This window comes from Halomonas sp. AOP5-B2-8 (assembly GCF_052376475.1).
Classification (GTDB): domain Bacteria; phylum Pseudomonadota; class Gammaproteobacteria; order Pseudomonadales; family Halomonadaceae; genus Vreelandella; species Vreelandella casei.
In genome coordinates, this window is record NZ_JBQSVS010000006.1 from 1 (window position 1) to 115,343 (window position 115,343).

Annotated in this window: 105 protein-coding genes and 1 other RNA gene (1 of these 106 running past the window's edge); 53 read left to right on the plus strand and 53 right to left on the minus strand. The window is 53.2% G+C overall.

Going from position 1 to position 115,343, the window contains the following annotated elements; translation table 11 throughout:
* The first annotated feature begins 147 nt into the window (after positions 1-147).
* A complete protein-coding gene (locus ACT3RP_RS14265; protein WP_096276613.1) occupies positions 148-1,173 on the plus strand; it encodes an aspartate carbamoyltransferase in 1,026 nt (341 codons plus the stop codon).
* On the opposite strand, the gene ruvX is transcribed toward ACT3RP_RS14265, so the two are convergent.
* The 7 genes from ruvX to ACT3RP_RS14300 all read right to left on the minus strand — a co-directional run bounded on the left by ruvX (position 1,174) and on the right by ACT3RP_RS14300 (position 5,843).
* Complete coding sequence (gene ruvX / locus ACT3RP_RS14270) at positions 1,174-1,629, minus strand: Holliday junction resolvase RuvX (RefSeq protein ID WP_441684328.1); 456 nt, start codon at positions 1,627-1,629, stop codon at positions 1,174-1,176.
* On the minus strand, positions 1,629-2,186 hold the full coding sequence (locus ACT3RP_RS14275; protein WP_096276617.1) for a YqgE/AlgH family protein: 558 nt from the start codon (positions 2,184-2,186) through the stop codon (positions 1,629-1,631). The genes ruvX and ACT3RP_RS14275 overlap by 1 nt, the downstream gene beginning before the upstream one ends.
* Positions 2,187-2,256: 70 nt before the next feature.
* Entirely contained in the window at positions 2,257-3,213 is a 957-nt protein-coding gene (gene gshB, locus ACT3RP_RS14280; RefSeq protein ID WP_441684329.1) for a glutathione synthase, read from the minus strand.
* An 89-nt stretch (positions 3,214-3,302) separates the two neighbouring features.
* Positions 3,303-3,995: a CvfB family protein gene (locus ACT3RP_RS14285; RefSeq protein ID WP_444672282.1), complete on the minus strand. Its 693-nt coding sequence runs from the start codon at positions 3,993-3,995 to the stop codon at positions 3,303-3,305.
* A 124-nt stretch (positions 3,996-4,119) separates the two neighbouring features.
* Positions 4,120-4,875, minus strand: coding sequence for a 16S rRNA (uracil(1498)-N(3))-methyltransferase (locus ACT3RP_RS14290; protein ID WP_483394037.1), 756 nt, complete (start codon positions 4,873-4,875; stop codon positions 4,120-4,122).
* Positions 4,876-4,878: 3 nt separating this feature from the next.
* Positions 4,879-5,379 carry a protein-export chaperone SecB gene (secB, locus tag ACT3RP_RS14295; RefSeq protein WP_441672001.1) on the minus strand — a complete coding sequence of 167 codons (501 nt, stop codon included), beginning with the start codon at positions 5,377-5,379 and terminating at the stop codon, positions 4,879-4,881.
* 41 nt (positions 5,380-5,420) lie between these two features.
* Complete coding sequence (locus ACT3RP_RS14300; protein WP_483394038.1) at positions 5,421-5,843, minus strand: rhodanese-like domain-containing protein; 423 nt, start codon at positions 5,841-5,843, stop codon at positions 5,421-5,423.
* A 202-nt stretch (positions 5,844-6,045) separates the two neighbouring features.
* Between ACT3RP_RS14300 and gpmI the strand changes: the two genes are divergently transcribed.
* The 3 genes from gpmI (at position 6,046) to ACT3RP_RS14315 (ending at position 10,256) form a co-directional block, all read left to right on the plus strand.
* The gene (gene gpmI / locus ACT3RP_RS14305; RefSeq protein ID WP_483394039.1) at positions 6,046-7,638 is read left to right on the plus strand and encodes a 2,3-bisphosphoglycerate-independent phosphoglycerate mutase; all 1,593 of its coding nucleotides are present in this window, start codon (positions 6,046-6,048) and stop codon (positions 7,636-7,638) included.
* Entirely contained in the window at positions 7,639-8,784 is a 1,146-nt protein-coding gene (locus ACT3RP_RS14310; protein WP_441684333.1) for a murein hydrolase activator EnvC family protein, read from the plus strand. It abuts the gene before it with no gap.
* Positions 8,785-8,945: 161 nt separating this feature from the next.
* Positions 8,946-10,256: a S41 family peptidase gene (locus tag ACT3RP_RS14315; protein ID WP_441684334.1), complete on the plus strand. Its 1,311-nt coding sequence runs from the start codon at positions 8,946-8,948 to the stop codon at positions 10,254-10,256.
* On the opposite strand, the gene ACT3RP_RS14320 is transcribed toward ACT3RP_RS14315, so the two are convergent.
* The 4 genes from ACT3RP_RS14320 to ACT3RP_RS14335 form a co-directional block, all read right to left on the minus strand.
* Positions 10,253-11,548, minus strand: coding sequence for a UbiH/UbiF/VisC/COQ6 family ubiquinone biosynthesis hydroxylase (locus ACT3RP_RS14320; protein ID WP_483394040.1), 1,296 nt, complete (start codon positions 11,546-11,548; stop codon positions 10,253-10,255). The genes ACT3RP_RS14315 and ACT3RP_RS14320 overlap by 4 nt on opposite strands.
* A gap of 25 nt (positions 11,549-11,573) precedes the next feature.
* The gene (gene ubiH, locus ACT3RP_RS14325; protein WP_483394041.1) at positions 11,574-12,803 is read right to left on the minus strand and encodes a 2-octaprenyl-6-methoxyphenyl hydroxylase; all 1,230 of its coding nucleotides are present in this window, start codon (positions 12,801-12,803) and stop codon (positions 11,574-11,576) included.
* Between the two features lie 90 nt (positions 12,804-12,893).
* A complete protein-coding gene (gene pepP, locus ACT3RP_RS14330; protein WP_483394042.1) occupies positions 12,894-14,234 on the minus strand; it encodes a Xaa-Pro aminopeptidase in 1,341 nt (446 codons plus the stop codon).
* 20 nt (positions 14,235-14,254) lie between these two features.
* A complete protein-coding gene (locus ACT3RP_RS14335; RefSeq protein WP_193062971.1) occupies positions 14,255-14,833 on the minus strand; it encodes a UPF0149 family protein in 579 nt (192 codons plus the stop codon).
* Positions 14,834-14,991: 158 nt separating this feature from the next.
* On the opposite strand from ACT3RP_RS14335, the gene ACT3RP_RS14340 reads away from it, so the two are divergent.
* From ACT3RP_RS14340 to ACT3RP_RS14350, 3 genes are all read left to right on the plus strand, one after another.
* The gene (locus ACT3RP_RS14340; RefSeq protein ID WP_193062973.1) at positions 14,992-15,291 is read left to right on the plus strand and encodes a cell division protein ZapA; all 300 of its coding nucleotides are present in this window, start codon (positions 14,992-14,994) and stop codon (positions 15,289-15,291) included.
* Between the two features lie 53 nt (positions 15,292-15,344).
* Positions 15,345-15,528: non-coding RNA, 6S RNA (gene ssrS, locus ACT3RP_RS14345), on the plus strand.
* A 38-nt stretch (positions 15,529-15,566) separates the two neighbouring features.
* Complete coding sequence (locus ACT3RP_RS14350; protein WP_193062975.1) at positions 15,567-16,196, plus strand: 5-formyltetrahydrofolate cyclo-ligase; 630 nt, start codon at positions 15,567-15,569, stop codon at positions 16,194-16,196.
* Positions 16,197-16,629: 433 nt separating this feature from the next.
* Here ACT3RP_RS14350 and ilvA read toward each other — a convergent pair whose 3' ends face one another.
* Complete coding sequence (ilvA, locus tag ACT3RP_RS14355) at positions 16,630-18,144, minus strand: threonine ammonia-lyase, biosynthetic (protein ID WP_193062977.1); 1,515 nt, start codon at positions 18,142-18,144, stop codon at positions 16,630-16,632.
* Between the two features lie 149 nt (positions 18,145-18,293).
* Here ilvA and rpiA point away from each other — a divergent pair, with 149 nt between their 5' ends.
* A complete protein-coding gene (gene rpiA / locus ACT3RP_RS14360) occupies positions 18,294-18,965 on the plus strand; it encodes a ribose-5-phosphate isomerase RpiA (protein WP_441684338.1) in 672 nt (223 codons plus the stop codon).
* Between the two features lie 61 nt (positions 18,966-19,026).
* Here rpiA and waaA read toward each other — a convergent pair whose 3' ends face one another.
* Genes waaA through ACT3RP_RS14375 form a run of 3 tightly spaced genes read right to left on the minus strand, consistent with a single transcriptional unit; the run spans position 19,027 to position 22,837 of the window.
* Entirely contained in the window at positions 19,027-20,319 is a 1,293-nt protein-coding gene (waaA, locus tag ACT3RP_RS14365; protein WP_483394043.1) for a lipid IV(A) 3-deoxy-D-manno-octulosonic acid transferase, read from the minus strand.
* The gene (gene hldE, locus ACT3RP_RS14370) at positions 20,319-21,749 is read right to left on the minus strand and encodes a bifunctional D-glycero-beta-D-manno-heptose-7-phosphate kinase/D-glycero-beta-D-manno-heptose 1-phosphate adenylyltransferase HldE (RefSeq protein WP_193062983.1); all 1,431 of its coding nucleotides are present in this window, start codon (positions 21,747-21,749) and stop codon (positions 20,319-20,321) included. Before hldE ends, waaA begins: the two co-directional genes overlap by 1 nt.
* Entirely contained in the window at positions 21,746-22,837 is a 1,092-nt protein-coding gene (locus tag ACT3RP_RS14375; protein WP_193062985.1) for a glycosyltransferase family 9 protein, read from the minus strand. The genes hldE and ACT3RP_RS14375 overlap by 4 nt, the downstream gene beginning before the upstream one ends.
* Between ACT3RP_RS14375 and ACT3RP_RS14380 the strand changes: the two genes are divergently transcribed.
* Positions 22,836-23,540 carry a 3-deoxy-D-manno-octulosonic acid kinase gene (locus ACT3RP_RS14380; RefSeq protein ID WP_444624790.1) on the plus strand — a complete coding sequence of 235 codons (705 nt, stop codon included), beginning with the start codon at positions 22,836-22,838 and terminating at the stop codon, positions 23,538-23,540. The two genes, ACT3RP_RS14375 and ACT3RP_RS14380, sit on opposite strands and share 2 nt — an antisense overlap.
* Positions 23,541-23,556: 16 nt before the next feature.
* Here ACT3RP_RS14380 and ACT3RP_RS14385 read toward each other — a convergent pair whose 3' ends face one another.
* Positions 23,557-24,456 (minus strand): glycosyltransferase family 9 protein, encoded by a 900-nt coding sequence (locus ACT3RP_RS14385; protein ID WP_444672286.1) that lies wholly within the window; start codon positions 24,454-24,456, stop codon positions 23,557-23,559.
* A complete protein-coding gene (locus tag ACT3RP_RS14390; RefSeq protein WP_441684341.1) occupies positions 24,453-25,490 on the minus strand; it encodes a glycosyltransferase family 4 protein in 1,038 nt (345 codons plus the stop codon). The genes ACT3RP_RS14385 and ACT3RP_RS14390 overlap by 4 nt, the downstream gene beginning before the upstream one ends.
* An 83-nt stretch (positions 25,491-25,573) precedes the next feature.
* Between ACT3RP_RS14390 and ACT3RP_RS14395 the strand changes: the two genes are divergently transcribed.
* Positions 25,574-26,326 carry a glycosyltransferase family 2 protein gene (locus ACT3RP_RS14395; RefSeq protein WP_441684342.1) on the plus strand — a complete coding sequence of 251 codons (753 nt, stop codon included), beginning with the start codon at positions 25,574-25,576 and terminating at the stop codon, positions 26,324-26,326.
* An 86-nt stretch (positions 26,327-26,412) separates the two neighbouring features.
* Positions 26,413-28,059 carry a sulfatase-like hydrolase/transferase gene (locus tag ACT3RP_RS14400; protein ID WP_193062995.1) on the plus strand — a complete coding sequence of 549 codons (1,647 nt, stop codon included), beginning with the start codon at positions 26,413-26,415 and terminating at the stop codon, positions 28,057-28,059.
* Here the strand turns inward: ACT3RP_RS14400 and waaF are convergent.
* Positions 28,049-29,092, minus strand: coding sequence for a lipopolysaccharide heptosyltransferase II (waaF, locus tag ACT3RP_RS14405; protein WP_444624793.1), 1,044 nt, complete (start codon positions 29,090-29,092; stop codon positions 28,049-28,051). The two genes, ACT3RP_RS14400 and waaF, sit on opposite strands and share 11 nt — an antisense overlap.
* Positions 29,085-30,041, minus strand: coding sequence for an ADP-glyceromanno-heptose 6-epimerase (rfaD, locus tag ACT3RP_RS14410; protein WP_444624794.1), 957 nt, complete (start codon positions 30,039-30,041; stop codon positions 29,085-29,087). Before rfaD ends, waaF begins: the two co-directional genes overlap by 8 nt.
* Positions 30,042-30,150: 109 nt before the next feature.
* Between rfaD and glyQ the strand changes: the two genes are divergently transcribed.
* From glyQ to gmhB, 4 genes are all read left to right on the plus strand, one after another.
* Positions 30,151-31,110: a glycine--tRNA ligase subunit alpha gene (glyQ, locus tag ACT3RP_RS14415; protein WP_193063001.1), complete on the plus strand. Its 960-nt coding sequence runs from the start codon at positions 30,151-30,153 to the stop codon at positions 31,108-31,110.
* Entirely contained in the window at positions 31,111-33,177 is a 2,067-nt protein-coding gene (gene glyS / locus ACT3RP_RS14420) for a glycine--tRNA ligase subunit beta (protein WP_483394044.1), read from the plus strand. It begins immediately after the preceding gene.
* A gap of 378 nt (positions 33,178-33,555) precedes the next feature.
* Complete coding sequence (locus ACT3RP_RS14425; protein WP_483394045.1) at positions 33,556-34,344, plus strand: BUD32 family EKC/KEOPS complex subunit; 789 nt, start codon at positions 33,556-33,558, stop codon at positions 34,342-34,344.
* A 13-nt stretch (positions 34,345-34,357) separates the two neighbouring features.
* Positions 34,358-34,921, plus strand: a complete 564-nt coding sequence (gene gmhB / locus ACT3RP_RS14430) for a D-glycero-beta-D-manno-heptose 1,7-bisphosphate 7-phosphatase (protein WP_483394046.1) — start codon at positions 34,358-34,360, stop codon at positions 34,919-34,921.
* A 132-nt stretch (positions 34,922-35,053) separates the two neighbouring features.
* On the opposite strand, the gene gyrB is transcribed toward gmhB, so the two are convergent.
* From gyrB to dnaA, 4 genes are all read right to left on the minus strand, one after another.
* Positions 35,054-37,474, minus strand: coding sequence for a DNA topoisomerase (ATP-hydrolyzing) subunit B (gene gyrB / locus ACT3RP_RS14435; RefSeq protein WP_483394047.1), 2,421 nt, complete (start codon positions 37,472-37,474; stop codon positions 35,054-35,056).
* 51 nt (positions 37,475-37,525) lie between these two features.
* A complete protein-coding gene (gene recF / locus ACT3RP_RS14440; RefSeq protein ID WP_483394048.1) occupies positions 37,526-38,629 on the minus strand; it encodes a DNA replication/repair protein RecF in 1,104 nt (367 codons plus the stop codon).
* A gap of 138 nt (positions 38,630-38,767) precedes the next feature.
* Positions 38,768-39,871: a DNA polymerase III subunit beta gene (dnaN, locus tag ACT3RP_RS14445; RefSeq protein ID WP_096276684.1), complete on the minus strand. Its 1,104-nt coding sequence runs from the start codon at positions 39,869-39,871 to the stop codon at positions 38,768-38,770.
* A gap of 60 nt (positions 39,872-39,931) precedes the next feature.
* The gene (gene dnaA / locus ACT3RP_RS14450; RefSeq protein WP_096276686.1) at positions 39,932-41,401 is read right to left on the minus strand and encodes a chromosomal replication initiator protein DnaA; all 1,470 of its coding nucleotides are present in this window, start codon (positions 41,399-41,401) and stop codon (positions 39,932-39,934) included.
* A 534-nt stretch (positions 41,402-41,935) separates the two neighbouring features.
* On the opposite strand from dnaA, the gene rpmH reads away from it, so the two are divergent.
* The 4 genes from rpmH to mnmE all read left to right on the plus strand — a co-directional run bounded on the left by rpmH (position 41,936) and on the right by mnmE (position 45,810).
* Complete coding sequence (gene rpmH / locus ACT3RP_RS14455; RefSeq protein WP_008959105.1) at positions 41,936-42,070, plus strand: 50S ribosomal protein L34; 135 nt, start codon at positions 41,936-41,938, stop codon at positions 42,068-42,070.
* Positions 42,071-42,083: 13 nt separating this feature from the next.
* The gene (gene rnpA, locus ACT3RP_RS14460) at positions 42,084-42,476 is read left to right on the plus strand and encodes a ribonuclease P protein component (protein WP_096276688.1); all 393 of its coding nucleotides are present in this window, start codon (positions 42,084-42,086) and stop codon (positions 42,474-42,476) included.
* A gap of 121 nt (positions 42,477-42,597) precedes the next feature.
* A complete protein-coding gene (yidC, locus tag ACT3RP_RS14465; RefSeq protein ID WP_096276691.1) occupies positions 42,598-44,286 on the plus strand; it encodes a membrane protein insertase YidC in 1,689 nt (562 codons plus the stop codon).
* A 153-nt stretch (positions 44,287-44,439) separates the two neighbouring features.
* Positions 44,440-45,810, plus strand: coding sequence for a tRNA uridine-5-carboxymethylaminomethyl(34) synthesis GTPase MnmE (gene mnmE, locus ACT3RP_RS14470; protein ID WP_483394049.1), 1,371 nt, complete (start codon positions 44,440-44,442; stop codon positions 45,808-45,810).
* A gap of 9 nt (positions 45,811-45,819) precedes the next feature.
* On the opposite strand, the gene ACT3RP_RS14475 is transcribed toward mnmE, so the two are convergent.
* From ACT3RP_RS14475 to ACT3RP_RS14515, 9 genes are all read right to left on the minus strand, one after another.
* On the minus strand, positions 45,820-46,662 hold the full coding sequence (locus ACT3RP_RS14475; RefSeq protein WP_483394050.1) for a 23S rRNA (adenine(2030)-N(6))-methyltransferase RlmJ: 843 nt from the start codon (positions 46,660-46,662) through the stop codon (positions 45,820-45,822).
* Positions 46,663-46,751: 89 nt separating this feature from the next.
* Complete coding sequence (locus ACT3RP_RS14480) at positions 46,752-47,432, minus strand: YiaD family glycine zipper/OmpA-like lipoprotein (protein ID WP_441684352.1); 681 nt, start codon at positions 47,430-47,432, stop codon at positions 46,752-46,754.
* A 61-nt stretch (positions 47,433-47,493) separates the two neighbouring features.
* Positions 47,494-48,678, minus strand: a complete 1,185-nt coding sequence (gene hemW / locus ACT3RP_RS14485) for a radical SAM family heme chaperone HemW (protein ID WP_441684353.1) — start codon at positions 48,676-48,678, stop codon at positions 47,494-47,496.
* Positions 48,671-49,279, minus strand: coding sequence for an RdgB/HAM1 family non-canonical purine NTP pyrophosphatase (rdgB, locus tag ACT3RP_RS14490; RefSeq protein ID WP_483394051.1), 609 nt, complete (start codon positions 49,277-49,279; stop codon positions 48,671-48,673). Before rdgB ends, hemW begins: the two co-directional genes overlap by 8 nt.
* A 147-nt stretch (positions 49,280-49,426) precedes the next feature.
* The gene (locus tag ACT3RP_RS14495; protein ID WP_444672291.1) at positions 49,427-49,696 is read right to left on the minus strand and encodes a hypothetical protein; all 270 of its coding nucleotides are present in this window, start codon (positions 49,694-49,696) and stop codon (positions 49,427-49,429) included.
* Positions 49,697-49,866: 170 nt separating this feature from the next.
* Positions 49,867-51,147, minus strand: a complete 1,281-nt coding sequence (gene hemL / locus ACT3RP_RS14500; RefSeq protein WP_096276723.1) for a glutamate-1-semialdehyde 2,1-aminomutase — start codon at positions 51,145-51,147, stop codon at positions 49,867-49,869.
* A 36-nt stretch (positions 51,148-51,183) separates the two neighbouring features.
* Entirely contained in the window at positions 51,184-51,993 is an 810-nt protein-coding gene (thiD, locus tag ACT3RP_RS14505; RefSeq protein ID WP_441684356.1) for a bifunctional hydroxymethylpyrimidine kinase/phosphomethylpyrimidine kinase, read from the minus strand.
* Positions 51,993-52,424, minus strand: a complete 432-nt coding sequence (gene hemJ / locus ACT3RP_RS14510) for a protoporphyrinogen oxidase HemJ (RefSeq protein ID WP_096276727.1) — start codon at positions 52,422-52,424, stop codon at positions 51,993-51,995. The genes thiD and hemJ overlap by 1 nt, the downstream gene beginning before the upstream one ends.
* Positions 52,424-54,253, minus strand: a complete 1,830-nt coding sequence (locus ACT3RP_RS14515; RefSeq protein WP_441684357.1) for a chloride channel protein — start codon at positions 54,251-54,253, stop codon at positions 52,424-52,426. Before ACT3RP_RS14515 ends, hemJ begins: the two co-directional genes overlap by 1 nt.
* Before the next feature lie 206 nt (positions 54,254-54,459).
* On the opposite strand from ACT3RP_RS14515, the gene argC reads away from it, so the two are divergent.
* The 19 genes from argC to mgtE all read left to right on the plus strand — a co-directional run bounded on the left by argC (position 54,460) and on the right by mgtE (position 72,209).
* Positions 54,460-55,494, plus strand: coding sequence for an N-acetyl-gamma-glutamyl-phosphate reductase (gene argC / locus ACT3RP_RS14520; RefSeq protein ID WP_096276731.1), 1,035 nt, complete (start codon positions 54,460-54,462; stop codon positions 55,492-55,494).
* Between the two features lie 103 nt (positions 55,495-55,597).
* Complete coding sequence (gene erpA / locus ACT3RP_RS14525; RefSeq protein WP_441672486.1) at positions 55,598-55,951, plus strand: iron-sulfur cluster insertion protein ErpA; 354 nt, start codon at positions 55,598-55,600, stop codon at positions 55,949-55,951.
* A 148-nt stretch (positions 55,952-56,099) separates the two neighbouring features.
* The gene (locus ACT3RP_RS14530; RefSeq protein ID WP_096276735.1) at positions 56,100-56,876 is read left to right on the plus strand and encodes a transporter substrate-binding domain-containing protein; all 777 of its coding nucleotides are present in this window, start codon (positions 56,100-56,102) and stop codon (positions 56,874-56,876) included.
* Between the two features lie 115 nt (positions 56,877-56,991).
* Positions 56,992-57,663: an amino acid ABC transporter permease gene (locus ACT3RP_RS14535; RefSeq protein ID WP_096276738.1), complete on the plus strand. Its 672-nt coding sequence runs from the start codon at positions 56,992-56,994 to the stop codon at positions 57,661-57,663.
* A gap of 11 nt (positions 57,664-57,674) precedes the next feature.
* The gene (locus ACT3RP_RS14540; RefSeq protein WP_176483348.1) at positions 57,675-58,445 is read left to right on the plus strand and encodes an amino acid ABC transporter ATP-binding protein; all 771 of its coding nucleotides are present in this window, start codon (positions 57,675-57,677) and stop codon (positions 58,443-58,445) included.
* 592 nt (positions 58,446-59,037) lie between these two features.
* Positions 59,038-60,942, plus strand: coding sequence for a tRNA uridine-5-carboxymethylaminomethyl(34) synthesis enzyme MnmG (gene mnmG / locus ACT3RP_RS14545; RefSeq protein ID WP_096276740.1), 1,905 nt, complete (start codon positions 59,038-59,040; stop codon positions 60,940-60,942).
* On the plus strand, positions 60,939-61,604 hold the full coding sequence (gene rsmG / locus ACT3RP_RS14550; protein ID WP_096276742.1) for a 16S rRNA (guanine(527)-N(7))-methyltransferase RsmG: 666 nt from the start codon (positions 60,939-60,941) through the stop codon (positions 61,602-61,604). The genes mnmG and rsmG overlap by 4 nt, the downstream gene beginning before the upstream one ends.
* On the plus strand, positions 61,605-62,372 hold the full coding sequence (locus ACT3RP_RS14555; RefSeq protein WP_096276745.1) for a ParA family protein: 768 nt from the start codon (positions 61,605-61,607) through the stop codon (positions 62,370-62,372). It abuts the gene before it with no gap.
* Between the two features lie 48 nt (positions 62,373-62,420).
* Complete coding sequence (locus ACT3RP_RS14560; RefSeq protein WP_096276747.1) at positions 62,421-63,350, plus strand: ParB/RepB/Spo0J family partition protein; 930 nt, start codon at positions 62,421-62,423, stop codon at positions 63,348-63,350.
* A gap of 214 nt (positions 63,351-63,564) precedes the next feature.
* Complete coding sequence (locus ACT3RP_RS14565; protein WP_225734390.1) at positions 63,565-63,981, plus strand: ATP synthase subunit I; 417 nt, start codon at positions 63,565-63,567, stop codon at positions 63,979-63,981.
* Between the two features lie 32 nt (positions 63,982-64,013).
* A complete protein-coding gene (gene atpB, locus ACT3RP_RS14570; RefSeq protein WP_096282231.1) occupies positions 64,014-64,841 on the plus strand; it encodes a F0F1 ATP synthase subunit A in 828 nt (275 codons plus the stop codon).
* Between the two features lie 76 nt (positions 64,842-64,917).
* A complete protein-coding gene (atpE, locus tag ACT3RP_RS14575) occupies positions 64,918-65,145 on the plus strand; it encodes a F0F1 ATP synthase subunit C (protein ID WP_096276749.1) in 228 nt (75 codons plus the stop codon).
* Between the two features lie 76 nt (positions 65,146-65,221).
* The gene (locus tag ACT3RP_RS14580) at positions 65,222-65,692 is read left to right on the plus strand and encodes a F0F1 ATP synthase subunit B (RefSeq protein ID WP_096276751.1); all 471 of its coding nucleotides are present in this window, start codon (positions 65,222-65,224) and stop codon (positions 65,690-65,692) included.
* Positions 65,693-65,703: 11 nt separating this feature from the next.
* Entirely contained in the window at positions 65,704-66,240 is a 537-nt protein-coding gene (locus ACT3RP_RS14585; protein WP_096276753.1) for a F0F1 ATP synthase subunit delta, read from the plus strand.
* Positions 66,241-66,256: 16 nt separating this feature from the next.
* A complete protein-coding gene (gene atpA / locus ACT3RP_RS14590; RefSeq protein ID WP_441684359.1) occupies positions 66,257-67,801 on the plus strand; it encodes a F0F1 ATP synthase subunit alpha in 1,545 nt (514 codons plus the stop codon).
* A gap of 67 nt (positions 67,802-67,868) precedes the next feature.
* Positions 67,869-68,756: a F0F1 ATP synthase subunit gamma gene (gene atpG, locus ACT3RP_RS14595; protein WP_096276757.1), complete on the plus strand. Its 888-nt coding sequence runs from the start codon at positions 67,869-67,871 to the stop codon at positions 68,754-68,756.
* A 76-nt stretch (positions 68,757-68,832) separates the two neighbouring features.
* Positions 68,833-70,212 (plus strand): F0F1 ATP synthase subunit beta, encoded by a 1,380-nt coding sequence (gene atpD, locus ACT3RP_RS14600; RefSeq protein WP_096276759.1) that lies wholly within the window; start codon positions 68,833-68,835, stop codon positions 70,210-70,212.
* A gap of 24 nt (positions 70,213-70,236) precedes the next feature.
* Complete coding sequence (locus ACT3RP_RS14605) at positions 70,237-70,665, plus strand: F0F1 ATP synthase subunit epsilon (RefSeq protein WP_096276761.1); 429 nt, start codon at positions 70,237-70,239, stop codon at positions 70,663-70,665.
* A gap of 161 nt (positions 70,666-70,826) precedes the next feature.
* On the plus strand, positions 70,827-72,209 hold the full coding sequence (mgtE, locus tag ACT3RP_RS14610) for a magnesium transporter (RefSeq protein ID WP_096276763.1): 1,383 nt from the start codon (positions 70,827-70,829) through the stop codon (positions 72,207-72,209).
* Here mgtE and ACT3RP_RS14615 read toward each other — a convergent pair.
* Both ACT3RP_RS14615 and ACT3RP_RS14620 read right to left on the minus strand, forming a co-directional pair.
* Entirely contained in the window at positions 72,206-72,805 is a 600-nt protein-coding gene (locus ACT3RP_RS14615) for a phosphatase PAP2 family protein (protein ID WP_441684360.1), read from the minus strand. The two genes, mgtE and ACT3RP_RS14615, sit on opposite strands and share 4 nt — an antisense overlap.
* Before the next feature lie 72 nt (positions 72,806-72,877).
* Complete coding sequence (locus tag ACT3RP_RS14620; RefSeq protein ID WP_441684361.1) at positions 72,878-74,071, minus strand: cation diffusion facilitator family transporter; 1,194 nt, start codon at positions 74,069-74,071, stop codon at positions 72,878-72,880.
* A 216-nt stretch (positions 74,072-74,287) separates the two neighbouring features.
* Between ACT3RP_RS14620 and ACT3RP_RS14625 the strand changes: the two genes are divergently transcribed.
* From ACT3RP_RS14625 to nhaD, 5 genes are all read left to right on the plus strand, one after another.
* Positions 74,288-75,088, plus strand: a complete 801-nt coding sequence (locus tag ACT3RP_RS14625) for an undecaprenyl-diphosphate phosphatase (RefSeq protein WP_441684362.1) — start codon at positions 74,288-74,290, stop codon at positions 75,086-75,088.
* A 77-nt stretch (positions 75,089-75,165) separates the two neighbouring features.
* On the plus strand, positions 75,166-76,287 hold the full coding sequence (locus tag ACT3RP_RS14630) for an FAD:protein FMN transferase (protein WP_441684364.1): 1,122 nt from the start codon (positions 75,166-75,168) through the stop codon (positions 76,285-76,287).
* 1 nt (position 76,288) lies between these two features.
* Positions 76,289-77,665 carry a bifunctional UDP-N-acetylglucosamine diphosphorylase/glucosamine-1-phosphate N-acetyltransferase GlmU gene (gene glmU / locus ACT3RP_RS14635; protein WP_444672294.1) on the plus strand — a complete coding sequence of 459 codons (1,377 nt, stop codon included), beginning with the start codon at positions 76,289-76,291 and terminating at the stop codon, positions 77,663-77,665.
* Between the two features lie 116 nt (positions 77,666-77,781).
* Positions 77,782-79,623 carry a glutamine--fructose-6-phosphate transaminase (isomerizing) gene (gene glmS, locus ACT3RP_RS14640; RefSeq protein WP_483394052.1) on the plus strand — a complete coding sequence of 614 codons (1,842 nt, stop codon included), beginning with the start codon at positions 77,782-77,784 and terminating at the stop codon, positions 79,621-79,623.
* Positions 79,624-79,781: 158 nt separating this feature from the next.
* A complete protein-coding gene (gene nhaD / locus ACT3RP_RS14645) occupies positions 79,782-81,248 on the plus strand; it encodes a sodium:proton antiporter NhaD (RefSeq protein ID WP_441684916.1) in 1,467 nt (488 codons plus the stop codon).
* Between the two features lie 193 nt (positions 81,249-81,441).
* On the opposite strand, the gene ACT3RP_RS14650 is transcribed toward nhaD, so the two are convergent.
* The 3 genes from ACT3RP_RS14650 to ACT3RP_RS14660 all read right to left on the minus strand — a co-directional run bounded on the left by ACT3RP_RS14650 (position 81,442) and on the right by ACT3RP_RS14660 (position 84,237).
* Positions 81,442-82,041, minus strand: a complete 600-nt coding sequence (locus ACT3RP_RS14650; protein WP_444672296.1) for a CBS domain-containing protein — start codon at positions 82,039-82,041, stop codon at positions 81,442-81,444.
* Positions 82,042-82,147: 106 nt separating this feature from the next.
* Positions 82,148-83,560: an ATP-binding protein gene (locus ACT3RP_RS14655; protein ID WP_441684920.1), complete on the minus strand. Its 1,413-nt coding sequence runs from the start codon at positions 83,558-83,560 to the stop codon at positions 82,148-82,150.
* Positions 83,557-84,237 carry a response regulator transcription factor gene (locus ACT3RP_RS14660; protein WP_444624815.1) on the minus strand — a complete coding sequence of 227 codons (681 nt, stop codon included), beginning with the start codon at positions 84,235-84,237 and terminating at the stop codon, positions 83,557-83,559. Before ACT3RP_RS14660 ends, ACT3RP_RS14655 begins: the two co-directional genes overlap by 4 nt.
* 207 nt (positions 84,238-84,444) lie before the next feature.
* Between ACT3RP_RS14660 and ACT3RP_RS14665 the strand changes: the two genes are divergently transcribed.
* Positions 84,445-84,912, plus strand: a complete 468-nt coding sequence (locus tag ACT3RP_RS14665) for a c-type cytochrome (RefSeq protein ID WP_483394053.1) — start codon at positions 84,445-84,447, stop codon at positions 84,910-84,912.
* Positions 84,913-84,985: 73 nt separating this feature from the next.
* Here ACT3RP_RS14665 and rep read toward each other — a convergent pair whose 3' ends face one another.
* The gene (gene rep, locus ACT3RP_RS14670) at positions 84,986-87,055 is read right to left on the minus strand and encodes a DNA helicase Rep (RefSeq protein WP_444672298.1); all 2,070 of its coding nucleotides are present in this window, start codon (positions 87,053-87,055) and stop codon (positions 84,986-84,988) included.
* A 143-nt stretch (positions 87,056-87,198) separates the two neighbouring features.
* On the opposite strand from rep, the gene ACT3RP_RS14675 reads away from it, so the two are divergent.
* Entirely contained in the window at positions 87,199-87,669 is a 471-nt protein-coding gene (locus ACT3RP_RS14675; RefSeq protein ID WP_441684927.1) for a tRNA (cytidine(34)-2'-O)-methyltransferase, read from the plus strand.
* On the opposite strand, the gene pyrE is transcribed toward ACT3RP_RS14675, so the two are convergent.
* Positions 87,670-88,335, minus strand: coding sequence for an orotate phosphoribosyltransferase (pyrE, locus tag ACT3RP_RS14680; RefSeq protein ID WP_441684929.1), 666 nt, complete (start codon positions 88,333-88,335; stop codon positions 87,670-87,672). It lies immediately after the preceding gene.
* A 141-nt stretch (positions 88,336-88,476) separates the two neighbouring features.
* Between pyrE and ACT3RP_RS14685 the strand changes: the two genes are divergently transcribed.
* The gene (locus ACT3RP_RS14685) at positions 88,477-89,244 is read left to right on the plus strand and encodes an exodeoxyribonuclease III (RefSeq protein ID WP_096276796.1); all 768 of its coding nucleotides are present in this window, start codon (positions 88,477-88,479) and stop codon (positions 89,242-89,244) included.
* Positions 89,245-89,349: 105 nt separating this feature from the next.
* On the opposite strand, the gene rph is transcribed toward ACT3RP_RS14685, so the two are convergent.
* The 6 genes from rph to ACT3RP_RS14715 all read right to left on the minus strand — a co-directional run bounded on the left by rph (position 89,350) and on the right by ACT3RP_RS14715 (position 96,311).
* Positions 89,350-90,099 carry a ribonuclease PH gene (gene rph / locus ACT3RP_RS14690; RefSeq protein WP_441684931.1) on the minus strand — a complete coding sequence of 250 codons (750 nt, stop codon included), beginning with the start codon at positions 90,097-90,099 and terminating at the stop codon, positions 89,350-89,352.
* A gap of 101 nt (positions 90,100-90,200) precedes the next feature.
* Positions 90,201-91,757 carry an FGGY-family carbohydrate kinase gene (locus ACT3RP_RS14695; RefSeq protein ID WP_192536034.1) on the minus strand — a complete coding sequence of 519 codons (1,557 nt, stop codon included), beginning with the start codon at positions 91,755-91,757 and terminating at the stop codon, positions 90,201-90,203.
* 12 nt (positions 91,758-91,769) lie between these two features.
* Complete coding sequence (locus ACT3RP_RS14700) at positions 91,770-92,759, minus strand: ABC transporter permease (protein WP_225734387.1); 990 nt, start codon at positions 92,757-92,759, stop codon at positions 91,770-91,772.
* Positions 92,756-93,754 (minus strand): ABC transporter permease, encoded by a 999-nt coding sequence (locus tag ACT3RP_RS14705; RefSeq protein WP_192536033.1) that lies wholly within the window; start codon positions 93,752-93,754, stop codon positions 92,756-92,758. The genes ACT3RP_RS14700 and ACT3RP_RS14705 overlap by 4 nt, the downstream gene beginning before the upstream one ends.
* A complete protein-coding gene (locus tag ACT3RP_RS14710) occupies positions 93,747-95,234 on the minus strand; it encodes a sugar ABC transporter ATP-binding protein (protein ID WP_192536032.1) in 1,488 nt (495 codons plus the stop codon). Before ACT3RP_RS14710 ends, ACT3RP_RS14705 begins: the two co-directional genes overlap by 8 nt.
* Before the next feature lie 93 nt (positions 95,235-95,327).
* Positions 95,328-96,311 carry a substrate-binding domain-containing protein gene (locus tag ACT3RP_RS14715; RefSeq protein ID WP_225734386.1) on the minus strand — a complete coding sequence of 328 codons (984 nt, stop codon included), beginning with the start codon at positions 96,309-96,311 and terminating at the stop codon, positions 95,328-95,330.
* A gap of 292 nt (positions 96,312-96,603) precedes the next feature.
* Here ACT3RP_RS14715 and ACT3RP_RS14720 point away from each other — a divergent pair, with 292 nt between their 5' ends.
* Both ACT3RP_RS14720 and ACT3RP_RS14725 read left to right on the plus strand, forming a co-directional pair.
* A complete protein-coding gene (locus ACT3RP_RS14720) occupies positions 96,604-97,617 on the plus strand; it encodes a substrate-binding domain-containing protein (RefSeq protein WP_318781594.1) in 1,014 nt (337 codons plus the stop codon).
* A gap of 117 nt (positions 97,618-97,734) precedes the next feature.
* Entirely contained in the window at positions 97,735-98,598 is an 864-nt protein-coding gene (locus tag ACT3RP_RS14725; RefSeq protein WP_192536030.1) for a YicC/YloC family endoribonuclease, read from the plus strand.
* A 130-nt stretch (positions 98,599-98,728) separates the two neighbouring features.
* On the opposite strand, the gene ACT3RP_RS14730 is transcribed toward ACT3RP_RS14725, so the two are convergent.
* The 6 genes from ACT3RP_RS14730 to ACT3RP_RS14755 are packed head-to-tail and all read right to left on the minus strand — an operon-like array spanning position 98,729 to position 109,840.
* Positions 98,729-99,523 carry a DUF3800 domain-containing protein gene (locus ACT3RP_RS14730; protein ID WP_192536029.1) on the minus strand — a complete coding sequence of 265 codons (795 nt, stop codon included), beginning with the start codon at positions 99,521-99,523 and terminating at the stop codon, positions 98,729-98,731.
* 2 nt (positions 99,524-99,525) lie between these two features.
* A complete protein-coding gene (locus tag ACT3RP_RS14735; RefSeq protein ID WP_192536028.1) occupies positions 99,526-100,218 on the minus strand; it encodes a M48 family metallopeptidase in 693 nt (230 codons plus the stop codon).
* Complete coding sequence (locus ACT3RP_RS14740) at positions 100,215-103,535, minus strand: type I restriction endonuclease subunit R (RefSeq protein ID WP_192536027.1); 3,321 nt, start codon at positions 103,533-103,535, stop codon at positions 100,215-100,217. The genes ACT3RP_RS14735 and ACT3RP_RS14740 overlap by 4 nt, the downstream gene beginning before the upstream one ends.
* 20 nt (positions 103,536-103,555) lie before the next feature.
* The gene (locus ACT3RP_RS14745) at positions 103,556-104,854 is read right to left on the minus strand and encodes a restriction endonuclease subunit S (protein ID WP_192536026.1); all 1,299 of its coding nucleotides are present in this window, start codon (positions 104,852-104,854) and stop codon (positions 103,556-103,558) included.
* On the minus strand, positions 104,847-107,363 hold the full coding sequence (locus ACT3RP_RS14750) for a type I restriction-modification system subunit M (protein WP_192536025.1): 2,517 nt from the start codon (positions 107,361-107,363) through the stop codon (positions 104,847-104,849). Before ACT3RP_RS14750 ends, ACT3RP_RS14745 begins: the two co-directional genes overlap by 8 nt.
* 5 nt (positions 107,364-107,368) lie before the next feature.
* Positions 107,369-109,840, minus strand: coding sequence for an N-6 DNA methylase (locus ACT3RP_RS14755; RefSeq protein ID WP_192536024.1), 2,472 nt, complete (start codon positions 109,838-109,840; stop codon positions 107,369-107,371).
* A 405-nt stretch (positions 109,841-110,245) separates the two neighbouring features.
* Here ACT3RP_RS14755 and ACT3RP_RS14760 point away from each other — a divergent pair, with 405 nt between their 5' ends.
* From ACT3RP_RS14760 to ACT3RP_RS14770, 3 genes are all read left to right on the plus strand, one after another.
* Positions 110,246-110,698, plus strand: coding sequence for a histidine phosphatase family protein (locus ACT3RP_RS14760; protein WP_225734385.1), 453 nt, complete (start codon positions 110,246-110,248; stop codon positions 110,696-110,698).
* A 63-nt stretch (positions 110,699-110,761) separates the two neighbouring features.
* Positions 110,762-111,802 carry a zinc-dependent alcohol dehydrogenase family protein gene (locus ACT3RP_RS14765; protein WP_192536023.1) on the plus strand — a complete coding sequence of 347 codons (1,041 nt, stop codon included), beginning with the start codon at positions 110,762-110,764 and terminating at the stop codon, positions 111,800-111,802.
* 113 nt (positions 111,803-111,915) lie between these two features.
* Complete coding sequence (locus ACT3RP_RS14770; RefSeq protein WP_192536022.1) at positions 111,916-112,791, plus strand: pirin family protein; 876 nt, start codon at positions 111,916-111,918, stop codon at positions 112,789-112,791.
* A gap of 3 nt (positions 112,792-112,794) precedes the next feature.
* On the opposite strand, the gene ACT3RP_RS14775 is transcribed toward ACT3RP_RS14770, so the two are convergent.
* The gene (locus ACT3RP_RS14775) at positions 112,795-113,406 is read right to left on the minus strand and encodes a DNA-3-methyladenine glycosylase family protein (RefSeq protein ID WP_192536021.1); all 612 of its coding nucleotides are present in this window, start codon (positions 113,404-113,406) and stop codon (positions 112,795-112,797) included.
* A gap of 221 nt (positions 113,407-113,627) precedes the next feature.
* On the opposite strand from ACT3RP_RS14775, the gene ACT3RP_RS14780 reads away from it, so the two are divergent.
* Both ACT3RP_RS14780 and ACT3RP_RS14785 read left to right on the plus strand, forming a co-directional pair.
* Complete coding sequence (locus tag ACT3RP_RS14780; RefSeq protein ID WP_192536020.1) at positions 113,628-114,839, plus strand: MFS transporter; 1,212 nt, start codon at positions 113,628-113,630, stop codon at positions 114,837-114,839.
* A 91-nt stretch (positions 114,840-114,930) separates the two neighbouring features.
* Positions 114,931-115,182 carry a YMGG-like glycine zipper-containing protein gene (locus tag ACT3RP_RS14785; RefSeq protein WP_192536019.1) on the plus strand — a complete coding sequence of 84 codons (252 nt, stop codon included), beginning with the start codon at positions 114,931-114,933 and terminating at the stop codon, positions 115,180-115,182.
* Between the two features lie 17 nt (positions 115,183-115,199).
* Here the strand turns inward: ACT3RP_RS14785 and ACT3RP_RS14790 are convergent, their stop codons facing one another.
* Positions 115,200-115,343, minus strand: partial view of an extensin-like domain-containing protein gene (locus ACT3RP_RS14790; RefSeq protein ID WP_192536018.1) — the 3' portion only. It continues 552 nt past the right edge of the window; 144 of the gene's 696 nt are visible here — the last part of the coding sequence; its start codon lies beyond the right edge, outside the window — the gene reads right to left on this strand; its stop codon occupies positions 115,200-115,202.

Genomic DNA, 115,343 nt, shown 5'->3' on the forward strand with positions numbered 1-115,343 from the left:
AACGGGTTGGCAAGGGCTATTGAAAAATAACTGTAAAAAGAATGATTGGGCCGTTATTTGTTAACTGACATTCGTAGGTAAAACCCCTTCGGCACACCCCTCATTGGCGGTTACACTAGCCTATCTACCACCCTGCCGAGGTCCCTTATGAGCCACCATCTGCTAACTGTCGATTCATTAAATCGCGAAAGCGTTGATCACCTATTACGCGTCGCCGCGCGCATGGAGCCGATTGCCCAGCGCCGCCAGGTGACACGCGTATTAGAAGGGGCGGTACTCGGGAATCTGTTTTTTGAAGCCAGCACCCGCACACGGGTAAGCTTCCATACCGCTTTTTGTCGCTTGGGCGGCAGCGTATGTGACACGACCGGCTTTACCTTCTCATCGATGGCAAAGGGGGAGTCGCTTTACGACACCAGCCGCGTAATGAGCGGCTACTGCGATGCTATCGTGATGCGCCATCCTGATCAGGGCTCCGTCGCAGAGTTTGCGGCCGCGACCAATGTACCAGTCATCAACGGCGGAGACGGCCCTGGCGAACATCCCAGCCAAGCGCTGCTGGACCTTTATACGATTGATAAGGAGTTTCAGCGTCTGGGGAAATCGCTTAGCGGTGCGCATATTCTGCTGACAGGCGATTTAAAGTACGGCCGCACGGTGCATTCACTGATTAAGCTGCTGTCACTTTATGATCCGCTGCGCATTACTCTGGTGTCACCGCCAGGCCTGGAGATGCCTTCACGACTCATTGATCTAGTTGCATCGCGCGGTCACCGCATTGAGCAGCGTGAGTCATTGGCCAATGACTTTGCAGACCTGGACGTGGTTTACACCACGCGCATTCAGAAAGAACGCTTTACCGACGAAATGAACGAGAGCTTCCAAGGGCTCTCCGATGATTTTATGGTCAATCGCGATTTTCTCGATCAGCGTTGCGGCCAGAGCACCATCGTGATGCATCCGCTGCCCCGCGATAGCCGCCCTGGCGCCAATGATTTGAATGTAAATCTTAACGGCGACCCGCGGCTGGCGATCTTTCGCCAAACAGATAACGGCATTCCCATGCGTATGGCAATTTTCGCAACGCTGCTAAAGGTTGACGAACTGATCGAAAAAGATCTGCGCCCCGTGCGCTGGTATGTTCCAGCCCAAGTAGGCACGCTGGATCGCTAGTTACAAGGAAAGACGCCCGCCAGGCAAGCCTTCCTGGTGGGCAAACCAACCTTCAAGAATAAGAATAGCGGCAATACCATCGACACTGTCTTGACGATAGTTGCCTTTATGGCCTGCCTCGCGAGCGATCATTTTCGCTTCCCGCGTAGTACCGCGCTCATCGACCATTGCACACGGTTTACCGAAGCGGCCGTGTAAACGATTACCAAACTTGCGGGCGCGAATACTCATCTCTGATTCGGTACCGTCCATATTAAGCGGCAGCCCTACCACTAACAGATCCGGCTGCCACTCATTGAGCAGCCGCGCAACGATGTCCCAGTCTGGAATACCCGCGCGCGCCGTGAGAGGCGTCAACTCACGGGCGCTACGCAATAGCTCATTGCCCACGGCAACGCCAATGCGCCGGGTTCCATAGTCAAAAGCAAGCACTAAGCGTTGGCCCTCATCGGCCATTACGCGTGCCCCGCATCTCGAGTCATCAGATTAAGGTCTACGCCCAATAAGCCAGCTGCGGTCGTCAATCGCTCGACGGGTGGCGTGTTAAACAGCACGTGGTGCTGGCCTTCTACGGTCAACCAGGAATTTTCTTTGAGCTCATCCTCAAGCTGCCCAACATCCCAGCCCGCACAGCCTAGGCAGACTAAAAACTGCTCAGGACCATCGCCATCAGCGAAAGCCTGCAAAATATCCAGCGACGTGGTGAGCGCAATGCCATCTTCCACCTGAACACTAGAGTCCCACTGCTGACTATCGCCAACGTGCAGAATAAAGCCGCGGTCTTTATGCATTGGCCCACCGTAATAGACCGGCGCATTACGATGCGGACTTGCGTCACCACCCAGCTCTAATTGATCAAATAAAGCCTCCAGCGTGATCTCCAGCGGGCGGTTAGTAATCACACCCATACAGCCGTTGTCATCGTGATCACAAAGATAGATAAGGCTACCGGCAAAGTTAGGATCTTCTAGATGTGGCATGGCCATGAGAAAGTGATGTTTCAAACTTTGCATGCGTCTCCCACCGCCTGCAGGGGCTCCAGCAGGCGTAGCGTAATAAATGAGTTGAGGGTGCAGCCCTGGTTTAGGCTAAGCGGCGCTCGATGGCATCCAGCAGCAAGCCGGCAATATTCGTGCCGCGCTGATCGTCAATTTCACGCACGCAGGTGGGGCTAGTGACGTTGATTTCCGTAATATAATCACCAATCACATCTAGCCCGACGAACATTAACCCCTTCTCTCGGATCATCGGCTGTACCTGCTGAATCAGCCAGTGGTCGCGCTCGGTTAGCTCACGGCTAACACCACGCCCGCCGGCCGCCAAATTGCCGCGGGTTTCGCCCGCCGAGGGGATGCGTGCCAACCCGTAGGGCACCGGCTCGCCATCAACGAGCAAAATGCGCGTATCACCGTCTTTAATTTCGGGCAGATAGCGCTGCGCCATAATTTGGCGCTGACCCCGCAAGGAAAGCTGTTCAATCACGGCACCAATATTGCGACCTTCTGGGCCAATATGAAAAATGCCCGTGCCACCCATGCCGTCAAGCGGCTTGAAGATCACATCGCCATGCTCAGCGTGAAAGGCGCGCAGCACATCATCGCGGCTGGCCACGATGGTAGGCGCGCAGCACTGAGGGAACTGCTGAGCAAACAGTTTTTCGTTGCACTGCAAGAGCGCCGCGGTAGGATTCACTACCAGCACGCCGTCACGCTCAGCAAAACCCAGCAGGTGTACCGCATTGGTAAAATCGGCATCCACCGGCGGATCTTTACGCATCAGCACCACATCCAGCTCGGCTAAGGGACGAGCAGAAGGCTCACCTAAGTCGTACCAGTGGTCGGGATTACGGTGCACGGTCAAAGGGCGCATACGCGCGTAGGCTTGCCCTGCGTTTAAGAAAAGATCTTCCTGCTCCATATAGTGCAGGGTATAGCCACGCTCTTGGGCGGCCCACAGCATGGCAATGGTCGTATCTTTCTTGTAAGCGATGTCGCTGATGGGATCCATCACAACGCCGAGATGCAAATTTGAGTGGCTCATCGGGCATTTTCCAAACATAAACAATTGACGCTCAGTATGCCGTACTGCCCGTCCGGCTCCAACTGCCCCAACTAACTACTCGCTAAGAACTACTCGCTAAGAGCACCGGGCACTAAGCGAATAGCATCAGGTTCTAAGGTAATCAGCTGCTGCTTATAAAGACGTCCAATCGCTTGTTTAAAAGCGCTTTTGCTGACGCCTAGCCGGGCTTTAATTTCGTGCGCCGCACTTTTATCGCCCAACGCCAAATAGCCGCCGCTCTCACGCAGTGCCTGAATAATTTTATCGCCGACGATATCTAAGCGCGCGGCACCTGGCGGCAGCAGCGAGATATTCAAGCGGCCATCTTCACGACGTTGCTTAACATAGCCTTTAACGGCTTGGCCTCTGCGCAATGGCTGGGTAACGTCATCTTGATAAATGAGCCCCCAGTAGCGGTGGTTCACAATGACTTTCATACCCAGATCGGTGCGCTCGGCCACCACCACGGCCACTTCATCGCCTTTTTCTAGTGCCCAAGCGTCATCGGTCAAAAAACGATCAAGCTTCATGGTAGCCACTGGCCGCCCCTGGTCATCGCTATACAGCATGACCAGAACACGCTTACCGGGATCAGGGCGAAAATGTTGTTCGCTAAACGGTAGCAACACATCCTTAGGCTGCCCCCACTGTAAAAAAGCACCAACGTTATTAACGGCCGTTACCGTTAAGTACGCCACCTCACCCAACTGGGCGGATGCATCGCTAGCAGATCGAGGAGAGGAGTGTGACTCGCGGACCATGGGGAACGTCCTTCAAAAAATAGACCAGGATGACGGTGTCTTAGGGAGTACGCTAAAACGCAAATATTGGGGATCAATAAGCCATTATAGAGGATAGCTAAAGGCTATAATCGAAAGTGAGTACTTACAAATCTCCAAAATAGTGCTGGAGAAGAGTAAGTGCCACGACCGGGGCGGTTTCCGTGCGTAAAACGCGCGGACCAAGCGTTAAGGGCGTAAAGGAGGCGGCCTGTGCAGCGGCGATGTCGCTGTCACTCAAACCGCCTTCTGGGCCGATCAACAGCGCCACCGCAGCGGGCCGACTGTGCTGATCAAAGGCATTGCCCGTAGCCAAGTGCAGCATCAAGCGCAGCGGCTCTTGACGGTCTTCCAGCCATGCAGACAGCGCCATTGGCGCCTGTACGCAAGGCACCACGGCACGCCCACTCTGCTCACAGGCACTGGCAGCAATCGCCTGCCAGTGCGCCTGTTTTTTATCTTCACGATCGCCTTTCAAACGCACATCACCACGCTCTGTGTAGAGCGGCGTGATGGTCGCAACGCCCAGCTCAACGGCCTTTTGGATGGCATAGTCCATGCGATCCCCTTTGGAGATCGCTTGACCTAAATGCACCGTTAACGGCGACTCGCCGCTGCCCGCCCACACGGCCTCAACATGCGCCAGCGTTTGCTTACGACTCACCGCCGCCAGCCGTACGCCGGCCTCCTGCCCATGGCCGTCAAACAGCACCAGAGGTGCGCCTTCAGCCATGCGCAATACCCGAGTGACATGGCGAGCAGGCCCTTCAGGCAATGCAACGTCGCTGCCTGCGACAAAAGCAGCAGGCACATAGAGACGCGGCATTTTGCCATGCTGGGCGTACCAGTCAGAGGCGTGCATCGCTTAGTGCGTATTCTCAGCGGCTTGCTTAGCTTCGCGCTGTTTGCGCTGGGCGTACATTGCTTCGAAGTTAACCGGTGCCAGCATCAGCGGCGGGAAGCCACCACGGTTGACCAGGTTATCGACGCACTCGCGGGCGTAAGGAAACAGCAGGTTCGGGCAGAAAGCACCCAGCGTTTGCTCCAGCTGCGCGCCTTCAATTCCTGCAATGCGGAATAAACCTGCTTGCTCAACTTCCGCGAGGAAAGAGGTAGTGCCGGTTTCGCTGTCGTTGACCTGAGCCGTCACTTTGACGACTACTTCGTACTGATCATCGGCAATTTTAGTGCTGGTCGTATTAAGATCCAAATTGACCTTCGGCTTGAACGACTGTTTAAACACCGACGGAGAATTAGGCGCTTCAAACGAAATATCTTTTACATAAATGCGCTGCAGCGAAAACTTAAGCTGCGGTTTTTCATCAGCTGCGGCACCAGCTTGCGGGGTGTTGTTATCTTCCGCCATGAGAAAACTCCTGATTATTTATTAAATAAAGATAGCAATGCTTACTTTTTAACCACTGGAAGGCCATCGCCTTGCCACTGCGCCATGCCACCCTTCAACTTAAAGGCTCGCTCGAAGCCAGCTTTTGCAAGCTTGGCCTGCGCGGCACCCGAGCTCTGCCCTTGCTTGCACACCACAATGACCGGCTGGGCTTTGACTTTTTCCAGTTCGTTCATGCGGCTATCGAGGTTGCTTTGCGGAATGTTGCGCGCCCCCGCGATATGCCCGGCTTTGAAGTCTTTGTTTTCACGGATGTCCAGCACCACCGCGTCTTCACGGTTAATGAGCTGAGTGGCCTGGGTTGAGGTCAACGCATTGGTGGAGGCACTGCGCGTTTCGTAGACAAGCCACGCTATCAGTACCAGCAAAAATGCCCCAACGAGCAGGGGGTGGTTCTGTACGAATTCGAACACTTGATCGATCATCGCGAACACAATCTCTTGGTCAATGCAGAAAAAAGCGGCCTAACCGCTGCCAAAACGCGACAAGTATACACGTCCGATAGCTTCCCGCGCAGGCCTTGATCATGACGCCTGGCAGTTGCCTGCGTTATGATGCCCCAAGCGTGCGCCCGTCGCGACCCTGAATTATCGAGTCGGTCGACTTGCCAATCCTAACGAGGTTTTCATGGACACTTCTCGCACCCCGCGCCCGGTGGCGCTAATTATTCTTGATGGCTACGGCCACAACCCCGACAGCGCCCACAATGCGGTGGCGTCTGCCGCTACCCCGGTGATGGATACGCTTTGGGAAAATCGCCCCCACGCCTTCGTTCATACCGACGGTCTTCACGTAGGTTTACCCGACGGCCAAATGGGTAACTCTGAAGTCGGGCACATGAATATTGGTGCTGGGCGGATTGTTTATCAGAACTTCACTCGCATCAGCAAAGCGATTGAAGACGGCGACCTAGATTCAAACGAAAACCTCACGCAACCAATTGATGAAGCCGTCGCGAATAATCGCCCGGTACACTTAATCGGGTTGCTGTCTCCGGGCGGCGTGCATAGCCACGAAGGCCACTTTATCGCCTTGGCTGAGCTCGCAGCTCGGCGCGGTGCTCAGCGTATTTTTATCCACGCCTTTCTCGATGGCCGCGATATGCCACCGCAAAGCGCCCTGCTCTCCATTGAGCGAGCCAATGCCCGTCTCGCCGAGCTGGTGGGCGCTGACAACGGCTTCGTCGCTTCGATTATTGGCCGCTTCTTCGCCATGGATCGCGATAATCGATGGGAACGCGTTGAGCAAGCTTATCGCTTGCTAACAGATGGGCACGCCGAGCATTACGCTTCCAGCGCCGAAACGGCGCTACGCGATGCCTATCAGCGCGGCGAAACCGATGAGTTTGTATCCGCCAGCAGTATACCGCTCAAAGACGGCTCCAAAGATAATGCAGTTACTCTGCAGGATGGCGATGCGGCAATTTTTCTTAACTTTCGCGCCGACCGCGCGCGCGAATTAACCCGCGCCTTTGCCGAGCCCGACTTTAAAGGCTTCGAGCGTCGGGCTTGTCCTACGCTTGCCGGTAAAGGGCTGGTGATGATGACCCAGTACGCGGCGGATATCCCTGCGCCTGCGGCGTTTCCGCCGTCTAACCTCAGCGATACCTTAGGTGAAGTGGTGGCCAAACGCGGCTTAACGCAGCTGCGTATTGCCGAAACCGAGAAGTATCCGCATGTCACCTTCTTCTTTTCCGGTGGCCGCGAAGATGCGTTTGATGGTGAAACACGCACTCTCCTGCCCTCCCCGCAGGACGTGCGCACTTACGACGAAAAGCCCGAAATGAGCGCCTATGAGATTACCGACAAGCTCGTAGAGGCCATTGATGGCGGCAGTTTTGATCTGATTATCTGTAACTATGCCAACGGCGATATGGTCGGTCACACCGGCGACTTTGACGCCGCGGTGAAAGCCATTGAAACGGTCGACATATGCGTAGGCCGCGTGGTTGACGCTATCGAACGCGCGGGCGGCGCCTGTTTAATTACCGCCGATCACGGCAATGCCGAGCAGATGGTGCATCCGGAAACAGGCGCCCCCCAAACCGCGCATACTACCTTTGTGGTGCCGCTTATCTACGTCGGTGAGCGGGCGGCCTCGCTGAAAGAAGGCAGGCTATGCGATCTGGCACCCACACTGCTAACAATGATGAACCAATCCCAGCCCGAAGCGATGACCGGCAAATCATTAATTCACTTTCAGTCTGACACTCAGCCATAAATGCAGCGTACACGGCGATACTCGGCTGTGGTTGTCCTCCTGGCGCTATGCTATGCGCCAGCCGGATTGGCCCAGCAGGATGAAAGCGCGGCGCGCCAGCAGCTTGATGCGATCGGTCAAGAGATTAAATCGGTTGCCGAGCGCCTTACCTCGACCGGCCAGGCGCGAGACAGTGCCGAGCGTGAGCTGCGTGAAGTTGAAACAGAGCTTGCCGAAACGCATCAGCGCTTAGACACCCTGCAGGCCGAGCGGCGTCAGCTTAATGACGAAACGACCCAGCTGCTTGAGCACCGTGACCGGCTGGAATCTGAGCGCGCCAGTCAGTATGCCGCGCTTGGCCAGCAGCTCTCTGCGCTTTATCGCCTGGGCCCAACGCCACAGCTCAAGCTGCTGCTTAATCAAGGCAATCCCGCTGAACTTGACCGTATGCAGGCGTATATGAATCGCCTGACCGAAGCACGCAATCGTCGTTTAAGCGATATAGCGCGCCTCGATACGGCCTTGGCTGATACTCAAAACGCGTTAAGTGAACGCCAAGCCCGCCTTGATTTGCTCGCCGAGGAATTAGAGGATCAAAGCGCGCTACTCGCCCAGCGCACCACCGATCGCCGCGGCGTTGTTTCCAACTTGGATGACCGCTACGGCAGCGAAGAGGAGCGGCTGGCCGACCTCAACCAGAGCCGTGAAGAAGCGGAAAGCGTTCTGCGCAATATCCAAGCCGAGATGGCAAAGCTTGCTGAACCAACGCCAACTACGCATATTGTGAGTACTCGGGGCGACTTGCCATGGCCAGTACAAGGCTCTATCAGCAGCGATTTTCATTATCGCGATGGCGTTCACTATAACGGTATTGTGATTCAAGCCAGTGCCGGTACGCCGGTGACGGCCGTTCACTCTGGCCGCGTGGTCTTTGCTGATTGGATGCGGGGGTTTGGTAACCTGTTGATTATCGATCACGGCGACCAGATCATGACGCTACACGCTCACTTACAGCAGTTCAGCGCAAGACCGGGGCAGCAAGTCAATCGGGGTGATGAAATTGGCCGTGTCGGCGATAGCGGTGGCCAGAGTCGCGCGGCGCTTTACTTCGAGGTTCGCCGTGGCGGCGAACCAATTAACCCACAGCGTTGGATTGCACGACGCTGACGGGATAAGCTGCATAATTATTGGCGGTTTTAGCTACCGTGTTAACGACCGTTTTAATAACAATTTTCAACGACAGTTTTTCAGTGACAGTGTTTTAACTACCGTTTTCTCAACTACAGGGTGGCGCGCTACGGCGCTACCTATCGCCTTGCGGAGTCTGCATGACGCTATCTGTTATCGGGGTATCAGCCCCCGCCAAGCGTTTCTTGGCCACCCTGCTCCCGATTGCTTTATTGTCGGTTCCGCTACCGTTGTTCGCTCAATCCAGCGCTAGCGGGGCAAATCAAAATGCCGGTGATACGCTGCCATTAGAAGAGATTCAGACCTTCGCCGAAGTGTTCGAGCGTATTAAGCGCGCGTACGTTGAAGAAGTGGATGACCGCACGCTGCTGCGCAACGCCATGCGAGGCATGCTTAGCGAACTGGACCCGCACTCAGCCTATCTGGATGAGGAGGAGTTCCAAAGCCTGCGTGAGTCGACCCAGGGCGAGTTTGGCGGCATTGGGATTGAAGTCGGCATGGAAGATGGCCAGCTCATGGTGATTACACCCATTGATGACACGCCCGCTTCACGCGCGGGGCTGCTGTCTCGCGATATTATCGTCGCCATTGACGGTACGCCCACCGCGAATCTGTCCCTTCAGGAAGCGGTGACGCTAATGCGCGGCGAAGCGGAAAGCGAGCTGCGTATGAGCATACTTCGTTCAGGCGAAGACACTCCGCGGGAATTCATCCTAAAACGTGAAATTATTCGCAGCGAAAGCGTTAAACATGAGCTGCTTGAGTCTGGTTATGGCTACCTTCGCATTAGCCAGTTCCAGTCGCGCACTGCGGAACAGGCTCGCGACGCATTGGCGATGATGGCCCGTGAACAGCCGCTAGAAGGGCTGGTGCTTGATTTGCGTAATAATCCTGGCGGAGTGCTTCAGGCTGCCGTAGGTATTGCCGACCTGTTCCTCGATCAAGGGCTGATCGTGTATACCGAAGGGCGTCTCTCGGATACCGCCATGTCGTTTTCCGCCTCGTCCAACACCCCCGCTGGCGATATTCCGCTGGTGGTGCTGATCAACGGCGGCAGCGCCTCGGCCGCCGAGATCGTGGCGGGTGCGCTGCAGGACCAGCGGCGCGGCATCATTATGGGAACCGACAGCTTTGGTAAAGGGTCGGTGCAGCAGATTATGCCGCTGGGTAATGGTGAGGGGCTAAAGCTCACCACCGCGCTTTATTACACCCCTAATGGGCGCTCTATTCAGGCCCAAGGCATTGAGCCTGACGTCGAAGTCGTCCGCGGGCGTTTAGAAGTCGCCGAAAGCCGTCGTGAAATTCGCGAGGCGGATCTTGACGGGCATCTAAGCGCTCAACAGGCACCGCGTGACCGCCAAGAAATGGCCGAGCGCCTGCTTGACGATTATCAGCTCAGCGAAGCGCTTAACCTGTTGAAAGCACTTAACGTGGTTGATCGCCGCCGCTAACGGCAGGTCAGTGGCAGGCGGCCCCGCTCTCCGGTCGCCTGCCGCATTAGCATCCGCTTTAAGGGCACTTGCTGATTCATACCGCTCATGCCCAGGTTGCGCGCCAGCGTCAACACAGGATGATGACTGCCGAACAGCACTTTAAACCCCTTCATCAACGCCAGCATGGCAGCGTTATCAAAGCGCCGCCGGCGCTCATAGCGCTTTAGTGTGCTTATCGCCCCCCAGGGGGCGCCGCGCTGCCAGGCATGCACGACCTCTTCAGCCAATACCGCTGCATCCATGAGCCCCAAATTGACACCCTGACCTGCCAACGGATGAATGCTGTGGGCAGCATCACCGACTAGCGCAAAATGCTCTTGAACATACTGACGGGCATGGCGCTGCACAAGCGGAAAACGATGCGCCTGATCGCAGACCTTAACAGAGCCTAGCCGGTGGCCTAACGCTTGAGCCAGCGCATCGCCCAACGCTGAGCGAGAGCTACTGCACAGCTCAGCTGCATGCTCTGGGGTTGTCGACCATACAATTGAGCAGTAGCGATCGTCGTCCGCCACCGTTAAGGGCAGAAACGCTAGCGGACGACCATCGATAAACGCTTGCCGCGCCGTACCGCCGTGCGGCTTAGCACACTGCACGGTGGTCACTACCGCGTCTTGCTGCATAGCATCGCTAGCCACTTCAATGCCGGCCATTTCGCGCAGTGACGAATGCGCGCCATCGGCCGCTACGATCAGCGGGGCGTGTAGTTGGCGCCCGTCATCCAGCACCAGCCAATCCCCATCGGCCTGCTTATCGGCCTTCTGACTAGCGCGTTGCAAGGCCTGAATACTGGTACCAAAAAACGTCGTAACGTTAGGATGATCGATCACCTGGCTATTGAGCGCGGCTAGCGTGACCGCATTTTCCACAATATGCCCCAATACCAGAACACCCGCCTCATCGGCAGAAAACGCAATGTCACCGCTACCCTCAGCGTCCCATACCTGCATACCGCGATAAGGCGTTATCCGGGTTTGCTGCATCGCGGGCCAAGCCCCTAAATGCGTCAACAACCGCTGTGAAACCGGCGTTAATGCGCTGACTCGCGGGGCGGGCAGTGCGCTAGCTGCCTGCTTCAGACTAACGGGCCCGGGCAGTGCTTCAACAAGCGCCACCCGCATGCCCGCTTGAGCCAGCAGCGCGCAAAGCGCAGAGCCGACCATGCCGCCACCGACGATAACGGCCTCAAACCGCTCAACCAGCGGCGCTCCTGGTGCAGCATTCATCTGCCATGCAGTGTTCGTGTGCATAGTTTTGTGTTCCTTGTTTGCGGCACTAGCGCTCTAACCCCATCGCGCGGCGCGCAAGGCTGCGACGCAATGGCCCGATGAGGTTCAAACCAATTAATCCCGCAGCGCGAGCGTGGGGCAGTAGCGGAAACGAAAGGCCAAACAGACGCACTAAGCCATCACTAAACCGGATCACGTTAGCGCGATCTTGGGAGCGCTGCTGTTCGAAGGCTAGCAGGGTCGTTATGTCGCCCAATGGCCGCTGATCGAGCGCGCCTTGTGCTAGCGCATCGACTAGATCCATGACTCCGCGCAGTGCCAAATTAAACCCTTGACCGGCCACCGGGTGCAACGCGTGAGCAGCATTACCTAATACGGCAAGCCCTGGGCGAACCGGCTCGTCAGCTGTCACCAATGAGAGAGGATAGACGTGACGAGTCCCTACTCGGGTAAAGCGACCTACGCGATCGCCGAAGGCATGCTGTAATTGCAGCAGGAATTCACGCTCAGACAGCGCCAGCCTTGCTTGCTCGCTACCGCTGGGGTGCGTCCATATCAGCTCCATCGCCTGCCCGGGAAGCGGTAGCAATGCCATAGGCCCCAGCGGCGTAAAGCGCTCGTAAGCAACGCCCTGATGGGGCTGGCTAACACCCACATGAGCAATCAAGGCAGTTTGCTCATACGATTCGCGGCGACTGCCGATGCCCAGCTGCTCTTTAAGCCCCGAGCGGCCACCGTCAGCGAGCACCGTTAGCCCTGCCGTTAATTGACTACCATCGGAAAGCTGCAAGTGATGCCCGCCCGCCACGGGCGTAAGCTGCTCAACCGTGGCGGGGCAGTGCCAGGCTAACGGCAGCTGAGTAAGACGCTGATGAAGTACACGCCCCATCCATGCATTAGGTATCACATGGCCAAGCGCGGCGATGCCCAGCTCATCTGCGCTTAGCCGCGTCGCGCCTAGGCGGCCGCGCTCACTGATATGGATACGCCGTATCGGGGTTGCCTCGCGACGCATCGCCTCCCAAACACCCAACTGCTGAAAGCGCTGCGCAGAACCTTCCGCAATAGCGCTGGCGCGAGCATCAAAGCTGGGCTGCCACTGCGTTTCCAACGGCTTCGCCGGTAGCGGAGCAGATTCGACAATCGCGACCCGCCAGCCATAGCGCTCTATCAACGGTGCCAGGGCGCAGCCTAAGCTTGCACCGACCAACCCTCCCCCGATGATCACAATGTCATGGGTCAATGGTTGCTCAGCCGCTGAATCAGACTGCTGCATTGGCTTTCCCCTCTCATTACCGCCACCCAAAGGCAACTAATAATTCGTAACGTAAATTACATAAAGGCTATTATAGAGATTTTTAATTGCTTAATTCTTAGCCATTAATGCTTCAATTTCATTCACCTGCTTAGGCACATCGGCCGTCAACACTTCGTGACCATCGCTTGTTACCACCACGTTGTCTTCAATGCGAATGCCGATACCGCGAAAGACAGCAGGAATGTCGTTATCGCTAGGTATGTAAAGGCCTGGCTCAACGGTAAGCACCATGCCTGCCATCAATGGCTGAGGCGTCTTTTCGTCTAGCCGATAGGCGCCGACATCGTGCACATCTAGGCCTAGCCAGTGTGACGTTGAATGCAGATAAAAACGGCGATAACTCTCGTCATCAATGCGCGCCTGAACCTCTCCATCCAGCAAGCCCAACGCTATTAGCCCAGCCGTTAAATCGTGCACCACGCCAGTGTGAATATCTGCGAGCGATACTCCCGGCCGTATAGCGTTCACGGCCTTTTCTTGAGCGGTTAATACTACTTGATAGAGTGCTCGCTGAGCGTCACTAAATTGCCCAGTGACGGGAAACGTGCGGGTAATATCCCCAGCGTAAAGATCGAATTCGGCACCGGCATCAATGAGTACTAAAGACTCATCGGCGAGTGGCGCGCTGTTCTCAATATAGTGCAGTACACAAGCGTTGGCACCGCTGCCGACAATCGTGCTGTAGGCGGGGCCGCTGGCGCCTTGCCATACAAATTCATGCTCTAACTCGGCCTGTAGCTGATATTCACTCAGCCCAGGCCGCGATACCTGCATGGCACGCCTATGGGCGCGGGCGGATATCAGCGCCGCATGACGCAGCAGAGCAATCTCCGCCTCGCTTTTGATCAAACGCATGGCATGAATCAACGGGCTCACGTCCAGCCAGCCTTTTAGCGGCGGCTTTCCACGTCTCAGCCCTGCCTGTGCTGACATCAACGCATCTTCTGCAATGGCCACGGCCTCGGCGCTGTCTAGAGGTAAATAAAGCAGCTCACGCTCGGCTAACAGCTCGGGCAGCCGCTCATCGCGGTCAGCGTTTTCGAACGCCTGATCAATCCCATGCTCTGAGATCACGCCGGCAGCGCCCAAGCGGCGACCTGTCCACGCCTCCAGAGCAGGATCCCGGTCCTGACAGAACACCACGCTCTCGTTGCCCGCTTTTCCGGGGAGCAGCAGCAATAGCGCATCGGGCTCACGAATGCCCGTGAGATAGTAGAAATCGCTGTTCTGACGAAAGGCGAACTCACTGTCGCGTGACCGGGTCATTAGCCCGGCACCTACAAGAATAACGGCGACGTTATTCGGCAGCTGGGCCATTAAGGCGTCACGGCGGCGGCGATATTCAGCCACGCCTATCGCAGATGGCCGAGGTAACAACTCAGGCAGCATAAAGCCTCCAAGCAGCAGAATTAATGAACGGGTGCGTCAGTTTGTTCTACTTGCGGCATGCCGGGATGCTGCTCGGTGTAAAGCAGCATAGCAGCCATACGGGCATGCTCGGTAAGCGCAAAAAGATCGTTTTCGTTTTCGGGGCTATCGTCGATATCGGCCTCCATTCGGCCGACCCCCTCTAGGTCCTCAATTGCCTCGCACAGCGCTTGCGACCAGCGCTCGCGAAGCTCGTTATCGGCCACTTCATCGACCACTTCGATAAAGCCTTGCGTCCATTCTTTAAGCCCCTGCGCCTGCTCTCCTAAAGAGAACAATTCATCAGGCAGCAGCGGCGTGTAATCCAGATCGCTGGCGCTTAACGCCTCCAACGTTTGGCGCCGCCAACCTAATAGGCGCTCTGCGCTGGCAGGATCACGGGGCTGTTCAATGCCCAGGCTCTGGCAAACCTCTTCCAGCCATGTCGCTGCGCTAACATCGCGCAGTGCTAGCAAAGCGCAAAGGCGGCCATCTAAAAATGCCGGTGACTGCATGCTGCCATGCAGTAAGAAAACATCTGCTACGTCAGAGAAATCCTGGCGCTCATCAATCAATGACATCGTTTCACTTGCTCCACTGGATAGGTTGGGATCGTATTGGCGATAGTGCTTACGCGTTGACCGCGTACAAGCGCCTCTCTTATAGTGAGCGACGTCTATCTTCCTATGCTGTGATGTTAACGCATTGGGCCCCTTGCTGGCCCGTGCTGGAGTCTTTGATGAGTAACGCCAAGCGGCCAACCAAAGAAATAACCCTGTTAGGGCGCGGTTATGTCATTGCCTGCGACACGGGCCAAGAAGCAAAACTGGACCGTGCCGCGCGCTACCTAGATCGCGCTATGCAGGGCATTAATGCGCAAAGTAGCGCCTTGGGAAGTGAGCGTGTTGCTATCATGACAGCGCTCAATATTACCCACGAGTTGCTCGAAGCAATAGATGAGCACCGTGCTGGCGAAGCGAATCTTAATCGCCTTAACGATCGACTTGACCGGGTGCTCGCCAAAACCCGTCAGCGCTAGTTAACGTTTTAACCAACACTTTGGCATTAGCCACGGCTCTGTTAGGATGACGGAGTTCTCTGGGGTGTACGCCAGTCGTTATAGTCCCTCGAGCCTATGCGCAGTACCCAGGGGGCCAAATGCTAGCCAGACCCGTGTGCATGTCCGTGCGTCGGAAAGCCTGACGGTCTGGCTGCGGCCACCCACCTTGAACCAGTAGGTTCAGGGCCAGAACGGCAGCGGCACCTTGGAGAACACCTCTGTATGAGCGTAAAGATATAGGGGAATAGCGGTTTATGAACAATCTCCATCACGCTACCGCACTACCCGACGTTGATAAACGCGCGCTACGCCGCTTTTTACGTCATCAGCGCAACGCCCTTTCCCAGCAAGAGCAGCATGTTGCGGCACAGCGCCTGTGTCATCAGCTTAAAACCCTGCCTGAAATTCGCCGCGCGCGACGCTTAAGCCTATATCTGCCTGTTAACGGCGAAATTGACCCAACCCCGCTCCTTACCTGGTTACGCAGGCGAAAGGTAGATGTGTACTTGCCCGTTTTACGGCCATTTAGTGACAATAATCTTTGGTTTGTTGCCTACCGCTCGGACACCCCCATGGTCAAAAACCGCTTTGGCATTTGGGAGCCTGACGAGCGATTTAGCGCCAAGCGTTGTAATCGCCTGCCCGCCTGGGCCCTAGACACGCTCATCGTGCCGCTAGTGGGGTTTGACGCCCAGGCCAATCGCATGGGCATGGGTGGCGGCTTTTATGACCGCAGCTTAGCGTTTATGCACCGCCTCGGCCCTTCACCTGCCCTGATCGGCGTCGCCCACGCTTGCCAGCAAGTCGCTTCGCTGCCGATTGAACCCTGGGACGTGCCTTTAAAGGCCGTGGTGAGCGACCAAGGCTGTGTACGCCGTCGATAAACTGCCATAAAAAAAGCTGATTCTGTCAAGAATCAGCTCATATGCTGCCTATCAACTGCACCTTGTCGGTTAACGGCGCTGCTGCAAAACGCTGTGGATTAACTTCCCGACAACGCCTGCGCATAACCCGTGGCGAGCACTCCTAATGCAAACACCACCATCAACGCCATCACCATATCAGGCTTCTTCCGCCGCATGCTGCTTCTCCAACACCTTTACTGTTACCGAATGTCTTAAACCTGCCCTCTATTTCCGATCAAAACGTCGTGGCAGATTCGATTAATTTCGGCCACGACTATAGGGCTATAAGGGCACCGTTGACAACAGCGTAACCAACATTTTTTCACGCTTAATGAAACGTTTTCGTTAACAAATGTTGCCTAGCTGCTCTGGCGTTCAGGGTAAGCAACCACTTACACTGGTACAAACGATATTAGGCCATGAATAAGCGATAAGCGGGGTTATCACTCTCCCGCCAATAGCGGTAGCCAATAGCGTCTAAATGCTCAGCCACATGAGACCTGTCGCCATTAGGCACTTGCATGCCCACCAGCACACGACCATAGGCAGCGCCATGGTTACGATAGTGGAACAATGAGATATTCCAGTCATGGGGCAGCTGGGTAAGGAAGTTCATTAGCGCGCCCGGGCGTTCAGGGAACTCAAAGCGATAGACTTCCTCTTCAAAACGCTCGCTGGGGCGTCCGCCGCTAAGATGGCGAATATGCAGCTTCGCCAACTCGTTATCAGTAAGATCTTCTACCTGATAGTCATTTTCACGAAGTTTGTCGATCACCGCCTGACGGTCTTCTCCACCCGGCTTCACCTGGATCCCCACGTAAACATGCGCTTCAGTGCTGTCGGCATAACGGTAGCTAAACTCAGTCACCATACGCTTGCCTAGCGTACGGCAGAATTTTTTAAAACTACCGGGTTTTTCGGCAATGGTGACCGCCAGGATCGCTTCGCGCTGTTCGCCTAGCTCCGTGCGTTCGGCAATGTGCTGCAGGCGGTCAAAATTGGTATTTGCGCCGGAGTTAATGCACAGCAGCGTTTGCCCTTCAGCACCGGTTTGCTGAATATACTTTTTCAGTCCTGCCAGCGACAGCGCGCCAGAAGTTTCCGCCACGGCCCGAGTGTCCTCAAAAATATCTTTCACCGCCGCGCACATTTCATCGGTATTGACGGTAATGACATCATCAACCAGGTCTTTCACTAGCGAAAAAGGCACCTCACCAATTTGCGCTACCGCGACGCCTTCGGCAAACACGCCCACTTGATCGAGCACGACCCGCTCCCCGGCTTCGAGAGCCGCTTTGAGGCATGCGCTGTCTTCGGCTTCCACACCAATCACTTTGATATCGGGACGCAAATATTTAACGTATGCCGCCACGCCGGCAATCAGCCCGCCGCCGCCAACCGGTACAAAGATGGCATCTAGCCGCCCGGCGTGTTGGCGCAAAATCTCCATCCCCACCGTGCCCTGCCCAGCGACCACATCAATATCGTCAAAGGGAGGAATATAGGTATAGCCATGCTCGCTAATCAGCTCCTGCGCATGCTCCGCCGCCGCAGCGAAAGCATCACCTTTCAGTATGACCTTGGCGCCCCTAGCGCGTACCGCCTGCACTTTAATCTCGGGCGTGATACGCGGCATCACAATCACGGCCTTAACACCCATGAGTTTCGCGGCCATGGCGAGCCCCTGCGCGTGATTACCAGCAGAAGCCGCAATCACACCTTTGTCTTTTTGCGCCTGGGTTAGCTGCGCCATTTTGTTGTAAGCACCGCGAATCTTGAACGAAAACACCGGCTGTAGATCTTCACGCTTAATCAGAATCTGGTTATTGAAGCGACGCGACAAAAAGGGTGCAGGGGAAATCGGGGTCTCACAAGCAGCTTCATAAACGCGGGCTTGGAGGATCTTTTTGACGGTTGCTTCTAGCATGCGGGTATCCCAAGGGAAGAACGTGAACGGACAAAGCTTTTATTGGTAGCAGATTACGGCTAGCGGCGTCTAGCCGTGTTTCCATCGGCAAGCACCGTTTAGGCCGTTATACTAACGTCACTACCTCATTTCTAATGCACAGGCTTGCTATGAATCAGGATGAATTGAAGGCCGCGGTGGCGGACGCTGCGATTGAAGAAATTAAATCTCAGCTCGAAAAAGATACCATCTTAGGCATTGGTACGGGCTCTACGGCCAATCTATTTATTGATCGCCTCGGCCCGCTACGTCATCTATTTCAAGGTGCCGTGGCCAGTTCCGACGCCAGTGCTAAACGTCTCGAAAAACTCGGCATTGAGGTATTTGAGCTCAATAGCGTTGGCACGGTGCCCTTTTATATCGACGGCGCAGACGAAGTAAATGCTAACTTACATATGATTAAAGGCGGCGGCGCTGCGCTTACCCGTGAAAAGATTGTCGCCGCCTGCGCTGAGCGCTTTATCTGCATAGCAGATGGCTCAAAGTACGTGCCTAAGCTAGGCAGCTTCCCGTTACCGGTTGAGGTTATTCCCATGGCACGTTCGTATGTCGCCCGTGAGCTAGTGGCGCTGGGTGCAGAGCCGGTTTACCGCCAGGGAGTGCTGACAGACAACGGTAATCCTATTATCGACTGCTACGATTTCATGATTAGTGACCCTGTCGCGATGGAGGCCAAAATCAATGCCATCGTCGGCGTCGTCACCAACGGCCTGTTTGCCGCTCGCAGCGCCGATATTCTGCTGTTGGGTAAACCCGGCGGCGTAGAGCGCATAGTTCTTTAAATCAGTTCTTTAAATGAGCCCGTTAAATGGGACCGCTAAATTAGCCCGTTAAGTCAGTGCGCTAACGAGGTAACAACGCTTCCAGCCCTTCAAGCGTGCGGGCCAGTGCACCAGTATGGCGATGAATCACTTCCCGACCGGCTTGCCCCACTTGAAGGGCAAGCTGCGGATTAGCGAAATAATGCGCTAAGGCGCTCGCCAAAGCCTCCGGGGTTTCGACCAGCGTTAGCGCCCCTGCCGCCTGTAGCGGCTCAGCCACATCGGCAAAATTTTCGATATAAGGGCCGCTGAGCACAGGCCTTCCTAGCGCTGCCGGTTCTAGCACGTTGTGCCCTCCAAGCGGCACCATACTACCCCCCACAAAGGCCACACGGCCCGCCGCATACAGCGTTGCTAGTTCGCCCAGCGTATCACCTAGATAAACCTGTGTTTGCGCCGTCACGGGCTGCTGCTGGCTGCGGCGGCTGAGCGCCCAACCTGCGGCAAGGCAAGCGTTGGCTACGTCATCAAAACGCTGGGGATGGCGGGGTACCACTATCAGCAGCGCCTCTGGATAGCGTCGTAGCAGCTGGCTATGGGCCTCAAGCAATAACGCCTCTTCACCTTCACGAGTGGAACCGGCCACCCAAACTGCGCGCTCTCCCCACTCATGAAGTAAGCGCTCACCCTCTCTGAGGGCCTTTTCCTGACTGGCCATTTCGAACTTTAACGAGCCAACGAGGCTGATGGTTTCTGCACGGCAACCGAGCGCTTTAAAACGCTCGGCGTCTGCCGGTGACTTCGCGGCTAGCCAGCGAATATCGGCAAGGGTGCTGGCCATTAACGGGCGTAAGCGCTGGTAGCGTTTGAAAGCCCGTGGCGATAAACGCCCATTAACGAGAGCCACCGGCACGTCTTGTTGGCGACAGGCATGTATCACGTTGGGCCACAGCTCGGTTTCAAATAAAATAGTCAGCTCAGGCTGAACACGCCGCACAAAGCGTTTAGTCGCGCCGGGAAAATCCAGCGGCAGAAAGCAATGCGTCAGCCGAGCTTGATCGTGGGAGGACTGCTCATCGATCAGTGTCTTGACCTGCCCGGCGCCACTAGCCGTCATGGTCGTCAGCACAACGCTGTGCCCTGGATAAGACTTTAAGAGCCCTTCAATCAGCGGACGGGCGGCGCGCGCTTCACCCACCGAGGCACAGTGCAGCCAGATACGTGGCGCGGGCGGAAGCTGCCCAAGCCTTATTCCAAGACGCTGCCATCGTGAGTGAGTGCTTACTTGCTCTCGCCAGATGCGCCAGCCGATCAGCGGCGATAGCGTATAGAGCGCCGCTGAGTACGCAAGCCGTGGCCAAGCCGGTGAGGCCATTAGCGCTCGCGATCTAGAATGGAGCTAATCATCGCAGAGGTAGAGACACCGTCTTCAAACCCAAGCACCTTGACCTCGCCTCCATTGGCAATAACGGCGGCTCCTCCGGCGATATCTTCGGGCCGGTAGTCACCCCCTTTCACCAAAATATCCGGCAGTATCGATTCGATCAGCGCTTGGGGCGTGTCATCACTAAACGGCACGACCCAATCCACGGCGCCGAGCCCCGCTAACACCTGCATACGTCGGATTAGCGGATTGATTGGCCGCTTAGGCCCCTTTAGACGGCCAATGGAAGCATCGTCATTGACTGCCACTACTAAACGGTCACCGAGCCGCTTGGCCTGCTCTAGGTAGGCAACATGTCCGGCGTGCAAAATATCAAAGCATCCGTTGGTCATCACCACCCGCTCACCGCGCAGCTGAGCAGCACGCACCGCATCCGCCAGCACAGTGGGCTCAATCACGCCAAACTCGGCCAGTTTGTCGCCGTGTAACGCAGTATACAGCTCGGCAATCGACAGGATCGCCGTGCCTGGTTTGGCCACCACTAACCCCGCGCCTAAATTAGCCAGCATCATTGCTTCGGGCAGAGCGTGCCCCGCTGCTAATGCCAACCCCATCAGGCCAATAACGGTATCGCCGGCACCGGTCACATCGAACACTTCCTGGGCACGCGTCGGTAAATGCAGCGGCGGCTGGCCTTCGCGGATCAGCGTCATGCCTTTTTCACTACGGGTAATGAGCAGCGCTTCCAACGCTAACTCAGCGCGCAGCGCTTCACCGCGGCTTGATAACTCAGCATCGGTGGCGCAGGGGCCAACAACCGCTTCAAACTCAGCTAGATTGGGGGTCATTAAACTCGCCCCGCGGTACTTGCTGAAATCTTGTCCCTTGGGATCAATCAACACGCGCTTACCGCTGGCACGCGCCTTAGCGATGAGGCTTTCAACTTGGTTCAGCGTGCCTTTGCCGTAATCAGAAAGGATCACAATATCGCAGTGAGGTAGCGCCGCTTCCACGTGAGCTAAAAGCTCGGTGGTATCGACACTATCCAAGCGCTGCTCAAAGTCTAGGCGCAGCAGCTGCTGATTACGACTCATCACACGAAGCTTAGTAATCGTTGGCACATCGGCACTGTGTTGAAAGTAAGTGCTCACACTGGAAGCCATAAGGCTTGCTTCCAACAGCTGAGCATTATCGTCTTGGCCCACCACTCCAGCCAATACGGCGTGGCCTCCTAGCGAGGTAATGTTCAATGCCACATTAGCGGCTCCGCCCGGGCGGTCCTCAACGTCTTCGACGCGCACCACCGGCACCGGCGCCTCTGGCGAAATACGCGAAGTACCACCGTGCCAATAGCGGTCTAACATCACATCCCCCACGACCAGCACACGGGCATGCTCTAGGGCAGTTAAATCAATTTTCATGGATGCTCCTTAACGCTAGCCGTTACAGCGGTATGCGCCAAAAGTGCATCTAACTTGGCGATAACATCATCTGCTTTAATCAGCATCATGGCGCTGGGATGACGAACTCGCTGGCCCCAATTAACGTCCTCCACCGATTTGTGGAGATAGGTACGCACAGCCTCTGGATAAGCGTTGACCGCGAAGTCACGCCAGCAATAGGGCGCAGCGCGCATAGGGTTGGTCGATGCATATAGCCCCAGCGCCGGTGTGCCCACGGCGTTGGCCATATGAATAGGCCCAGTATCCGGTGCGATCACTGCGCGGGCTTGGTCAATTAGCGCCAGAACCCCTTTCAAGGACGTGCCGCCAATAGCATTAATGACGCTGTCAGGCTGACAAAGCGTTTCAATGTGATCGCCTATTGCACGCTCTTGAACACTACCCCCGCCGGTCAACACGCTTTTAAGACCGTGATGTACCCAAGCATGTTCAATAACACTGGCGTAGCCTTCTACCGACCAATTGCGGAAATTACGCAGGCGAACGTTGCTGCAAGGATTAATCACGAGATAAGGCGTCTCGCCGCTAATCACGCGCGCCTCGTTTAACGCCGTCGACGAGATGGGTAAATCCCATTCCAATCGGTCGTCTTCTACGCCCAGCACGCGTGCAAAGTCCATAAACGACTCCAGCACGTGAGCATTGGAATGGGGCGCTAGCTGATACTGGGTAAACCAGTGCTGGGCATCTTTGGCACGCGCTTTGTCGTAACCCACCCGCACATTGGCCTTTAGCCCCAGTGACAGAACGCTGGCGCGAATGGCCTGCTGCATATGCAGCAGTACGTCAAAGCGAGTATCGGCAAGCTGACGCCACAGCGCGCGCATGCCGGCAAGGCCGGTTGATTTGTCGTAAACGACGAACTCGACCCCGGAAAGGCCTGCCAGTAGACTGTGCTCCCCCTTACCTATAATCCAGGTAATACGTGCGTCAGGCCACTGGCGCTGTAACGCCCGCACCGTGGGCACCAGATTGCATACGTCTCCTAAAGCAGAGAGGCGCAAAATGGCAATGTGTTTGGGCTGAACAGGCAGAGAGGGCTTCATGCGCTTAGCGGCACTCCGGCAGAAAAATAGTCTGATTTTACATGATGCAGACAGTTTATGTGACGCACCGGGAACACACCAAATTCATCCGGGCTTATTCACGAGCGATTATTGGCGCAGGCAGGGGCTCATTGTGGGTGAAGCCCCGGGGCGAGGTAGCAGCTTTTTTCTGCAGGCAACGCCTACTGAACAATGGGTATTAAGGCCTTATCGACGCGGTGGTATGGCGGCCAGGCTAAGTGAGAAACGCTACTTTTGGACAGGAACTGAGCGTACACGAGCGTTTCGTGAGCTGCGCTTAACCGCTACTCTTTTTGCGCAAGGGCTCCCCGTACCGCGCCCCGTCGCCAGCTGCGTTACCCGGCATGGTTTAACCTATGAGGCTGCGTTGATGACGGTACGCATCCCCGGTGCACGGGCGCTAGCCGAGCTGCTTAACCGTCGCCAGGCAGATGATGCGTTATTGCAGCAAGTAGGCTCGATGATTAAACGCTTTCATCAGGCAGGGCTTGATCACGTGGACTTAAATGCCCGCAATATTCTGATCGATAGTAACGACACGCCGTGGTTGATCGACTTAGATCGCTGCCGGCTACGTTCGCCGGGCAAGTGGCAGAACGACAACTTAACGCGCCTGAAGCGATCGCTCATTAAATTTAACGCGGAAAATAGCTATTCATCAATACTAGACGGCTATCAGTAATTACATAGCTTTTACACTAAGCCTTTTGCTCTAACAGCTCTTTTGCTAACTGCATCACGTCATCAACCACAATATCAGGCACGCCAAGAGAGCAAGAAACAGAGCGGCTATTGTCTCTCGTCAAAAACCACTCGGGCAGAGACTCTTTAAATAGCACAATTTGCCTGACACCTAGAATGTGGGCAATGTGAGAAGGCCCACAGTCATTGCTAACAAAAATCTTACATCCTTCTACCATGCTAAACAGAAGATCGACACTCGGCTGATTAAAGACCGTATATCCTTTGCTTTTTAGTATGCTTGTTTCTTCAGTTTCTTGCGGGCCCGTAATGAAAAACACGTTTTTCTCACCGTTTTCGACAAACTGATCAGCCAACTGCATGTATTTTTCTATTGGCCACTTCTTTTCCTCTTTACCTGCCCCCGGAACGAGCAAAACACTGTCTAAAAAACGTTCATCGTGGCTAATAAACTGTTTCAAATAAGGAACAGAAGATGCGCATGTTTCATTCATTAATTGTAAAAATAAATCTGCTCTATAGATAGATACATCTAACGGTAGCGTATGCGTGTAAAAAGCCCCCGTTTTCTTAAACCCAACGCGATGAGGTATCTTCAACAACAGCATTTGTAGAGCAACACCAATACTCGAAGGTCTCAAATTGAACCCGATATCAAAATTATATTTTTTAAGTAAATAAAATTGATCTCTCTTGTTAATAACTTCTAAACTATCTAAAAATCCACTATCGACAAGAAAACTAGCACCGTTGTTTTTTGTTACGCCAACCAATTTAGCCCCAGGGTACTTTTCCCTTAGCATCACTAAAAATGGCACGTGCACTAAATGGGCACCAAAAAAAGGCCTGTTATGTAAAAAAATCACAATATGGCGTTCATTTAATAGCATTGTCATTTTTGGACTAACTCTTTATATCGCTGACTATATTTCTCAGCCATCGCATCGCTACTGTAAAGATGCAGTGATGAAAATGCAGTATCTATAACATGATGCCTTAACATAGCGTTGTCTCTGAGCATTAAGAGCCGATCTTTTATTTCACTAGCACAGTCAACAGAAACCAGAAAACCTGTTTCATTAGTTTTTATAAGATCAGGAATGCCGCCGACATCGCTCGCTATAATAGGGACACGAGCATTCATTACATCTAAAAGCACCGACCCTAACCCTTCATTTCTTGAGGGGAATACAAAAACATCAAATCCAGACAAATAATCATTAACATTATCTTTAAAGCCCGCCCAGACAATATTGCGAATACCTTCGCTTTCTTTTTTAAGCGCTGCTTCGTCTTCGCCTTTACCAAAAAAAACAAAAACATACTCGGGGTAATCATGTTCTAAACTTTTGGCTACATCCATTAACACACGTTGCCCCTTATGACGATCCACAAGCGCACCAGCATGCCCAACAATAATTTTGTTTGGATATTGCTGCCTAAACTCAATGGCTACTTTCGGGTCGTTTACAGCGCCAGAATGAGCGCTTGGAATTGTGTATATAGGAGATGTGGTAAAGCTTTTTAGCTGCTCGGCAATAACGCTAGAAATCGCCACGCAGTAGCCTGCATTTCGATAAAAAACAGTATTGCTCCATTTACGCTTAATCGGCGTATCGACACGGCGAGTAATAATATAAGGCGTTTGATAAAGCTTATTATGCAGCCAGGCCCAATGCACTGCTTTGGCTTCATGCGCATGGACAATATCAGCGCTGCCTGCCTGCCTATGGCCAGCCAATTGATGACCTGCATTAACAAAGACCACGCCCGGGGTCTCGGCTAGTTCAGCACGTAGCGGTGACGATAATTGACACACGAGTGTTTGGCGCTTTATCTCACTTAGCTTAGCGAGTGCTTGAATTAAAAGGACTGTTTGACGCTCTCCTCCACGAAAGCCTTTGGCCAGATTGACATGAATAATGTGCAAAAGCGCCTCCTGGGAGATATTGTGGCTTTAAAAGCCGATATAATAGCATTGCTTTCTCATTCTCTGACAGGACAGACATCCTCATGCCCGCTGGCGTTAGCGTAGTTATCATCACTCGAAATGCTGCCTCGACGCTGCAGCGTACTCTGGACGCCGTGCAATGTTTCGATGACGTTGTGGTTTATGACAACGGCTCAAGCGACGACACAACGCATATTGCCTCTGGCTATTCGAACGTTTCACTGCATGAAGGTGACTTTCTTGGCTTTGGCCCGACAAAGCGTTTTGCGGTCTCTTTAGCGAAACATGACTGGATCTTGTCGCTAGATGCCGACGAGGCTCCCTCCATGGAGCTTATTGAGGCCATCGCCTCATGGTGCCCCAGCGCTGCCTCTAACGATCTTGGACAGATACGACGCGAGAATTGGATGATGGGCAGGCCTGTTCGCTATTCAGGGTGGGGTAATGACTGGCTCGTGCGTCTATTCAACCGACGCTGCCATAATTTTAATGATGCGATGGTTCACGAATCTATTCTATTGAGCGAGACCAGCCGTCTGCAGCGATTGTCAGGCATCATTGAGCATACTGCCGTGACAGATTTGTCTCAGTTTCTTGAAAAAATAAACCGCTACTCGAGCCTTCGCGCCGAGTCCGGAAAGCTTAAACACTATCCTGCAGCTATCGTTTTTCTAAAAGCCATCTTTGCTTTTTTACGTACTTATGTCCTGCAGCACGGTTGGCGCGACGGTTGGAGAGGATTAGTCATTTCTGTTTCGAACGCCAACGGCGTATTTTGGAAATATATGAAACAGTCGGTAAGAAACCGCCAATAATCTCAGAGCTGTCCCTGAGAATCACCCTTTTAAAAGCAGGCGACACTAGATTATTTACGGAATTCGTCTGACAAAATAGGTTATCTATGCATCCTCGTGCTATTCAAAAAATAGCGTTAGTTATTATTGGCTTATGTCTTGGCTATGCAGTCACTGTACTGACACGCCTGCCGTGGTGGACACTGTTTATTGTCGCTGCCGTATGGATTGGCCTGGGGCTAAAACTGCGCTGGGGCCAACCCTCTAATGCACGCTATCGCAAAATCTGGCCGTGGTCACTGTTGCCGCTAAGCCTTTGGGGTATCTACGTTTACTTAGCAGATAGTTTTGGCATTGTCGACTTAGGGGCAGTGTTTTTCCATCTCCAGGCTGGCATCGCCGAGCATGGTGGTGCGGGTAAAATGTTTACCGCTGTGCTTTATACGCTGGTCATGATCGGCGTGCTGGCAGCGGTCACCTGGCTATCGCGCCACGACCAACGCTGGCGCTTAGCCGAGCGTTTTTTCGCTATTGTACTACTGGCTAGCAACCCGCTGCTGTTTGGCTTAGGCCAGCGCAGCGCATCCATTGTCACTGATGATGGGGCTTGGCTGGACCGGCGCTATAAGGCACCGCCTACCGAAGAGCTACAAGATCCGCCTAATTTACTCATCATGTATTTAGAGAGCCTCGAACGAACTTACTCTAATGAGCTTTTCGGCGATGTCTACGCAGATCTCGACGCGCTCGGAGAACGAGGCGCAGTCTTTGAAGGTATACGTCAGATGGATAACACCGGCTGGACGATGGCCGGAATGATCGCCAGCCAGTGTGGCGTCCCTCTAATGCCAGCTGGCCTTATCCACGACTCTCAATTTGAGCCGCTTTCAAAAGTTGCACCTGGCGTCGATTGTCTTGGTGACGTACTTGCTGCGCAGGGCTATCAACTGAGCTATTTAGGCGGTGCCAGTACTCAGTTTGCAGGTAAGGGGCTGTTCTATCGTGGCCATCAATTCAATAATGTGAAAGGCCGTGAAGATCTAGAACCGCTGCTAGATGACCCTGAGTATGTCAACAGCTGGGGGCTGTATGACGACTCGCTTTACGATATTACCGCCGACGAAATACGCCGACTAGATAGCGAAGGTAACGGCCCCTGGGGCGTTGTGAGCCTCAACCTTGCAGGCCATGCGCCCCACGGTTACCCCTCGCAAGCCTGTGTGGAACAGCAGGGCGAGTTCGATGGGCAGGATATCCTGTATTCCGTGCAGTGCTCGGCGTGGCTAGCGCGTCATTTTATTGAGCGCTTAGAGGCAGAGGGGCTTCTCGATAATACCCTCGTCATGGTGCTCAGTGATCATCTTACGATGCGCGTGTCGGTCTGGGATCAGCTGACGGCGATGGACCGTGATAATACGCTGATTATGATCGGAGATGGTATTGAGCCCCAGCGCATTCGCCGCGATGCGACGACGCTGGATATCTTTCCTACGCTGCTGGATGCGCTTGGGTTTAATTTAGCAGAGCAGCGTGCCGGCCTCGGAACGTCGTTACTCAGTGATAAGCAGACACTGGTGGAGATCCATGGCATTGAGGTGGTGAATCAGCGCCTAAGAGAGGAGACAGCGCTCCAGCATCGCTTGTGGGAAGGTATATCGCCTCAGCGCCGCGAACCTCAGGAAGCCCCTCCTCCTTTAGAGCAAACGCTGGAAACGCCCGCAGACATTGCCGACGAAATTGAGATCATTCATTAGCCATCATGCCGTCGCGCTGCGGGTCAGCGTGTATTGCTTTATACACCTGATCAACGCTCAGCTGATTAAGGCAATTGGTATGCCCTAATGGACAAGTGCGCTCAAAGCAGGGCGAGCAGGATAGTGCAAGATAATGGATGGCGGCGTTATCCGTCATGGGCGGCGTGTAGACGGGCGATGAAGAGCCATAGAGCGCATGAACGCGAACCCCTACCGCCGCCGCCACGTGCATCAAACCTGAATCGTTGGTGACCACCTGTCGGCAATCGGCGAGTAGATCAACCGCATCGGCCAGCTGAGTTTTACCGCACAGATTATGGGCATGGGCAAGCCCTTGCACTATCGCCTCCCCTGCCGCGTGATCTTTTTGCCCACCCAGCACGCGCACCTCGAAACCGTCTTGCACCAGCCGTTTTGCTAATGCATGAAAATAACTGACGGGCCACTGTTTGGCAGGGCCATACTCCGCGCCCGGCATCAAACCAACGGCCGGGCGTGATGAAAGCGAGTGAGCTAGGTACAGGTTCACCAGGTTATCGCTGTCAATCTGCAAACAAGGCTTGGGTAATAAAAAGTTGCCTCTCTCCGTTTCAGCCAGCGGTAGCCCAAGCGATACAAAGCGCTTTACCGTTTGGTCAAGCACCTGCTTATTGAGCTTACGGCACTCTTTAAGCAGCCCGTAACGATGCTCACCGGTAAAGCCAACACGCTCGGGTATCCGCGCCATAAAGGGAATAAGCGCGGCCTTCCAAGACCGGGGCAGCACAATGGCGCGATCAAAGCGCCCACGCAGCTGTTTGGCAAGCTTCCGACGGCTAGCCAAGCCAAACTCTCCGTGGCCCACCGTCAGTGGCAAGACCTCATCCACTTCGGGCATGCGCTCTAAAATAGGCTGCGACCACGCCGGCGCAACGACGGCAATCGTCGCACCGGGCTGGCGGGCTTTTAAGGTCATAAACAGGCTTTGTGCCATGACCATATCGCCCACCCATGAAGGGCCAATAATCAGCAGACGCGGCGCTGGATTAGCCATTCAACCACCCCAAGTAGGCCTTAACCCCTTGAGCAACGGTTTTAAATTCAACATCACAGCCGCTGCCACGCAGCGCATCAATATCGGCACGCGTATAGCTCTGATAGCGTCCTTTAAGCTCGTCAGGAAAGGCGATGTAGTCGATCTCACCTTTGCTGTAAAAATCGATTACCGCTTCGCCTATCGCTTTAAAAGGCTCCGCTCGTCCGGTACCCAGATTGAAAATGCCTGACTTATCGGGATTATCCAAAAACCATAGGTTTACATCGACGACGTCACCGACATAAACGAAGTCGCGGCTCTGCATGCCCGCCTCATAGCCTCCATAGGCGCCAAACAGCTTCAGCGTTTCATCGTTACGTACTTGCAGATGATTGTGATACGCCACGCTGGCCATTTTGCCCTTATGCTGCTCACGGGGCCCGTAAACATTGAAATAGCGAAAGCCTACCACCTGGGTCGTCAGCTCGCTCCAGCGCGAACGCACATGCTGATCAAACAGCAGCTTTGAATAGCCATAAACGTTGAGCGGCTTTTCACACTCGGGACTTTCTTTAAATACGTCACTGCCACCATAGGTCGCGGCAGATGATGCGTATAGCAAAGGGATACCCTGCTGTTCGCAATAATTCAGTAATACCTTGGAGTACTCGAAGTTATTTTCCATCATGTAATGGCCGTCCCATTCGGTTGTATCCGAACAGGCGCCTTCATGGAAAATGGCTTCAATCTTAGGTAAGTCAACGCTCTCGCCCCTCAGCGCCGCTTTTATCCTAACGAGAAAATCGTCTTTATCCAGATAGTCGGCCAGCGTACAGTCGGCTAAATTGACGAATTTGGTACCGTCGCGCAAATCGTCGACAACCATCACGTCGTTTCTGCCGCGCGTATTCAACGCTTTAACCAAGTTGGCCCCGATAAAACCGGCACCGCCAGTGATCACAATCATGCTGTTCTCCTTATCTAAAGCGGCTTGTTGGCATACGTGCCTATAACCCATCTGCCTAGGATTGTATACTTGACGCCTTATGAATTCATGGCCAACGGTGCTTTCCGCGATGAGTGTCTCGACAAACCAATCGACACCTGATGTGTCGACCTTTCAAGGCTTGATCCTTGCTCTGCAGCAGTACTGGGCAGAACAGGGTTGCGTCATTCTCCAGCCGCTCGATATGGAAGTCGGCGCAGGCACTTTTCACCCAGCGACGTTTCTGCGCGCCATTGGGCCAGAAACGTGGAATGCTGCCTACGTGCAGCCTTCCCGACGCCCCACCGATGGTCGCTATGGCGAAAACCCTAACCGCCTGCAGCACTATTATCAGTTCCAAGTGGTGATGAAACCATCGCCGAGTAACTTCCAAGACCTTTATCTGGGCTCGCTCAAGCGGCTAGGCCTAGACCCGCTGGTTCACGATGTGCGCTTTGTAGAAGACAACTGGGAGTCTCCTACACTGGGCGCTTGGGGCCTTGGCTGGGAAATCTGGCTAAACGGCATGGAAGTTACCCAGTTTACCTACTTTCAGCAGGCAGGTGGCATTGAGTGCTACCCGGTTACCGGCGAGCTCACCTATGGGCTTGAGCGTATCGCCATGTACCTGCAAAACGTCGACAGCGTTTACGACCTTGTTTGGGCCACGGCTCCAGATGGTAGCAAGGTCACCTATGGCGACGTTTACTTGCAAAATGAGCGCGAACAATCCGCCTATAACTTTGAACATGCCGATGTCGATCAGCTATTTGCCTCCTTCGACCACCAGGAAAAAGAGTGCAGCAAGCTTCTCGCAGCAAGCTTGCCCTTACCTGCCTACGAGCAGGTGCTGAAAGCATCGCACACGTTTAACCTATTGGATGCGCGTCACGCTATTTCAGTCACCGAACGTCAGCGCTTTATTTTGCGCGTCCGGACCATGGCCCGTGATATTGCCACCGCTTACTTTGAGTCGCGTAAGGCAGAAGGTTTCCCCATGGCGCCAGAAATACTTCGCCGCGAACTACTCGCCGACCAGGGAGACGATTAAATGGCTGTTAATACGCTCTTATTAGAACTGGGTGCTGAAGAGCTGCCGCCGAAAGCATTAGACGCACTGTCGGACGCCTTTGCCGCCGGTATTGAAAAAGGCCTGAAGGAAGCCGACGTTCCCTTTGCCAGCGTTGCCGCTTTTGCGACACCGCGGCGGCTGGCAGTGCAAGTATTCGAGCTTGCGGACAAGCAGCCCGATCGCGATGTTGAACGGCGTGGCCCAGCCCTGGCAGCAGCCTTTAAAGATGGCGTTGCTACGAAAGCTGCCGAAGGTTTTGCCCGCTCCTGCGGCGTCACGGTTGACGATCTAATTCATTTAGATACTGATAAAGGCACCTGGTTGGCATTTCGTGAGCAGCAGCAAGGCGAGTCGATTCAGGCATTGCTACCTGAGATTCTGCGCAAAACTATCAGTGCACTTCCGGTCCCTAAATATATGCGCTGGGGTGCCTCACGCATTGAATTTTCACGGCCCGTGCACTGGCTTTTAGCGCTTTACGGCAACGACGTTGTGGCCGCCGAAGTGCTTGGCTTGCAGGCCAGCCGCACGACCTTCGGCCACCGTTTTCATGCGCCGGATGCCATTCAGCTGGCGCATGCCGATGACTACGTCGCCAGCTTGGAAAATGCATACGTGCTGGTAGACCGCGTGCAGCGCCGTGAGCGCATCCGCGAGCAGGTGTTGGCGGAAGCCGAAGTACAAGAAGCTAATGCCGTTATCGACGAAGAGCTTCTCATAGAAGTAAGCGGTTTAGTTGAGTGGCCGGTAGCCCTTACCGGAAGCTTTGATGAGCGCTTTCTTGAGGTGCCGGCGGAATGCCTGATTTCTTCCATGAAAGCCAACCAAAAGTATTTCCATCTTTTAGATGACGCCGGCAAGCTGAAGCCGCTATTTATCACCATTGCTAATATCGACAGCACGGACCCGGATCAAGTTATCGCCGGTAACGAAAAAGTGATTCGCCCGCGTTTAGCCGACGCTGCTTTTTTCTACGAAGTCGATCGCAAGCGTACACTTGCCGCCAGGACTCCGCTGCTGGAAAGCGTTGTATTCCAAAAGCAGTTAGGCACCCTGGCGGACAAAGCGCGTCGCAGTACAGTTGTGGCGACCTTTATTGCAGAAAAGATCAATGCGGACGTTGCTCATGCTCAGCGCGCCGTGGCGCTGGCCAAGTGCGACTTAGTCACCGAAATGGTACTCGAATTCCCCGAACTTCAGGGAATTATGGGACGCTATTATGCTGAGCAAGACGGTGAGCCTGCCGACGTTTCTCAAGCACTTGAAGAGCAGTACTTACCGCGTTTTGCCACCGATGCCATCCCCCAAAGCGCAACCGGTAAGGCATTAGCTTTGGCAGACCGCCTGGACACTCTGGTCGGTATTTTTGGGATTGGTCAACGCCCCACTGGCGCAAAAGATCCCTTTGCTTTGCGCCGCGCCTCTATCGGCGTGCTTAACATTCTGGTTAAGGGCGAGCTTAATCTTGATCTGCGCGAGCTTCTTAACGTTGCCGCAGAACAGCATAAGAGCCTGCCTAAGGCAGACGGGCTTGTGGAGGATGTGCTGACTTATATGTTGGACCGTTTCCGCGCCTGGGGGCAGGATGAAGGCATTAGTGCTGAAATGTATCTAGCTGTGCGCGCACGCCCGGTGACGAACCCGCTTGATTTCGCTCGCCGCCTTCGCGCTGTTAAAGCCTTTGCTCAGCGCGATGAAGCCTCAGCGCTGGCATCCGCCAATAAGCGAGTTTCTAACATTTTGGCGAAGCAGACCAATACCGACATCACTCAGGTGGACTCAGCGTTACTGGCTGAAGACGCTGAGAAAAAACTGTTCGAGGTGGTAACGGCTAACCAAGCACAGGTGGCACCGCTGTTTGCATTGGGTGACTATCAGAAAGCGCTCGATATACTGGCCACGCTGCGCGAGCCCGTGGATGCCTTCTTTGACCAGGTAATGGTCATGGCAGACGATCCGGCTATTCAGCGCAATCGATTAGCGCTACTTGCCAGCCTACAAGGCCTGTTTTTAGAAGTGGCCGATATCTCGCTACTGCCTCAATAAGCTTTTCACCGCCCTCCCCCTTAACCGATGGCTTAGCGCCATCGGTTTTTTGTTTCACGTGAAACATTCGATAGTGCCAAACACCTTGTAACGTCAAAAGACCTGCATTGAGAACATGAGGTGGTCATCTACATCTGAGTCTATCCTTATCTATATAGCTATCCAATGCTATCCTGGTTTGCCTTCGGCTAGCGGCATACGGATTTAACCAAGGCCTAGACCTAATAACATCGCCAAGGCGCTTTTTTGTTTCCAAAGGCATATAAGAGTAAAATAATCGATATTATGTGAAATAAAACATGCTTTTAAAACAAGTCGTTTTACGTGGCTGAGTATATATGACGACTTGTTTGATAGTTAGCCGCGAGGAGCCTACCTATGTACGATCTTTTTTTACTCGACTCTCTCCCTCGTCAGCAGGCGACTATGGCGCCGCATACCCTCAACGGACAGAAGCTGTGGCTGAAACGTGCGGCAAAGCGCAACTCGCGTTGGGTTTATGCGCCGCTTAAATTACTGGCCGTGTGGCTCAAACTAGATGCGCTTAAACCGGTTCCCAACATAGGCGGTGAAGAAAGTATTCTCATTGAAGCTAGCCGTAGCGAAACCCTACGAAAGGCGGGTGTTGCGGTGCCAACTATTCTAGCGAAAACTCCTCAGGCGCTGTTGCTGGCTGATGCGGGTACGCCTGAGCAGCCCGCGGTCACATTGCTAGAGAAAATCAAAAGCACGAATGATGCTGCTCAAATTGATATGATTTTAGCACTCAGCATTGAAGCACTTAATAGCGTTCATCGCCGAGACTGCTACCTGAGTGAAGCCTTCGCACGCAATATTCTTATCACTGATGATAAAGCTGTTTTTATTGACTTTGAGACCGACCCTGGGCAGGTTCATGCACCGGTGGATTGCATGGTACGCGACTGGTACTGCTTTATTTTTTCGCTATACGGCAAGCTTTATAAATCACCAGCGCAGTATGAGCGTTTAACACCGGCACTAGTGGAAGGTTTGAAGAATGCGAAGCAGGACGTACGCGAACGCTTTTGCGAAACACTTCCTAAGCTGCTTCACTTACGGCGCATACCCTTTAAATTCTTCGGTAGCGACGGACGAAAGTTAAGCGTTACCCTTCAGTCTCTTGCAGCACTCAATCAGCGCCTATAACGACGAGATTTCGATGCCGATATACCCTCAAAAGCTGGTTATTCTTGACCGTGACGGCGTCATCAATCAGGACTCAGATGCTTACATAAAGTCCCTAGATGAATGGATACCTTATCCTGATTCAATTGATGCCATCGCTCGTTTGTCGCAGTCAGGCTATATTGTAGCCATAGCCACTAACCAGTCAGGAATTGCGCGGGGGTATTATGATGAAACTGTACTTGCCAAGATCCACGCCCGTTTAAAAACATTGGTAGAGACCGCAGGAGGCCGTATTGCGCACATTGCCTATTGCCCACATGGTCCCGACGATAAATGTACTTGCCGCAAGCCGCTGCCTGGACTGCTTCATGACATCCAGCGCGTATTAGGATTATCGAGCCTGTCAGGAAGCTGGATGGTAGGTGATAGCCTTCGCGACCTTCAGGCAGGTAACGCTTGTGGCTGTAGGCTTGTCCTCGTCAAAACGGGCAAAGGCACCCAGACCGCTCAAAAAGGCCTAGGTCTCAATGACGCATTAATCTGCACTAACTTGACAGACTTTGCAGATAAGCTTCTCGCTGGACGACTAGGTTAAAGCGTTTATTAATTTAAACCTCCTTTGCTACCAGCATTACACGCCAACGGTTAAAACGAAAAAATGCCGCGGGCTATTCACCCAGCGGCATTTTATTTTCATTGTTTCACGTGAAACATGGTGATGCGTTTTTTATACGTCGAGATTGGCAACCAGGGCATTTGTCTCGATGAATTCACGACGCGGCTCAACATCATCACCCATCAGCGTATTAAACATCATATCGGCCCCCACAGCGTCTTCAATGGTGACACGCAGCATACGACGGCTGTCAGGATCCATAGTAGTGTCCCAAAGCTGATCGGGGTTCATTTCACCTAGACCTTTATAGCGCTGCACGGACAGGCCACGCTGGCCTTCTTGCATGAGCCATGTAAGGACTTCGGAAAAGTGAGCTACAGGCTTCTGACGCTCTCCTCGAGCGATATAAGACCCTTCTTCAAGGAAGCCATCCAACACTGCGCCAAGCTCAGCAATCCCACGATAGTCGGCGCTTTCGAAGAAATCGAGCCCCCAAACATAGTCGGTAGTCACCCCGTGGGCGACTAGCGAGACTGTAGGTAAGTACAGCGCACGCTCAGTGTCTTCCTGAAGATGGAAGTGATACCGTGGCCCGCCTTCATAGGCCACCATATCGTCCATTGTCTTCTGCAGCTCATCAATCCAGTTCTGCATGGTGACACGATCTTTAAGACTCGCCTCCCCTTTCAATGCCGACGTATGGATAATCTGTTTAAGCACTTCATTCGGATAAACGCGCGATAAGCGATCAATTCGCTTCATCACTGTGCGGTACTGGTTGACCAGCGTTTCAAGCTGGGAACCGCTAATGCCCGGTGCATTGGAATTAACATGCAGGCCAGCACCATCCAACGCCGTCGTGGTTAAGTAATCAACCATCGCCTGCTCATCTTTAAGATACAGCTCTTGCTTGCCGCGCTTAATTTTATAAAGCGGCGGTTGAGCGATAAAGATGTGACCACGCTCTATTAATTCCGGCATTTGGCGGAAAAAGAATGTCAGCAGCAGGGTACGAATATGCGAACCGTCAACGTCCGCATCCGTCATGATAATAACGGAGTGGTAACGCAGCTTATCGGGATTAAATTCTTCACGGCCGATACCACAGCCAAGCGCAGTGATTAAGGTGCCCACTTCAGCAGACGAGAGCATCTTATCGAAACGTGCTTTCTCGACGTTTAGGATTTTACCCTTAAGCGGCAAAATAGCCTGAGTACGACGATCGCGCCCCTGCTTCGCACTGCCACCTGCAGAGTCACCCTCCACCAGGTAAAGCTCAGATTGGCTCGGATCTTTCTCTTGGCAGTCTGCAAGCTTACCGGGCAAGCCGGCGATATCTAGCGCGCCTTTGCGCCGCGTCATGTCTCGTGCTTTGCGCGCTGCTTCTCGCGCACGCGCTGCGTCTAACATCTTATTAACAATTGCTTTAGCTTCGTTGGGTTTTTCAACAAGGTATTCAGAAAACAGGCGGCTCATTTCTTGCTCAACCGCTGTTTTAACTTCGCTGGAAACCAACTTGTCTTTTGTCTGAGATGAAAACTTAGGGTCCGGCACTTTTACTGAGATAATCGCCGTTAATCCCTCACGGGCATCATCACCGGTAGTGTTCACTTTGGCTTTTTTAAGCAGATTTTCGGCGTCGATGTAGTTATTTAACGTACGCGTAAGGCCGGCACGAAAGCCCGCCAAATGTGCGCCGCCATCCCGCTGAGGAATATTATTGGTGTAACAGAAAATATTTTCAGTGAAGGCTTCGCTCCACTGCATGGCCACCTCAACTTCAACGCCATCATCACGGATAGCATTAAAGTGGAACACCGGGTTAATCACATTCTTATTGGTGTTCAGGTGATCAACAAAGGCTTTTAAGCCACCTTCGTAATGAAACAGCTCCTCTTTACCGCTGCGCTCATCCAATAAACGGATGGCAACGCCGGAATTCAAAAAGGAGAGTTCACGCAGGCGCTTGGCTAATATATCGAAATGGAACTCGATATTGCCAAACGTTTCTGGCGAGGGGCGGAAATGAACACGCGTGCCACTTTTTTCAGTTTTCCCGACCACGCCAAGAGGCGCCTGAGGAACACCGTGACGATACAGCTGCTCAAACACTTCGCCCTGACGCCAGATGGTGAGGCGCAGCTCGGCAGAAAGCGCGTTAACAACAGAAACCCCTACGCCGTGTAGGCCGCCAGACACCTTGTAGGAGTTGTCATCAAATTTACCGCCCGCGTGTAGTACCGTCATGATAACTTCAGCGGCGGAAACCCCCTCACCCTCATGAAGTTCGGTAGGAACACCGCGGCCGTTATCACTAACGGTGACCGACTCATCAGGGTGAATGACAACGCGAATTTCGCTGCAGTGGCCCGCCAAAGCTTCATCGATGGAGTTATCCACCAACTCGAAGACCATATGGTGCAGACCGGTTCCATCGTCGGTGTCACCGATATACATACCTGGGCGCTTGCGTACTGCGTCCAGCCCTTTGAGCACCTTGATGCTTGATGAATCGTAAGCCTGCTCGCTCATTGACCACTCCGTCGTGAAGTCTGTCTCGTTCCGTATCGCCGATGTTTCTGCTTAGCTGTCCTGCACTAATTGGCTTAGCCCATGTTCAGCATGTTTCACGTGAAACATTTTTACCGCCGTACTAGGAAGCCATGTGCGTCGTAAAGCAGAAGACTCGACGCTGGTAATAAAAGCTTGGCACTGCATATCTTCAAGTAGCTGACAAAACTGATAACGATTTTGTTCGTCAAGTTCCGCAGGCAAATCATCGATAAGATAAATGCAGTGTCGCTGCGCTGTTCTTTCCAGAAACCGGCCTTGGGCAAGCTTCATGGCGCTGACCACTAACTTCTGCTGGCCTCTGGAAAGCACTTCAACAGCCGGCTGTTTATTCACTCTTATGCGTAAATCGGCACGCTGCGGGCCTTGCTGGGTAAACCCCATCTGCTGATCGGTGGTGCGGCTATCGTGCAGCACTGCCGAAAGAGACCTTTCTTTATCCCACCCTCTCGCGTAGCGCAGTGAGAGGCCGGGCAAAGGAAACAGCATTTTTAAGGTTTCTTCAAATACAGGTAGAAAATCGCTGAACCAGGCCCTTCGCAGCATATCCATTTGCTCACCCCAGTTGGCAAGCTCTTGCTCCCAAACAACCATTTCCTGGGGTTGTATTCTACCACGCCTAAGCAGTGCATTCCGATGTTTCAGCGCACGGCGAGTACGCTTCCATATTCCCAAAAAGTTGTGTTCCACGTGAAACACACCCCAATCCAGAAACTCACGCCGTCCTGCCGGTGACCCTTCTAGCAAACGAAACGCATCCGGATTAATAAGCTGCAGCGGCATTGCTTCAACCAAGGCTGCTAACCGAGCGTTCTTATCGCCTTTTAAGCGCAATTCTAGCTCTCTCTGGGCACGTAGACGGCGAACGCCTAGGGCAACCTCAGGCTCACCGCTTAGGCGCCCAAAGAGCGTCATATGCGGCTGCTCAGATTGAATGGCATGCTTCAACTGACGAGTACGAAATGAACGTCCCATGCCTAGAATATGCACGCCTTCCAGCAGGCTGGTTTTACCACTGCCATTAGCACCACTAATAACGTTGATACGAGGCGATGGCGTCATCTCAACCGGTAGAAGGTTGCGCAAGCCATGGAAATTAAGCAGTGTTAGGCTCATTTCGTTATCGTCACTTCTAATATCTCTAGGCTAGGTAACCAGTAAGACTAACTAGGCCAGTAGCATTCAAAGAAGAAACGGCGCTTCTGCTATCAGAAGCGCCGCTCAATTCTTCACGTTATTCTATACGTAATATAATTACAGGCGCATAGGCATTACGACATAAAGCGCGTCACCGCCGCCCGGCTCTTCAAGCAGCGCACTGCTGTTTGGGTCAGCCAGCGTAATTTGCACCCGTTCTTGATTAAGCACCGTTAACACATCAACGAGATAGCCAACGTTGAAACCCACTTCCATTGCACCACCGTTATACTCAATGGCGATATTTTCTTCAGCTTCTTCCTGCTCAGGGTTATTGGCCATTACTTTAAGATTATTTTCCTCAAGGTAAAGGCGTACCCCGCGATACTTCTCATTCGACAGAATAGCCGTACGTGAAAGCATCTGGCGCAGCTCTGCACGCTCAGCTATCAACACTTTATCGCCATTGCGCGGTACTACACGCTCGTAATCCGGAAATTTACCGTCGATTAACTTAGAGGTAAACGTGAAATCACCTGTGTGCGCACGAACATGACTGGAGCCCAACGTTAGGCTTACCGGCTCATCGCTGTCGTCTAACAAGCGCGACAGCTCCAAGATGCCTTTACGCGGGACAATCAGCTTTTGCGACTGGCTTACAGAGACGTCGATTGGCCGAGAGCACATCGCCAAGCGGTGACCATCTGTGGCTACCGTGCGTAGCAAGTTACTTTGAATTTCCAGCAGCATGCCGTTGAGGTAATAGCGCACATCCTGCTGTGCCATGGCAAATGATGTGGCTTCAATCAGATGCTTTAAAATACCGCGAGGCACGCTAATTTCCTGGCTGCCGTCGGCATCTTCAATATTTGGAAACTCAGCTACCGGTAGTGTGGACAGCGTAAAACGCGAACGACCGCTGCGCAGTATAGCGCGGCCGTCTTCAACGCTAAGCTGAATGTCAGACTGATCGGGAAGAGATTTACAAATGTCCATCAGCTTACGAGCGGGCACCGTAGCGGCGCCCGGCTGATCAACTTGGCTTGCTACGGTACGCCCAACCAGCTCAACTTCTAAATCAGTACCGGTGAGTGAAACCTGATCGCCTTCTATCTGAATCAACACATTAGAAAGCACAGGTAGTGTTTGGCGACGCTCGACGACACCGGCGACCAGCGTCAGCGGACGTAGCAGCGCCTCTCGGGAAATCGAAAATTTCATCAATGCTCCGGTTCTAAATCCTGAAAGACCTGCGCATCGCAGGTCCGTCCTATGGAATGATTAACTGGTCAACAGGCGCAGTAAATTCTTATAGTCCTCACGAATGTCCGCACTTTCTTCCTGCAACGATTTAACTTTTCGGCATGCGTGCAGCACCGTGGTGTGATCACGCCCACCAAAAGCGTCGCCAATCTCTGGCAAGCTATGATTGGTTAGCTCTTTAGCAAGCGCCATTGCCACCTGACGGGGGCGGGCAACGGAGCGTGAACGGCGCTTAGAAAGTAAGTCCGCCACCTTAATTTTGTAATACTCCGCCACCGTACGTTGAATATTATCAACGCCAACCTGTTTATCTTGAAGGGCTAACAGATCTTTTAATGACTCGCGAATAAAATCTTGGGTAATGGTTTTGCCCATGAAATGCGAATCAGCGATGACTTTTTTCAACGCGCCTTCCAATTCACGCACGTTAGAGCGAATTTTTTGAGCAATAAAGAACGCCGCATCGTGAGGCAAATCGACCTTAGCTTGATCAGCCTTCTTCATCAAAATGGCCACGCGTGTCTCAAGCTCCGGCGGCTCAATCGCCACCGTCAGCCCCCAGCCAAAGCGTGATTTCAGACGCTCTTCTACACCGCTAATCTCTTTCGGATAGCGATCAGAGGTCAGGATCATTTGCTGGCCGCCTTCCAAGAGTGCATTAAACGTATGGAAGAACTCTTCTTGTGAACGCTCTTTGCCGGCAAAAAACTGAATATCATCAATTAGTAAGGCATCAACGCTGCGATAAAAACGTTTAAAATCATTAATCGCATTAAGCTGTAATGCCTTCACCATATCGGCAACAAATCGCTCGGAATGCAGATATACAACGCGAGCATTTTCGCGCCGGGTCGCTAACGCATTGCCAACAGCATGCATCAAGTGAGTTTTACCAAGTCCCACTCCACCGTATAAAAACAGCGGGTTGTAGGCACCACCAGGGTTTTCAGACACTTGGCGCGACGCAGCGCGAGCCAGTTGGTTCGATTTACCTTCAACAAAGGTATCAAAGGTAAAATTAGGATTAAGTCCGCTACCATGTTTCAGGCTGCCCTCAACTTGTACCTGTCGCTCATTGGGGCGCCGCGTAGCCGCTTGCTGCTCACGCAATTTATCGATCTCACGCTCGTCGGCGGCATCTGCCCGCGATGACGTATGCACCGATGCCGAAGCAGGTCGCGATGGTGAAGCCGATATAGGATTACCTAAATCACGATGCTGAGGCGCCTGCGTAGCCGGGCGGCGACTACCTACCGTCAGGCTGACCTTAGGCGGTTTCGCGGGGGCTAGTTCACGCATCAGCTCACTTATCCGCTTGGCGTACTTATCGCTCACCCAATCACGCACAAAGCGATTCGGCGCCAATAAGCGCAGCTCGTTGGACTCTCCTTCCTCTGCCTGCAGCGGGCGTATCCAGGTATTGAACTGCTGTGAATTCAGTTCATCCTGCAGGTTGTCCAGGCACTGTTGCCAAAGCGTCAGTGACACTCATCTCACCATCGGTTGAAAACGGCCGACCATTGTAGCGCTCAAAGCTCCGGTTATCCACATGGGTTTAGGAACCCATATTGGCCTGTGGACAACTTGCAATAAGCCTGCGGGACAACCTCGGGAGGAAAGGGGGATAAATATGAATAATAACGTTTTCTTAAAGGTTATAAACATCTAACCAACATGTTTTAGACCGCTTATACGACACTTACACACAGATTTTTTATCATTATAACTTACTGAAATATGGATATTAAAATCACTTATCCACAAATAGTATCCCCACTATTAATAACAACAGGTTTAGAACTACTAACTAGTAATAATAGTGGTAGCGTCGATTGCCCAACAATATCCCAAAAGCAGCGCTGCAATCCCTCTGCAAGGCTTTTTATGCAAGGAAAAATTGCACCCGGCGTAGGAAGTCTCTACAATTTCCGGTCTTGAATTGAATCTCCCCGGCTAGTTCCTCACTGGACCGGGCTTTTTGGAATTCACTTTCCGTCCTAAACCACGTGGGAATAACGAGTTATGAAACGCACTTTTCAACCTAGCGTTCTCAAGCGCAAGCGCGCGCATGGCTTCCGTGCTCGTATGGCAACCAAAAACGGTCGCGCCGTCCTAGCACGCCGCCGTGCCAAAGGCCGCAAGCGTCTGAGCGCCTGATTTCGGATTGCGTGTGCCGCAGCAAGGCTTTCCCCGGCAATTACGGTTACTAAATGCTGGGGACTTCAGTCACGTGTTTGAACAAGCCGACTTAAAAGTGCATGGCAAAGGTATGATGGCGTTAGTTCGCTTTAGTACTCGGGGTTACCCTCGCCTTGGACTGATAGTTAGCAAAAAAAATGTTAAACGCGCCGTAGACCGCAACCGTTTCAAGCGTCTCGTACGAGAATCCGTACGCCTTCGCCAAGACCATTTACCCTCTGTGGATATTGTGGTTCTTGCGCGGCGGGGTGTGCAGGATATCGATAACGACACCTTACATCGCCAGTTATACGGCATGTGGAAGCGACTCCAGCGTGACGCGCAGGCGGTGATAGCAGAACCAACGCCAGAGCGTAACACGTGACATTTGGTGCACACTTCGCCGCTCGACCTCGGCCTGCCCCCCGGCAGGCTTTCGTGTGTCAAGGGGCAAGTAAATGACACTGCGCCACTAGTATATTCACCACCCAGCGGGCAGAACCCTCATGGACGTAAAACGACTTTTATTACTGATTCCACTAGCCGTACTAGCCTATTTGTTAGTCGTCCAGTGGAATCAGGATTACGGGCAGCCAAATTATGATTCGGCTCCTGAAATGACGCAACGCAGCAACTCGGCGGTGCCTAGCAATGTCGAAACTGACGATGGCTTAGCCGTTCCCAGCAGTTCTCCGCAGCAAGACCCGGTTGGAGAAGGAATCGCGAGCAGTACTGAAAGCGAGTCATCAAGCCGCGATTTTATTGCCGTCACGACCGACGTTCTTGATGTGCGTATCGATCCCCACGGTGGCGATATTGTTTATGCTGCTTTACCACAGCACAAGCAATCACTCGATTCAGAGCGCAACTACGTGCTGCTATCGGATAACAACAGCCGTAGCTATGTCGCACGCTCAGGGCTGCAGCTCGACGGTCAAGCTAGCCGCATCGCGTTCACTCCCGAAAATTCTGAGTATCGTTTAGGCGATAACGATGATGAGCTAAGCGTTAATCTAACCGCTGACGTTAACGGCGTTGAGATCATTAAACGCCTTACCTTTGACCGCGGCAGCTATGCGGTCAACGTCAATTACTACCTAGCTAACAATACCGATGCGCCCGTTACTGCGCGGTTTATTGGTCAGTTGGCACGAGATAATAGCCCCGACCCTTCCAGCGGCGTCTCAATGGGTATGAAGTCCTACTTGGGCGCAGCTTACTCAACGCCAGATGCTCGCTACGAGAAAATCAATTTTGAAGATATTCAAAATCGTGAGTTTGAAAACCGTGAAGCGCAGGGTGGCTGGATTGCTATTATTCAGCACTACTTTGTATCCGCATGGGCACCGCAGCAGGATCAGCAGAACCTGTTTTACGTCACCAGCGATTCCAGTAATCGTAACGTCGTCGCCTTTGCCGGCCCCACAAGCAATATTGCAGCAGAGGGTGAAGCTACTCTGGGCGCAACGCTGTACATGGGACCGAAGGTTCAGGACTACCTAGAACAGGTCGCTCCCAACCTGCAATTAACCGTGGATTATGGCTGGCTTTGGTTTATCGCTAACCCGCTGTTCTGGCTGCTGGATCATATCCATGAAATCGTTGGTAACTGGGGTTGGTCGATTGTTCTGCTAACCGTGCTGGTTAAGACCGTGCTGTTCCCGCTGTCTGCCAAGGCTTACAAGTCTATGGGCCGGATGCGTAAGCTTGGTCCGGAAATGCAGCGTCTAAAAGAGATGTATGGCGACGATCGTCAAAAAATGTCTCAAGAGATGATGAAGTTCTATCAGAAAGAGAAGATCAATCCGCTGGGCGGCTGTTTGCCTATCGTGATCCAGATGCCGGTCTTCATCGCTCTTTACTGGATGCTGCTAGAATCGGTTGAATTGCGCCATGCGCCGTTTATGTTCTGGATTCAAGATCTATCGATGAAGGATCCTTACTTCATCCTGCCGATCATTATGGGCATCTCGATGTTCGTTCAGCAGATGTTGAACCCGACGCCTCCGGACCCCATGCAGGCGAAGATTATGAAGATGCTACCCATCATCTTTACCTTCTTCTTCCTGTGGTTCCCAGCGGGTCTGGTCATCTACTGGGTGGTCAACAACATCATTTCGGTGGCGCAGCAGTACTACATTACGCGCAAAATCGAAAATGACCCGAGTATCGGCAAAGGCATGAGAACTAAGTAGTTAAAGAGACAGTGATTTACCGCTGTAATCTGCGCCTTCAGACCCCCGCCCCGTGCGGGGGTCTGGCGTTTTAAGACCAATAAATTCACACTAGTTGTGATCAATACTGGAACGATCCATTATTATTTCAGCCCACTGTTAAAGAGAGCCACCATGGCCGAACGCCTCTACACTCCTGACACCATCACGGCACTGGCGACTCCTCCTGGACGCGGTGGCGTCGGTATTATACGAGTCTCCGGCCCCGCCTGCCGCGAGATCGCCCAAGCTATGATTGGGCACTGCCCAGCACCAAGGTACGCCCATTACGGCCCCTTTCAGGGCGCTGAAGGCACTATTGATGAAGGTATCGCGCTACTTTTTAATGGCCCTTATTCTTTTACCGGTGAAGACGTACTCGAGCTTCAGGGGCACGGCGGCCCGATTATCATGGATATGCTGCTGGAACGTTGCATAGCATTAGGTGCTCGTTTAGCGCGACCAGGTGAGTTTTCCGAACGGGCTTTTTTGAACGATAAGCTGGATCTTGCCCAAGCAGAAGCCATTGCCGATCTGATTGATGCAACCTCACGCTCGGCGGCAGAAAACGCCGTTCGCTCGCTGCAAGGCGAGTTTTCAAAGCGGATCTCCGCGCTAGTGGAGCGCCTTATCGAGCTACGTGTTTATGTCGAAGCGGCCATTGATTTTCCAGAAGAAGAAATCGATTTTCTTGCCGATGGCCATGTGGCACAACATTTAAGCAGCGTACAGCAGGCGCTTAGCGATGTGCGTCAAGCCGCGGGGCAAGGTGCGCTGTTGCGCGAAGGTATGAGTGTGGTGATCGCAGGACGTCCTAATGCCGGCAAATCCAGCCTACTTAATGCGCTTACCGAGCAGGATACCGCCATCGTTACCGATATCGCCGGAACGACCCGCGACGTGCTGCGTGAGCATATTCATATCGATGGCATGCCGCTGCATATCATCGATACGGCCGGGCTACGCGATACCCCCGATGCGGTTGAAAAAATCGGCGTCGCTCGCGCCTGGGACGAAATAGAAAAGGCTGACCGGGTGCTGCTGCTAGTCGATGCCACGACCACCGATTCAATCGATCCAATGGAGATTTGGCCAGAGTTCGTGGCACGCCTACCGGATCAGCAGCGCCTAACCTTAGTCCGTAATAAGATAGACACCAGCGCTGAGCAGCCGTGTTTAGACCTATCCACAGGCACACCAATCGTGCGGCTATCTGTCAAAACGGGGGTGGGTGTGGATAACTTAAAAGCGCACTTGAAGGAGGTAATGGGCTTTGCCGCTACCACCGAAGGTCGCTTTTCTGCTCGTCGACGGCACCTGGATGCGCTTGACCGCGCCATGACAGCGCTCGATACCGGCCGTGCTCAGCTTGATGGCTATGGCGCAGGAGAGCTGCTGGCTGAAGACTTACGTGACGCCCAGCAGGCATTAGGCGAGATCACCGGCGAATTCAGCGCCGATGACCTACTCGGCGAGATTTTCGGCAACTTCTGTATCGGTAAATAGCAAAGGCAGCTACTCTTGTACCCACCAATCTGCCCTATAACGGCTGCTGGAGCCTAGTAGCGGCGTTATCTCCGCCATTGCCGCCGCTAGCTGCTGATCTAACCCCCAGGGTGGATTAATCACTAGCATGCCACTGCCATACATACCGTGAGCTTGCTCGGCTGGGGCGCGCAATAGCAGCTCGCTGCGCCAGATTTTGCGCACTCCACGCCCCTTTAGCGTATCTAGTAACGCGTGATGGTGGCCTGCCGGTAGCAATGGATACCAGATTAATATCACGCCATGGCGCACTTTTTCCAAGGCGTGTACCACCGTCTCAGCGACCTCTTGATACTCCACTTTGCGCTCATAGCTTGGGTCGATAAGCACGCACAGTCGCGGCGTTCTCACCGGCAGCATATCTGTTAATCCCACTAGACCATCACCAAAAACGCGCTGTGCGTTAGGCGATAATACCTGGGCGTTAAGCTGCTTGTGCTCTCCGGGATGGAGTTCAAACAGACGCAGCTTATCCTGCCCACGTAGCACATTACTCATCCACCAGGGTGAACCCGGATAATGCGTTAACGTGGCTGCGTCCGGCTGGGCACTTCTCAGCACCTCTTTCCATGCGCCCAAGAGCGGGGCGCTGGACTTAGGCTGCTGCCAAAGTGGCCAAATACCCTCGCGGTACTCTTGCAAGCGTTGGCTCTCTTGCCCACTAAGGGGATAAAGGCCGCGCCCTGCATGAGTATCAACATATGTAACGGCAGATTCTTTACGTAATAAATAATCGGTCACCGCATACAGGGTAAGATGCTTATGAACATCGGCAAAGTTACCGGCATGGTAGGCATGTTGATATGACAGCATGGGGACTCGTCAGCAGATGAATAAAAAAGCCCGCTATGTGAGCATAGCGGGCTATCAGCGGCAATAAGTAGTTAAGCGACTCGCGCTTACTAACGCTGGCCCTGACCATCACCGGTGGGGGTCAACGTGATTTCGACGCGACGGTTCTGGGCACGGCCCTGTTCATTGTCGTTACTAGCGATTGGTTGAGTTGCACCATACCCGGATGTATTGAGGCGCATAGAGCCGACGCCGTTCTGGGTTAAGTAACTGCCGACAGCCTGGGCGCGGCGTTCAGACAGGCGCTGGTTATAGCTTGCATCGCCGGTGCTATCGGTATGACCAGCAATGTTAACGCGAGTGTCTTGGTACTGCGTCAATACGCTAGCGACTTCGTTCAGGGCGCTGCGTGCTTCACTGGTAAGGTCGGCCGAGTCAAAACCAAACGTAACACCGCTTGGCATATTGAGGACGATATCGTCACCGCGGCGATCAATCTCAATACGTGAACCTTGCAAGTTGTCACGCAGCTGCTGCTCTTGGCGGTCCATATAGACACCAACGCCAGCACCTGCGGCAGCGCCGACGGCAGCACCAATCAACGCACGGTCGCGACGGCTAGTACTGCCATCGCCCGACAGCGCACCCGCAGCGGCACCAATTGCGGCACCAATGCCCGAACCCATAGCGGTGCTAGAGCGCTGCGTTTGGCCACCGTAGGGGTCAGAGGTGGCACAACCTGCGACTAAAATAGCAGCGGCCAACGGTGTCAGTAGTCGAGAAATACGCATCACTCACTCCTTATTTATCTTCAATCGTTTGTTTCTTAAAAGATAGTTGGTTTATTACTTATCAATCATCGCCAATTAATGCCAGCAACTCATTCAAGAATAATAGACCTTGAGGCGATGCACGCAGTTTTTCAGGCATTTGCATCAAAAGTCCTTTTTTATCGGCGGACTGTAAACGCTCCAGTAACAAAGTATGTGACTGCCCTGTGTTAGCTGTCCACGTACCCAGCGTAACACCCTCCGTCAGCCGTAAAGCGTTCATGGCAAACTCCAAGGGCAGTTCATCTGCTGTTATTAACTGCTTGCCTGCCACAAAACCGCGCAAATCGTCCATACGTTTAAGGTAGGCATCAGGCTGGCGAGTTTTCCAGCGCCGCTCGATATTCCACTGTTTATCTTGATCAATGTGGCTAAGCTTGCCATGGGCGCCTGCACCAATGCCTAAATAATCACCAAACTGCCAATAATTAAGATTATGACGACTTTGATGATTAGCAGTGGCGTAAGCCGAAATCTCGTAACGTTCAAATCCTGCCTGCTCTAAACGCTGGTGCCCTGTGTCCTGAATATCCCAAAGCGCCTCCTCTTCCGGTAATAACGGGGGATTAGAATGAAAGGCGGTATTCGGTTCTAGAGTCAGTTGATACCAAGAAAGATGCTGTGGGGCTAGGGCCAAGGCTTGCTCAATATCATCCATTGCAAGCTCAGGCGTTTGCTCTGGCAAACCGTGCATGAGGTCAATATTGATATTGGTAAATCCAGCGTGCCGCGCTTGGGTAACCGCTGTCACGGCTTCTTGGCCGCTATGAATGCGCCCAAGAGCATGTAATTGGGCGGGCTGGAAGCTCTGAATACCCAGCGATAAGCGGTTAATACCCGCATTACGATAGCCAGTGAAACGTTCTTGCTCGGTAGTGCCTGGGTTGGCCTCTAAGGTAATTTCAATATCGTTAGCAAAAGGCAGCCGGTGCTTGATTTCTGTCAGTAAACGATCATAAAACAGTGGCGAAAGCAGGCTCGGCGTCCCACCGCCGATAAAAATAGTCTGTATTTCCCGCTCAGCGGCTAATGCAAGGTCGCCATCCAGATCTTGTAACAGCGCCTTAAGATAAGCATCTTCAGGCAACGCTTTCGGCGTAAAGCCGTGCGAACCTGGCTCATGGGAATTGAAATCACAATAGGGGCATTTACGTACGCACCAAGGGGTGTGGATATAAAGCGATAGCGGCGGCAGCGTGTCAGCCATGCGCCACCTGCAGCAACTCCACCAAGCCCTGAAGCGCGCGGCCTCGGTGGCTAAGGCGATTTTTAGTTTCGCTGGGCAGCTCGGCAACACTCATTCCCTGATCCGGTAGCCAGAAAAGGGGATCATAGCCGAACCCCTCCTGGCCCCGCGGATGAGCAAGAATTTCACCTTCCCAACTGCGCTGTACGATCACCGGAACCGGATCTTTAGGATGGCGCAAGTAAACCAGTACGCACCAATAGCGCCCACTGCGCTGACCTTCCGCACAATCGTTTAACGCGGCTAATAACGTCTCATTATTTTTTTGATCACTTTTTGGCTCGCCGCCATAGCGCGCGGAATAGATACCCGGCGCACCATTCAATGCGTCCACTTCGAGGCCAGAATCGTCCGATAGCGCGGGCAAACCACTAATAAGGCTCGCTTCACGGGCTTTGAGCAGGGCATTTTCTACGAATGTTAACCCTGTCTCTTCGACATCAATAACCCCAAAATCTGCTTGAGGGCGAACATCAAAGCCTAAAGGTGAAAGTAATTGATTGAATTCTCTTAACTTTCCGCTATTTCCACTCGCCAGAACAAGGGTATTGGCTGATGACATGACAAACACTCCAGACATTAGAGCGTCAGTTTACGCGCTCATCCGCCGTATCAAAAGCCAACAAAATGTTACTGAACGTATCTTAGAAAAAGATAGGTTAGAACACGCTAATTTAAGATAAATTAATACGGTGATATTTAGATATCCCTACCGCATCACGAGCGTTAACGTGCCTCCCACCCCTTGGGTAGAAGAACGAGTACGGTTAGTGCCTTTTTGAATGTCGACGTCCAGTTGCTCATCATCACTCAACAGTTTAACGGCACCTTCCAGTTCAGTACCGATAAACGTGTACTCGGCAGGTACGGTCCCACGCTCTTCGATATGCTCCGTCGTTTCGCCCTCATGGGTAATACGCCAGTGGGCTGAAAACTCTGCGCCTGGAGAGCCGCTCATGCTGATATGGATCTCATTCATAGTCTGCTCCTGAGACGACTACGCCAGCAGTGGGGCGCATGCTATTAGCCCCGCCGCACACATCGCATATCGCCAAGCCGTTGGTCGTTGCATTGTGATACCTCGTTTACCACAAGAGCCGCTCGTAATGAGCGGCTCTTGTGGTATAGCGAGCTTTACGTTACTTGCCGTTACATAACTGCAAAGGCTTTCTCTGCTGCATCCAGGGTGAACTGGATATCTTCCGGGGTATGAGCACTCGACATAAAACCCGCTTCATAGGCAGAAGGGGCCAGATAAACACCGTGATCTAGCATCGCGCCAAAGAAGCGGCGGAACGCATCTGGATTACATGCCGTGGCTTGGGCAAAGTTATCCACACGACGTTGAGAGGTAAAGAAGAGACCAAACATACCGCCAGCTGATTGCGTCATCATTGGTACACGTGCAGCGTTGGCGCGCTCTTGCAGCCCCTGACACAATGTGTTAACCCGCTGGGTTAACGCATCGTGAAAACCCGGTACCTGAAGCTTCGTCAGTAGAGCTATTCCCGCCGCCATCGCCAGTGGATTACCGGACAGCGTGCCTGCCTGATATATAGGACCCATGGGAGAAATATTCTGCATAATCTCGCGCTTGCCACCAAATGCGCCCACCGGCATGCCGCCACCGACAATTTTACCCAGGCAGGTCAGATCCGGGGTAATGCCATAGTGTGCCTGTGCACCGCCCAGCGCCACACGAAAACCTGTCATCACTTCATCAAAAATCAGCACGCTAGCGTGTTCATTGCATACTCTTCGCAGTGTTTCTAAGAAGCCTGGCTGGGGTGGAATACAGTTCATGTTGCCAGCCACTGGCTCAACGATTATGCAGGCAATCTGATCGCCAATCTCAGCAAAGCACGCCTCAACCCCTTCAGGGTCGTTATACGACAGAGTGATCGTATGCTCCGCCAGTGAAGCAGGCACGCCTGGTGAGCTAGGTTCACCGTGGGTAAGTGCCCCTGAGCCGGCTTTTACCAGCAGCGAGTCCGAGTGACCATGATAATTACCTTCAAACTTAACAATCTTATCGCGCCCGGTGGTGCCCCGCGCCAAGCGAATAGCCGACATAGTGGCTTCGGTGCCAGAGCTAGTCATACGCACCATATCCATAGAGGGAATCATCTCGCAGATGAGGTCCGCCATGGTGGTTTCTACCGCCGTCGGGGTGCCAAACGAAAGGCCATTATCCAAACGAGCTCGAACGGCTGCCAGTACGTCTTGATCGGCATGCCCTGTGATCATTGGTCCCCAGGAGCCCACGTAATCCACATAGCGGTTCCCTTCAACGTCAAACAGGAAGGCGCCCTGAGCGCGCTCCATAAAAACCGGCGGACGGTGCAAACCTTTAAATGCCCGGACAGGCGAATTTACGCCGCCAGGAATATGGCGGCTCGCTAGATCGAATAGTTCAGCTGATGTGGTCATGACATCCTCTAAATAAAAGGCGTACAGAAGATAGGATCAAAAGCGGACAGCCTGTGAAAAGCGGTTAGGCAAGCACTGGCCACTGGGTGGCTGAAAGCCTTGAGACAAGCTTTCCCAAGTAAAGTGCTGAGCTTGCTCACAGGCAGTTGGTAAGCGCTCACCCACAGCCAAGCGTGCGGCAATAGCTGAAGCAAGCGTGCAACCGGAGCCGTGAAACTGTTCGGGCAGCCGCGGCCACTGCCATTGGCGAGTGGTCTCTGGCGAATGCAATGTGTGGACTACCTGGTGATCGTTGCCCGGTAATGGTTCATCGGTGGCCGTTACTAAAATTGCCTGGCACCCTTGAGACATCAGCGCCACTGCACGCGAGGTATCGTCGTAAGGGGTGGCGATACCCGGCGTTAACTGAGCGAGCTCCGCGCGATTGGGCGTTAAGATATCCACAAGCGGTAGCACGCGATCAATAAATAGCTGCCGTAAATCGGGTGTGGATAACTCAGTTCCGCCGCCTGCTCTAAATACCGGATCGGCGACCACGGGAATGCCCGGAAACCGTCGGATAATTTGCTCCGCCGCACGCAGCGTGGCTTCATCGGCAAGCAAGCCAATCTTAATGGCCGCGACCTGCATCTCGCTCATCGCCTCGGCCATTTGACGCATTGCGTTAGAGTCAGCAGGTATCACCCTAGTCACATTATGACAATTTTGTATCGTCAGCGCGGTGGGAATAGTGACAGCCCAACCACCGCATGCCGAAATAGCTTCGCTGTCAGCAATTAAACCCGCACCGCCAGTCGGGTCATGTCCAGCCAGCACCAAAACAACGGGAGGAAGCGGTTGGCGCATCAAAAGGGTTTCACAACCGCGAGTAACACAACCGCGATAAGCACAATGACGGGCGCTTCGTTAAACCAGCGAAAAAACACATGGCTTTTGGTACAGCGATTCTGAGCGAACTGCTTTAAATAAATCAAACAAACGTGATGATAGGCAATTAGAACCACTATTAAGGCCAGCTTAGCGTGCATCCACCCTTGGCTAAACCATGCCGGCACCAAGTAAAGCATCCAACCGCCAAACACTAACACCACAATCATAGACGGCGTCATGATGCCGCGGTAAAGCTTGCGTTCCATGGTTTTAAAATAGCTCATTGCCTGGTCATCGCCATTATCCCGTGCGGTAGCGTGATAAACGTACAGCCTAGGCAAATAGAACAGTGCAGCAAACCAGGTCACCACGGCCATTAAGTGAATAGCCTTCACCCATAGATACATTATCGCTCCTTAACTGATGAATCTTTCTCTTGTAAATCGTTTTCACGGGGGTCAGCACCGCGGGGCTCTGAGTAGTGATAATAACGTTCGATAGCACCACGGGTAATAATACCTGAAATCCGTTGCTGCTTAGGGCGATAACCATGAACGACATACAGTGCCCCTAGCGCATTATCTTGAAGTTTTAGAAAGGCTTCAGAAAGCGTTGCCTGCAGTCCAATCGGCGCCAATTCTAAGCGCTGCCCGGGGATTTCTAACAAATCAATCAACTCATCGTCCGGCGGTGGTTGATCGCTAAGCGCTTCATCATGTTCGAGCAACCAGCGTGCAAGCTCTGCAGCTTTAAGCGCCAGCACCGGTTTTTCCTCGCTTGAACGCTCGATCACCAGCCATACCGGATTAGTTTCGAGCAGCAAACGCGCCTGATCAGAGGTAATCATTCGCTCAGTCCGCACCAGTTGGCGTTCCATCACGGCGGGTACTGATACTCTTGAGAGCGCTTGCATCAGTGGTTGCTGCAAAGGGTGCAAACCATAGCGTACCGAGCTAATAAAAAAGCCTTCACAGCCGGTAATTTGACGCGAGGTGAGACACGCAACGACCACCACCAACATGCCGGGTAGCATAATACTCGGCGTATGCGTCAGCTCCAAAAGCGCCATCAACGCTGCCAGCGGCGCTTGCAACACCGCCCCCATCATCGCAGCCATGCCTAGCATGGCATAAACACCCGGGTCAGCGGCTTTATCGGGCCACAGCCAGCCGCCCAACAGCCCAAACAGCGCGCCTGTCGCTGCGCCGACGACTAGCACGGGGCCGATAATACCGATTGGCACTCCGCCAGAAACGGTCAGCGCCGTCAGTAATAGCTTGGCTATCATTAGCGCCAGCAGGACTTTAATTTCCAACTGATTATTGAGCGCAGCCGCCACGCTGTCGTAACCAATGCCCTGTACTTGCGGAAACCACCAGGCAACAGCACCCGTGGCTACGCCGACTAGCCCTAAACGCAGCCAAAGCGGCCAGGCTTGTATCCGCTGACTGCGCGAAATATGAATAAATAGCCCCGCCAGCAAGCCGATAAATAGCCCGGTGAGCACAATCCAAGGAAGGTTCATTAACGAACCAAGCACTACTTCTGGAATACGAAAAGCCGGCTCATTCCCATAGGCAAGCTGTGCCATCAGCGCGCCCATCGTAGAGGCTAAAATGACCGGCATAAAGCTCATCAGGGTGTACTCCATCATGACAACTTCCATGGCGAAGATGACCCCGGCGATAGGCGTATTAAATGAAGCGGAAATGCCAGCAGCGGTACCGCACGCTACTAGAACTCTTAAGCTATTATTGGGTAAGCGCATCTGTTGGCCTAAGCCACTTGCTGCCGCGGCGCCTAAATGAATAGCAGGCCCTTCGCGGCCAGCGGATAGCCCGCCAAGCACAGAAATGACGCCGACCCACCATTGATTAAGCCAGTTACGCAGAGGAAAGCGACCTTGATGGTAGGAAAGCCGCTCAATTACATGGCCAACACCTAGCTTGCGCGCGGCAGGCTTTTGCCGATACAGCAAAACACCCACTAAGGTAACCGCCACGAGTGGAAGCAGCGTACGCAGCCAAGGCGCCATGCTTTCAAAGGCTTCAGGGTCGCCATCGGTCATGTACAGCGCCGCGCCTGTTTCCAAGAGCAGGCGAAACGCCACCATCACCGCGCCGGTAATAATCCCAGAGACGAGCCCCAGCAAGCAAAGCTGTGGAAGGGCATCGACATTGGCCAACTGGCGACGAAAGCTCTCTAGAGTAAAATCCGAACGGGAAAAACGCGCCACGACGACCTTCCTTGTTTTTTTGCCTTGGTACTCTATGTCTTGGGTTAGTCTTAGTGTTCTTGTGTCTTCATCCTCTTGTGTATCATAGCCCGATACGCTTAGACAGCCCGCAGCAATCCGCTTAGGCTGTTGCTATCAATACTCAGGTCAAAAGTAATTTACATTTTTTTCTAAAATCTGTTTTGCAAACCCGCAAGGAGTTATTTGTGATTAAGGTCGGCATTGTTGGCGGTACCGGTTATACCGGCGTTGAGCTACTGCGGCTGCTCGCCCAGCACCCCCACGTCAACGTCGCCGCGATTACCTCGCGCTCAGAGGCGGGCATCAAAGTATGCGATATGTACCCTAATCTGCGCGGCCATTACGACACGCTGGCATTTAGCGAGCCGGATGCCAAGCAGCTAGGCGCCATGGATGCGGTATTTTTTGCCACGCCCCACGGCGTTGCTCACACCCTAGCGGGTGAACTGCTCGACAATGGCACCCGCGTCATCGATTTATCGGCTGACTTTCGCCTACGCGATGCCAATGAATGGAGCCGCTGGTACGAGCAGCCCCACGGGGCGCCAGCGCTACTGGGAGAGGCGATTTACGGCCTGCCAGAAATGCACCGCGAAAAAATTAAAGACGCACGCTTAATTGCGGTACCCGGCTGCTACCCCACGGCCGTGCAGTTAGGCTATCTACCGCTATTGGAAGCGGGCTTGATTGATCCCCAACAGCTGATTGCAGACTGTAAATCCGGCGTTACCGGCGCGGGCCGCGGCGCAAAAGTGGGATCGTTACTCGCAGAAGCCAGTGAATCAATGAAGGCTTACGGTGCGTCGGGTCACCGCCATTTACCGGAAATTAGCCAGGGCCTTAAGGATATTAGTCATGCCTCGGTCGGGTTGACGTTTGTACCTCACCTTACGCCCATGATTCGCGGTATTCACGCCACGCTTTACGGCCAGTTAACCGCTGAGCCAGGCGATTTACAGGCACTGTTTGAACAGCGCTACGCCGACGAGCCGTTCGTTGATGTCATGCCTGCCGGGAGCCATCCCGAAACGCGCAGTGTCAAAGGTATCAACACCTGCAGGCTAGCGGTACATCGTCCTGGCAATGGCAATACTGTGGTGGTGCTATCGGTGATTGATAATTTAGTCAAAGGTGCTTCAGGCCAAGCGATTCAGAACCTTAACTTAATGTTTGGCTTTGATGAAAACATGGGATTAACAGCGCCTGCACTGATGCCTTAACGTTCGACTAATTCCCAGCAATAGTTGACCAATTTGCTGGGAATTACCCATAATCACCCCCCAATGCCGATTTATTCGTTCTTTAAGCTCGCGGGAGGTACCCATGAGCGGTGCAGAAGCCTTTGTTCCGACCCCATTACTGCTGTCTGATAGTGCACGCAAGCGCATTAATGCACTGATTGCAGAAGAAAATAATCCATCTCTAAAGCTACGCGTCTACGTCACCGGCGGTGGCTGCTCTGGTTTTCAGTACGGCTTCGATTTTGCTGAAAACGTTGCCGAGGATGACACCGTCATCGCATTTGGAGATGCCTCCTTAGTGGTCGATCCGCTGTCTTATCAATATTTAGTCGGCTCCACCGTCGATTATGAAGAAGGGCTTGCAGGCGCTCGTTTTCGCGTGCAAAACCCTAACGCTACCGCTACCTGCGGCTGTGGCGCTTCCTTTATGGTCTAAACAGCGTTGGCTCAAAGCTCACCCCGTGACTTGACGCCTTGTCGGTTTCTCGCCAAGGTTAATAGGTCAATAACAGCCTTAAGGCTTTTCCAAACGACAAAAATCGCTTGGAAAGCCATGACAGGCCACATAAAACACGGGGAAACTTATGAAAGTAGCGCTACCACTCAGTCTCACTAAAACAACGCTTGTGCTAGCCCTTGGATTAGCCGGCACCACTGCTGCCATGGCTGACTTACCGAAAGTAAACGTAGCGACCGACCCAAGCTTCGTGCCTTTTGAGATGATGGATCAAGAAACGGGTGAAATGACCGGTTTTGATATGGACATCATCAACGAAGTGGCTGAGCGTGCAGGCTTTGAAGTTAATCTCACCACAATGGAATTTGCTGGCATTATCCCGGCCGTACAAACAGGCAGCCAAGAGATCGCCATCGCCGGTACGACCATTACTGCAGAGCGCGCTGAGATAGTTGACTTCTCAGACCCTTACTATGATTCAGGTCTACAGATTATTGTTCGCGCTGACAACAACGATGTAGAAAGCATCGAAGACCTCGCGGGACTGCCTATCGCTACGCGGATTGGTTCCACCAGCTACGACTTCCTACAAGCTGAGCTAGGGGAAGATGCCGATATCACTCCTTTCCCTGCTATGAGTGATATGTATATGGCGCTATTAGGCCGTAACGTCGATGCGGTGTTCTACGATGCGCCTAACGTTGCTTACTTCTCACAAACCCGTGGTGAAGGGCGCACGAAAGTCGTTGGACCGCTTTACGAAGGTCAGCAGTACGGTATCGTTTTTCATAAAGGCAGCGAGTGGGTAGAACCTACCAATGAAGCGCTTGCCGCGATGAAAGAAGACGGTACCTACGATGAAATTTATCAAAAGTGGTTTGGTGAAGCGCCCAGCGAAGAGTGAGATTAAAGACTCGCTAACCGCATAGCATCATAACAGGGCCGGGTGGCCATAGCCCCCGGCCCTGCTGCGTTTCTCAAGTGTTTTTTCTCATCTTTTTTGTTTCAGGAGTCTACGCGTGGACGTCAATTTTCAGTTTGATTGGTCGGCAGCGTTTGGATCTATTCCATACCTGCTACCTGGCATTCCCTGGACGTTACTTATTTCATTTGGCGGCCTGGCAATTGGTTTTTTTATCGGCATTTTCTTTGGCCTGCTGCGGCTGAGCCGCCTGCGCTGGCTACGTTGGCCGGCTATTTTTTACGTTGAGGTGTTTCGCGGCACGCCTATCCTTGTCCAGGTACTGTTCATTTTTTATGGTTTACCACAGCTGTTGGGTAGCCCTATTAATGCGCTTGTTGCGGGTATTGCTGCCATTGCCGTTAACTCTGGCGCCTATATTTCTGAGATTGTCCGCGGCGGCGTTCAATCGATTGAGCGTGGCCAGCGGGAGGCGTCGCTATCACTGGGCCTTTCCCGTACCCAAGCCTTTCGCTATGTGATTTGGCCCCAAGCTTTCCGCCGGATGATTCCATCACTTGGTAATCAAGGCATTATCAGTATTAAAGACACGTCGCTGTTTTCAGTGATTGGCGTTGGCGAACTGGTACGTCAGGGACAAATCTACATTTCCACTACGTTCACCGCCCTTGAGGTCTACTTCATGGTCGCACTGATGTATTTAGCGATCACCTGGACCCTTTCAATCTTACTACGCCAGCTTGAGCGTAGAGGTCTGGCCGGACAATAAGGACACGCACAATGAGCGAAACATTGAACAACACAACGCAGCCAATTGTGCGTATGCAGAAGCTCAATAAACATTTTGGCAGCCTGCACGTACTCAACAACATTGATCTCGACATTATTCCTGGTGAAGTGGTCGTGATTATTGGTGCCAGCGGTTCAGGTAAATCGACCCTGATTCGCTGTATCAACGGTCTTGAGGAGTTTCAGGCAGGCAGTCTTACTGTTGATAACAACGAACTCTTGCCCAATGGAAAAAGCACCAGAGCGTTACAAACCATTCGTACTGAAGTCGGTATGGTGTTTCAGCAGTTCAACCTCTTTCCCCACCTCAGCGTACAAGACAACGTTACGTTAGCACCGATGAAAGTACGCGGCGCTAGCCGCGCTGATGCTGTTATCAGTGCCAAACGTCTGCTTGACCGTGTAGGTATTGCAGATCAGGCCGATAAGTACCCAAGCCAGCTCTCTGGCGGCCAGCAGCAGCGTGTCGCACTGGCACGTGCCTTGGCCATGGAACCGCGGCTAATGCTGTTTGACGAGCCTACATCGGCACTTGACCCCGAAATGATTGGTGAAGTGTTGGACGCTATGCGTGAACTCGCTAAAGAAGGGATGACGATGGTAATAGTCACCCATGAAATGGGCTTTGCCCGAGAAGTCGCAGATCGCGTTATTTTTATCCATAAGGGTGAAATTGCAGAGCAGGGACCGCCTGAAAAGCTGTTTGATACGCCTCAACATGAGCGCACTCAATCCTTCCTTGCACGAGTGTTAAAACACTAGATCGAATCGATATTTTCAGCGCTAATTCGACATTAATGACGTCTTAAACGGTCGCTAAATTGCTTTTTTTACCCGCCTGTCCTCGTGACAGGCTTTTTTTTGCCTGTGGATAAGGTTTTTTTTCGTTTATCCACTTCTCGTCTATCAGGCCTGCCATAGGGATCTCTTAGCATTTGTTAACAGGCATGTACTGGATGTTCACAGGTGCGGTAACAACCAAGGTATAGGCCGGTGGATAAGCCGTGTAGAATTGGTGCTGTGGATAAAGGGGTATTTCATCCACAGGAGTAACACCGCTTCTGCCCAGGCAATACGCTATTCAAACATGTAGAAGTCAACAATGTAATATATTGAAAAATAAATGAATTAGTTGCTTATGCACAGAAATTGTCCACACTAATAGTTACTACATTTACAGAACTTCTCTTATCTTATTTTTATATTGTTATTAATAAAGGCTATTCAAATTGAAGGGGTGTGGAAAAACCTGACGGTTACCCACAGGGGGTTTATACTTGCCGGCGTATTGAACTAGGGTGCATAAGCACTGGCTCACATCATCCGTGCCCAACGGCACAAGACGAGGTGTCTCTTGAATTATCCCGACCGCTTTGACGTGATTGTCATCGGCGGTGGCCATGCGGGGACTGAAGCCGCACTGGCCTCTGCTCGTATGGGCTGTCAGACCCTGCTGCTCACTCACAACATCGAAACACTGGGCCAAATGTCGTGTAATCCTGCGATCGGTGGCATTGGCAAAAGCCATTTGGTGAAAGAAATCGATGCTATGGGCGGCGCTATGGGGCTTGCCACGGACTTAGGTGGCATCCAGTTTCGCGTGTTAAATGCACGCAAAGGGCCTGCCGTTAGAGCCACTCGGGCTCAGGCAGACCGCATTCGTTACAAATCAGCTATTCGTGGGATGTTGGAAAACCAGCCTAATTTGACGCTTTTCCAGCAGGCGGCCGGTGACTTAATCGTCGAAAATGACACCGTGCGTGGCGTTGTAACCGAGACTGGTATTCGTTTTCATGCTCAAAGCGTTGTGCTGTGTACCGGCACATTTTTGGGTGGTGTGATTCATATAGGCTTGGATCAAAGCAAGGGCGGCCGCGCAGGTGACCCGCCTTCCAACGCTCTCGCCGAGCGGTTAAGGGCACTGCCGTTTCGGGTTGATCGTTTAAAAACCGGTACCCCCCCGCGCATTGATGCTAAAACGGTTGATTTTTCACAGCTGGAAGAACAGCCAGGCGATACACCAACGCCAGTGATGTCCTATCTTGGCTCGCGGGAAATGCACCCTCAGCAAGTCAGCTGTCACATTGCCCACACCAACCAGCAGACTCACGACCTGATCCTGGCTAACCTTGATCGATCACCCATGTATTCTGGTGTGATTGAAGGCGTTGGCCCGCGCTACTGCCCATCAATTGAAGATAAAGTCCATCGGTTTGCCGACAAGTCGAGCCATCAAGTGTTTATCGAGCCTGAAGGCTTGGACACTCATGAGCTCTATCCCAATGGGATCTCGACCTCGCTGCCCTTTGACGTGCAGATTCAAGTTGTGCGCTCTATCAAAGGCTTGGAAAACGCACATATCACGCGGCCTGGTTATGCCATTGAGTATGATTTCTTTGATCCACGAGATTTAAAACACTCGCTGGAAACTAAATTTATCCACAGCCTGTTCTTCGCTGGCCAAATCAATGGCACAACGGGCTATGAAGAAGCCGCCGCCCAGGGGTTGCTAGCCGGCTTGAACGCTGCACGTCGCGCACAAGAGTTGGATGCATGGTACCCCCGCCGCGATGAAGCTTATCTTGGCGTATTGGTCGATGATCTAATCACGATGGGCACCAAGGAGCCCTATCGCATGTTTACCTCGCGAGCGGAGTATCGCTTACTGCTGCGAGAAGACAACGCTGATTTACGCCTTACTCCAGCAGGCCGTGAGCTTGGTTTGGTTAATGACGCCCGCTGGTCGGCGTTTAGTCAAAAGCGTGAAGCAATCGAGCAAGAAAACGCACGTCTGAAAACCGTTTGGATTCAACCGGGAAGCTTAGCTGCTGAGAAAGTGGCTGAAAAAACCGGCGCGCCTCTATCACGAGAATACTGCTTGAGTGATTTGCTTAAACGCCCTGAACTCAACTATAGCGACTTGGCCCAGTTACCCGGACTTGAAGACACGCTTACCACTGATGAAGCGGTTGCTGAGCAGGTACAAATTCAGGCCAAGTATCAAGGCTATATTCATCGGCAACAGGATGAGATTGATAAACTCAAACGCCATGAAGCGACGCCTTTGCCTGCTGAGTTGGATTATTTAAAGATAGAAGGTTTATCTAACGAAATCCGTCAAAAGCTTGCTGACGCTAGGCCAGAAACATTGGCCCATGCGGCGCGTATTTCAGGCGTTACTCCAGCGGCCGTTTCTATTTTGCTGGTACATCTGAAAAAACGCCGACTGGTAGCGGCTGCCGACGTGGTTAACGGATGAATTCGCTAACGGTGTTATTAAAAAGCTTACCCGCAAGCGTTGCGCTACGTTTAGATAAAGGTCTTCACCAACTGGCGATTAATGTCAGCCAGCATCAACGCGAACAGCTGCTAGGGTTTCTCGCGCTGTTGCACAAGTGGAACCGGGCTTATAACCTCACAGCGGTGCGTGATTTAGATGAAATGGTGTCGCGCCACGTGCTGGATAGCGCAGTGGTATTGCCCTATGTGCACGGGCCGCGTTTACTCGACGTTGGCGCAGGGCCCGGATTACCTGGAATAGTGTTGGCCATTTTGAATCCTGAGCTAGACGTCACGCTACTAGACAGCAACGGTAAAAAGGTGCGTTTTCAACGCCAAGCGGTCATGGAACTAGGGTTGAAAAACGTAACACCTGTCCAAGCACGCGTTGAACAGTTCGAAGCAGCTGCGTTTGATCAGGTAATCTCAAGGGCGTTTGCTAGCCTCGTTGATTTTGTCACGCTCACTCGTGAGCTGCCGGCCATTGATGGCCAGTGGTTAGCTATGAAAGGCCCGGGGGCGGATGATGAACTGCGTGATCTGCCCCATGGTATTAAATTACACGCGCGTCATCTGCTGGAAGTACCCTTTGAAGCGGCCCAGCGGCAGCTGTTGATTCTGACCCCAGAAGGAGTTGAGTAAGTGAGCCAGATCATTGCCCTGACCAACCAAAAAGGCGGCGTGGGCAAGACCACCTCGGCCGTTAATCTGGCGGCGAGTCTCGCAGCGCTCGATCGCCGCGTGCTATTGGTGGATCTTGATCCGCAAGGTCATGCCAGCATGGGTAGCGGCATCGACAAATACGAGCTTGATAAAAGTGTTCTTGATGTTTTGCTGGGTGAAGCTACCGCGGCTGAAACGATTGTCAAAAAGTTGCCGGTCAAGTACGACGTACTGCCGGGTAATGGCGATCTGACCGCCGCCGAAGTGGAATTATTAGATCGTGAGCAAAGTGAAAGCTGCCTGACAGCGGCGTTAGCATCGGTAGCGGATGAATACGATGTGGTGCTGATCGACTGCCCGCCGTCTTTGAACATGCTAACCGTCAATGCGTTAACGGCTTCTAACAGCGTGCTCATCCCTTTACAGTGCGAGTTTTACGCGCTTGAAGGGCTATCGGCACTGCTGGATACTGTTGAGCAAATCAAGCAAAACGTTAATCCTGATTTAGCCATTGCGGGCATTTTGCGTACCATGTACGACAAGCGCACTAGCTTAACCCGCGAAGTCGACAAGCAGCTGCGCGATTACTTTGGTGATATGTTGTTTAAAACCACCATACCCCGCAATGTTAAAGTCGCCGAAGCACCGAGTCATGGTCTGCCGGTCACGCAATATGCCCGGTTCTCACGGGGGAGTCAGGCCTATCGTGTGCTGGCAAAAGAGATGATCCGTCGTCTTTCACTTTAAACAATACGCGCTGTAGTTATAGCTATCGTTATAAATGAGGGAAAGCGAATGACGCGTAAACGCGCGCTAGGACGTGGCCTGGATGCCCTGATTGGTGCTGGTGCTCGTCGCCGTGACAGTCTAGAACTTGCCGGTAGCGGCACGCCGCTTGAGCTGACTAATACAGCGATTAGCGCTGCGACTGACGAGGTCGTTGAAGATCGACTTGAGCGTTTGCCATTAGCTCAGTTAACGCGGGGTAAATATCAGCCGCGTCGCGATATTCAGCCTGAAGCGTTAGAAGAGCTGGCCGATTCTATTCGTGCTCAGGGCGTTATGCAGCCTATCGTCGTACGTCCCATCGGCGTGGATCGTTACGAAATTATTGCCGGTGAACGTCGCTGGCGCGCCTCTCAGCTGGCTGAATTGGACGTTATTCCTGCGGTTATTCGCGAAGTCAGCGATGAAGTCGCACTAGCGCTGGCGTTAATTGAAAACATTCAGCGTGAAAATCTCAATGCCATTGAAGAAGCCATGGCACTTAAACGTCTGGGCGAAGAGTTTGAGCTTACCCAACAGCAAATTGCCGATGCCGTGGGTAAATCACGCACCCAGGTAGCTAATTTACTGCGTTTATTGGCATTAGACCCTGAAGTACAAACGCTCTTGGAGCGCGGCGATCTTGATATGGGCCATGCACGCGCTTTGCTGACGTTAAGCAGTTCACAGCAGCGGCAAGTTGCCCACGAAGTGGTCAATAACGACATGACCGTGCGAGCAACCGAAGCGTTGGTGAAAAAAGTACAAACAAGCCAAACCTCTCTTCAAACGCCTAGTCGGACAATTAAGCAGCCCGATGTAGCCAAGCTTGAAACGCATTTAGGTGAATTACTCGGTGCGGCTGTTTCCATTAATCATGGTCAAAAGGGCAAGGGTAAGCTGACTATTCGCTATACCAGCCTTGAAGAACTAGACGGTATTTTAATGCATATTAAATAGCAGGCTACGCAATATTGCCTAAGAAGAGGGCATGTTTTAACCATTTGGTCGAAAATCGACCCCTAAACGGGCAAAATCAACGCTACTCGGTTGAAGGTGTGATAGCGCTTCCCTATAATCGCGCAAGATTTGTGCAGGTTGTCTGTGTTTGTCGAAGAATACGCTCTTTGAAGCCTGTTGATTTTTTTAAAGAGCTGGGTGTTTGTCCAGAGCTATGCAGAAAACCATGCAGAGAGCTATGCAGCGATACGAAACCCAGCGACGCAGAACCTATATTGTTCGCCTAACCATCACACAATTAATCATTACGTTAATCGGGATGATGGCTGGCTATTTTTTGGCACAAATGCCAGGTGCGCTATCGGTGTTACTCGGTGCCTTAGTGGCATTACTACCACACGCTTTTTTCATAAAGCGTATGGGAGTTTTGAGGTCTAATCGCCCCTCGCAGGCAGCGATGCGCCTATTTCGTGCCGAAGCAGGTAAGTTTGGTTTGACGGTGGCACTGTTTGTTGCAGTGTTCGTAGTAGCGCCCCCCTCAAACCCCGCTTTCTTTTTTTATGCTTATGTGGCGGTTGTTCTAACGCATTGGTTCACGCCTTGGTTAATGCCAAAAAACGCTAATGCTTAGAAAATCGCACAACTGATTGAGGTGACATGTCCATGGCCGCAGGAAACGAAGTCTCTACGACTTACTATATCCAGCACCACTTGCAGAACCTGACCTTTGGTAATCATCCCGAAAATGGTTGGTCGCTGGCGCATACAGCGGAAGAAGCAAGTGATATGGGCTTTTGGGCCATTCACTTAGACACCATGGGCTGGTCAATTGCCATGGGTCTGCTGTTTATCTTTATTTTCCGCAAAGCCGGTAAAATGGCGACTACGGGTGTGCCGACGGGTTTGCAAAATGCCGTTGAAATGGTGGTTGAATTTATCGAGGGCATGATCAGAGGAACATTTAAAGGTCATAACCCGATCATCGCACCGCTAGCGTTGACGCTGTTTGTGTGGATTCTGTTTATGAATACACTCAAAATTATACCGGTCGACTATTTACCCGTGCTGTTTAGTAAGCTTGGCGTTGACTACATGAAATCTGTTCCGACCACTGATGTAAACGCCACCCTAGGCTTGGCATTGGGCGTGTTCGGGCTAATTCTCTACTACAGCTTTAAGGTCAAAGGCATTGGCGGTTTTGCCAAAGAGCTTTCACTGACACCGTTTAATCACTGGGCACTGATTCCCTTTAACCTGCTGCTCGAAATTGTTGCGTTGCTGGTTAAGCCGTTCAGTTTGGCAATGCGTTTGTTCGGCAACATGTTCGCTGGTGAAGTTATCTTTATTTTGATTGCCATGCTGCCGTTCTGGGCTATTTGGGTGCTGGATGTGCCATGGGCCATTTTCCATATTTTGATCGTTGTTCTTCAAGCGTTCATTTTTACCGTTTTATCCGTGGTGTATCTCAGCGCTGCACACGAACATCACTAATCCGAGCAATGCTTGCAACACATTAACCCTTAACCTCAACCCTCGACCTTTAACTTGAAAAACTAGGAGCATTACCATGGAACTTATCTACATTGCTGCTGCCATCATGATTGGTATGGGCGCTCTAGGTACCGGCATTGGCTTCGCTATTTTGGGCGGCAAGCTGCTGGAATCTACTGCGCGTCAGCCTGAACTAGGCGACCAGCTGCAAACCAAAACCTTCCTAATGGCAGGCCTGTTAGACGCTGTTCCGATGATCGGTGTTGGTATCGCAATGTACCTGATCTTCGTTGTTGCCGGTTAATGACAGCTCAGCCGAGCGCTAAACGCTCGGTTTTGTTTCACTCCGGTCGCCACGAACTTGTCAGAGGTACATTCCTGTGAATATCAACATGACGCTAATCGGGCAGACGATCGCCTTCGCGATCTTTGTCTGGTTTTGCACAAAGTATGTGTGGCCTCCGATCAGCAATGCGCTTCACGAGCGTCAGAAAAAAATTGCTGATGGCTTAGATGCAGCTAGCCGTGCTAACCGTGACCTTGAGCTTGCTCAAGAGCGGGCGGAACAGATGCTGCGTGAAAGCAAGGAGCAAGCTTCTCAAATTCTTGAGCAGACCAATAAGCGTTCTGCCCAGATGATTGAAGAAGCCCGCGAACAGGCACGCGCTGAAGGCCAACGCCTAGTAGCGAGTGCACGATCCGAAATTGAGCAAGAAGTGAATCGCGCTAAAGATGAACTTCGTGCCCAGGTTTCTTATCTAGCCGTATTGGGTGCCGAGCGTGTTCTTGAAGCGTCGGTCGACGAACAAGCCCATCGCAAGTTACTCGATGAGCTTGCTGCTGAACTGTAAGGAGGTGAATCATGGCGGAATTACTTACCGTCGCTCGTCCTTACGCTAAGGCAGCGTTTGAATACGCGCGTGATAATGAGGCGCTTGATAGCTGGTCACAAGCGCTGAGTTTCTTAAGTTTTGCGGTAGCCGACGACGTTGTTCGCCATCGTTTAAGCAGTCCAAAACTAGACAGCGACCAGAAAGTGTCGCTGCTGGTTGAGCTAATTCCAGATCAGCAGGATGAAGCTTTACAGCGTTTTTTGACTGTTTTAGTAGACCAAGGTCGTTTAATGGCGCTGAAGTCAATCGCTGACCAGTTCGAGCACCTGCGTGCTGAACACGAACAGCGTATTGAAGTAAGCGTCACGTCTGCTTACACGTTAAATAGCAAGCAGCAAACGAAGCTAGCGAACGCGCTTAAGAAACGTCTAAATCGCGAAATCTCTATTACTACTCAGGTGGACAAGTCGCTTATTGGCGGTGTCATCCTGCGTGCTGGCGACACCGTCATTGACGGGTCAGTGCGTGGTCGATTGAACCGCCTTTCCGAAGCGCTAACCGCTTGAGTCTGAGGGACATGGCATGCAGCAACTGAATCCTTCCGAGATCAGCGACATCATCAAGCAGCGAATTGAGAAGCTTGACGTCGCATCCGAAGCCCATAACCAGGGCACCATCGTCACTGTTTCCGACGGTATCGTGAAAATTCACGGCCTCGAAGACGCGATGTTCGGTGAAATGATTGAATTCCCCAACGGCATCTTTGGCATGGTACTTAACCTGGAGCGTGACTCCGTAGGTGCCGTGATATTGGGTGACTACCTGCAGCTTGAAGAGGGCATGACCGCCAAGTGTACCGGTCGTATTCTCGAAGTGCCGGTAGGCCCTGAGCTGATTGGTCGTGTTGTCGATGCGCTGGGTAACCCCATCGATGGCAAAGGCGACATTAACGCCAAAATGACGGATGCCGTTGAAAAAGTGGCGCCAGGCGTTATCACTCGCCAGTCTGTTGATGAGCCGATTCAAACCGGTCTTAAATCAATCGATGCCATGGTACCGATTGGCCGTGGTCAGCGTGAGCTGATCATCGGTGACCGTCAGATTGGTAAGTCTGCCATTGCTATTGATGCGATCATCAACCAAAAAGGCAAGGGCGTGACCTGCGTCTACGTCGCCATTGGTCAGAAGCAATCGACTATTGCCAACGTTGTGCGCAAGCTTGAAGAGCATGGCGCTATGGAACACACCATCGTTGTGGCCGCCGGCGCTGCCGACCCGGCTCCGATGCAGTTTCTGGCGCCTTACTCTGGCTGCACCATGGGCGAATACTTCCGCGATCGCGGCGAGAACTCGCTGATTGTGTATGACGATCTTTCTAAGCAGGCCGTCGCTTACCGTCAGGTATCGCTGCTGCTGCGTCGTCCGCCCGGCCGTGAAGCTTATCCCGGTGACGTATTCTATCTTCACTCGCGTCTGCTAGAGCGTGCTGCGCGTGTTAATGCCGACTACGTTGAGAAGTTCACCAACGGTGAAGTGAAAGGCAAAACCGGTTCTTTGACCGCGCTGCCTATCATCGAAACTCAGGGCGGTGACGTCTCTGCGTTCGTTCCGACCAACGTGATTTCAATCACCGATGGTCAGATCTTCCTGGAAACCAACCTGTTTAACTCCGGTATTCGTCCGGCGATTAACGCAGGTCTGTCGGTTTCTCGTGTAGGTGGTTCGGCACAAACGAAAATCATCAAGAAGCTGGGCGGTAGCGTACGTTTGGCGTTGGCGCAGTACCGTGAACTGGCGGCGTTCTCGCAGTTTGCCTCTGACCTTGATGAAGCCACGCGCAAGCAGCTTGAACACGGTCAACGTGTCACCGAGCTGATGAAGCAGAACCAGTACTCGCCGATGTCGGTAGCAGAAATGGCGCTCTCGCTGTATTCCGCCAACGAAGGTTATCTGGACGATGTTGAAGTAAGCAAAGTGTTGGACTTCGAGCGTGCGCTGCACGACTACATGAAGTCTGAGCACGGTGATCTACTCGACAAGATCAACCAGACCGGCGACTACAACGGTGAGATTCAAGACAGCTTGAAGTCGGGTCTCGAGAAGTTCAAGGCGACTCAGAGCTGGTAATGTCTGGCCCGCCCGTCAGGGCGGGTTTGCATGCTTTCTGAGAGCCACGAACGAAAGGTAGATCGCTATGGCAGCTGCAAAAGAGATACGCACCCAGATCGGGAGCATTAAAAATACGCAGAAGATCACCAGCGCCATGGAAATGGTGGCTGCATCGAAAATGCGTAAAGCGCAAGATCTGATGAGAGCTAGTCAGCCTTACGCTAGGCAGATCCGTAATGTGGTTGGCCACATTGCCGACGCGAACCCCGAATACCGGCACGACTATATGATCGAGCGTAGCGAGATTAAGCGCGTTGGTTATATCGTGGTATCTACGGATCGCGGTCTGTGCGGTGGCTTGAACCACAACCTTTTCAAAGCGCTTCTGAAAGAAGCCGCAGGTTGGAAAAAGCAGGGTGCTGAGCAAGATTTTTGTGCCCTTGGCGCTAAAGCCAGTACTTTTTTCCGTAATTATGGCGGCAACTTGGTGGCAGCGAAGAGCGGATTAGGTGAAAACCCGACCGTTGAAGGGTTGATTGGCAGCATTAAGGTCATGCTCGAAGCATACGATGAAGGACGTCTTGACCGTTTGTATGTGGTGCACAATGAATTTGTGAATACCATGACGCAAAAGCCGGTTGTTCGTCAGCTTCTTCCGCTGTCATCCGATATGGGTGCAGACGCTGAGCAAGACAATGAAAACGCCCGTCCCGGAAGCTGGGACTACCTGTATGAACCGGATGCCAAGGCGTTGCTTGATAGCCTATTGGTTCGTTTCATCGAATCGCAGGTGTATCAGGCGGTAGTGGAAAACGGGGCTTGTGAACAAGCGGCCCGGATGATCGCTATGAAAAGTGCCACTGACAACGCAGGCGACCTGATCGACGATTTGGAGATGGTTTATAACAAGGCCCGCCAGGCCGCCATCACGCAGGAAATTTCTGAGATCGTCGGCGGCGCTGCTGCCGTATAACGCCTAGGGAGCACATTCTTATTATGAAGGCTCCCGGCAGACAGGTTTCATTTGCAGGTTTTAGAGAGGAACCAAGATGAGCGGACGTATCGTACAAATCATCGGCGCGGTGATTGACGTAGAGTTTCCGCGGGACTCTGTGCCCAAGGTCTACGACGCGCTAAAGGTCTCCGATGTTGAGACCATCCTCGAAGTCCAGCAGCAGCTGGGCGACGGTGTGGTGCGCACCATTGCTATGGGCTCCACCGAGGGCTTGAAGCGTGGCATGGAAACGACCAGCACAGGTGCCGCGATTTCCGTACCGGTAGGTAAGGAGACGCTGGGCCGTATTATGAACGTACTCGGCGAGCCGATTGACGAAGCGGGACCGATCGGCGAACAAGAGCGTATGCCTATCCACCGCAAGCCGCCGACCTATGCCGAGCAGGCCGCCTCTGGCGAGCTGCTGGAAACTGGTATCAAGGTTATCGACTTGGTTTGCCCGTTTGCGAAAGGCGGTAAAGTGGGTCTGTTCGGCGGTGCCGGTGTTGGTAAAACCGTCAACATGATGGAGCTTATCCGCAACATCGCCACCGAACACAGCGGCTACTCTGTTTTTGCCGGTGTAGGTGAGCGTACGCGTGAGGGTAACGACTTCTATCACGAAATGACTGAATCCAACGTTATCGATAAGGTATCGCTGGTTTACGGTCAGATGAACGAGCCGCCAGGCAACCGCTTGCGTGTGGCGTTGACCGGTTTGACCATCGCAGAGAAATTCCGTGATGAAGGCCGTGACGTTCTGCTGTTCGTCGATAACATCTATCGCTACACCCTAGCCGGTACGGAAGTATCTGCATTGCTGGGCCGTATGCCGTCAGCGGTTGGTTATCAGCCGACTCTGGCTGAAGAGATGGGCGTTCTGCAGGAGCGCATTACCTCGACCAAGACCGGTTCGATCACCTCCGTCCAGGCCGTCTATGTGCCTGCCGACGACATGACCGACCCGTCGCCGGCCACGACGTTCTCTCACCTGGATGCCACGGTATCACTGTCGCGTTCAATCGCTGAGTTGGGCATCTACCCGGCCATTGATCCGCTGGATTCCACCTCACGACAGTTGGATCCGCTGGTAGTGGGTGAAGAGCACTATGCGATCGCTCGCGGTGTGCAGAACGTTCTTCAGCGCTACAAGGAACTTAAGGATATTATCGCCATTCTGGGTATGGATGAGCTGTCTGACGAAGACAAGCTGGCCGTATCACGAGCGCGTAAAATCCAGCGGTTCTTGTCGCAGCCGTTCTTCGTGGCCGAGGTGTTCACCGGTTCACCAGGTAAGTATGTCTCATTGAAAGACACGATTAGTGGCTTCAAGGGCATTCTCGCTGGCGAATACGACGATATGCCGGAACAGGCCTTCTACATGGTCGGTTCAATCGACGAAGCTGTCGAAAAAGCCAACCAGATGAAGAAGTAATCCCGTCCATTAGGGGGATTCGCTATGGCGAATAGCTTTACTTGCAATATCGTCAGCGCTGAAGCATCTATCTTCTCAGGTACTGTTGAGCAGGTAATTGCTTCCGGGATTATGGGTGACCTGGGCATTTTGCCAGGTCACGCCCCGTTGCTGACCGAGCTTCAGCCGGGTCCGGTTCGCGTGATCCACGACGGTGGCAAGGAAGAGAACTTCTTTGTCTCGGGTGGCTTCATGGAAGTCCAGCCGGATGTGGTGACGATTCTGGCCGATGCGGCTTCCCGTGCCAGCGACCTCAACGAGGCCGCTGCCGAAGAAGCGCGTCAGCAGGCATTGAAAGCCTTTAATGAGAAGTCGACGGAGCTGGATTATACTCGAGCTGCCGCCGAACTTGCCGAAGCCACTGCTCAGCTGCGCACCATTCAGCAGCTACGCAAAAAGGCGGGTAAAGGCTAACAACCGCGCGCTTGCCGTGTGAACAACGTCTCTTAAACCCGCTGGTCAGGGTTTAAGAGGCGTTTTTTTTGTCTGCTAGTACGACGACTTAATACGATGGATTAGTATGATTAGCTAGGTCGGTAGAACGATGTTTGTCAGCGTGAAGGGGAGAACTAATTATGGCACTGAATGAAGAAAGCCTGCAGGCATTAAAAGCCGAGCTACTCAGTGAGCTGGCCAAGGAAGCGCCTAGCAAATCTGTATTGGCGTTACGGTTGGCTGAAATCCGCTCAGCGGATATCGGTGAAGTCCTCGAAGAGATGATTGAAGACGATGAAGAGCTGACGGCGGCGCTCTCTTTGTTGGATATTCTTTCTGCCGAGCGGGCTGCTAACGTACTGGGCTATTTGCCCGGCGAAAGCCAGCTCGAGGTGGTCGGAGAGCTGGACGATAGTCAGGTACTTAAGCTACTCGAAGAGATGGGCTCGGATGAGCGCGCTGATTTGTTTAATTTGCTGGATGATGACCGACGCGAAGCACTTTTACGCAGTATGGCGCATCAAGAGCGTGAGGATCTAAAGCGGCTCGCAAGCTACGAAGAAGGCACCGCAGGCGCCATCATGACCTCTGACTATGTGGCCATAGCCAGTGGCATGACGGTGTCGCAAGCTCTGATGCGCGTTCGTCAAACGGCTCCAGATGCTGAGACGGTATATCAGCTCTATATCTTAGATAGCGATGGCCAGTTAATAGGTACCATGTCGCTGCGCCAACTGATGGTCGCGCGGCCTGGCGCAATCGTTGATAGCATTATGATTAAAGATGTTATCAGCACGCGGGTAGACAATGGCCAGGAAGACGTAGCGCGTATTGTGGCGCGCTACGATCTGCTGGCCTTGCCGGTGATTGATGCCGATGACCGAATGGTGGGAATAGTGACTCACGATGACGCTATGGACGTAGCGGAATCTGAGGCCACTGAGGATTTCCATAAAGGGATGTCGATCGGCCAGCTTGAAGACGGCGTGAGCCGTGTGCCGCTCTGGAGCCTTTATCGCAAGCGCGTATTTTGGCTAGTACTGCTGGTGTTTGCCAACCTATTTTCCGGTGCGGGCATTGCCTATTTTGAAGATATTATTGCAACGCAGGTGGCGTTGGTCTTCTTTTTACCCCTGCTGATTGGTAGTGGCGGTAATGCGGGGGCTCAGGCCGCTACGCTGATGGTGCGTGGTATGGCAACGGGTGATATCGGTGTGAAAGACTGGAGCAAGATGCTTGGGCGAGAGCTACTCATCGCTGGTGCACTAGGACTGACCATGGCAATCGCGGTCACCCCAATTGGTATTTTTCGAGGCGGCGAAGCCATTGCCATGGTGGTAGCGCTTAGCATGGTGACTATTGTGCTGTTTGGCAGCTTGATAGGCATGTGCCTGCCTTTTGTGCTTGAGCGCTTTAAGGTCGACCCCGCCACCGCGTCGGCACCGTTGGTGACAACCTTGATTGATGCCACCGGCGTGTTGATCTACTTCACGTTTGCGACGGCTATTCTCTCTGCTGCTTAACGCCTCACCCAGCCGCGGCTGATTAGCGGTGCAAATAGCCGATGATAAAAGCGCTTGGCAACGTGTTCATATACAGGTAGCACCAACCAAGCGCGATTGAACCCTACCAGCACGGCGGTCAATGCGGACAGTAGTACAGCGCCCGCCATGTCCTGAGGGAAGTGAACGCCCATAAATATTCTTGCCCAGGCAACAGGAATGGCCAGCAACAGTAGGCAGCCACCGATACGCCGAGAGTGGCTGTTTAGCATTAAGCTAATGCCTATCGTGGTTAGAATTGTCAGGTGATTGCTAGGGAAAGCGGGGGTTGCGGAATGCTCTATCAGCGACTCGCCTATGGGAATCATAAAGGGGCGCGGCATCGGCCATAGCGTTCCTATAAGCCTACTGACTGCAAGGGCTAACAGCGTTGCAATGAGTGCTTCTAACAGTGATTGCTTGAGCGATTCGCTGCCACGCAGCCAGCCGATGATGAAAAGCGCGGGCACTAACCACATCAAATCTACAGCGCAGGTATATGCCAGCGTTATTAACCAAGACGGTGAATGGGGGGAAGCGTTGAGCAGCTCGAACAGGGCGATATTTAGCGAATTCATGACATCCAAACAGTAGTAAGTATTAGTGGTCGTTTAAGTGGCTTTAGGGTTGTTGCTGTATGGGTAAAAAGACTAGCGCATTGAGCTACTGGCAGCGCGAGTAATGAACATCACCTCAACATGCCCTAACCATTCAATGTCACTGGCCAGTGATTTTAACTGGCTAGCGAGACACTGGGGAGGTTGGTTAACCGCATCATCAATAATCAGCGATACCGACACTTTGTCGTCTAGGTAATGCAGCTGCAGTTCGTTTAGCGTCCGCCATACCGGGTGTTTGTACCAGCGCTTATTAAGCGCGTCCTCTACTTCCGGGCGCAGCGGTAAACCGGGCAGGCGGCTTGGGTCTCCGGCACCTGCATCATCTTCAGGATCAACGTGGAAAATCACGTCAGTCAGTGCTGGAAATTCATGGCGCAGGCGGCGGCTGACCTCGTTGCCAATTTCATGGGCTTCAGAAACGGTAATTTTAGGGCCTACCACTACATGTAGGTCAACCATTACCCAACCGGCTGATTGGCGGGTTCGCAAATCATGCACGCTATCTACCCCAGGGATGCTACAGGCTACGTCATGCATTTGATTTTGCACATCCAGCGGTAGCGCCGTATCGACCAGTTCGCGTGCGGATTCCCACAATAAGTCCAGCCCCACCTTGCCGACCAATAAACCCACAATGATAGCAGCCACGGCATCTAACCAGCCCAAGCCGAACTGAGCACCAATCAATGCGACTAATACAACGGCGGTGGATAAGGCGTCGCTACGGGAATGCCAGGCGTTGGCTTCCAATAATCTAGACTTAACGCGTTTGGCAACGCGCATGGTGTAGCGAAAAATCCACTCTTTGCTAAATAGCGCGATGACTGTAATAACAATGGCTAGCAGACCCGGTGCGTTGACCTCAGCACCGCTAAACAAGCGAGCCAGACTCGACCAGGCAATACCGCCTGCCACGAAAATCAACACGCTGCCCAGTAATAGCGTCGTCAGTGTTTCGATGCGGCCATGGCCATAATGGTGATCTTTATCAGGCTCTTGACGGCCATAATGAATAGCCGCCAGCACAAATCCATCAGTGACTAAATCAGACAGCGAATGTATACCGTCAGCGATCAGTGCCGCGGAGCCCACCGTAAAGCCGACCGTCACTTTGACGATGCTCAACAGCGCATCCAGCCACGCACCAATATAGGTGACGCGCTTAGCTTCTTGGCTTTGTTGCTTGTGGTCTTGAACCACTGGCGTTTCGATGGTCTGAGTCATGGGCACCTTGCAAGGACGCAGGCTTTCAGTAGGTGACTATTGTAGCGTACTCCTCATATGCTCTATAGCATCCACTGCTTCCAATTTGTGAAACAGCGTTATTGAGCGTCTGAGCGCGTAAGTATCAGTGACGGCAATGGCGGACAAAGAATTTGCGTATGTGTATCCTTAGACGACATTACAACCTATCAAATTGATTTAAACACAGGATTATTTATGGATTGGCTTCAGGTGGTGGTGTTAGCGGTTGTCCAGGGAATTTCCGAATTTTTACCCGTTTCAAGCTCTGCTCACCTGATTTTGGTGCCTGTGCTGACCGAATGGCAAGATCAGGGCCTAGCCTTCGATGTTGCGCTGCACTTAGGTAGCCTCTCCGCGGTCATTATCTATTTCCGCCAGGAAATTGGAAAAATGATCACCAGCAGCCTTGCGGCCCTCAGTGGTAAAGGCATCAATGAGGACGCGCGACTTGCCTTTTGGGTGACGATAGCAACGATCCCCGTGGGGCTTACTGGTTTACTCCTGCACGATGCTATTTCTGGCTACATGCGCTCTACGCTAATTATTGGCATCAGTTTAATTAGTTTCGGTCTATTGTTGGGTTATGCCGACTGGCGCAAGCGCGGAACGCGAAGCGAATATCAGCTGCGCTTAAAAGATGTATTGATCATAGGTGTCGCCCAGGCACTGGCATTGATTCCGGGCACCTCGCGCTCGGGCATTACTATTACGGCAGCGCTGATGGTGGGGATGAGCCGAGAAGGCGCTGCGCGCTTTTCTTTTTTACTCTCGATCCCCGTGATTGTGCTGGCCGGCGGTTTAGAAGCCGTTGGGCTATTTACATCACCGCAGTCGATTGATTGGGTGGCGATGCTGGCGGGAACTCTGATATCAGGGCTAAGCGCCTATTTGTGTATTCATTATTTCTTAGTCGTTATTAACAAATTGGGGATGCAGCCGTTTGTGGTTTATCGGGTGCTGTTCGGCGCTTGGCTGCTGTGGTTCTTTTATTTTTAAGAACGTCTCTTTTAAGGCTTTATATCTAAGGTAAAGCAACGATGAAAAGGTCTGATGAGCAAAAGTGTGTTGGATATATGTTCAGGTGGGGACGCGGGCTGATAGTGTTAGGCGCATTGCTGAGTGCCCTCTTGGTATTGTCAGGTTGTTCAGAAAATGACCGGCCGCTGGAGCCACCCGTACGCTATGAGGGAAACATATTTGGTACTTTTTATCAGGTGACCATTATGGATCCTCTCACGCAAGGCCAGTCGCGTGAGTTAGAAGAAGGGTTTTTGGCAGAGTTAGAGAGCGTTGATCATGCGATGTCGACCTATCGAGATGATTCAGAGCTGATCGCCTTCAACGAGGCTCCGTTGGGTGAATGGCAGCCGCTTTCTAATGAGCTTATTGAAGTGCTGGCCATTAGCCAATCGGTGGCTGAGGCAAGCCAGGGTGCATTTGATATTACCGTGGGCGATTTGGTGAATTTATGGAGCTTTGGCCCCGGCGCACGACCTGAGGAAGTCCCTTCAGATGAAGCATTAGCCGAACAGCTCGCTCAGGTGGGCTTTGATGCCATCGAGATTGATACTCAGAATATGCAGGCGCGGCGCACCCGCGATGTGTTTGTCGATCTTTCTGGCGTTGCGAAAGGTCATGCGACAGATCGAGTAGCCGCCTATCTAGACCAGCAGGATATTAACCATTATTTGGTGAACTTAGGCGGGGACCTGATTGCTCGCGGCTTGCGTGATGAAGACGAGCAAACGCCGTGGCGCATTGGCATTGAAGTGCCTGAAGATGGCGAGCAGCGGGCTCAGCATATTCTTCCGTTAGAAAGCATCTCCGTGGCGACATCAGGCGACTATCGCAACTACTTTAACGTTGACGGGGAGCGTTTTTCCCACACTATTGATCCACGCACAGGCCGACCGGTGACTCACCAGCTTGCCTCTGTGTCTGTTTTTCACCCTTCCAACACTTGGGCGGATGCCTGGGCGACTGCGCTATTGGTGGTGGGTGAAGAAGACGCCATGCAGATGGCGCTCGATAACAATCTTAAGATATTAATGCTTATTCATGATGGTGATGCGTGGCGCAGCGTCGGCAGCCCTGAGTTTGTTAATTATTTTGGTAAAACGTTGATAGATGAGCTGGGCATTGAGCAGTTACCGGCGCCGGCAAGCACCACCGTTCCCCCCGTAGCAGGTGAATAACATGCAAGAACTGGATATTGTCATTCTCGCAGCGGGTAAAGGTACGCGCATGCAGTCACATACCCCTAAAGTATTGCATACGTTGGCCGGTAAACCGATGGTGCAGCACGTGCTGGATTCAGCCTTTGCGCTGAATCCTGACCGTATCCATGTGGTCATTGGTCATGGTGCCGATAAACTGCGTGAAGCGCTGGCAGAAAGCCCCGTGCACTTTGCCGTTCAGGCCGAGCAGAAGGGCACTGGCCATGCTGTCGCCCAAGCGCTTGAGCAGCTAGGCAACGGCAACGTATTGATTCTCTACGGTGACGTGCCGCTGTTGCAGCATGAATCATTGAGCGAGCTGTTAGCCCACGTGGATGAGCAGCACATGGGGCTGCTAACGGTGACGCTGGATGATCCCAATGGCTATGGGCGAATTATGCGGAATGCTGCAGGCGACGCAGTGGCCATTGTTGAGCAAAAAGATGCCCACAGCGCTCAGCTCGCGATTAACGAATGCAATACCGGCATCATGGCGATGACTAGCGCTCAGCTAAAGCGCTGGTTGCCGCAGCTTTCGGCGGAAAACGCGCAGGGTGAGTACTATCTTACCGATGTCATTGCGATGGCGGCGGATGAAGGTATTAAGGTGTGTACTGCCCAACCGGCCACCGTTGTCGAAGTCGAAGGCGTCAATAATCGGGCGCAAATGGCTCGCTTGGAGCGCGCCTACCAACAGCAGCGGGCTGATCAATTAATGGAACAAGGCGTTGCGCTTGCTGACCCCGCACGCCTAGATATACGCGGGAGTTTGATCTGCGGACACGATGTGTTTATCGATGTGGGCTGCGTGTTTGAAGGTGAAGTAGAGTTAGGTGAAGGCGTGCGTATTGGCCCTTACTGCGTGATTAAAAATAGCACTATTGGTGCAGAAAGCGTCGTCGATACTCACAGCGTTATAGAAGGCACCGTGGCGGCAGGCTTTAATCAGATAGGCCCGTTCGCACGCTTACGCCCCGGTACGCGGCTGGCGGTGAAAGCCAAAGTAGGCAATTTTGTTGAAACCAAAAATGCCGATGTGGGTGAAGGTAGTAAGATTAATCACTTAAGCTACGTAGGTGATGCACGTTTAGGGCGCGATGTTAATGTGGGGGCCGGTACGATTACCTGTAACTACGACGGTACGAACAAACATCACACAGACATTGGTGATAACGTTTTTGTTGGTTCTAACAGCTCATTGGTGGCACCGGTCACGGTAGGCAAAGGGGCCACCATCGGGGCAGGTTCAACCATTGCAAAAGACGTCACCGAGTATGCGTTGGCGGTAACGCGGAGCCGTCAGATAGAAAAAAATGAATGGCAACGCCCCAGCAAGGTGGTAAAGCCCCGATTATAAAGTTTAATTTATAACGTTAACGTTTTAGAAAACGGTGCTAACAATCATTAAAAGGCCTGATTTACCGTTTTGCTTGTTGATTAATTAGCATGGGTGAATAGCTCAGGAGATTGATTATGTGTGGCATTGTAGCCGCCGTTGCCCAGCGCAACGTTCAAGAAATTCTGTTAGAAGGGCTAAAACGCCTGGAGTATCGCGGCTACGATTCGGCCGGAATGACGGTATTTAATGATGGCGCGTTGACTCGCCACAGAGCGCTCGGAAAAGTCGCGGCCCTTGCTGCGCGTTTGGATACCGCCGCACTGCCGGGCTTTTCAGGTATTGCGCATACTCGCTGGGCAACCCACGGAAAACCCTCTGAAGCTAATGCACATCCGCATCATAGCGACTCCCTGGTACATGAAAACCAGGTAGCGGTAGTGCACAACGGTATTATTGAAAACTATGAGCATATAAAAGATAACCTGCAGCACAGCGGCTATGTGTTCAGTTCAGAAACTGATACCGAAGTGATTGCTCACTTACTTTCTGAAAAGCTGGACGATGGGCTATCGCTATTTGACGCTACTCAGCAGATTGTGAACGGACTAGGCGGTGCTTACGCACTTGGCGTGATGTGCGCAGCAGAGCCAGGCGTTATTGTTGGCGCTCGCCAGGGCAGTCCGCTGGTCATTGGCGTAGGCATTGATGAAGCTTTCTTAGCCTCCGATCCACTAGCGCTATTACCGGTAACTGACCGCTTTATTTATCTTGAAGAGGGTGATTTGGTTGAGCTGCGTTCGCAGGGCAGCATCCGCATTGTTGATCGCCATGGTAACGACGCTGAACGCCCGGTTCATACTTTTGAACACGGCGATGGCGCTGCTAGTAAAGGCGAATACCGTCACTACATGCTGAAAGAAATTTTTGAGCAGCCAAAGGTTATCGAGGCGGCACTAGAAGGCCGGCTGAGCGATCGAAGCGTGTTAGTGGAGAGCTTTGGCCCCGATGCGCAGGCGCTTTTTAAACAGACGCGCCAAGTGCATATCATTGCCTGCGGTACGAGCTATCACGCAGGCTTGGTAGCGCGTTACTGGCTTGAACGCTACGCCGGTGTGCCGGTTCAGGTAGAAGTTGCCTCTGAGTATCGCTACCGTCACCCCGTAGTGCCTGACAATACGCTGTTTGTGACGCTTTCCCAGTCGGGTGAAACTGCCGATACGCTAGCCGCCTTGCGCTTTGCCAAAACGCTTGGTTATGTTGGCACGTTGGCGATTTGTAACGTACCGGGAAGCTCGCTGGTGCGGGAGTCTGACCTTACCTTGATGACGCGCGCAGGCCCTGAGATTGGCGTTGCTTCCACCAAGGCCTTTACCACTCAGCTAGTGGCGCTAATGCTGTTAACGCTGTCAGTGAGCAAAGCCAAGGGACAGGCTGAATATCCGGATATTATTGCCGCGTTGAAAACCTTGCCTGAAGTGTGTCAGCAAGTCCTGACGTTGGACAGCAACATTGAAACGCTTGCGCAGGCGTTTGCTGAAAAACAGCATGCGCTTTTCTTGGGGCGCGGCGCTCATTATCCGATTGCGTTAGAAGGCGCGCTGAAGCTCAAAGAAATTTCCTATATTCACGCTGAAGCGTATCCCGCGGGTGAGTTGAAACACGGCCCGCTGGCGCTGGTGGATAGCGAAATGCCGGTTATTTCGGTGGCGCCTAACGATGACCTACTTGAAAAGCTTAAGTCCAACCTTCAGGAAGTTCGCGCCCGCGGTGGCCAGCTGTTTGTATTTGCCGATGAGCGAGTAGGTATCGCTGTTCAGGAAGATATTCGCGTATTGAACTTGCCACACGTGCACGAAGCGCTGGCGCCGCTACTGTACACCCTGCCGTTACAGCTGCTGAGCTATCACGTGGCTGTTCTTAAAGGTACCGACGTTGACCAGCCTCGCAACCTGGCAAAAAGCGTCACGGTAGAATAACAATGACGGCTTATACCGTGTGTTAATGGATGAATAAAAAACGCTTTACAACATGCGGCAATATGTCGCATGTTGTGCGCAGCCGTTGCGTTGCAGCATGTCGTTAGTGTGCTTATTATCGTGGCGGTCTTTCTCCTCTCTGCTGGGATCATATCGCCATGAAATCACCAAACGTCCTCGCAACTCGGCTTTATGCTAGCCGGGTCGCTTGGCTGTTGCTCGCCTGCACCCTTTTGTCCTTTCCTTCTCTTTCTTATGCTGCCGCTGGGTCGCTGAATCTTACGGCTTCGATTGCCGGTATCTCTTCTGTCCTGATCTTCGTGCTTGCTTATGCGTTGGTGATGAGTGAAGAGCTACTGCATATGCGCAAGTCTAAGCCTGTGCTAGTAGCTGCAGGCCTTATTTGGGCGATAGTCGCCTGGGTCTATGTTCAAGCGGGTATGCCGGAAGAAGCGGAAACAGCTTTCCGTGAAACGCTGCTTGAATACACTGAGCTGCTTTTGTTTTTGCTGGTCGCGATGACCTATATCAATGCCATGGAAGAGCGACGTATTTTTGATGCGCTGCGTTCTTGGCTAGTGCGCAAAGGTTTCAGCTATCGCAGCTTATTCTGGATCACCGGGGTAATGGCCTTTGGTATTTCAGCCATTGCCAACAACATGACCACGGCGATGTTGATGTGCGCAGTGGTTCTGAAAGTCGCTGAGGGCGATAATAAATTTATCAGCCTTTGCTGTGTGAACGTGGTGGTTGCCTCTAATGCTGGCGGTGCTTTTAGTCCGTTTGGTGATATCACTACGCTGATGGTGTGGCAGGCAGGCCAAGTACCGTTTGGCGGCTTCTTCGCACTATTGGTTCCTGCGCTGGTCAATTTCTTAGTACCTGCTGCCATTATGAATTTCTTTATTGTGAATCGTCAGCCTGCGGCGCTAAAAGAGAACGTTTGGCTCAAGCGTGGCTCTCGGCGGATTATCGTGCTCTTTTTGATTACCGTCGCGATTTCGGTGCTGTGCCACTCTATTTTGCACCTACCGCCCGCCATGGGCATGATGTTTGGTCTGGGCCTTTTACAGTTCTTTGGCTATTACCTGCGGCGCAGCCTGCCGCGGTCGCTTGAGCGCAAGCGGGAGCGCTATTCCCGACGGGGCGATTGGAAGAAGCTGGAACAGCTCGGTAGCGTGGTTCCCTTCGATATTTTCAGCCGTATTGCGCGCTCCGAGTGGGACACGCTGCTGTTCTTCTACGGTGTGGTTATGTGCGTAGGTGGTCTTGGGTTTATGGGCTATCTCAGCCTGCTTTCCGAAACGCTTTACGGCAGCTGGAACCCGGTATGGGCTAACGTGGTATTGGGGCTTATTTCGGCGGTGGTGGATAACATACCGGTTATGTTTGCAGTGCTTTCGATGGCCCCGGATATGTCGGAAGGCAACTGGCTGCTGATCACGCTGACAGCCGGTGTTGGGGGCAGTTTGCTCTCTATGGGTTCTGCCGCCGGTGTTGCGCTTATGGGCCAGGCGCGAGGTGTTTATACCTTTGCCGGGCACTTACGTTGGATGCCGGCCATTTTACTGGGCTATATCGGCAGTATCGCGGCGCATCTATGGATTAATGCCTCGATGTTCTAGGCCATTACGGCCCTGCGATTTCAGACCGTATTAGACGGGCCCGAAAAGCTAAAATGCCCCTCATCGATAACTCAATGAGGGGCATTTTTATGAGAGTAACTTTATGAGAGCAACTTAGTACACTTAACCCAGCACAACCCGTGTAAAAAAGTGAAATAAGCGGTATGGGTTACGCTTCAAAAGAGATCAATTTTTACAGATCATGGCCCGTGATAACTTGGCAAATTTCGGCAAAACTCTTTGCCATCGGGACGGGATTAATGTCTTTACCCACGGCGTTCTGTATATCGCTTGCTGAGATAAGGCCGCGAATTCTCAGTTCTTGGTTATCGTCGAGCTCGGTAATCAATAGATGCTGATCGGTAAAGCTCTCCATCGATAATACTAAGTCTTCAATCGTCAATGAGCCCAGCTGTGAAATGGGCATGGCGCTGAGTTTTTGCCACGGTGTCATGATCATTTCAGCCGTGACTTCCTCGCGATTGAGATTGCGCTGTTGCATGGCAAGATTAATCCGCCGAGAGCCAATCACTTCTTTCGAGGTGATAACGCCAATGCAGTGTGCGCGTTTATCCATCACGAACAGTAGACGTATGCCACCGTGGCGCATTTTTAGATGAGCATCGTCTATTGGGGTGTCTGCATCGACGGACTGAGGCATTAGCTGAGAAAAGTCAGTCAGCACGGTCATCGCAGGGCTGGTGGGTAATAGCCGCTTGGGTGTAGGCATTGCCAATATCGGTGTGGTGCCTAATTGGGTCAATGGCTTAGGTGAATATGTTACTTGGTTCATTAGGGCCGCTCCATGTGGAGAAAAGGTGAATTCTGAGTATCGGGTTCACCGTGTTGTTCCACAGTTACATTCAATTCTTACCGCAACCTTAAGAGATTGATAAATTTTATTGTGTAGCGAGCAATTTCAGCAGCTCATTCTCGGTTGGCTGCGGCAAATTAATAACCACGCGCAGCCCTGCGCTGGGTGAATCTTCAAGCTGTAACGTACCGCCATGGCGCGTTACTAAACGCTCCACAATAGAGAGGCCCAACCCTGAACCCGCACTGGGGCCGGAACGTTGGAAACGTTCAATGACTTTTTTGCGTTCGCTTAACGGTATGCCGGGACCTTGGTCATCAACAATTAACTGAAATCCCTGTGCCGTTGCTGCCAGCGTGATACTGACCGCACTTCGGTTGGGGGAGTGCTGAATGGCGTTACCGACTAAGTTCTGTACCAAGGTTTCAATTGCCCCCGGCTCTTCTAACATTAGCCAAGCCGCGCGCTCATCCGCTTCTAATAACAGCTGCTGGCCTCGCTCTGTGGCCAACGGGGATAGCTTGGCTAGGGTCTCGCGGACTTCACGTAGAAGATGCGTATGGCGATAATCGGGCAGTGCTTCTTCTTCGGGCTCTAGGCGGGCGAGTGTTAGTAGCTGCGTGACTAAGCGCGTTGATCGAGCAACGCCACTGCGCAAGTGGCTTAATGCTTCTTGACGGTCCTCAATATTATCAGCCGTCAGCGCATTCTGTGCGTGTAAATCGAGCACGGCTAAGGGCGTGCGCAGCTCATGAGCCGCATCGGCGATGAAGCGCTTTTCACGTATGCGCATCAGCCGAATTCGTTTTAAAAGCCGATTGAGTGCTCCAGCAATGGTGTTTAACTCATGAGGTAATGGGCTTAGCGTTAGCGGCTGTAAGTTGTGCGGGTCACGGCTGCGAATTTGATCGGCCATGCGCGATAGCGGGGTTAATCCCCAGCCGATGGACCACCATAAAAAAGCAGTCAGCAATGGCAGCCCGATTAAGTCAGGCATTAATGTACGCAGCGCCACGGCTCGAATGAGCTCTCCGCGAACGTCTTCACGTTCGCTGACCACTATTCGCTGAGTAGAATTTGATACTTCTAATACATAAATGCGCCATTCATGCTCATCGATGTGAAGGCTAGTGAAGCCAGTAGGATGGTCAGCAAGATCGGCGTCAGGCGCATTGGCTGAGCGCAGTAATAAACGGTCATTTTCCCATAGCTGAAAGGCTAATTTGCTCTCGTAACGTTGCCCTGCAAAGCGTTTATCCCACTGCTTGGCACGCTGTAAAGCGTTATCCAAACTATTAAGCAGCGCGTCGCGATACTCTTCCGGTAGCGGAGTTTGCAGTAATCCGTCTAGCAGGCGCGCGTTCTGGGCCAGGCTGGCATCATAAAGTTCTTCGACCTCGTGAGCCGCGTAGCGATAGCTGATAAAACCAATTACCAACATGCTGAGACCAAATACCAGCAGCACAAGCCCCAGGGTGCGTTGTCGGATAGAGGTCATGGGCGTTCATCCTGGCCGGTTTTATCCATTACGTAACCAATACCACGCAGTGTGCGAATAAGCTGAGGAAAAAACTTTCGCCGGAGATGGTGAACATGTACTTCAATCGCATTGCTTTCCACATCCTCGTCCCAGCCATAGACAAGGCGCGTTAAGGTATCGCGCGTGAGCACCCGCCCAGGATGCGTCATAAACTCTTGCAGCAAGGTTAGCTCGCGACGCGATAGCACTACCCACTGCCCCTGGTAGCTTACCCGCATCGTCAGTGGGTCAAGATGAATACCACGGCACTCCAAGGCGCTATTAACCTGGCCATTACTGCGCCTCAACAGGGCGCGCAGGCGAGCCTTTAATTCGGCGACTTCAAACGGCTTGGTTAAATAGTCGTCGGCGCCAGAATCTAGTCCGGTGATGCGGTCATCCACTGCATCTCGAGCGGTCAGCACTAGGATTGGCACACGATTACCCTGGCGCCTCACCGCTTCCAACACCTGTATGCCATCCATTCGCGGTAAGCCCAGATCAAGAATAACGGCATCAAAAGGCTCACCCTCTTTTAACGCGGCCAGCGCAGTGACACCATCCTTAAGGTGGTCCACCGTGAAATGCTCAGGCTTTAACGCCAAGCGAATGCCCGATGCCAAGCTGGGGTCATCTTCTACCAATAATATCCGCATGGCGGGGTGGTTACTCCTCTACATCAACCGCAGCCACTAAGCATCGAAAGAGATAGCGCATAAAGGCTCTGATTGTCAGGATAAAGGATAGTCTGTAGGTTGATAACCTAGCACGCTTTATTACATTTCTTGCGCTTTGTGTTGCCGCTATACTCGTTCAATACGCACGTCTTAACGTTAAAAGACCGTACTCAAGAGGTGGTGAGAGTGAAAGCGAAGGGAATGATCAGCGGTCTATTGGCTCTCAGCGTGCTTACGGGCGCGGCAGGTGCATTTGCTCAAGAAGACGAGCCTGAGGCGATTGCCAAGCGTTTAGCGCCGGTAGGTAAGCTGTGTTTACAGGGGCAAGCGTGCGGGACCGCCGTTCTTCTGGCTGCTGCTGATGTTGCTGTAGAAGAAGAGGCGGCCGCCAGCGAAGCCGATTCCATTAGCAGCATCGACGCTGCCGCGCTTTATACCAGTGCGGGCTGCGCCGTGTGTCATGCTAACGGCATCGCGGGCGCACCGAAGATGGGCGATTCAGCGGCCTGGGCAGCGCGTTTGGCAAAAGGTACGGACGAATTATATGCCAGTGCGATTAATGGTATTGGCGCCATGCCGGCAAAAGGCGGCCGTCCTAATCTTGCTGATGAAGAAGTGATGGCGATTGTCGATTACATGATTGCGGAAGAATAATAATCGGCAGTGCTGAAATAGCGTTTTAGCTTATCCACAGGGCATTTTGGCTGTCGGCCTGTGGATGATTTTATTATCCAAGCAGTGAGCGCAGCCCGGCAATCGCGTCTTTACCCCGCGCCTGCTTCTTTTCAGGGTCTTCTTTATCCGCACGGCCTTCCCACTCTAAATCCTCGGCGGGCAGTTCTTCTAAAAAGCGGCTTGGCTGGCAATCCATCAGCTCTCCGTAGGCTTTGCGCTGGCGGGCAAGCGTTAGCGTTAGCGTGCGGCGTGCTCGGGTGATGCCGACATACGCTAGTCGTCGCTCCTCCTCAACGGTGCCCACTTCAATTGCATTGCGGTGAGGCAATAGGTCTTCTTCCAGGCCAAGCAAATAAACATGCGGAAACTCCAAACCTTTCGAGGCGTGCATCGTCAGTAGCTGCACTCGATCAGAGTCATCTTCTTCGGCCTGCTGTTCTAAAATATCACGCAGCACCAGACGTGAAATCGCGGCTTCAATGCCGTCGGTTTCCGTCTCAGTGGCATCTGTATGGTCTTCAGTATCGCGGTTGAGCGACTTCTCTAGCTGATCGATCAAAATCCACACGTTGGCCATGCGCCGCTCGGCGACGGTGGGCGCGCTGGCGTTTTGATACAGCCACGCTTCGTAATCCATATCCCGCAGCATGTCGCGAATGGCGGCAATCGCATCGCCTTGATCCATGCGTTTACGCACGCCGTCAATAAAGTGGGTAAAGCGCGACAGCCGCTCGACGGCCCGGGTTGGCAGAACCTGCTCCAAACCGAGCTCATGAGAGGCAGCAAACAGCGAAATTGAGCGCTCAGTCGCATAGTTGGCGAGCTTTTCAACCGTACCTGGGCCCACCTCACGGCGTGGCACGTTCACAATGCGTAAAAAGGCGTTGTCGTCAGCTGGGTTAATCAGCAGGCGCAGATAGGCCATGGTGTCTTTGATCTCGTTGCGCGAGAAAAACGACGTACCGCCTGAAAGCTTGTAAGGAATCTGGTAGTGCTGCAGCTTGAGTTCTAACAGCCGAGCCTGGAAGTTACCGCGATAAAGCACGGCAAAATCGCGCCAGTCGGCCTTTTCTTTAATACGCCGAGTCAGCATTTCGCTGGCGACGCGCTCAGACTCGGCCTCTTCATGGCGATTCACAATCACCCGAATAGGCGCGCCGTCGCCCATATCTGACCACAGCGTCTTGTCATAAATATGAGGGTTATTGGCGATCAGCGTATTGGCCGCGCGCAGTATCGTGGCGGTAGAGCGGTAGTTCTGCTCCAACTTGATCACTTTCAGGCGCGGAAAGTCTTCACCCAGGGTAATAAGGTTTTCAGGGCGAGCGCCGCGCCAGGAATAAATCGACTGGTCATCGTCGCCTACCACGGTAAAGGTGGAGCGCTCCGCCATTAAAAGCTTCACCAGCAGGTATTGGGAAACGTTGGTGTCCTGATACTCATCTACCAGCATGTAATGAATTTTACGCCGCCAGCGCTCTAGCGCCTCCGGGTTGCGCTGTAGCAGTACCACCGGCAGCAGAATCAGGTCGTCAAAATCCACTGCGTTGTAGGCTTTTAGATGGCGCACGTAGGCTTCGTATACCCGTGCAGCAAAGTGTTCATCGTCATCTGCCGCAAATGAGAGTGCATCGCTGGGCAGCACTAAATCATTCTTCCAGGTAGAAATTTTACTCTGCACGGCGTTGATCTGCTCGGCATCTACCTGGGCATCTTTGTTCATTAAATCGCGCAGCAGCGCCTTGGCATCTTCCGGGTCGAACAGTGAAAAGCCCGGCTTGTAGCCCAGTGTTTTCAGCTCACCGCGAATAATATTGAGCCCCAGAGTGTGGAAGGTAGAGACCGTTAACCCGTGACCTTCTTTACCGTGAAGCATCTGGCCCACGCGCTCTTTCATCTCACGCGCGGCTTTATTGGTAAAAGTGACCGCGGCGATCCTACGTGCGCTCATTCCACATTCTTGGACTAAATAAGCAATTTTAGTGGTGATAACGCTGGTTTTGCCCGACCCTGCGCCCGCCAGCACTAAGCAAGGGCCATCAATGTAGCGCACGGCCTCTTGCTGGCGTGGATTTAGCCCTTTAATGCGGCTAAGAATGCTCTTAGATGTTGAGGGCGTCATGGCGAAGGTAGTCCTCTGCGAGTGCTGCACGTTATTTCGCGTACGATTTTAAGTGCTATTTTAAGTGCTATTTTAAGTGCTATTTCGATTACAATCGGCGGCGCTTAGTAAATGCATAACGGGTGAACAATAGGCAGGTGGAGATGTTTGACGTAGCGCTTTTTGAACCACGCATGGCGCCCAATACGGGCAATATCATGCGCTTAGTCGCCAATAACGGCTGCCGACTTCACCTGATTGAGCCGCTTGGCTTCGACTTGGAAGAGAAAAAACTGCGTCGCGCCGGGCTGGATTACCGTGACCTCGCCAACGTTACTCGCCACGCGGATTTTAGCGCCTTTCAAGCGGCCATGCAGGGCCGACGCATCTGGGCGATCACCACCAAAGGTACGCGACCCTATAGCGATGCTGATTTTGCTCCCGGCGATGTGCTGCTATTTGGTTCTGAAACCGCAGGACTTTCGCCCCAAGTACATGAAACGCTAACCGCTGAGCACAAGCTGCGCCTGCCCATGCAGCCCAACAACCGCAGTCTTAACCTTTCTAACGCCGTGGCTATTGTGAGCTACGAAGCATGGCGCCAACAAGGATTTGAAGGCGCGCAGCCCATCTAATCAGCCGGCAATGCCGTAGCGATCACGATAAGCCCTAATCGCTTGTGCATAGGCCAGCATCTCGCCACCGGCGTGTTCTTCAAGGTAAGTAAGCACTTGCTCTAAGGTAACGATACTCACCACCGGCATTGAATACTGTGCCTGTACTTCCTGAATCGCACTCTGTTCGCCCTGGCCACGCTCCTGGCGATCAAGCGCAATGATCACCCCGGCAGCACGCGCGCCGCTTTGCTCAATCAGGCTCATTACTTCGCGAATCGCCGTGCCTGCGGTGATGACGTCATCAATAATGAGAATATTGCCGGAAAGCTCCGCGCCAACAATGTTGCCACCTTCGCCGTGGGTTTTGGCCTCTTTGCGGTTGAAGGCGTAAGGCATATCCTGGTCGTGGTGATCGGCCAAGGCTGCGGCCGTGACCGCCGCTAGCGGAATTCCTTTATATGCTGGGCCAAACAGCACATCAGCGTTTAGGTCGCTATCGACAATCGCCTGAGCGTAAAACCGGCCCAGCTTGGCCAGCGCTCGGCCGGTTTGAAACAGCCCAGCGTTAAAAAAGTAGGGACTAACGCGGCCGGATTTAAGCGTAAACTCGCCAAACTTAAGCACACCTTGCTCAATGGCAAAGGCAATAAAATCGTGCTGGTAGGGTTGTAGAGTGGTGGCCACGGCATTCCTCACTAGGTGGTAAGTTTAAATAGGTACGAAAGCAACAATAAAAATGGGGTAAATGGCAAGTTTTAGTCGCTGCCTTTACCCAAACGTCTAAACGTCGGGTATCATACAGCAGCGACGCAAAAGGGACGATTTATGAAAATTGCCAGCATCAATGTCAATGGTATTCGTGATGCCGTCGAGCGTGGCTTCCTGGACTGGCTGGCTCAGCAGGATGTCGACGTCGTCTGTGTGCAGAATATTAAGGCGAAAAGTTTTGAACTGGGTGACCACATTCTGTATCCGGAAGGCTATGAAGGCTACTTCCTGGATGCCGAAGAAGACGGTTTCTCCGGCGTAGCACTTTATTGCCGCAAAATTCCCAAGGCGATTATGTATGGCCTCGGGTTTCCTCAGTGTGACCATGAAGGACGTTTTCTGCAGGCGGACTATGAACGCTTCAGCATTGTCTCCTTTTTGATGCCTGACGGAAGCGATCAAAAAGCCAAGCAGGCGTTTATGGAACAGTACCAAGAGTACCTGACGAAGATGTCGCGCAAACGCCGCGAATACATCCTCTGCGGAACTTGGCATGTTGCCCATAAAACCGTCGACTTGGCCAACTGGTCGGACAATCAACTGACCTCAGGCTTCCGCCCGGAAGAGCGCGCTTGGATGGATCAGGTGCTTGGTCCTACCGGGTTTATCGACACCTTCCGCGAAATTAACCGCGATGCGGGTGAGTACACCTGGTGGCCGAAGCTTGATCAAGACGTGCCCCGTGAACGCCAAGAAGGCTGGCGGATCGACTATCAATTAGTCGGCCCCAACTTCCGCCGCCACGTGGTTGACGCGTGGATTGATTACGATGCGACTTTCTCCGAGTTCGCACCGCTGATCATTGAGTACGATCTAGCGCTTTAAGCGCTAGTCAGCGCACTTTTCCCGCGTCGCATTAGTTTAAGTGGTAACTAAGCAACAAGCCGACCCTTAGGTCGGCTTGTTGCATTTTTGGCGTGCGTTAAACGTTTAGTCACGAATTCCCAGTGCTTCACGCTGATGGTTGCGCAGCGCATCGCCCGCTTGCTCGGCTAAATCGAGCATACTGTTGAGTTCTGCGCGGCTGAAGGAACCCGCCTCGGCGGTACCCTGCACTTCGATGAGCTCGCCGTTTTCGGTCATCACCACGTTTAAATCGGTATCGGCTTTGCTGTCTTCCGGGTAGTCCAGATCCAGCACCGGGACACCCTTATAAATGCCCACGGAGATAGCACTAACCAGCTGCTTGAAAGGATCGCTTTTGATCTTCTTCTCACGCTGCAGGTAGCGGATGGCATCCATCAGCGCTACACAGCCACCGGTAATCGCCGCGGTACGCGTACCGCCATCGGCCTGAATGACATCGCAATCAATGGTAATGGTGAATTCGCCCAGCTTCTTCAAATTCACCGCTGCGCGCAGGCTACGGCCAATCAAGCGCTGAATTTCTAACGTACGGCCACCTTGCTTGCCGCGAGAGGCTTCACGATCACTGCGCGTATGGGTAGCGCGGGGCAGCATGCCGTATTCAGCGGTAACCCAGCCCTGATTTTTGCCGCGCAGCCAGCGTGGAACACCGGCTTCTACGCTGGCATTACACAGCACTTTGGTGTCGCCAAACTCCACCAGGACAGAGCCTTCCGCATGACGGGTGTAGTCGCGCGTGATGCGAATCTCACGGAGCTGGTCGGCTTGGCGGCCGCTGGGACGAACAACATCAGGACGCGTAGCACTGCTCACAAATAACACCTCTCTACAAAAAATCGCATTACAAGGAAAAGCCGCCCATTGTACACGTCTGAGCGTGTGCTTATGTGTTTAAGGCCCGCGAACGGTGGTTGTTAATCGAGCCGTCCAGCGTAGAGCTGCTTGAAAGCAGCATAACGCGCCGAATGTAGCTCATATGTTGCTGGGTCAGGCGCCAGTACCTGCTCGCCAGGGGATAGCTCACTCGCAACGCTCAATACATCGCCATTAGCGTTTGCAGCCATCGCCGCCACGGCAGCTCCAAGCAGCACGGGCTCCGGCGCATCAGATAAGATAACGCGGCAGCCGGTGCCATCGGCATACAGCTTGCGCAGTAACGCCGAGCGGCCGTGGCCACCGCTTAAGTGCAGCGTGTCAATTGCGTAACCATGCGCATTTAGCCGCTCGATAATCGCACGAGTGCCGTAAACCAGCGCGGTGGCGGCAGCCCAGTAGACCTTAATAAAACTCTCCCGCGGGGTATCTAGCGTGAGTCCGGTAATCGCGCCGCGAATTTCTGGGTCCGCCAGCGGAGAACGATTGCCGATGAAGTCGGGGCATACATGGGTATGTGGCGCAGGATCGCCGTTTTCCAGGCGCTCCAGCAGCACATCGGAAAGCATACCGTGCACATCGTCGCCAAATTCACTGCCAGCTGCGAACATCGCTACCAAGTGATCCAGCAGCGCACCGGTAATGCTTTGCCCGCCTTCGTTAGCCACAAAACCATTGCATAGTGCGCCCGGGTAGGGGCCCCACACGCCGGGCACCTCGCGCCGCTCGGGTTGGGCGCTGATATGGCAGGTGGAGGTGCCGCCAATCACCGCCAGGCGTTTCTCGGGGGCGTCGGTTAGGCTTCTGCCGAGGGTGCCAAGGGCACCGGCATAGGCATCGATCATGCCAACCGCGAAGGTGCAGTCAGTGGTGAGTCCCAGGTCGGCCGCCGCCGCCGCCGTTAATTGCCCCAGCCTTACTCCAACCGGGCGCACCTGGTCACTTAAACGGGCGCGTTCAAGTACATCCTGCATACCGATTTGATCTAGAAAATCGTGGTCCCAGCCATACCCAGGGCGTGGATCAAATGTCCACTTGCAGGCGAGCATACAGACCGAACGCTCAATGGAGCCTGTGCATTTAAAGCCTAACCAGTCGCCGAGGTCTCCAGCGTAGCCAATCTGGTTGTAAAGCTCTGGGCGGTGGCGCTTGAGCCACATTAGTTTGGGCATCTGCATCTCAGGCGACATCACGCCGCCCAGATTAGACAGTGGTGCGGCGTTGGTGGCCGTGCACTCGGCGGCCTCAGCGGTGGCGCGATGGTCCATCCAGACGATGATATTCCATGCCTCATCGCCCGGTGAGAGCTCAAGCGGCTTATCTTGCTGATCCAGCAGCACGAGCGAGCAGGTGGCGCTCACCGACATGCTGGTGATGGCGTCGGGCGCCACGCCCGCAGCCTCGCGAGCACGCTGGGTGGCACTGCACACTGCGTTCCATATATTCGTGGAGCTCTGCTCTACGTGGTGTTCGGCAGGGCGATGCATCGCAATGGGTGTTTTCGCCTCGGCAAGCATCACGCCATCAAGCGTGAAAATGCCCGCCCGAGCGCTGCCAGTACCGATATCGATACCCAGAACATGTTCTTGATGACTCATGGAAAACCTTACTCACGACTGTTTGATAAACGGCATACGCAGTGCCATCACAATAATTAGAAAAGCACCCCAGACGGCGGTGGCTAGATGCTGGCTGGCGCCCATCAGGTTCATACCCGAGGCGATCACCTGCAGGCTCATTAAGCCCAGCACCAGTGGCAGTACGCGGCCAAAGCCGCCAAATGGGTTCGCCCCGGCTAGAAAACAGGCCAGCACGGTAATCAGTAGGTAGCTCTCGCCGTGGCCTACGCGCACGGAGTTGAAGCGAGCGAGCATCACCATGCCGGCGAGACCCGCGAGCAGACCGGAAAGGGTGTAGACGGTAATCAGCACGCGTTTCACATTAATGCCCGAGTACTCGGTAGCACGAGGGTTGGAGCCGAGCATATAGATCGAGAACCCGGTGCGGGTGAAGTGCATGACGTACATAAGCCCGGCGGCGGCGGTGAGAAAGATCAGCATGGGAATTGGCACGCCCAGCAAGCTTCCGCTACCGATGGTTTGAAATACTGGCGGCATACCCGATATACCGCCACCGCGAGTTAAAAACTCGCCCACGCCTTGCAGAAAAATCATCGCGCCTAGCGACACTAAAATGGGGTGCGCACCCACGTAGGCAACGATAAAGCCGATTAAAAAGCCAGCAGCGGCACCCACAAGCAGCCCGACCATAATCGCCATGGGAACGCTTAAAATGCCCATTCCTGCTAGCAGGCCCTGCACCAGCCAAGCGGTGGTGAGCCCCGCAATATTGGCGGTAAAGGTGACCGAGAGGTTGAGCCCGCCGGAAATAATCGGTACCAGCATCGCCAGCGAAAGTAGCCCAAGCTCCGGCAACTGCATCGACATCGAGTTAAAATTAGTCGCGGTGAGAAAGCCCGGTGCCAGCAGTGAGAAAAAAACGATGCTGGCAATTAAAAGGGCCGTCATGGCCATCACTTCAATGGTATCGCCACCCAGACGTATGCCAGCGCTGGATGGCGTGTTCAGAGGCTTATTCATACGTTTTTCGCTCTGGTTGAACGGGGCAACAGATTGCCCAGGTTACTGGTCGTAATAGCGATCAAAATAATTAGCCCGACAATCATGCGGAAGGCGTAAGGAGTAACGCCCAACAAGTTCAGGCCATTTTGCACCACGGCGAGCAGCAGTACGCCGAGCACTGCGCCAAGCACCGAGCCACGCCCGCCGCCCAGCGTCGCGCCGCCCAGCACGACCGCGGCCAAAATGGGCAGCTCCTGGCCTATCAAGGCGTTGGGCACTACCTCCTGTACAATATGTGCCTGCATCAGGCCCGCTACACCCGCGCATAGCCCCAGCCAGCCGTAAGCAAAGGCGTGAATTTTCCAAACACTCACACCTGAGCGGCGGGCGGCCTCGGGACTTGAGCCAAATCCGTAAATAGTGCGTCCGAAGCCGGTACGCGCCAGAATGAACCAGGTGAGCACGACCATCACTGTCATGACGGCAGCGGGGAAGTAGAGCGTCGCCGAGCCGCGCTCTGCAGGCAGATCGAGCAGCGGAATCGAGTAGTAGAGCCAGTCGGGAATATCGTAAATCGATACGCCGCCCGTGAAGTACATCAGCAGCCCGAAGAAGAGATTAAACGTACCGATGGTGACGATAATCGAGACAATTTTAAAACGGTGGATCAGCAGCGCATTAAAGAGCCCCAGCAGGGTGCCCACCAGCATTGAGAGCAGGATGCCCAGCGGCCAGCTGCCGCCGCCCAGAGTATCGATCAGCACTGTCATCACCACGTACTGCACCACCGAGGCCGCCACCGCGAAGGAGATATCAATGCCCCCCGCGATGAGCACGACCACCAGCCCAACGGCAAATATGATATTGACTGACTGATTGTTAAGCAGATCAAACAGGTTCTGAAGACTTAAGAAACTGTCGGTGGTCAGCGCCAGCACCACCGACAGCGCCAGAATAATGCCCAGCAGCGCCCCTTCGGTGCCGATACGTGTGCGCGATAAAAGATTACGCATTGATGATTGCCTCCAGCGCTTCTTCCGTTGTTTCTGAGGGGATCACCTCAGTGGTAATGCGCCCCTCCCGCAGCACCAGCGCTCGGTCGGCATTCATCCAAATTTCCCCCGCTTCGTCGGAGATCAAAATAATCGCCACGCCCTGATCGGCAAGATCACGGATGATGTCGAAAATGCCGGCTTTCGCTCCTACATCGACGCCAATGGTCGGGCAGTCGAGAATCAGCACTTCAGGCTTGGTCGCCAGCCACTTGGCAAGGGCGATGCGCTGCTGGTTACCCCCGGAGAGCGACGAGACCGCAAGCTCTGCATCGCTCACCTTGGTCTTCAGTTGCTCGACCCAGTGTGCGGTCAGCGCCCGGATGCGCCGCGGCGAGAGAAAGCCGCGCGGCTTCTCAAGTGAAGGCAGCACGGTGACGGCGCTGTTCATGTTAATCGACTGGTTCTGTACCAGGCCCAGATGAAGGCGGTCTTCGGAAAGGTAGGCGATCTTGTGACGCACGGCATCGCGATTGGAGCGCAGCTTGAGCGGCAGGCCATCCTTGCGTATCTCGCCCGACGTGGGGCGGGTCATGCCGAAAATGGCATGGGCGATCTCGGTACGCCCGGCACCCAGCAGCCCCGTCAGCCCCAGGATTTCCCCGCGATGCAGGGTGAAGGAGACGTCCTCGAATTCGCCTTGACGACTCAGGTGCTTAAGCTCCAATACCGGTTGACCTTGATGGGTTTCAGCCCGGGGGGTGAACTCAAGCTCAAGGCCGGTCATCAGTGTGGAGAGCCTTGCCTGGGTCATCCCCTCGGTGGGATAGGTGCCCACGAGCAGGCCGTTGCGCAGCACAGTGACGCGCTGGCACACCTCAAGCACCTCTGCCAGCCGATGGCTGACCAATACAATCGAGATGCCCTTTGCTGCCAGCGAGCGGGTAATCACCAACAGCGCCTGCACCTCTTTGTAGGTGAGAGAAGCGGTGGGCTCATCCATAAAAATAATGCTGGCGCCTGCGCGCAGCACGCGGCAGATTGCGACCAGTTGACGGTGGGCAATCGAAAGGCCGTCCACGCGGGCGGTAGGGTCTAAATTGAGCCCAAACTGTTGAATAATCTCGCGCGCTTGCTTCAGCGCCTCTTTATAAGAGATCGGCCGCCACGGCTTTGAGACGTAGTCATCAAAGACGATATTCTCCGCGACGGTTAAGTGCGGAAAGAGCGCAAGATCCTGCCAGATGACGTGGATGCCCCGGCTGCGCGCTTCTAGCGGGCTAATGGCTGAGAGAGTTTCATCGCCAAATGTAAATTCAATGCCTGGCTCAGGCTTGTAAACGCCGTTGATAATTTTAATGAGCGTACTTTTGCCGCAGCCGTTTTCGCCCGCCAAGCACATAACCTCACCACGGCGAAGTTCGAATTCGACATCATCGAGCACCCGGCTTTGCCCGAAGACCTTGCTAACATGACGCGCTCGAATCGCGATCTCGCTCATCGGCGGCTCCTCTCTAGACGTGATGGCTCTCTTAACATAACTGCCGCGCTCATTGAGCGCGGCAGTGTTGACACGATATGAATAAGCGCAGTCTTACAGGCCGAGCTCTGCCAACTCATCCACGGTCTCTTTGCTCAGCTCCAGCGGCTGCGAGGCAAAGATCGTATGGCCGTCCAGGGTGATTTCACCGAGTACCGGCAGCTCAGCGCCATCGGTAATCTCTTCGCCGTTATAGAGCATCTCACCAAGCGCGACGAAGGCCTTACCTGCCTCAAGTGGGCTCCACTGGAAACCGCCCGTGATAACCCCTTCATGCACCAGACGACGCCCCTGACCCGGCGAGAAAAGCCCCATCACGGCAACATCGCCCTCTAGTCCACGCTCTTTAACCGCACGAGCGGCACCGATGGTGCCCTGGCTGCCAAACGACATAATGCCCGCCAGGTCTTCATGAGCGCGCAGCAGATCAAGGGTAGTATTCCGGCTATCGTCGACGCTCTCGGCCACGCCGAAACGCTCTGCCGCTTGGGTCAAACCAGCGCAGTTTTCGTCCAGCCAGTTCACGGCAGCATCTGCCCAGGCGTTATGTGCAGGCACGCTTAGGCCGCCCACATAAACAGCGTAGGAGCCTTCGCAGTCGGTGGTCTCAGCAAGCAGTTTGGCGTGCTCTTCGCCAAGCTGCTGCGCCGAAATCATCTCAAAATCGTAGTCGATATTGACCGACTCGGGGCTCTCGTGGGTCAGCACGATAATGCCTTGCTCGCGAGCGCGCTCCAGCACCGGCTCCAGCACTTCACGGTCGTTGGGCACCACGCCGATGACATCGACGCCGCGGCTGATCAGATCTTCAATCGCGCGTACCTGGAGGGCCGGGTCGGCGCTAGTGGGCCCCACCATATAAGCCTCAACGCCTAATTCCTCACCCATTTGCTCAATGCCCATTTCCATGGCATTAAACCAAGGGATGCCACCTACCTTCGCCACCACAGCGATAGTGGGTGACGTCTGAGCCATTACGCCACTGCTGCCGATGACGCTTGTGAGTGTAACGGCGGTAAGAAGTGCTTTATATTTCATTGTCATTGCCTGCTTGCTGTTGGCTAGCCCAGCCAGTGGAATGGAGTGCATTGAAGCGTTTTGACGGTGCCGACGTGCGCTGCCCGATGTCGAAAAGGCATCGATGCTTTATGCCTTAAAATGCTATGAGGGTGTCATAACGCTGAAGGCGTTGAACGTTAATCAAGCGATGCGTAAATACTCCGAATTTGTTCTCTTAACTTAGCATGCACAATCGGTTGTGCATTATACAGCATTGACCCATTATGAAATCACGTCAATGCTACTTTTATCTATTTCAAGGAGCGGTTACGTGGTAAGCGAGTCACCTAAGCGGCTAACCATTTACGATCTGGCCAGGCTTGCCGACACCTCGCCGAGTACCGTCAGTGCGGTGCTCAACGGTTCTTGGCAACGGCGTCGTATTAGCCAAAAGCTAGCCGACAAAATCCTTTCTCTAGCCGACAGCGAAGGCTACTCTGCCAATATGCAGGCACGCGCGCTGCGCCGAGAGCGCTCAGGTATTATCGGCATGATTCTGCCGCTCTACGACAACCGCTATTTCAGCTCGATTGCCCAGCATTTTGAAGCCCAGGCGCGCCAGCGCGGGCTGTTTGCGATTGTCGCCTGCACCAACCGCGACCCGGCGCAGGAGCGCGAGGCAGCGCGCATGATGCTCGCCTACCGGGTCGAGTGTTTGGTCAGTACCGGGGCGACTGATCCCGACACTATCTCTGTGATGTGCGACGAAAGCGGCGTGGCGAGTATTAACTTGGATTTGCCCGGTAGTAAGGCACCTTCGGTGATTTCCGATAACCGGGAAGGCGCGCGGCAGCTCACCAACGCCATTCTTGACCGCTTGGCCGGGCAGGCTGCGCGTGACGACGCTATCCTGTTTATTGGCGGGCGAAGCGAGGATCACAATACGCGCGAACGTATCGCCGGTTTCTCTCAGGCCCGCGCTGAACGTGGGTTGTCCACCTCGGAGGCGGACATCCTTCCCTGCGACTATGCCGCCGATAAGGCTCAGGTCGCGTTAGAGGCATATATGCGCCCCCGCTCCACGCTTCCCAGCGCGATGTTCGTCAACTCAACGATTTCACTGGAGGGGGTCGTGCGCTGGCTTCAGCGGGGCGGCTACCAGCTAGATGACATGATTGTGGGGTGTTTTGACTGGGACCCGCTGGCCGCCGCGTTTCACCCTCACCTGATCATGGCGCGACAAAGCGTGGGCGAGATGATTGATCGCGTCTTCGAGGTGATTGATACGCCATCGCCGGACGCCCGTCTGCTCATCGAAGTGCAGCCAGACATCATTGGTGTGTGATCTTTGCCCCTTCGCACAGCACTGACCGCGCCGAATGAATAGGCGAGTGAATTGAAAACAAGAGTGGTGGCAAATGCTCTACACTTCCATCACGCCAATCTCTCTACAGGTTATTCAATGACGCACAGCATGACCGCCTTCGCCCGCACCGAGCAGGCCGCCCCCTTTGGCACCCTGCAGGTCGAAATTCGCTCGGTTAATCAGCGCTACCTAGAGCCACATTTCCGCCTACATGAAAGCCTACGGGATTTAGAACCGGTGCTGCGCGAAGCACTGCGTACTCGCCTGGCCCGTGGCAAAGTGGAGTGCAGCTTGCGGTTCGAGAGTTCCGAAACTGCTCAAGCGCCGGCGGTGAACGCCCAGCGGTTAAAAGAGATTGCCGACGCCCTAGTCGCCATTCAGCAGCAGGTGCCCAGCGCCGTGCCGTCCACCACGCTCGCGCTTCTCAATCAGCCCGGCGTAATGGAAACCCAACACCTGGATCAAGACGCCATCAAAGCCGCTGCTAAAACTCTGTTCGACCAGGCGTTGAATGAACTGATCGACGCGCGCGCCCGTGAAGGTGAAAAGCTCGCCGAGATGATCACCTCTCGCCTGACAGCGGTAAGCGAGCAGGTCGCTACCGTCAAAAGCCTGCTGCCGCAGATTCTGGAGCGCCAGCGCGCTCAATTGCTGGAGCGTTTGGAGGTCGCCAAGACCGAACTCGACCCGCAACGCCTGGAAGCCGAGCTGGTGCTGGTGGCGCAAAAAGCCGACGTAGACGAAGAACTGGACCGCCTAACCGCGCACATCGACGAAGTGCGCCACCAGCTCGCCCAGAAAGGCCCTAAAGGCCGCCGCCTGGATTTCCTGATGCAGGAGCTTAACCGCGAAGCCAACACGCTCTCGTCGAAATCTGTGGTCGCTGAGACGACCCGCTGTGCGGTAGAGCTAAAGGTGTTGATCGAGCAGATGCGGGAGCAGATTCAGAATGTTGAGTGAAGACGGTAAAAATTGACTTTAGTGTATAGAGTATCCAAAATGTCCAACAAGTGGACTGGGAGTGCCCGGTCGGCGTCTAAACCTCGGTGAGTTTCATCGGGGTTTTTCGCTGCCTAGACGATACAAACTATTAAGGAAAGTGTTTCAGCCCCCATTGATCGTAGCCATCCCCTACTGCCTGTCGTCCGCCTTCGCAGTAAAATTTACTTCTCAATACATCGAATGCCTGATTAGGCTGCGCTGGATCAAGTACATGTCGTCCGATGGGGCGCGCTACTAAATCTGCCAACTGTAAACCTGCAGAGTTACTTGCTTTTGCTGCCATACGGATACTAAACGGTAAGTCACGCTGATATTTATTGTCACCATCACAAATACGGCGAAACTCCAGCTCCAGTTCATCGTCTTCCTTTGCTCCGCGTTTCTCAACGATGACATGGGTGACGAGATCCTCCTGACCCTTCTCTTTGACGAGATCAAAGAGCGTCTCTAAACAATGACGTAGCGCCAAATGATACGGGTTATCCTGCTCATCGCGACTACTCAGTCGATGCTTTTCAATGACGCATGAGGCGAGGATGAAGTTGCTGTCGTCAATTAACGTGCTCAGACGTCCCATGAAAGCCTGCTTGTCGGCCCTGTTCTTAAACAGCCTGAAATCGCCTTTCTCCTTGCGAATTTCATGCTCATGCAGGATGACCAAATCATGGCCGAAATAATCGAATTTCAGCTGTTGCAGTGCTGGCACAACGCTCGACAGATAGTGCCCCTTGTAGAAAATACAAAAGGCCAGCACGAAGACCGGATAATTGGGGTCGATATTAGCCATACCGTGATCGCCGCTTTCATCGACGTATACGACGAAGTCACTGAACCTACGCTCTTTACCAATTGTGGGCGGCACTGCTTCACAGCTTCTTGTCATTACTAAATTCCCTCAACATCCATTCCGTGCTCAGCTAGCCACAGTTTGCGCGTTTCATAGTCAGGCATGGCACGCTCTAGCCGTAGCCAGAATTCTTCGGAGTGATTGGGTTCATGGAGGTGAACCAATTCATGCACAACAACGTATTCAGCGATGCGAGCGGGAAGCAGGATGGTTTTCCAGTGAAAGTAGAGTATCTCACCCTTGCCGCAGGAGCCCCAGCGATAGCCCAGATCCTGCACTTTGATACCAGTGGGTTTTACTTCCAGCCGAGCAGAAAAGACCTTTACGCGTTGCCATAGCCACTGTTTACCTCGCTCGCTGTACCAGCGAATGAAGTGACGCCGTGCCTCTGGCCGAGCGTCCTGACGTAGATGAAAGCGCCCGTTGAGCCATTTCAGTGGCGTCTCTTGAGCTTCTACCAGATTCAAGCGGTGATGACGGCCAAGATATAAAAACCCCTCACCCTGCACATAGCGTTTGATACGAACCTGTTTCTGCATCAACGCCTTTTCGGCCAGTTTTTTATAGATCCATGGCTGTTTACGCCGCACGAAGGCTTCTAGTCTCTGCGGGTTAGTGTCCGGTGGCGTGGTCAGCACCAAGGACTGATCGCGTTCGACCGTGAGTTGCAGCGTTCTACGCTGCGCGCTTTCGCGCACGGCAATCGTCAGATCATCTACTTGTAGCGTCATGACTGCTCCAGCTTATAGCTATTCGCCTTGGCGAGGTCGCGCAGCTTGTCCACCAACGGCTCGATTTGCTCCAGTTCCAGCAGTTCACTCTCATAAATAAGCTCGGACAACTCACCTTCAAGCGCTTCCTGCATGGAGCGACGATGTGGCTCCCAAAAGCTAGACGTCTTCACCTCATGGCTAATGTGCTCAACCAAATGCTCGGTGAGCTGAATCAGGTCGGATTGGGTAGCTAGGTCGGGTGGCGTATCGCCACATTTAACTTCGCGTAGCATGCGATAGAAAGGCAGATAGGTTTCGGGTACATCGGGCAGCCCTTCTTCGTGACGGGTGCTACCGCTATTCACTTCGTCAATGATGGCCTGAAGCGCCGTAATAAGTGCGTCCCACTGCCCGGCCAGCCCATCCAGAATCTCCTTGAGCCGCTCACTGAGTTTGCCGTAGTAGACGGGGTCTTCGTCCAGCTTTTCGCTTACTTGGCTGCGAATGGCGTGCTCCATTTCCGAGGCAACGGCTTTTTTGACTTTCTTGGCCGATTCTTCGTTATCTAGGCCGTAGCTGGCGGCTTGATCGCGTACCTGATTCAACTGCTGACTAAACTGTGCATCGGTCAGATTAACCGGCGCGATTTTCGGATCGATCCCCAACGAGATCACATGTTCGTCAATCAGGCGGCGTACCTTCGCGCCCACATCCTTGCCCAGCACCGTGCTGTCGCGGTAGCGACGACGAGCCTGAGCATAGATCATTGCCAGCGCCTTGGCATCGGCAGTGAAAGGTAGCGCTTCTGGACGAGGTAGAACCGTATCCAGACTCTGCATAAAGGCTTTGAGTTTGACCCCGAACTCTTGGCGCACACGTTCGCTATCGAGCGCCTGAACGCAGGCCTCGACATCGTGTAAATCTTCAATACCCCTTGAACGCAGTACATCCACCGCGCGCAGATGGCGATCACGCAGTGCTGGAATTTCATCTTTCAAGCTGCGAAGCGCGCCGTCGACATCGTCATCGCTGTAGGCAGCCAGTGCCTCTTTGAGATGATTGGCGACGCCATAGTAATCCACCACAATACCCACCGCTTTGCCGAAACCGGTGCGATTTACGCGGGCAATCGTTTGCAGCAGCTCGGCCCCCTGTATTGAGCGGTCGAGATACATCACGCCTTCGATGGGCGCATCAAACCCGGTCAGCAGCATCGACTTGACGATCAGAAAGGCCAAAGGGTCGGTTTTGGATTCGTATTTTTCCGTGCTCGCCAGCAGTGGCTTTTTGAATCGGGCGATCGCTTCGTCCTGCCGAGCACGGTCGGTATGGGGTTGCCACTCGGAGCCGTCATTATTGCTACCGGAAACGATGGTAGCGAACTCCAGTCGTGCTAAAAGCTCGCGATAGCGCCAAGCCTGTATGCGCGCCTGTAGCTTTGGCGTCTTGCGCAAGAGTGCTTCATCATCCAGCGCTTTCAATTCAGGGCTGAGCTGGTGAGCTTCTTCAAGCAACTGATCGCGAGCTTGTTCAAAGGCTGCCTTGTAGCGCACCGCTGCCAGACGGCTGTAGCCCACCACCTGTGCTTTAAAGCCGTTAGGTAGAATGTGGGTGACGTAGTGGCGCAGCATGTCCTGCGCCTTCTCCTCAATAAGCTTCGTCGCCTCCAACACGTTGCCTTTGGTGGCGTACTTCTGCTTGATTGCTTCCAGCTCTTCCGGGGGCCTGTCGGCAAAGAAGTCCTCGAACAACTCGTCGAGGCTGCTACCATCCTTCACCGCCCCCTGCACGGTGCGGCCCTCGTAGAGAACTGGGACGGTGGCACCATCCGCCTCGGACTCGCGGATGGTGTAGGTATCAATGAACTCGCCAAAGATCTCGTGGGTACGCTTTTTCTCGCCCATGATGATCGGCGTGCCGGTAAAGCCGATGCGTGCGCAGTTGGGCAAGCCTGCCTGCAAGTTGGCGTGTAGGTCGCCTGCTTGGGTACGGTGGGCTTCATCCACCATTACCAGGATATCTTGACTGGTATTGAGTTGGTCAAAGTCACTGACCTTGGCCTTGCTTTCGGCATCGCGATACTGCTGGATCATCGCGAATACCAGCCCAGGCCCCTCTTGGCGCAGTATCTTCTTGAGCGCTTTACTGTTATTGGCCACATGCACCAGATCACCGCTTAGCGAGGCAGTTGCGGAGAGCTGCTTTTGCAGGTCGATACGGTCGGTGATCACCACAATCTTGAAGCGGCGCAGTGACGGGTCGGTGCGCATGCGGCGCACCAGAAACATCATGGTCAGCGATTTACCCGAGCCCTGGGTGTGCCAAATGATGCCGCCGCGCCGGTCGTGTTCGCCGTCTTCGCTCCGTGTTTTGCCGTGGCGCAGCCGGTCGATGGCCTTCACTACGCCGCGGTACTGCTGGTAACGGCACACCAGCTTGATAGTCTGCCCGCCGGTGGTCATGAACAGCGTGAAGTGTTGCACGATATCCAGTAGGTTAGCCGGTGCCAGCATACCTGCCACGGTGCGCTGCTGGGGCGAGAGCTTAGTCACGTCGAACGCCTTAGCAACGTCGGTTTCACTCTGATGCGGGTTTTGCGCACTCGACACCGTTTTCCAGGGCAGGTAGTGGCTTGCGCCCGCGCCGATGGTGCCCACCCGGCAGTCGTCAAAGCAGGTAGCCATCAACAATTGGTTAGTGTTGAACAGGGCTGGCGCACCTTCGTGATCGCCCGCCTCGCCATTGGCAAAGCGCTGGTCGCTGTAGCGGCGTAGCTGATCGATGGCCTCGGCCATCGGTTCGGCCAAGTTCGGGCTCTTACACTCGATCACCACCAGCGGAATACCGTTCACCATCAGTACCAGATCAGGAATGATGTGCTGCTTCGCCGTATCGTGGCCCGGTGGGCACTTCACCTTGTACTGGTTGATGACTGTAAAGCGGTTGTTTGCCGGGGTGTCCCAGTCGATATAGTGAATGGCGCGTGAACGGCCGCCGTCCCAATCAGGTAAGCCATCGACTACGAAGCCTTCGGTGATTAGTTCGGTAGCGACCCGGTTGGCTTCCATTAATCCAGGCGCGGCAATCCGCGTTAGTGCAGACACTGCCGCACTCACCCGCTCGTCATTCAACCATATGCTTCGCGAGCCATCGGCGTGCTTGCGGGTATTGATTACCTTGAGCTTCGCGCGCAGGACTTTATTCTGCACCACCTCGGCAAAGCTTTCGCGCCCGGTGGCGGCCGGGTCGTCGAGGCTGCCCTTGCAATAGGTCCAGCCCATCGCCACCAACTGGTCGATCAACGGCTGCTCGCTTTGTTGAAACTCGGACCCCATCCGGCCTCTCCTTATTCTGGTTAGCTCGCGCGTTGTTGCTCGATCAGATCGGTGACTCGAACACGGCCGGTGAGTAGATCGTCCATTAAGCCAGCTTTTTCAAGCTTCATTTTCGACAACTTATTAGATTCTTTAAAAATGCGTTCACTTATGGCCCTAACTCTTTTTGTCGAAGCAAGTTGCTCTTCATAAGGTGCGCTAGGAACTAACAAGTTTTTTATTTGAGCTTGTGATATGTTTTTTTGTCCGCTACTTCCGCTTGTTAAGATGCTAATTTGTCCCTTAGTTTTGTAAAAAGACATTAAAAAGACCAAGAATTCAGCAGAAAGAGCTTCGGCAGGCACTAGCCTCAATAATTTATCAGACAACATCAACTTTTCTTGAGTAAATTCAACTAGCACTGTATTACCGACAAGGTCGGGATTTCCATTAGCACGGGTTAATATTACATCCCCTGAACGAACTTCTATGTTTGGCTTAGGATTAAGAGTGTGTGGTAGTGCTTTTGCTTCGTAATCTTTATAAACACCTCCTGTAACGGCGCTAACTTTCAGAACACCCCATTCTCCAGAGGCCGGTCTGGTTTCAGTGCAATTTGGGCTCCATCCTCCTTCGATGCAAAATAATAAGTCTCCTAGTGGAAGAGCTTCCCACTCCTTCGGAATCCAACCCAGCTGTGAATCCTTATACAACTCCGGCGCCTGTTCGCGGGGCATGCGAAGCTGACCGCTGGAGTCAATGCCGCGCGTGAGTAGGTCGTTCAGCAGGCCCTGCTTGATCTTCTGTAGCTTGACGATGATGGCCTCGGTCTGACGGATTTGGGTGTCGAGGGTGTAGAGGATTTTGGCGATAACTTTTTGTTCATATATCGGGGGCACATAAAATTCATATGCTCCTACAGTTTTAGTGTTTAGACTTACTTGATTTATGGCTTTTTGGCACTCCTTTTGTGCATAACGCTTCGCTTGTGAACTGCTCAAAGAATAATAAAGATACTTTGGGTCAATATGCTCATTTGGCCTCAAGAGTAATAGATTCATTCCATGATAAAGATCCTTCCCACCTTCATACTGAGCGACTTTGCCAACATGTTTGAAACTATTTATATGGCTATATAAAATATCCCACTTTTCTAACTTGTACGTTGATATTTTATCTGCTAAGTAACCAATCTTTGAAAGGTCAATAGTGCCATCCGCAATAGTTTCTATGCGGGTAACAGGAAATTCTGTAATTTCAGAAACTTGTGTAGAGACTGTACCATTCCGAATTACGGACAAGTATTTTGATAAAGGACTATAAATAACTTGTTCAGACATACCCCAGCTCCTCCAGATACCCGGCCAGCGTTTTTGCTGCACTGTCCCGCGCCCGCTCAATCTCAGAGAGCGTTACCTGATATTTGTCCCACCAGTTTTCCGCAGTGGCGACCACTAACTGGCGCTGGTTGCCGATATAGCGCTCGACGATGGATTTCATATCGTGATGCAGAATGGTAAGCAGCAGCTCGGCGGCCTGGGCGTCGTCTAGGCCGTCGACCTTGCTGTTAAGTTCATCGGGTAGCATGGTGCGCTTTGCCTTGAGCTTTTTCACCAGGGCGGTGCGCTGCTGTTTCCACACCTTGATCTGCTTTTCCAGCTTGGTGCGCTCGATATCGCTAAGCGAGTCTTCGCTGTCACCGGTCGCGTCGTCATCGTCGCTGTTGCCCTGTTTCGGTAGCTTATCCTCGGCGACCTTAATTTGGCTGTCGATCTCGGCTTGCTGTTGCTCCAGTGTTTGCAGCTCCTCAAGAAAACCGCCCAGTAGGAACTTAACCAGCTTGTGCTCTAGCGGGTCGTCTTTGTCGATCTTGTCTTCCAGAGCGGTGACGATACTGGTGCGCCAGGCATCGACCACCCCGCGTGAGTCCCGCGCCATCAAGGTGAGAAAGTCGTACTTCTGCTGGTGCCAGAAACCGGCGATCATGCCGCTAACCTGAAAGTCGCTCAGCAGGCCGACCGGGCGCAGGCTCTCGGTAAAGCTGTTAAGCAGCTCCTGACGAAGCGCTGCGTATTCGCGGTGCTGGGCCAGCGCGGTGATGCTTTTGCTATGGCGCTGCCACCAGGTTTCAAACGCCTCGCGTAGCGCGTTCTCTTGGGTAATGACGCTCGCGTTCTGTTCAATAGCCGGTTTGATATCGGCTTTGGTGGCGATCATTTCACGGAATAGCTGGTAACCGTCATCACCCGACTTGGGTTCGAATAGATCTGCAGGATCGAGCCCCTGAGCATTCAGAAGCGGACGTTTGGCATCAATTTCCGCTTTTGGGATGCCGCCCACTAGATGGGCGTGCACATCGTGGGGTTCCGGCGGCGGGGCGTTGTCAGCGTAGCGGCGGATGTTCAGGTTGTAACCGTTCTCCCGCAGCGTCTCGACACTGACGATGCTGGAACAGCCGGGTACGTCCTGCCCCTTGCCTTCGGCAAAGGCTTCATAAATGGCGGCGATTTTTTCAATATGCTCGGGCATCAGGTAGTTCTGCGCCCGGCCTTCGAAGTATTCACGATCCGCGTTGATGAATAGTACCTTGCCCTGGTTTTCGGGATGTTTGCTGGCGACTTGTTGCGCTCCCATGCTATGCCGCTTGCGTAGAATTAAAATACAGGCGGGAATGCCGGTGCCGTAAAAGAGGTTGGGTGGCAGGCCAATCACGGCTTCAAGCAGGTCATCTTCAATAATGCCTTTGCGGATGTTCTTCTCTTCGCCGCCGCGAAACAGCACACCGTGGGGCATAACGGTAGCGACCATGCCGCCGTCGGCGCACACTGCCAGCATGTGTTGCAAAAACATTAAGTCAGCTTTTTTCGAGCCCAGCGGCACTTCGCCGTATTTGAAGCGCTCGCTGCGGAATTGCGGCTGAAACACGGGTTGGCCGCTATCGTCGACATCCTTGCTGCCGAAGTTGTAGGAGAACGGCGGGTTGGTCAGGATACGGTCAAACCGAATCAGTTCACCGTCCTTGACGTGACGCGGATGCTCCAATGTATCGTCGTTTTCGAGGTTGGCCGTGGTAATGCCGTGTAGCAGCATATTCATCTTGGCAATCGACCACACGGTGCCTGCATTTTCCTGACCATAGCAGTCGAGCCGGTAGCCTTCACCGCCGTGCTCGTCGATCCACTCTTTCGAAGCAATCAACATACCGCCGGAGCCACAGCAGGGGTCGTAGACGCGATGATCCTGCTGCGGGTCGAGCAGCCGCACCATCATGCGTACTACCGGGCGAGGCGTGTAGAACTCGCCACCTTTCTTACCAGCTGAGTCGGCGAAATCACCGATAAGAAACTCGTAGGCGGCACCTAAAAGATCCGGGAATTCGAAATCCCGATCGCGCAGGCGGTGCTTGCTGAAGTGGTTGATCAGCCCGCGCAGTTTGTTATCGGCTAGCTTGCTTTGGCCTACCTTGCGGGTGAAATCGATGTGCTCCAGTACGTCCTGCAAGCTGGTGTTGCCCTGCTCTAGGCCACCAAGGGCTTCATTGAGGGAAGTGCCCACATTCTTATGTACTTCTTTTAGCAGGTAGTCCCAGCGCGAGGTTTCCGGTACGTAGAAACTCGTCTTGTACCAGAAACGTTGCTCGGCTACCTCAAGAGCCGCTTTGCGACTTTTGCCCTTAGCCATCTGCTCGTTGACGACTTGTTCGTGCCGTTCGACGAACACATCCGAGCAGCGCTTTAAGAACAGCATTCCAAAGATGTATTCCTTGAACTCGGAAGCATCCATCTTGCCGCGCAGAATATCGGCAGCGCTGAAGAGGTGACGCTCGAGCTGGGGAAGGGTCAGGGGCATGAAAATTAACTCTTAAAATGTGTTTCAATATAGTTCAGCATCTCATGACCAAATAAAGCTTCAGACTCTGCTGACCTTCGAATATAAAAATCTTTGTTATCTGCAAATACGGGTTTAGGAGAACGTTTACAAGCTGCTAAGATAATAATTTCACCATCTAACTGAACGTTAGAGATACTCACAAACTTGCTTATGCTTTTTCCTAAACAGTTTTTAATTCTGGATTCTAAGTCTTTGATGTATTTTTCAATTTTCTTGATACCAAGTCGTTCCATTTCTTTACTGATCCCTGTGATTTCACCTCGGTCGTTAACGCCAATAAGCAAAGCTCCGCCTTCAGAGTTAACAAAGGAAGCAATATTTTTAATAACTTTTAACTGCTCCTCATTGTCACGTTTTGGCTTAATTGAAGAGCCGTAGACTTGCTCATTTTTAAGAAAAAAGTGCTGCTTAAATTCAGCATATTTAGTTTCATTTTTTTCGAGTATATATCTTATGCTAGCTATGCTGCTTAAGCTGGAAAGATCGTGTACAAATCTATCTACTTTATCTTTTATGTTATAGCTAAGCGAGGGCTTTTCAATCAATTCACTGCGGTATTCGTAAAGGCTTCTTTGAGCAATATCTAGTTTTTTTGCTAAACTTATTACCTTTTCCTGCTCAGAAATAGGTGGCAAGTAAATTGTAAAGTTTTTTATTTTTTCAATGCTTAATACAGAGGCTACCTGACTAGATAAGGAGTGAAAGATTGTTAGCTGGCCTAACTCCGATAATAAGAAAAGCTTTGCATATTCTGCAAGAAGAATATCTTCCCTAAACTGAACTTCAAAATAGTCTTCTTGCCTTTCTTCTTCTTTTATTTCACTAACTGAGCTATATATTTTTTTTCCTGCATGCTTGCTACCAATGAAAATTGAGTTTTTTCCACAATTAAACTCCTTCACCGAAGAAATATCCAACACGGCAGAGCTCTGGTTTTCATGGTCAAATCCGTAAACTTCGTACTCTTTGTGGTATTCTCCTAGCTGTCTAATTCGCTTTAAAGTAGGAGAGTTGTCGACGTACCTATTAATATTAATGTTAAAGTCGTTAGCGGAAATTTCATCAAAGTGAATAACTTTTGAGTAATCTTCTTGGCTTTTCCAGCCATTGTATGCACTAACAATGTTGTTAACATCTTCTTCCCGCAGCTCGTTTGAAAATATTCCTTTCTTATAATCATGAGCAGCGTCAATGAATATTATGCTACCTGCTCTAGCAATAGGCTTACCTTTATTAAGTACTAAAAGAACAGTTGGAATGCCCGTGCCGTATAACAGGTTAGGAGGCAGGCCGATCACAGCCTCAATTAAGTCATCTTCAATGATGCCCTTGCGAATGTTTTTCTCTTCACCGCCGCGAAATAGCACGCCGTGTGGCATGATGGTCGCGATTATGCCGCCGTTGGCACACACCGCTAGCATATGCTGCAAGAACATTAGATCGGCTTTTTTCGAGCCCAGCGGCACTTCTCCGTACTTGAAACGCTCACGGCGAAAGGTTGGCTGAAATACCGAGTGATCTTTATTATCTGCGTGCTTTCTACCGAAACTGACAGAAAATGGTGGATTAGAAAGAATACGATCAAAACGCTGCAGTTCACCGTTTTTGACGTGACGCGGGCTTTTCAGCGTGTCGCCGTTTTGAAGGTTGGCTGTAGTTATGCCATGCAGCAACATATTCATCTTGGCACTTGACCAAGTTGAATTAACTGCCTCCTGTCCATAACAATCGAGCCGATAGCCATCGCCGCCATGCTCGTCTATCCACTCCTTGGAAGCGATCAACATACCGCCGGAGCCACAGCAGGGGTCGTAAACGCGATGATCCTGCTGGGGATCTAGCAAACGCACCATCATGCGTACTACCGAGCGAGGCGTGAAGAGCTCACCACCTTTCTTGCCAGCGGAGTCAGCAAAAGCGCCAATCAGGAACTCGTAGGCTGTTCCAAGCAAATTTGGGAATTCGAAATCCTGGTCGCGCAGCTGGTGCTTGCTGAAGTGGTTGATCAGCCCACGCAGCTTGCTATCGGATAGCTTGCTCTGGCCCACCTTGCGGTTGAAGTCGATGTGCTCCAGCACGTCTTGCAGGCTGGTATTGCCTTGCTCCAAGCCGCCAAGCGCGGTATTGAGCGCATCGCCCACGTTCTTGTGGGCTTCATTGAGCAGGTAGTCCCAGCGCGAGGTCTCCGGTACGTAAAAGCTCGTCTTGTACCAGAAGCGTTGCTCGGCTATCTCAAGGGCTGCCTCGCGACTTTTGCCCTTAGCCATCTGCTCGTTGACGACTTGTTCGTGCCGTTCGTCGAACACATCCGAGCAGCGCTTTAGGAACAGCATTCCAAAGATGTATTCCTTGAACTCGGAGGCATCCATCTTGCCGCGCAGGATATCGGCAGCGCTAAAGAGGTGACGCTCGAGTTGAGGAAGGGTCAAGGGCATTACGGTATTCCTTAGGAATTCAATAGACTTAGCTTTAAAACCTTCATCTCATGAACGAAATTTAAATGCTGGGTAGTTTAACGAATCACGGACAACTAAGGGGGAAAATTAAGCAGGAACAGACAGCCATACCTACCCAATTCAATACGTACTGCGTCGAGAATAGGAAAGCTCTGGTAAAACTGGCGCATATTACGCAAGTTGGAGATATCAAACCCTTGTCCAGACAATAGGTGAACTGTGGCAAGAGCGGTTCTTGTTTGCCAATGATGGAGAACTCCACCCCATGATCTTACGCCACCTTGCTTTAATCCTACTGCTCGCTGTGCTGGGGGCGCTACCCATCAGCGTCCAAGCAAACGACGCCACCTGGCAAGCACTAAAGAGGGCGGCTTAGTCATTTTAATGCGCCACTCCTTAGCCCCGGGTATTGGCGACCCGCCGGGTTTTGTTCTGGAGCAGTGCGATACCCAGCGCAATCTCTCTGCTCAGGGGCGCGCCCAGGCGCAAGCCGCTGGTCGTACGTTTCGTGAGCGGGAAGTGCCCATTGCGGCGGTGTATGCGTCGCGCTGGTGCCGGGCATTGGATACCGCTGAACTGATGGCGCTGGGGCCTGTAGAGCCTACACCCTGGTTAGACTCCTTCTTTCGCGGGCGCGGTGATCAAGCGCAAATCACCCAAACCGCCCAGCAGCAGATCGCCGCATGGCAAGGGCCGGGCAATTTGCTGCTGGTTACCCATCAGGTGAATATCACCGCGTTGGTGGGCAGCGGCGTAGGCTCTGGCGAGATGATTGTGGTGCATCCCACGGATAATTCGTTTCAAGTAGTGGGGCGGTTAAATGTTAGCGGCAACTAATTCGCTTCTTATCCCTTTAAACAGTTATAAAGTAAAAACAGCAATACGGTTTAGGAGACCTTGATGAAAGCCGTTGTTTTTGAGCAGTTTTCCGCCCCGCCGAGTATCCAGCAGTTGCCCGATCCGACGCCTGAACCTCACGGCGTGGTGGTGAAAGTGATGGCCAACGGCGTGTGCCGTAGCGATTGGCATGGCTGGGTGGGGCATGATACCGATATCCAGCTTCCCCATGTGCCGGGCCATGAGCTGGCCGGCGTAGTCGAAGCCGTTGGTAAAGATGTAACGCAATGGCGCGTTGGCGACCGCGTCACGGTGCCGTTCGTGGGTGGCTGTGGCACTTGCCCTGAGTGTCACTCGGGCGACCATCAGGTGTGCGATAGTCAGTTTCAGCCCGGCTTTACCCACTGGGGGTCCTTTGCCGAGTATGTGGGTATTCACTACGCCGATGTGAATTTGGTCGCGCTGCCGAAGACACTCGATTTCGCGACCGCGGCCAGCCTGGGGTGTCGGTTTGTCACTTCCTTTCGGGCGGTAGTCGATCAGGGCCAAACATCGGCTGGGCAGTGGGTGGCCATTCACGGCTGCGGCGGTGTGGGGCTATCTGCCGTGATGATTGCCAGCGCCATCGGCGCTAATGTTGTGGCCATCGATATTTCGGAAGAGGCGCTTACGCTGGCCCGTCAACTGGGAGCCGTTGCCACTGTGAATGCCGCCAAGGTGGCCAATGTGGTTGAAGCCGTTGCGGAAATAACCCGAGGTGGTGCTCACGTATCGTTGGATGCACTAGGCCACCCGACGACCTGCTTTAATTCCATCAGCAATCTGCGTAAACGGGGCAAGCATATTCAGGTGGGGCTGATGCTGGCGGACCACAGCACGCCAGCCATCCCGATGAGTAAGATCATTGCCAACGAGCTTGAAATACTCGGCAGTCATGGCATGCAGGCGCATCGTTATGATGCCATGCTGGCGATGATTCAGTCTGGCAAGCTGGCGCCGGAAAAGCTGATCGGCAAACGCATCACCCTTGAACAGTCGATTGATGCATTGATGAACATGGATAAGTTTGAAGGGGCGGGTGTGACGGTGGTGACCGAGTTTTGAGGAAACCGCTGAGCCGTTTACTAACAATTTCCTGCAATGAAACGTGGCAAATTATTCGCTCCTTATCCGCGGCTGTAGGTTTTATGCTGGACAGTATTGATAAGGAGTAAATGATGCCAATAGACACTACCCAGTCAGTGCGTCAGGTGATCGCCCAGCACCCGGCCAAGCGCGATGATATCGGTGATTTAACCACGCGTCGGCCGTTACCAGGGCCTGGTTTGGATCAGCTCGACCCGTTTCTGTTTTTGAATCACCACGGCCCGCAAACGTATCCGGCCAACAACCGTGGCCTGCCGTTTGGCCCGCACCCGCATCGCGGCTTTGAAACGGTGACGTTTATTTTAGAGGGGTCGCTGGCCCATGCTGACAGTGCCAGCCATCAAAGCGTGATTCATAAAGGTGGCGTGCAGTGGATGACGGCGGGTAGCGGCATTGTACATGCGGAAATTTCGCCGCCGGAGTTTCTGAGTGAGGGTGGCCCGCTGGAGATTCTTCAGCTGTGGGTCAATCTGCCGGCGCGTTTGAAGATGAGTGAACCGCGCTACGTGGGACTGCAGGAAGCGTCTATCCCCGCTATTGCGCTACCGGGCGGCGGTGAGCTGAACCTGATCGCCGGGCAGTGGCAGGAGCAGGCTGGCCCTATTGAAACGCTGACCGGCGTATTTATGTCAACGCTGAAACTGCCCGCTGGCACGCATGAGCAGCTGCCCGTTACACCTGGGCGGCAGGTGTTTCTCTATGTGGTCGATGGCGATGTCACGGTGAGTGGTGAATCCGCGAAGCCGCATCATCTGATTGAAGTGGATCGTGATGGCGAGAGCCTCGACATCGAAGCCAGCAGTAACGCGCGCCTGCTGTTTGGCCATGGCGAGGTGATCGACGAACCTGTCTACTCCCATGGGCCCTTCGTGATGACCACCCGCGAAGAGATTGCCCAGGCGGTAGAGGATTATCAGAATGGCAAGTTTGGTGGGTTGGACGCTTAGCCCTTACAAAGGCTCGCCCCGGTAGTAGTGCCATAGAAACAGCGAGCCCACGCTGCGCCAAGGCGCCCAGTGTTCTATCATTTGGCGCGCCTGTTTGGGCGTGGGTTTGTCGTCCATGCCTTTCAGGCGCCCTAACGCTACGCGCAGGGCCAGGTCGTCGGCAGGAAAAATATCCGGACGGTTGAGAGAAAACATTAGGTAAATCTCAGCGCTCCAACGGCCAAAGCCGCGTAGCTCGGTAATCGCGGCGATGGCGTCATCATCGCTTAGCTTTTCAAGCCCATCGGCGCTAAAGGTGCCGGCGAGTTCGGCTTCTGCCAAGCCCTTGGCGTACTCAATTTTCCGCCAGGAGAGCCCCGCATCGCGCAGCGCTTGGCTATCCACTTCCATCACCGCTTTTGCATGCAGCTCCGGCAGTAACGTATTGACACGGCCCATAATCGCGCGTGCCGCGTCGGTGGATAGCTGTTGACTAACGATGGTACTGAAAAACGTCGCAAACCCCTGGCCGCGTTGACGTGGGCTAGGCGCGCCGACCAATGGGTATGCGCGGGCAATATCTGGGTCGGCCTCAGCAAGTGCCGCCATGGCGTGCTCAATGGTATCGAGTGTCATCGCCTTCGCCTTATTGAAGAAATAAACAGTTAAGTGAACAGGATTAAGTGAACAGTACTGTGCACAGGCCTGTCGATAAAGCTCAATGAACGCTAGTAGGGCAGGCAAACGCTTTTTGCCGGCTAATTTTTTTGAACGCGGCGTATTTATACTTTCGTCTAATCCTGCGATCATTTGCGCTAATCAAGGTGCCAACAGGGCGGTACCGCTAGGAGATAAATATGCAGGATTCGACAGCACCGTCGTCTCAAGGGCTGGCGCGCAAACCGCGCCTGGCCGAATTTGTGTTGGCGCTGGGCGGGTTTGGGATAGGAACGAGCGAATTCGTCATCATGGGGTTGATGAACCGCGTGGCGGGCGACTTAGCCGTGACGGTTCCTCAGGTGGGCTACGCGATCAGTAGCTACGCGCTGGGTGTTGTGGTGGGGGCGCCGTTAATTTCAGCGCTGGCCGCACGCGCGCCTCGGCGGCTGTTATTAATCGTGCTGATGCTGGTGTTTGCAGTGGGCAACATCGCTAGCGCTCTGGCACCGAGCTTCTGGTCATTTGTGGGACTGCGTTTTCTCGCGGGCTTACCGCACGGTGCCTACTTTGGCATTGCGGCGTTAGTAGCGGCGGGTGCGGTGCCGGTGGATCAGCGAGCACGCGCTATTTCCAGGGTGATGCTGGGTCTAACGGTCGCTATTTTGATCGGGGCGCCGCTAGGTACGTGGGCAGGCAACCAGTTTGGCTGGCAAATCGCGTTTGTGGGTGTGGGAGGGATTGCTCTGCTTACCGCTCTGCTAATACGTCTCTATGTACCGGTTCAGCCCGTGGATACAGGTGCCAGCCCCGTACGCGAGCTGTCTGCGTTGCTGAAGCAGCGCGTGTTAGTTGCCTTAGCCCTGGCCTGTATTGGCTGCGGCGGTATGTTCGCTATTTTTAGCTATGTAATGCCAACACTGACCCAGCAAGCGGGTATGAGTGAGTCGCTAGGGCCTTTGGTGCTGGTAATTTTTGGCCTGGGTTCAATTGCCGGTAATTTAATCGGTGGCCGCATGGCAGATAAAAACCTCATGCGCGCAATCCCTTGCATCTTGCTGTGGTGTGGCATTGTTCAGGGGCTGTTTTACTTTGCGGCGAATAACGTTTGGACAGGGCTTTTGTGTGTCGGCTTGGTAGGCACCAGTATGGCGTTAGCGCCTTCGCTACAAACCCGCTTAATGGATGTGGCAGAAGATGCCCAAACCATGGCAGCCTCACTCAATCATGCGGCTTTTAATGGTGCAAACGCGCTCGGCGCGTGGCTGGCTGGGTTGGCCATTAGTGCAGGCTTTACCTGGTCGAGTACGGGCTTAGTGGGCACAGCATTAGCACTTTGCGGCCTGGTTATTTTTGCCGCAGGGCGCTGGCTGGAAAAGCGTACTTATGGCGTTGCGGCCCGGCGGGCGTAGCTATTTTTCGTTATCGAACAGCGATAATTAAATGGTAAATGTGCGAAATTTTTTCTAGTGTGTAAAAGGAGCAACCCATAAGGAGATGACCATGCACACTCAAATTTTGAAAAACTCACGTATTCTGGCCCTTGGTGCAGTTGTCGCGCTGACAGTCGCTTTAGCAGGCTGTGGCACGACCACCGGCGAGCGTGCCACTAGTGGCGCTGGCGTTGGTGCTGCCGTGGGTGCCGGCGCTGCGGCCGTGACCGGTGGTAGCGTTGTTCAGGGTGCAGTTATTGGTGGTGGTGTCGGTGCTGCCACCGGTGCGGCTACTGATAAAGACGACATCAACCTCGAATAAATGGCGGTTGACACTGCTTAGCGGCAGAGCCTAAAACCGCGCATGCCCATGTGAAAGTGATCGGCATGCGCGGCGTTGTAATCGGGCCCGAGGATATTGCCGAACGTATCGCAGGCGCCATCGCGCGCGGCGCGTAAGAACTCACCCGTTGCGCCTTCATC

Bases quoted from the DNA above. Each gene is read 5' to 3' on its own strand.
- ACT3RP_RS14265 (WP_096276613.1), top strand. From the start codon at position 148: ATGAGCCACCATCTGCTAACTGTCGATTCATTAAATCGCGAAAGCGTT.
- ruvX (WP_441684328.1), bottom strand. From the start codon at position 1,629: ATGGCCGATGAGGGCCAACGCTTAGTGCTTGCTTTTGACTATGGAACC.
- ACT3RP_RS14275 (WP_096276617.1), bottom strand. From the start codon at position 2,186: ATGCAAAGTTTGAAACATCACTTTCTCATGGCCATGCCACATCTAGAA.
- gshB (WP_441684329.1), bottom strand. From the start codon at position 3,213: ATGAGCCACTCAAATTTGCATCTCGGCGTTGTGATGGATCCCATCAGC.
- ACT3RP_RS14285 (WP_444672282.1), bottom strand. From the start codon at position 3,995: ATGGTCCGCGAGTCACACTCCTCTCCTCGATCTGCTAGCGATGCATCC.
- ACT3RP_RS14290 (WP_483394037.1), bottom strand. From the start codon at position 4,875: ATGCACGCCTCTGACTGGTACGCCCAGCATGGCAAAATGCCGCGTCTC.
- secB (WP_441672001.1), bottom strand. From the start codon at position 5,379: ATGGCGGAAGATAACAACACCCCGCAAGCTGGTGCCGCAGCTGATGAA.
- ACT3RP_RS14300 (WP_483394038.1), bottom strand. From the start codon at position 5,843: ATGATCGATCAAGTGTTCGAATTCGTACAGAACCACCCCCTGCTCGTT.
- gpmI (WP_483394039.1), top strand. From the start codon at position 6,046: ATGGACACTTCTCGCACCCCGCGCCCGGTGGCGCTAATTATTCTTGAT.
- ACT3RP_RS14310 (WP_441684333.1), top strand. From the start codon at position 7,639: ATGCAGCGTACACGGCGATACTCGGCTGTGGTTGTCCTCCTGGCGCTA.
- ACT3RP_RS14315 (WP_441684334.1), top strand. From the start codon at position 8,946: ATGACGCTATCTGTTATCGGGGTATCAGCCCCCGCCAAGCGTTTCTTG.
- ACT3RP_RS14320 (WP_483394040.1), bottom strand. From the start codon at position 11,548: ATGCACACGAACACTGCATGGCAGATGAATGCTGCACCAGGAGCGCCG.
- ubiH (WP_483394041.1), bottom strand. From the start codon at position 12,803: ATGCAGCAGTCTGATTCAGCGGCTGAGCAACCATTGACCCATGACATT.
- pepP (WP_483394042.1), bottom strand. From the start codon at position 14,234: ATGCTGCCTGAGTTGTTACCTCGGCCATCTGCGATAGGCGTGGCTGAA.
- ACT3RP_RS14335 (WP_193062971.1), bottom strand. From the start codon at position 14,833: ATGTCATTGATTGATGAGCGCCAGGATTTCTCTGACGTAGCAGATGTT.
- ACT3RP_RS14340 (WP_193062973.1), top strand. From the start codon at position 14,992: ATGAGTAACGCCAAGCGGCCAACCAAAGAAATAACCCTGTTAGGGCGC.
- ACT3RP_RS14350 (WP_193062975.1), top strand. From the start codon at position 15,567: ATGAACAATCTCCATCACGCTACCGCACTACCCGACGTTGATAAACGC.
- ilvA (WP_193062977.1), bottom strand. From the start codon at position 18,144: ATGCTAGAAGCAACCGTCAAAAAGATCCTCCAAGCCCGCGTTTATGAA.
- rpiA (WP_441684338.1), top strand. From the start codon at position 18,294: ATGAATCAGGATGAATTGAAGGCCGCGGTGGCGGACGCTGCGATTGAA.
- waaA (WP_483394043.1), bottom strand. From the start codon at position 20,319: ATGGCCTCACCGGCTTGGCCACGGCTTGCGTACTCAGCGGCGCTCTAT.
- hldE (WP_193062983.1), bottom strand. From the start codon at position 21,749: ATGAAAATTGATTTAACTGCCCTAGAGCATGCCCGTGTGCTGGTCGTG.
- ACT3RP_RS14380 (WP_444624790.1), top strand. From the start codon at position 22,836: ATGCGCTTAGCGGCACTCCGGCAGAAAAATAGTCTGATTTTACATGAT.
- ACT3RP_RS14375 (WP_193062985.1), bottom strand. From the start codon at position 22,837: ATGAAGCCCTCTCTGCCTGTTCAGCCCAAACACATTGCCATTTTGCGC.
- ACT3RP_RS14385 (WP_444672286.1), bottom strand. From the start codon at position 24,456: ATGACAATGCTATTAAATGAACGCCATATTGTGATTTTTTTACATAAC.
- ACT3RP_RS14395 (WP_441684342.1), top strand. From the start codon at position 25,574: ATGCCCGCTGGCGTTAGCGTAGTTATCATCACTCGAAATGCTGCCTCG.
- ACT3RP_RS14400 (WP_193062995.1), top strand. From the start codon at position 26,413: ATGCATCCTCGTGCTATTCAAAAAATAGCGTTAGTTATTATTGGCTTA.
- waaF (WP_444624793.1), bottom strand. From the start codon at position 29,092: ATGGCTAATCCAGCGCCGCGTCTGCTGATTATTGGCCCTTCATGGGTG.
- rfaD (WP_444624794.1), bottom strand. From the start codon at position 30,041: ATGATTGTGATCACTGGCGGTGCCGGTTTTATCGGGGCCAACTTGGTT.
- glyQ (WP_193063001.1), top strand. From the start codon at position 30,151: ATGAGTGTCTCGACAAACCAATCGACACCTGATGTGTCGACCTTTCAA.
- glyS (WP_483394044.1), top strand. From the start codon at position 31,111: ATGGCTGTTAATACGCTCTTATTAGAACTGGGTGCTGAAGAGCTGCCG.
- ACT3RP_RS14425 (WP_483394045.1), top strand. From the start codon at position 33,556: ATGTACGATCTTTTTTTACTCGACTCTCTCCCTCGTCAGCAGGCGACT.
- gmhB (WP_483394046.1), top strand. From the start codon at position 34,358: ATGCCGATATACCCTCAAAAGCTGGTTATTCTTGACCGTGACGGCGTC.
- gyrB (WP_483394047.1), bottom strand. From the start codon at position 37,474: ATGAGCGAGCAGGCTTACGATTCATCAAGCATCAAGGTGCTCAAAGGG.
- recF (WP_483394048.1), bottom strand. From the start codon at position 38,629: ATGAGCCTAACACTGCTTAATTTCCATGGCTTGCGCAACCTTCTACCG.
- dnaN (WP_096276684.1), bottom strand. From the start codon at position 39,871: ATGAAATTTTCGATTTCCCGAGAGGCGCTGCTACGTCCGCTGACGCTG.
- rpmH (WP_008959105.1), top strand. From the start codon at position 41,936: ATGAAACGCACTTTTCAACCTAGCGTTCTCAAGCGCAAGCGCGCGCAT.
- yidC (WP_096276691.1), top strand. From the start codon at position 42,598: ATGGACGTAAAACGACTTTTATTACTGATTCCACTAGCCGTACTAGCC.
- mnmE (WP_483394049.1), top strand. From the start codon at position 44,440: ATGGCCGAACGCCTCTACACTCCTGACACCATCACGGCACTGGCGACT.
- ACT3RP_RS14475 (WP_483394050.1), bottom strand. From the start codon at position 46,662: ATGCTGTCATATCAACATGCCTACCATGCCGGTAACTTTGCCGATGTT.
- ACT3RP_RS14480 (WP_441684352.1), bottom strand. From the start codon at position 47,432: ATGCGTATTTCTCGACTACTGACACCGTTGGCCGCTGCTATTTTAGTC.
- hemW (WP_441684353.1), bottom strand. From the start codon at position 48,678: ATGGCTGACACGCTGCCGCCGCTATCGCTTTATATCCACACCCCTTGG.
- rdgB (WP_483394051.1), bottom strand. From the start codon at position 49,279: ATGTCATCAGCCAATACCCTTGTTCTGGCGAGTGGAAATAGCGGAAAG.
- ACT3RP_RS14495 (WP_444672291.1), bottom strand. From the start codon at position 49,696: ATGAATGAGATCCATATCAGCATGAGCGGCTCTCCAGGCGCAGAGTTT.
- hemL (WP_096276723.1), bottom strand. From the start codon at position 51,147: ATGACCACATCAGCTGAACTATTCGATCTAGCGAGCCGCCATATTCCT.
- thiD (WP_441684356.1), bottom strand. From the start codon at position 51,993: ATGCGCCAACCGCTTCCTCCCGTTGTTTTGGTGCTGGCTGGACATGAC.
- hemJ (WP_096276727.1), bottom strand. From the start codon at position 52,424: ATGTATCTATGGGTGAAGGCTATTCACTTAATGGCCGTGGTGACCTGG.
- erpA (WP_441672486.1), top strand. From the start codon at position 55,598: ATGAGCGGTGCAGAAGCCTTTGTTCCGACCCCATTACTGCTGTCTGAT.
- ACT3RP_RS14530 (WP_096276735.1), top strand. From the start codon at position 56,100: ATGAAAGTAGCGCTACCACTCAGTCTCACTAAAACAACGCTTGTGCTA.
- ACT3RP_RS14540 (WP_176483348.1), top strand. From the start codon at position 57,675: ATGAGCGAAACATTGAACAACACAACGCAGCCAATTGTGCGTATGCAG.
- rsmG (WP_096276742.1), top strand. From the start codon at position 60,939: ATGAATTCGCTAACGGTGTTATTAAAAAGCTTACCCGCAAGCGTTGCG.
- ACT3RP_RS14560 (WP_096276747.1), top strand. From the start codon at position 62,421: ATGACGCGTAAACGCGCGCTAGGACGTGGCCTGGATGCCCTGATTGGT.
- ACT3RP_RS14565 (WP_225734390.1), top strand. From the start codon at position 63,565: ATGCAGAAAACCATGCAGAGAGCTATGCAGCGATACGAAACCCAGCGA.
- atpB (WP_096282231.1), top strand. From the start codon at position 64,014: ATGGCCGCAGGAAACGAAGTCTCTACGACTTACTATATCCAGCACCAC.
- atpE (WP_096276749.1), top strand. From the start codon at position 64,918: ATGGAACTTATCTACATTGCTGCTGCCATCATGATTGGTATGGGCGCT.
- ACT3RP_RS14585 (WP_096276753.1), top strand. From the start codon at position 65,704: ATGGCGGAATTACTTACCGTCGCTCGTCCTTACGCTAAGGCAGCGTTT.
- atpA (WP_441684359.1), top strand. From the start codon at position 66,257: ATGCAGCAACTGAATCCTTCCGAGATCAGCGACATCATCAAGCAGCGA.
- atpG (WP_096276757.1), top strand. From the start codon at position 67,869: ATGGCAGCTGCAAAAGAGATACGCACCCAGATCGGGAGCATTAAAAAT.
- atpD (WP_096276759.1), top strand. From the start codon at position 68,833: ATGAGCGGACGTATCGTACAAATCATCGGCGCGGTGATTGACGTAGAG.
- ACT3RP_RS14605 (WP_096276761.1), top strand. From the start codon at position 70,237: ATGGCGAATAGCTTTACTTGCAATATCGTCAGCGCTGAAGCATCTATC.
- mgtE (WP_096276763.1), top strand. From the start codon at position 70,827: ATGGCACTGAATGAAGAAAGCCTGCAGGCATTAAAAGCCGAGCTACTC.
- ACT3RP_RS14615 (WP_441684360.1), bottom strand. From the start codon at position 72,805: ATGAATTCGCTAAATATCGCCCTGTTCGAGCTGCTCAACGCTTCCCCC.
- ACT3RP_RS14620 (WP_441684361.1), bottom strand. From the start codon at position 74,071: ATGACTCAGACCATCGAAACGCCAGTGGTTCAAGACCACAAGCAACAA.
- ACT3RP_RS14625 (WP_441684362.1), top strand. From the start codon at position 74,288: ATGGATTGGCTTCAGGTGGTGGTGTTAGCGGTTGTCCAGGGAATTTCC.
- ACT3RP_RS14630 (WP_441684364.1), top strand. From the start codon at position 75,166: ATGTTCAGGTGGGGACGCGGGCTGATAGTGTTAGGCGCATTGCTGAGT.
- glmU (WP_444672294.1), top strand. From the start codon at position 76,289: ATGCAAGAACTGGATATTGTCATTCTCGCAGCGGGTAAAGGTACGCGC.
- glmS (WP_483394052.1), top strand. From the start codon at position 77,782: ATGTGTGGCATTGTAGCCGCCGTTGCCCAGCGCAACGTTCAAGAAATT.
- nhaD (WP_441684916.1), top strand. From the start codon at position 79,782: ATGAAATCACCAAACGTCCTCGCAACTCGGCTTTATGCTAGCCGGGTC.
- ACT3RP_RS14650 (WP_444672296.1), bottom strand. From the start codon at position 82,041: ATGAACCAAGTAACATATTCACCTAAGCCATTGACCCAATTAGGCACC.
- ACT3RP_RS14655 (WP_441684920.1), bottom strand. From the start codon at position 83,560: ATGACCTCTATCCGACAACGCACCCTGGGGCTTGTGCTGCTGGTATTT.
- ACT3RP_RS14660 (WP_444624815.1), bottom strand. From the start codon at position 84,237: ATGCGGATATTATTGGTAGAAGATGACCCCAGCTTGGCATCGGGCATT.
- rep (WP_444672298.1), bottom strand. From the start codon at position 87,055: ATGACGCCCTCAACATCTAAGAGCATTCTTAGCCGCATTAAAGGGCTA.
- ACT3RP_RS14675 (WP_441684927.1), top strand. From the start codon at position 87,199: ATGTTTGACGTAGCGCTTTTTGAACCACGCATGGCGCCCAATACGGGC.
- ACT3RP_RS14685 (WP_096276796.1), top strand. From the start codon at position 88,477: ATGAAAATTGCCAGCATCAATGTCAATGGTATTCGTGATGCCGTCGAG.
- ACT3RP_RS14695 (WP_192536034.1), bottom strand. From the start codon at position 91,757: ATGAGTCATCAAGAACATGTTCTGGGTATCGATATCGGTACTGGCAGC.
- ACT3RP_RS14700 (WP_225734387.1), bottom strand. From the start codon at position 92,759: ATGAATAAGCCTCTGAACACGCCATCCAGCGCTGGCATACGTCTGGGT.
- ACT3RP_RS14705 (WP_192536033.1), bottom strand. From the start codon at position 93,754: ATGCGTAATCTTTTATCGCGCACACGTATCGGCACCGAAGGGGCGCTG.
- ACT3RP_RS14710 (WP_192536032.1), bottom strand. From the start codon at position 95,234: ATGAGCGAGATCGCGATTCGAGCGCGTCATGTTAGCAAGGTCTTCGGG.
- ACT3RP_RS14715 (WP_225734386.1), bottom strand. From the start codon at position 96,311: ATGAAATATAAAGCACTTCTTACCGCCGTTACACTCACAAGCGTCATC.
- ACT3RP_RS14725 (WP_192536030.1), top strand. From the start codon at position 97,735: ATGACGCACAGCATGACCGCCTTCGCCCGCACCGAGCAGGCCGCCCCC.
- ACT3RP_RS14730 (WP_192536029.1), bottom strand. From the start codon at position 99,523: ATGACAAGAAGCTGTGAAGCAGTGCCGCCCACAATTGGTAAAGAGCGT.
- ACT3RP_RS14735 (WP_192536028.1), bottom strand. From the start codon at position 100,218: ATGACGCTACAAGTAGATGATCTGACGATTGCCGTGCGCGAAAGCGCG.
- ACT3RP_RS14740 (WP_192536027.1), bottom strand. From the start codon at position 103,535: ATGGGGTCCGAGTTTCAACAAAGCGAGCAGCCGTTGATCGACCAGTTG.
- ACT3RP_RS14745 (WP_192536026.1), bottom strand. From the start codon at position 104,854: ATGTCTGAACAAGTTATTTATAGTCCTTTATCAAAATACTTGTCCGTA.
- ACT3RP_RS14750 (WP_192536025.1), bottom strand. From the start codon at position 107,363: ATGCCCCTGACCCTTCCCCAGCTCGAGCGTCACCTCTTCAGCGCTGCC.
- ACT3RP_RS14755 (WP_192536024.1), bottom strand. From the start codon at position 109,840: ATGCCCTTGACCCTTCCTCAACTCGAGCGTCACCTCTTTAGCGCTGCC.
- ACT3RP_RS14760 (WP_225734385.1), top strand. From the start codon at position 110,246: ATGCGCCACTCCTTAGCCCCGGGTATTGGCGACCCGCCGGGTTTTGTT.
- ACT3RP_RS14765 (WP_192536023.1), top strand. From the start codon at position 110,762: ATGAAAGCCGTTGTTTTTGAGCAGTTTTCCGCCCCGCCGAGTATCCAG.
- ACT3RP_RS14770 (WP_192536022.1), top strand. From the start codon at position 111,916: ATGCCAATAGACACTACCCAGTCAGTGCGTCAGGTGATCGCCCAGCAC.
- ACT3RP_RS14775 (WP_192536021.1), bottom strand. From the start codon at position 113,406: ATGACACTCGATACCATTGAGCACGCCATGGCGGCACTTGCTGAGGCC.
- ACT3RP_RS14780 (WP_192536020.1), top strand. From the start codon at position 113,628: ATGCAGGATTCGACAGCACCGTCGTCTCAAGGGCTGGCGCGCAAACCG.
- ACT3RP_RS14785 (WP_192536019.1), top strand. From the start codon at position 114,931: ATGCACACTCAAATTTTGAAAAACTCACGTATTCTGGCCCTTGGTGCA.